57 protein-coding genes and 1 pseudogene are annotated in these 96,460 nt (G+C 40.8%); 18 read left to right on the top strand and 40 right to left on the bottom strand.

The window, feature by feature from the left end; all coding sequences use genetic code 11:
- On the bottom strand, positions 1-23,212 hold a 23,212-nt coding region (locus V7K98_RS11715), incomplete at its 3' end, for a non-ribosomal peptide synthase/polyketide synthase (protein ID WP_335021872.1).
- A gap of 1,329 nt (positions 23,213-24,541) precedes the next feature.
- Here V7K98_RS11715 and V7K98_RS11710 point away from each other — a divergent pair.
- Both V7K98_RS11710 and V7K98_RS11705 read left to right on the top strand, forming a co-directional pair.
- The gene (locus V7K98_RS11710; RefSeq protein ID WP_335021871.1) at positions 24,542-27,859 is read left to right on the top strand and encodes a PAS domain S-box protein; all 3,318 of its coding nucleotides are present in this window, start codon (positions 24,542-24,544) and stop codon (positions 27,857-27,859) included.
- 371 nt (positions 27,860-28,230) lie between these two features.
- Positions 28,231-29,322: a hybrid sensor histidine kinase/response regulator gene (locus V7K98_RS11705; RefSeq protein ID WP_335021869.1), complete on the top strand. Its 1,092-nt coding sequence runs from the start codon at positions 28,231-28,233 to the stop codon at positions 29,320-29,322.
- Positions 29,323-29,380: 58 nt separating this feature from the next.
- On the opposite strand, the gene chrA is transcribed toward V7K98_RS11705, so the two are convergent.
- Positions 29,381-30,601 (bottom strand): chromate efflux transporter, encoded by a 1,221-nt coding sequence (gene chrA, locus V7K98_RS11700; RefSeq protein ID WP_335021867.1) that lies wholly within the window; start codon positions 30,599-30,601, stop codon positions 29,381-29,383.
- A gap of 431 nt (positions 30,602-31,032) precedes the next feature.
- Positions 31,033-31,482, bottom strand: a complete 450-nt coding sequence (locus V7K98_RS11695; RefSeq protein WP_335021865.1) for a beta-lactamase hydrolase domain-containing protein — start codon at positions 31,480-31,482, stop codon at positions 31,033-31,035.
- A 235-nt stretch (positions 31,483-31,717) separates the two neighbouring features.
- Here V7K98_RS11695 and V7K98_RS11690 point away from each other — a divergent pair, with 235 nt between their 5' ends.
- Positions 31,718-32,818 carry an LLM class flavin-dependent oxidoreductase gene (locus V7K98_RS11690; protein WP_335021863.1) on the top strand — a complete coding sequence of 367 codons (1,101 nt, stop codon included), beginning with the start codon at positions 31,718-31,720 and terminating at the stop codon, positions 32,816-32,818.
- Here the strand turns inward: V7K98_RS11690 and V7K98_RS11685 are convergent.
- Positions 32,799-34,187, bottom strand: coding sequence for an amidase (locus tag V7K98_RS11685; RefSeq protein ID WP_335021861.1), 1,389 nt, complete (start codon positions 34,185-34,187; stop codon positions 32,799-32,801). The genes V7K98_RS11690 and V7K98_RS11685 overlap by 20 nt on opposite strands.
- Positions 34,188-34,242: 55 nt before the next feature.
- Positions 34,243-35,286 carry a threonine aldolase family protein gene (locus V7K98_RS11680; protein WP_335021859.1) on the bottom strand — a complete coding sequence of 348 codons (1,044 nt, stop codon included), beginning with the start codon at positions 35,284-35,286 and terminating at the stop codon, positions 34,243-34,245.
- 768 nt (positions 35,287-36,054) lie between these two features.
- Here V7K98_RS11680 and V7K98_RS11675 point away from each other — a divergent pair.
- Together V7K98_RS11675 and V7K98_RS11670 are read left to right on the top strand one after the other, a co-directional pair.
- Entirely contained in the window at positions 36,055-36,837 is a 783-nt protein-coding gene (locus tag V7K98_RS11675; RefSeq protein WP_335021857.1) for an ABC transporter ATP-binding protein, read from the top strand.
- 188 nt (positions 36,838-37,025) lie between these two features.
- Complete coding sequence (locus tag V7K98_RS11670; protein WP_335021855.1) at positions 37,026-38,492, top strand: MlaD family protein; 1,467 nt, start codon at positions 37,026-37,028, stop codon at positions 38,490-38,492.
- Positions 38,493-38,527: 35 nt separating this feature from the next.
- Here the strand turns inward: V7K98_RS11670 and V7K98_RS11665 are convergent, their stop codons facing one another.
- Complete coding sequence (locus V7K98_RS11665; protein ID WP_335021853.1) at positions 38,528-39,115, bottom strand: TetR family transcriptional regulator; 588 nt, start codon at positions 39,113-39,115, stop codon at positions 38,528-38,530.
- 11 nt (positions 39,116-39,126) lie between these two features.
- Positions 39,127-40,122, bottom strand: a complete 996-nt coding sequence (locus V7K98_RS11660; RefSeq protein WP_335021851.1) for an aldo/keto reductase — start codon at positions 40,120-40,122, stop codon at positions 39,127-39,129.
- Between the two features lie 393 nt (positions 40,123-40,515).
- Between V7K98_RS11660 and V7K98_RS11655 the strand changes: the two are divergent.
- The 4 genes and pseudogenes from V7K98_RS11655 (at position 40,516) to V7K98_RS11640 (ending at position 44,270) form a co-directional block, all read left to right on the top strand.
- Positions 40,516-41,825, top strand: a pseudogene (locus tag V7K98_RS11655) (Tudor-knot domain-containing protein).
- Between the two features lie 197 nt (positions 41,826-42,022).
- A complete protein-coding gene (locus tag V7K98_RS11650) occupies positions 42,023-43,141 on the top strand; it encodes a phosphotransferase enzyme family protein (RefSeq protein ID WP_335021849.1) in 1,119 nt (372 codons plus the stop codon).
- Positions 43,138-43,677, top strand: coding sequence for a DOMON-like domain-containing protein (locus tag V7K98_RS11645; RefSeq protein WP_335021847.1), 540 nt, complete (start codon positions 43,138-43,140; stop codon positions 43,675-43,677). Before V7K98_RS11650 ends, V7K98_RS11645 begins: the two co-directional genes overlap by 4 nt.
- A 131-nt stretch (positions 43,678-43,808) precedes the next feature.
- Positions 43,809-44,270 carry a hypothetical protein gene (locus V7K98_RS11640; protein WP_335021845.1) on the top strand — a complete coding sequence of 154 codons (462 nt, stop codon included), beginning with the start codon at positions 43,809-43,811 and terminating at the stop codon, positions 44,268-44,270.
- A 219-nt stretch (positions 44,271-44,489) separates the two neighbouring features.
- On the opposite strand, the gene V7K98_RS11635 is transcribed toward V7K98_RS11640, so the two are convergent.
- From V7K98_RS11635 to V7K98_RS11525, 23 genes are all read right to left on the bottom strand, one after another.
- Positions 44,490-45,611: a glycosyltransferase family 4 protein gene (locus V7K98_RS11635; RefSeq protein WP_335021843.1), complete on the bottom strand. Its 1,122-nt coding sequence runs from the start codon at positions 45,609-45,611 to the stop codon at positions 44,490-44,492.
- Positions 45,612-45,640: 29 nt separating this feature from the next.
- Positions 45,641-47,095 carry an O-antigen ligase domain-containing protein gene (locus tag V7K98_RS11630; RefSeq protein ID WP_335021841.1) on the bottom strand — a complete coding sequence of 485 codons (1,455 nt, stop codon included), beginning with the start codon at positions 47,093-47,095 and terminating at the stop codon, positions 45,641-45,643.
- Positions 47,096-47,178: 83 nt separating this feature from the next.
- A complete protein-coding gene (locus tag V7K98_RS11625; RefSeq protein ID WP_335021839.1) occupies positions 47,179-48,105 on the bottom strand; it encodes a glycosyltransferase family 2 protein in 927 nt (308 codons plus the stop codon).
- The gene (locus V7K98_RS11620; protein WP_335021837.1) at positions 48,023-49,225 is read right to left on the bottom strand and encodes a glycosyltransferase family 4 protein; all 1,203 of its coding nucleotides are present in this window, start codon (positions 49,223-49,225) and stop codon (positions 48,023-48,025) included. The genes V7K98_RS11625 and V7K98_RS11620 overlap by 83 nt, the downstream gene beginning before the upstream one ends.
- 258 nt (positions 49,226-49,483) lie before the next feature.
- A complete protein-coding gene (locus tag V7K98_RS11615) occupies positions 49,484-50,476 on the bottom strand; it encodes a glycosyltransferase family 2 protein (protein WP_335021835.1) in 993 nt (330 codons plus the stop codon).
- Between the two features lie 174 nt (positions 50,477-50,650).
- Positions 50,651-51,853: a glycosyltransferase family 4 protein gene (locus tag V7K98_RS11610; protein ID WP_335021833.1), complete on the bottom strand. Its 1,203-nt coding sequence runs from the start codon at positions 51,851-51,853 to the stop codon at positions 50,651-50,653.
- 65 nt (positions 51,854-51,918) lie between these two features.
- On the bottom strand, positions 51,919-52,758 hold the full coding sequence (locus tag V7K98_RS11605; protein WP_335021831.1) for a hypothetical protein: 840 nt from the start codon (positions 52,756-52,758) through the stop codon (positions 51,919-51,921).
- 202 nt (positions 52,759-52,960) lie between these two features.
- Positions 52,961-54,802, bottom strand: coding sequence for a heterocyst formation ABC transporter subunit HepA (gene hepA, locus V7K98_RS11600; protein ID WP_335021829.1), 1,842 nt, complete (start codon positions 54,800-54,802; stop codon positions 52,961-52,963).
- A gap of 268 nt (positions 54,803-55,070) precedes the next feature.
- Positions 55,071-55,778, bottom strand: a complete 708-nt coding sequence (gene hepC, locus V7K98_RS11595; protein ID WP_335021827.1) for a heterocyst development glycosyltransferase HepC — start codon at positions 55,776-55,778, stop codon at positions 55,071-55,073.
- A gap of 596 nt (positions 55,779-56,374) precedes the next feature.
- A complete protein-coding gene (locus tag V7K98_RS11590; protein WP_335021825.1) occupies positions 56,375-58,603 on the bottom strand; it encodes a GumC family protein in 2,229 nt (742 codons plus the stop codon).
- A 126-nt stretch (positions 58,604-58,729) separates the two neighbouring features.
- Positions 58,730-59,830 carry a glycosyltransferase gene (locus tag V7K98_RS11585; protein WP_335021822.1) on the bottom strand — a complete coding sequence of 367 codons (1,101 nt, stop codon included), beginning with the start codon at positions 59,828-59,830 and terminating at the stop codon, positions 58,730-58,732.
- A gap of 126 nt (positions 59,831-59,956) precedes the next feature.
- Positions 59,957-61,270: an NAD(P)H-dependent oxidoreductase gene (locus tag V7K98_RS11580; protein ID WP_335021820.1), complete on the bottom strand. Its 1,314-nt coding sequence runs from the start codon at positions 61,268-61,270 to the stop codon at positions 59,957-59,959.
- Between the two features lie 109 nt (positions 61,271-61,379).
- Positions 61,380-62,624: a glycosyltransferase gene (locus V7K98_RS11575; RefSeq protein ID WP_335021818.1), complete on the bottom strand. Its 1,245-nt coding sequence runs from the start codon at positions 62,622-62,624 to the stop codon at positions 61,380-61,382.
- 253 nt (positions 62,625-62,877) lie between these two features.
- On the bottom strand, positions 62,878-63,432 hold the full coding sequence (rfbC, locus tag V7K98_RS11570; RefSeq protein WP_265274194.1) for a dTDP-4-dehydrorhamnose 3,5-epimerase: 555 nt from the start codon (positions 63,430-63,432) through the stop codon (positions 62,878-62,880).
- A gap of 171 nt (positions 63,433-63,603) precedes the next feature.
- Positions 63,604-64,476 carry a phytanoyl-CoA dioxygenase gene (locus V7K98_RS11565; RefSeq protein WP_335021816.1) on the bottom strand — a complete coding sequence of 291 codons (873 nt, stop codon included), beginning with the start codon at positions 64,474-64,476 and terminating at the stop codon, positions 63,604-63,606.
- Between the two features lie 41 nt (positions 64,477-64,517).
- A complete protein-coding gene (locus V7K98_RS11560; protein WP_335021814.1) occupies positions 64,518-65,525 on the bottom strand; it encodes a glycosyltransferase family 2 protein in 1,008 nt (335 codons plus the stop codon).
- A 189-nt stretch (positions 65,526-65,714) separates the two neighbouring features.
- The gene (locus tag V7K98_RS11555; protein WP_335021812.1) at positions 65,715-66,983 is read right to left on the bottom strand and encodes a class I SAM-dependent methyltransferase; all 1,269 of its coding nucleotides are present in this window, start codon (positions 66,981-66,983) and stop codon (positions 65,715-65,717) included.
- Positions 66,984-67,093: 110 nt separating this feature from the next.
- A complete protein-coding gene (locus tag V7K98_RS11550; RefSeq protein ID WP_335021810.1) occupies positions 67,094-68,122 on the bottom strand; it encodes an NAD-dependent epimerase/dehydratase family protein in 1,029 nt (342 codons plus the stop codon).
- Between the two features lie 406 nt (positions 68,123-68,528).
- The gene (gene lhgO / locus V7K98_RS11545; protein ID WP_335021808.1) at positions 68,529-69,743 is read right to left on the bottom strand and encodes an L-2-hydroxyglutarate oxidase; all 1,215 of its coding nucleotides are present in this window, start codon (positions 69,741-69,743) and stop codon (positions 68,529-68,531) included.
- A 105-nt stretch (positions 69,744-69,848) separates the two neighbouring features.
- The gene (gene rfbF / locus V7K98_RS11540; protein ID WP_335021807.1) at positions 69,849-70,622 is read right to left on the bottom strand and encodes a glucose-1-phosphate cytidylyltransferase; all 774 of its coding nucleotides are present in this window, start codon (positions 70,620-70,622) and stop codon (positions 69,849-69,851) included.
- Positions 70,623-70,949: 327 nt separating this feature from the next.
- Positions 70,950-73,118 carry a tetratricopeptide repeat protein gene (locus tag V7K98_RS11535; RefSeq protein WP_335021806.1) on the bottom strand — a complete coding sequence of 723 codons (2,169 nt, stop codon included), beginning with the start codon at positions 73,116-73,118 and terminating at the stop codon, positions 70,950-70,952.
- A 55-nt stretch (positions 73,119-73,173) separates the two neighbouring features.
- Positions 73,174-73,956, bottom strand: coding sequence for a PP2C family serine/threonine-protein phosphatase (locus V7K98_RS11530; RefSeq protein ID WP_335021805.1), 783 nt, complete (start codon positions 73,954-73,956; stop codon positions 73,174-73,176).
- 49 nt (positions 73,957-74,005) lie between these two features.
- Positions 74,006-74,680: a vWA domain-containing protein gene (locus tag V7K98_RS11525; protein WP_335021804.1), complete on the bottom strand. Its 675-nt coding sequence runs from the start codon at positions 74,678-74,680 to the stop codon at positions 74,006-74,008.
- 754 nt (positions 74,681-75,434) lie between these two features.
- Between V7K98_RS11525 and V7K98_RS11520 the strand changes: the two genes are divergently transcribed.
- Together V7K98_RS11520 and V7K98_RS11515 are read left to right on the top strand one after the other, a co-directional pair.
- Positions 75,435-76,841 carry a response regulator gene (locus tag V7K98_RS11520; protein WP_335021802.1) on the top strand — a complete coding sequence of 469 codons (1,407 nt, stop codon included), beginning with the start codon at positions 75,435-75,437 and terminating at the stop codon, positions 76,839-76,841.
- A gap of 83 nt (positions 76,842-76,924) precedes the next feature.
- The gene (locus V7K98_RS11515; RefSeq protein WP_335021800.1) at positions 76,925-77,125 is read left to right on the top strand and encodes a type II toxin-antitoxin system VapB family antitoxin; all 201 of its coding nucleotides are present in this window, start codon (positions 76,925-76,927) and stop codon (positions 77,123-77,125) included.
- A gap of 19 nt (positions 77,126-77,144) precedes the next feature.
- Here the strand turns inward: V7K98_RS11515 and V7K98_RS11510 are convergent, their stop codons facing one another.
- The 3 genes from V7K98_RS11510 to V7K98_RS11500 all read right to left on the bottom strand — a co-directional run bounded on the left by V7K98_RS11510 (position 77,145) and on the right by V7K98_RS11500 (position 78,560).
- The gene (locus V7K98_RS11510; protein ID WP_335021798.1) at positions 77,145-77,546 is read right to left on the bottom strand and encodes a type II toxin-antitoxin system VapC family toxin; all 402 of its coding nucleotides are present in this window, start codon (positions 77,544-77,546) and stop codon (positions 77,145-77,147) included.
- Positions 77,543-77,782, bottom strand: a complete 240-nt coding sequence (locus V7K98_RS11505) for a type II toxin-antitoxin system Phd/YefM family antitoxin (protein WP_335021796.1) — start codon at positions 77,780-77,782, stop codon at positions 77,543-77,545. The genes V7K98_RS11510 and V7K98_RS11505 overlap by 4 nt, the downstream gene beginning before the upstream one ends.
- A gap of 112 nt (positions 77,783-77,894) precedes the next feature.
- Entirely contained in the window at positions 77,895-78,560 is a 666-nt protein-coding gene (locus V7K98_RS11500; RefSeq protein WP_335021794.1) for a leucine-rich repeat domain-containing protein, read from the bottom strand.
- Positions 78,561-78,955: 395 nt separating this feature from the next.
- Between V7K98_RS11500 and pheT the strand changes: the two genes are divergently transcribed.
- Positions 78,956-81,406 (top strand): phenylalanine--tRNA ligase subunit beta, encoded by a 2,451-nt coding sequence (pheT, locus tag V7K98_RS11495; RefSeq protein WP_335021792.1) that lies wholly within the window; start codon positions 78,956-78,958, stop codon positions 81,404-81,406.
- 156 nt (positions 81,407-81,562) lie between these two features.
- Here pheT and V7K98_RS11490 read toward each other — a convergent pair whose 3' ends face one another.
- A complete protein-coding gene (locus tag V7K98_RS11490) occupies positions 81,563-82,678 on the bottom strand; it encodes a septal ring lytic transglycosylase RlpA family protein (RefSeq protein ID WP_335021790.1) in 1,116 nt (371 codons plus the stop codon).
- A gap of 875 nt (positions 82,679-83,553) precedes the next feature.
- Here V7K98_RS11490 and glsA point away from each other — a divergent pair.
- Complete coding sequence (gene glsA / locus V7K98_RS11485) at positions 83,554-84,537, top strand: glutaminase A (protein WP_335021789.1); 984 nt, start codon at positions 83,554-83,556, stop codon at positions 84,535-84,537.
- 274 nt (positions 84,538-84,811) lie between these two features.
- Here glsA and V7K98_RS11480 read toward each other — a convergent pair whose 3' ends face one another.
- Complete coding sequence (locus tag V7K98_RS11480) at positions 84,812-85,627, bottom strand: DUF1838 domain-containing protein (RefSeq protein WP_335021787.1); 816 nt, start codon at positions 85,625-85,627, stop codon at positions 84,812-84,814.
- Between the two features lie 68 nt (positions 85,628-85,695).
- On the opposite strand from V7K98_RS11480, the gene V7K98_RS11475 reads away from it, so the two are divergent.
- Positions 85,696-85,917 (top strand): hypothetical protein, encoded by a 222-nt coding sequence (locus V7K98_RS11475; protein ID WP_335021785.1) that lies wholly within the window; start codon positions 85,696-85,698, stop codon positions 85,915-85,917.
- On the opposite strand, the gene V7K98_RS11470 is transcribed toward V7K98_RS11475, so the two are convergent.
- From V7K98_RS11470 to V7K98_RS11450, 5 genes are all read right to left on the bottom strand, one after another.
- On the bottom strand, positions 85,847-87,034 hold the full coding sequence (locus V7K98_RS11470) for an AbrB family transcriptional regulator (protein ID WP_335021783.1): 1,188 nt from the start codon (positions 87,032-87,034) through the stop codon (positions 85,847-85,849). The two genes, V7K98_RS11475 and V7K98_RS11470, sit on opposite strands and share 71 nt — an antisense overlap.
- Before the next feature lie 147 nt (positions 87,035-87,181).
- On the bottom strand, positions 87,182-87,520 hold the full coding sequence (locus V7K98_RS11465; protein ID WP_335021781.1) for a hypothetical protein: 339 nt from the start codon (positions 87,518-87,520) through the stop codon (positions 87,182-87,184).
- 252 nt (positions 87,521-87,772) lie between these two features.
- Entirely contained in the window at positions 87,773-89,131 is a 1,359-nt protein-coding gene (locus V7K98_RS11460; RefSeq protein WP_335021779.1) for an aromatic ring-hydroxylating dioxygenase subunit alpha, read from the bottom strand.
- A 147-nt stretch (positions 89,132-89,278) separates the two neighbouring features.
- Positions 89,279-89,644, bottom strand: a complete 366-nt coding sequence (locus V7K98_RS11455; RefSeq protein ID WP_335021777.1) for a Lin0512 family protein — start codon at positions 89,642-89,644, stop codon at positions 89,279-89,281.
- A gap of 274 nt (positions 89,645-89,918) precedes the next feature.
- Positions 89,919-90,287, bottom strand: coding sequence for a cyclic nucleotide-binding domain-containing protein (locus tag V7K98_RS11450; protein WP_335021775.1), 369 nt, complete (start codon positions 90,285-90,287; stop codon positions 89,919-89,921).
- A 312-nt stretch (positions 90,288-90,599) separates the two neighbouring features.
- Between V7K98_RS11450 and ileS the strand changes: the two genes are divergently transcribed.
- The 4 genes from ileS to V7K98_RS11430 all read left to right on the top strand — a co-directional run.
- Complete coding sequence (gene ileS / locus V7K98_RS11445; protein WP_335021773.1) at positions 90,600-93,545, top strand: isoleucine--tRNA ligase; 2,946 nt, start codon at positions 90,600-90,602, stop codon at positions 93,543-93,545.
- Between the two features lie 103 nt (positions 93,546-93,648).
- On the top strand, positions 93,649-93,942 hold the full coding sequence (locus tag V7K98_RS11440) for a hypothetical protein (RefSeq protein ID WP_335021771.1): 294 nt from the start codon (positions 93,649-93,651) through the stop codon (positions 93,940-93,942).
- A 116-nt stretch (positions 93,943-94,058) separates the two neighbouring features.
- Complete coding sequence (locus V7K98_RS11435; RefSeq protein ID WP_335021770.1) at positions 94,059-94,496, top strand: hypothetical protein; 438 nt, start codon at positions 94,059-94,061, stop codon at positions 94,494-94,496.
- 99 nt (positions 94,497-94,595) lie between these two features.
- The coding region (locus tag V7K98_RS11430) for a tetratricopeptide repeat protein (protein ID WP_442940413.1) at positions 94,596-96,460 on the top strand (1,865 nt) is incomplete at its 3' end.

Raw genomic sequence — 96,460 nt, 5'->3', positions numbered from 1 at the left:
ATGCTTGAGGTTGCCCATAAGCTTGTTCATAGAGCGTTTGCCAGTCGCTCACATACTCACTTTGCCATTGAGCAACCTGCTGGGGTAATACTTTGCTTTTGAGTGCAGGTACTAAGTAAGCCGCTAACTGCTTATCACCAGTGTTATCAACTCTGGCGACAACTACACCTTCTTGTACCAAGGGATGTTGGCTCAATACTGCTTCAATTTCACCCAGTTCTATACGGAAGCCGCGCACCTTGACTTGATTATCTATGCGTCCCAGGTATTCGATATTGCCATCTGGTAAATAACGGGCTAAATCCCCTGTTTTATATAATCTACTCCCTCCTGTCTGCTCAAAAGGATTGGGGATAAATTTATCTTGTGTCAATTCCAGACGGTTGAGATAGCCTCTTGCTAACCCTACACCACCAATGTGCAGTTCTCCTGCTACACCAATGGGTACTGGCTGTAAGTGCGAGTCTAAAATGTAGATTTGTTTGTTGGCAATTGGACGGCCAATGGTAACTTTCTCATCAAAAGGCGTGCATTTTGCGATCGTGGCGCAGACGCTAGCTTCTGTTGGCCCGTAGCCATTAAAGAAGTTTCTCCCAACAGACCATTGTCTAATTAGTTCAGCAGAACAAGCTTCTCCAGCGACAATTATTGTTTGCAGGGCTGGGAGTTCTTCAATAGGCAGAACTGCTAATGCTGATGGTGGTAGGGTGACATGGGTAATGTCATAGTTGCGTAATCGTTGAATTAACGGCGCACCCGGCATGAGAGAGTCTTTAGTTCCCAGATAAAGAGTTGCCCCTGATGCCCAACTCATCAATATTTCTGAGATGCAAGCATCAAAACTGAAGGAGGCAAACTGGAGAATGCGACTATCGGAATCCACACCAAAAGCATTAATTTGAGCTTGAGCTAGGTTACATAATCCGCTATGTTCAACCATCACCCCTTTGGGTTTACCTGTGGAACCGCTTGTGTAAATCACATTCGCTAGATGAGAAGCTGTCACCCAATTAGGAAAGTTATCCTGGCTATTTTGAGCAATTTCTGACCAAATTTCATCTAAAAAGACTGTGTTGGCTTGATTTGGGGGGAGTTTCTCAAAAAGGTGCTGTTGGGTTAGCAGTACCCAAACTTGAGCGTCTTCTAGCATAAAGCTCAGACGGTCTTGAGGATATTCTGGGTCAAGGGGTACGTAAGCACCACCCGCTTTGAGAATTGCCAATAGAGCGATCACCATTAAGAGCGATCGCTCCACACACAATCCTACTAGCACATCTGCCCCGACTCCCAAAGACCGTAAGTATTGCGCCAACTGGTTAGCGCGACAATTCAATTCGTGGTAGGTGAGTTGTTGATTTTCAAAGACAACTGCAACTGCATCTGGAGTCCGCTCTACCTGTGACTCGAATAACTGATGAATACACAAATCTTGAGGATAATCCACCTGAGTATCGTTCCACTCCACCAACAATTGATGTCGTTCTTGCTGGGTGAGCAAGGGCATTAATGCCACTTGCTGCTGGGGATTATCGACAATTGCCGTAAGTAAAATTACAAAATGTTGCATCATGCGGGCGATCGTTGCCGCATCAAATAAATCCCGGTTGTAAGAGCAAAAGCCACTAAGACCTTCTGGTGCATCCCACAAGTAAACTTCTAGGTCAAGGCGAACTGAGTCAAGTCCCGAAGGCATCCCTTCAACTTTTAAATCAGGCAGATCCCAGGGGGATGTGGGAGCATTTTGGAGAGCAAACACCACCTGCGTTAACGGATTGCGATCGAGGTTTCGCTCAAGTTGCAACTCTTCCACTAACATCTCAAAGGGTAAATCTTGATGGTCGTAGGCGTTTTGGGTAACTGTTCGCACCTGCGCTAGTAATGCTTCAAAGGTCGGTTCTTGGGATAAATCGAATCTCAGTGCCAGACTATTGACAAAAAAACCAATTAACCCCTCAATTTCTGTGCGATTGCGATTTGCGATCGGTGAGCCAACTACCAAATCTGTTTGTCCACTGTAGCGAGACAGTAACACCACAAAACCCGCCAGCAGTGTCATAAACAGCGTGCTTCCAGACTCTTGAGAGAGCTTTTTCAACTGCTGCGTCAGCAAGGGGTCTAGTTGAAGTTGCTCTGTACCGCCTCGGAAAGTCTGTATGGCTGGACGGGGGCGGTCTGTGGGTAATTCTAATAGAGGTGGCGCTCCCGTTAAATGTTGCTTCCAGTAGCTTAACTGACGCTCTAGTACCTGATTTGTCAACCACTGACGCTGCCACACGGCAAAGTCGGCATACTGGATGGGTAACTCTGGTAAATCAACAGAACTACCCGTTGAAAAACTTCGATAATAGGCTGACAGTTCACCGATTAAAACGCCCATCGACCAACCATCAGCAGCAATATGGTGGATTGCAAATAGCAATATATGCTCGTCAGTCGCAACTTGCCACATTTTGACTCGCAGCACAGGGCCATTAACTAAATCGAATGGTTTGCAGGCTTCTGCTGTTGCCAGTTGCTCTACTTGTTTCCAGGGCTCTGGCAGATTTTGTAGATCGACCACTGGTAACGTGATGGTCATATTGGGATCTATTATCTGTACTGGCTGATTATTCCTAATTTCAAAATGAGTCCGTAGAACTTCATGGCGCTGAACTATCTTTGCAAAGGCTTGTTCTAAGGCTTTGACATTGAGATTCCCTACCAAACGCAAGGTGAAATCTATTGTGTACGCACCGCTTTCGCCTTCTAATTGGTTTACAAACCACAGACGCTCTTGCGCCCAAGATAGGGGGATGTCTGCGTTTCTGGAAACAGGTGCGATCGCAGGCACCGCAAAACCCAAACCAGTTTCAAGTTGAGCTAAAATCGCCTCACTTAACTGGGCAACTGTCGGTGACTCAAATAGATAGCGTAATGGCAACGAAGTTGCAAAAGCTTCTTGCAAGCGAGAAATTACCTGAGTAGCTATCAGGGAATGTCCGCCAATTTCAAAGAAATTATCGTAAATACCTACCTTTTCTACTTGTAATACTTTTTGCCAAATAGCAGCAATAATTTTTTCTGCTTCTGTATTTGGCATGACGTAATCAGCTTCATTTAGCTCATGTGTTGGCAGGGCACGGTGGTCTATTTTACCGTTTGGTGTTAAAGGCAGGTTCTCTAGCACCACAAAGCTTGAGGGGATCATGTAGCTGGGCAAGAGTTTCTTGAGATTAGCTCTTAAAGATTGAGCTAAATTATCGGGGTGATGATTTTTTATATTGGCAGAATCAGCAAACAATCTTTGATAAAAAGGTGTTTGCCGGAAATTATTTTTATAGTGATAGGAGATATATTCAAAGTTAATAATTTCTCCATTCTTTTTCAGCAAATGACCTTTAATTACATAATCTGGGTTGAGATTATTTTCGCAAAGTATCCTGGAACAAACTGCTTGAATTACATCACCGTACTCAACTGAAATTCCTGGTTCAAATACAGGAAAATAAACAGGAAGCCAGCAATACTCATGTTTCAGAATATCTATTTCTTCTCCGGCAATGGTATGCAAATTCAGCCAGACTAAAAATCCATCCATTCGCCCATTTTTTTGAATCTCAAATTTAACCTCATGTGAGAATTCTGGACTAATAGATTCATTAAAGTTCAAATCTTCTAAAACATCCACAGTGGATAGTACATTTGCTTTAGGAAATTTACTAATGCATACCCTTAAGTCAAATTGATATCCGACTTGCTCAAAGATTTTTTTAGTGTAATATGCAGGTATTTCAGCAAATTGAGGATTGTGTAAGATTTCATCTGGAAGAGTAACAACAGCTATTTTAGTAACGCTTCTTTCTGGAATCATCAAACCATCAGGCTTGAGAAATCTTCTAATGTTATTAATAATTACTGCTGCCCCTTCCGAGCCACCAATTGCCCCTACAATTTCTGAGACACAAACATCAGCGAGTTCTGGGATATCAACTAAAGTTGCATCTCCATGAATGACAGTGATTTTGTCTGCTAAACCTAATTTTTCAATACAAGCTCTTGCTTTGCGGCAGGTTTCTTCACTTCTTTCAATTGCATAAATTTTCTTGGCACCGCCTTCGACACAAAATCTGGATAAGATTGCATCTTTACCTGTGCCGATTTCAACGACTATTTTATCTTTGACTAATTGATTAATCGCTACTTTATAACTATCGTTGCGTCGATGGTCATTGGTCATAGCGTAATACAATAAGTCGTCGTAGACATAGTATTCAGCTATAGATGGCCATAGTTCTACTTTGTCTGCTGATAAATTTTTTGGTTTTTTTGATATTTTGAGTTTTTCGGGTTGCGGTACAACATAAGCTATTAGGCGTTTGTTATTCGGTTGGTCTTCCCGTGCGATAACTACTGCTTCCCGGACTTCAGGTAGCTGAGATAGTGCAGCTTCAATTTCTCCCAACTCAATGCGGAAGCCACGAATTTTTACCTGATTATCGATCCGACCGATAAATTCGATATTGCCATCACTCAAATAGCGTCCTAAATCCCCAGTTTTATAAAGTCGAGAATGCGGTTCATCGCTAAAAGGATTGGGGATGAATTTCTCATTAGTCAACTCTGCACGGTTGAGATAACCTTGCGCCAAGGAAGCACCACCAATATGTAATTCTCCTGCGACACCAACGGGAACTGGTTGTAAATACTCATCTAAAATGTAGATTTGCGTATTAGCTATGGGACGACCGATAGATGGTGAGATATTATCATTCCCTCCATCAGAAACTACTATCCCTGAAGTTGTAATAACAGTATTTTCAGTTGGGCCATAATTATTCACTACCTGGAAAGGCAATAAACTTGATGGATATCGATGAAGCTTATCTCCACCAGTCAGTAGAGTTCGCAAGGCGGAATTTTGAGTCCATTCCAGAGATAATAATTGCTCTGCCACTGGTGTTGGCAGAAAACTAATGGTAATATTTTGCGATCGCAACCAATCTTGCAAATCAACTGGTGATGCAATGATTCCAGGTTTAAGTAAATAAATACTTGCTCCTGCGGTTAGATAAGGCCACAATTCCCACACAGCAGCATCAAATGCTGTAGAAGCTACCTGAGTGGCTTTGTCTAAAGCCGTGATTTCAAAAGCTTTGTTGTGCCAGAATATGAGATTTAGCAGTGCATAATGGGTAACTAATACTCCCTTTGGTTGTCCCGTCGAACCAGAAGTATAAATCACATAAGCTAAGTTACTAGCTTTGCTAACAGTAATCAGATTCTCTTGGCTGGAGAGAGAAATTACTTGAGCATCAGTATCTAAGCATACAATCGACTCTTGATTTGGGGGCAGTTTGTCAACGAGTTTCTGCTGAGTCAGCAGTACTGAAACTTGAGCATCACGGAGAATAAAGTGCAAACGTTCAGTTGGATATTCTGGATCGAGTGGCACATAAGCACCACCTGCTTTGAGAATTCCCAACAGTCCCACAACCATTTCTAAAGAACGCTCGACGCAAATACCCACTAGCACATCGGCTTTCACACCCAATGAGCGTAAATAGTGCGCCAACTGGTTAGCGCGGCTATTCAATTCAGCATAAGTCAGTTGTTCATTTTCAAATACTACCGCCACAGCATCGGGGGTGCGTTCTACTTGTTCCTCAAACAACTGATGGATACATTTATCTTGGGGATAGTCTAGGAGTGTGTTATTCCACCCAATTAACTGCTGTTGCTCAAATTCTGTCAGCAAGGGTAATTGAGAAATTCGCTCTTGGGGATTGGCGACAATTCCTTCAAGCAGTGTGACAAAATGATCCGCCATCCGTGCGATCGTGCTGCGATCGAACAAGTCGGTATTGTACTCCAACACTCCCGCAAATCCAGTTACAGTTTTAGCGATCGCTAAAGTCAAATCAAATTTGGCAGTGACGTTTTCTGTTGGCAAATCACTTATAGTTAGCCCAGTCAGTTCCACTTGAGACACAGGCGCATTCTGAAACAAAAACGCCACCTGAAATAGCGGTGTATGGCTTAAGTTACGTTGTGGCTGCAATACTTCCACCAGCATTTCAAAGGGCAAGTCTTGATGAGCATAAGCAGACAATGCCATTTCTCGCACACGAGTTAGTAACTCTTGAAAACTAGGATTTTCCGATAAATCTGTCCGCATCACCAAGGTATTGACAAAAAAGCCAATTAACCCTTCTACTTCACTGCGATTCCGGTTAGCAATCGGTGTCCCCACCAAAATATCTGCTACTCCTGTGTAGCGGTAAAGTAAAGTATCATAAGCTGCCAACAACGTCATAAAGAGGGTGCAACCTTGTTGCTGACTAAGTTGTGTCAGTTTACTAGTTAGTTCCTCAGAAAGTGCAAACTCTTGATATGCGCCAGTGAAGGTTTGTACAGCAGGTCTAGTTCGGTCAGTGGGCAGCGATAATAAAGCTGGTGCATCTTTTAGTTGTTGTTGCCAATAACTCAATTGACTTTGCAGCACATCTCCTTGCAACCATTGTCTTTGCCAAATTGCAAAATCTGCGTACTGAATCGGCAGTGGGCTTAACAAAGAAGGCTGACCTTGAGAATAGGCATTGTACAATACTGCCAGTTCTTGAACAAACACACCCATTGACCACTCATCACTAACAATGTGATGCATACACACTAACAATAGGTGTTCTGTCTCAGACAACACTACTAATGTTGCTCTGAGTAGAGATGCACTTCTGAGATCAAAGGGTTGAATGGCTTGTTGTTGCACTAATTGCTGTGAAGCTCTTTCTTTCTCGGTTGTTGGCAGATGTTGCAACTCAACTACTGATAGTGTCCAATTCTTTTGTGTTTGAATGACTTGAGAAGCTTTTCCATCAACTGTAACGAAGTTAGTGCGTAACGCTTCATGGCGATGAATAATTTCTCGCAAGCTTTCCTCTAAGGCAGCGACGTTAAGAGTTCCTGCTAGACGCAAAGCTATGGGGATGTTGTATAAAGCACTATTGGGTTGTAACTGGTCTAAAAACCATAAACGCTGTTGAGCATAAGAGAGTGATAATTCTGCATTCTCTACTCTTGGCAAGATGGGCGGTACTATTACTTCTAAGTCTTGTACTGAGCCATGTTTAAGTATTTGTTGCTGCAACTCCCCAATAAGATGAGCTAATTGGGCAACTGTTGCGGCTGCAAACAGACTCCGCAAAGGTAGTTCTATTTTGAAAATGTTGCGGATACGTGAAACCAGTTGTGTTGCAAGTAGTGAGTGTCCGCCAATTTCAAAGAAGTTGTCATGAATGCCAACTTGCTCTACTTTCAAGACTTCCGCCCAAATTTGTGCCAGCATTTCTTCAACTGGACTGCGTGGGGCTACATATTTATCTCTTTGTTCGCTGTATAAATCCGGTGCTGGTAGGGCGCGGCGGTCTACTTTGCGGTTTGGTGTTAACGGTAGAGACTCCAGCACCACAAAAGTGTTTGGAACCATGTAAAGGGGCAGATGATTTGATAGGAACTGACGCAGTTCGCTAATGGGGGGAATTTGTTCATGATAGGGCACTACGTAAGCGACTAAACGCTTATCCCCGATGGCGTTCCGCCCACCGTTGGCGATCGCATCTTCGCGGATAATCACACAAGATATCTGCACATGGGGATGTTGGTTGAGTACGGCTTCAATTTCTCCCAACTCAATGCGGAATCCCCGAATTTTTACCTGATTATCGATGCGTCCAAAGCATTCAATATTACCGTCAGGTAAATAACGGGCTAAATCCCCTGTTTTATAAAGTCGGGGATTGGGGATTGGGGACTGGGGATTGGGAAGAATTTCTGCTCTCCCGCTTCGAGCGAAGGGATTAGAAATAAATTTTTCCTCTGTCAATTCTTTGAGGTTGAGATAACCTCGTGCTAAACGCACACCACCGATATGCAGTTCGCCTTTGACTCCAATTGGTACTGGTTGGAGATGGCGATCGAGGATGTAGGCTTGGGTATTGGCAATGGGACGACCAATTAGCACAGAATTGGTTTTTTCTGATTTGGGATGCAGCAAATCGTGGACTATAGCTGTCACCGAGGCTTCAGTGGGGCCGTAGACATTTAGACAATTGACGCGATCGCCCACTAATTGCTGCCATAATGTCACTGTTTCTGGTAGAACGGCATCCCCACCCACAGCTACTAACCGCAGACTTTCTGGCACTGTTGCATCTTCTTTAGATACCGCAACTGCCCATTCATGCCAATAGGCTGGGGTGATATTTAAGACACTCAACTTTTGTTGTTCAATAAATTGGGCAAGACTGGCAAAGTCTGGGAACATTTGCGCCGGTCTTAAGACCACAGTTGCACCTTTCAACCAAGTGGGGAAAATTTCTTCGGCTGCAACGTCAAAGCTGAAGGAAGCAAACTGTAAAACGCGATCGCCACTAGTTAAACCAAATACTTCACTAATTGCACTGCTATGACTAACTAAAGCCGCGTGAATCAGCATCACGCCTTTGGGTTTGCCAGTAGAACCAGAAGTATAAAGTATACAAGTCAAGTTTTCTGGTTTTACTTGACTCACCGGATTTTCTTGACTTTGATTCGTCAGCACCCCGGATTCTTTGTCTAAGACGATGACTTTTACACCTTCGACTGGCAAGGAATTGAGCAATTTCTGTTCTGTAATCAGCACAGAGAATTGTGAGTCTTGGGATATGTCAGCTAATCGCTGTTGAGGATAATCAGGATCTAGGGGGACATAACCGCCGCCTGCTTTGAGGACGGCTAACAATGCGACGATAACGGATAGCGATCGCTCTAAATAAATCCCAACTAGAACTTCTGGCCCCACACCAAGAGATTGTAGGTAGTGCGCCAATTGGTTAGCTTGGGTGTTCAACTCACCATAAGTTAACTGTTGATTTTCAAAGACAACTGCGTTCGCATCGGGTGTACTCAAACACTGTGACTCAAACAACTGATGAATACACAAATTTTCGGGATAATCCGCCTGAGTATGATTCCATTCGACAAATAACTGCCGTTGCTCAACTTCCGTTAACATTGGCAATTGAGAAATTTGCTGCTGTGGATTTGCCACAATTGCTTCTAGCAGGGTGACAAAATGACCAGCCATGCGTGCGATCGTGCTGGCATCAAACAAGTCTGTGTTGTACTCCCACACACCCACCATTCCAGTGGGAGCGATCGCCATTGCTAAGGTCAAATCAAATTTTGCCGTTGCGCTTTCTATTGGCAAGGAACTGACATTTAACCCAGTCAGTTCTACTTCAGATAAAGGATCGTTTTGGAGAAGAAAATCTACCTGAAACAGTGGTGCATGGCTGAGATCGCGTTCTGGCTGCAATGTTTCTACCAACATTTCAAAGGGCAAGTCTTGATGGGAGTATGCCTCCATTGCCATTTGCCGAACACGAGTTAGTAATTCGCTAAAACTGGGATTACCTGATAAATCTGTCCGCAAAACTAAAGTATTGACAAAAAAGCCAATTAACCCTTCAATTTCACCACGATTTCGGTTAGCGATCGGTGTGCCCACCAAAATATCTGATTGTTCTGTGTAGCGATAAAGTAAGGTATCAAAGACTGCCAACAGCGTCATGAACAAAGTTACCCCTTGTTCCTGGCTCAGTTTTGTCAGCTTACTAGTTAGTTCAATTGACAGTTCAAACTGTTGAGTTGCACCAGCAAAGGTTTGCACAGCAGGTCTGGGTCGGTCAGTGGGAAGCGACAATAAAGCTGGTGCATCTGCTAATTGTTTTTCCCAGTAACTCAATTGCTTTTGTAGGATATCTCCTTGCAACCATTGTCGCTGCCACAGTGCGAAATCTGCGTACTGAATGGGCAGTGGCGCTAAAGGAGAGGTTTGACCTTGAGAATAAGCACTATACAGCGCCGCTAGTTCTTGGACAAAAACACCCATTGACCAGCCATCACTGACAATATGATGCATACACATTAACAATATGTGTTCTGTCTCGGACAGTATTACTAATGTTGCTCTCACTAATGCCTGTGTTGCCAACTCAAAGGGCTGAATCGCTTGTTGTTGAGCTAATTGCTGTGCAGCAATTTCTTGTTCAGTTGCAGATAAATGTTTCCAGTCAACAACTGATACTGTCCAATTTGTTTCTGTTTGAATGATTTGAGAAGGTTTTCCATCAATTGTGATGAAATTGGTGCGTAAGGCTTCGTGACGATGAATAATTTCTTCTAAGCTTTGTTCTAAGGCAGTTTTATTGAGACTGCCAACTAGACGCAAAGCTATGGGTATGTTGTAGAACGCACTGTTAGGATCGAATTGATCTAAAAACCACAGCCGTGTTTGGGAATAAGATAGTGGTAATTCTGCATCCCGTGGTCTTGGTAAGATGGGTGGGGCAGTAAGTTGTAATTTTTGTTGCTGTAACTCCTGAATCGATTGAGCTAATTCGGCAACTGTTGCTGTAGCAAACAACTCACGCAATGGTAGTTCTACTTGAAAGTTAGAGCGGATACGTGAAACTAATTGCGTTGCTAGTAGTGAGTGTCCTCCAAGTTCAAAGAAGTTATCATAAATACCCACTTGCTCGACTTTTAGCACTGTTGCCCAAATTTGTGCCAGCATTTCTTCGCTAGGTGTGCGTGGGGCAACATATTTGTCTTTGAGTTGATGATGTAAATCCGGTGCGGGTAAGGCACGGCGGTCTACTTTACCATTGGGAGTTAGTGGCATTTCCTCCAACATCACAAAAGCCTGGGGCATCATGTAAGGAGGGAGTTTTGCTTTCAGGTAGTGGCGTAGTTCGCTAATTGCAAGGGTAGAGTGCTGATGCAAAACTACGTAGGCAACTAAGCGCTTACTTGTACTGAGGGGAGTATCTCCTGGGATATCTTCACGAGCAATAACACAAGATGTTTGCACATCAATATTTTGGTTTAGTACTGCTTCAATTTCTCCCAACTCAATACGGAAGCCACGAATTTTTACCTGATTGTCGATGCGTCCCAAGTATTCAATGCTGCCATTCAATAAATAGCGTGATAAATCCCCAGTTTTATAAAGTCGAGAATGTGGTTCATCGCTAAAAGGGTTGGGGATGAATTTCTCTTGTGTTAACTCTGGGCGGTTGAGATAACCTTGCGCCAAGGAAGCACCACCAATATGTAATTCTCCTGGTACACCAACGGGAACTGGTTGTAAATACTCATCTAAAATGTAGATTTGCGTATTGGCTATGGGACGACCGATAGATGGTGAGATATTATCATTCCCTCCATCAGCAAATACTATCCCTGAAGTTGTAACAACAGTATTTTCAGTTGGGCCATAATTATTCACGACCTGGAAAGGAAGTAAACTTGATGGATATCGATGAAGCTTATCTCCACCAGTTAGTAGAGTTCGCAAGGCTGTATTTTGAGTCCATTCCAGAGATAATAATTGCTCTGCCACTGGCGTTGGCAGAAAACTGATGGTAATATTTTGCGATCGCAACCAATCTTGCAAATCAACTGGTGATGCAATGATTCCAGGTTTGAGTAAATAAATACTCGCTCCTGCGGTTAGATAAGGCCACAATTCCCACACAGCAGCATCAAATGCCGTAGAAGCTACCTGAGTGGCTTTGTCTAAAGCCGTGATTTCAAAAGCTTTGTTGTGCCAGAATACGAGATTTAGCAGTGCATAATGGGTAACTAATACTCCCTTTGGTTGCCCCGTCGAACCAGAAGTATAAATCACATAAGCTAAGTTACTAGCTTTGCTAGCAGTAATTAGATTCTCTTGGCTGGAGAGAGAAATTACTTGAGCATCAGTATCTAAGCATACAATCGACTCTTGATTTGGGGGTAGTTTGTCAACGAGTTTTTGCTGAGTCAGCAGTACTGAAACTTGAGCATCATGGAGAATAAAGTGCAAACGTTCAGTTGGATATTCTGGATCGAGTGGCAGATATGCACCACCTGCTTTGAGAATTCCCAACAGTCCCACAACCATTTCTAAAGAACGCTCAACGCAAATACCCACTAGCACATCGGCTTTCACACCCAATGAGCGTAAGTAATGCGCCAACTGGTTAGCGCGACTATTCAATTCAGCATAAGTCAGTTGTTGTTCTTCAAATACAACTGCTACAGCATCAGGTGTAAGCTCAACCTGTTCCTCAAACAACTGATAGATACATTTATCTTGGGGATAGTCTAGGAGTGTGTTATTCCACCCAATTAACTGCTGTTGCTCAAATTCCGTCAGCAAGGGTAATTGAGAAATTCGCTCTTGGGGATTGGCGACAATTCCTTCAAGCAGTGTGACAAAATGATCTGCCATTCGTGCGATCGTGCTGCGATCGAACAAGTCGGTATTGTACTCTAACACTCCCGCCAATCCAGTTGCAGTGTTTTCCATTGCTAAAGTCAAATCAAACTTAGAAGTTGCACTTTCTACTAGCAATGGATTGACAGTTAACCCAGTCAACTCTACTTGAGACATGGGTACATTCTGGAGAACAAACATTACCTGAAACAATGGTGTATGGCTTAAGTTCCGTTCTGGCTGTAATGCTTCCACCAACATTTCAAAGGGCAAGTCTTGATGAGCATAAGCTCCTAGAGCCATTTCCCGAACACGAGTGAGTAATTCGCTAAAGCTAGGATTGCCTGATAAATCAGTCCGCATCACCAAGGTATTGACAAAAAAGCCAATCAACCCTTCTATTTCACCGCGATTTCGGTTAGCAATAGGAGATCCAATCAGAATATCTGCCACACCTGTGTAGCGGTAAAGTAATGTATCATAAGCTGCCAACAATGTCATAAAGAGGGTACAACCTTGTTGCTGACTAAGTTTTGTCAGCTTAGTAGTTAGTTCCTCAGAAAGTGCAAAATGTTGGTATGCTCCGGCAAAAGTCTGCACAGCCGGTCTGGGTCGGTCAGTGGGAAGCGATAATAAGGCTGGTGAATCTTTTAGTTGTTTTTGCCAATAACTCAATTGACTTTGCAGTACATCTCCTTGGAACCACTGTCTCTGCCACAGTGCGAAATCTGCATACTGAATTGGCAGTGGTTCTAAAGGTGTGGGCTGACCTTGAGAATAAGCATTGTATAGGGCTGCTAGTTCTTGGACAAATACACCCATTGACCAGCCATCACTAACAATGTGGTGCATACAGACTAACAACAAGTGTTCTGTCTCGGATAGCACTACTAATGTTGCTCTCACTAATGGTTGCGTTGCCAACTCAAAGGGCTGAATCGCTTGTTGTTGAGCTAATTGCTGTGAAGCTATTTTTTGCTCACTTGTTGGCAGATGTTGTAAATCAACTACTGAGACTGTCCAATTCGTTTGTGTTTGAATAACTTGAGAAGGTTCTCCATCAACGATCGCAAAGTTGGTGCGTAATGCTTCGTGACGATGAAGAATTTTAATTAAGCTTTGTTCTAAGGTATCAACATTAAGAGTTCCGACTAGACGCAAAGCTATAAGTAAGTTGTAGAAAGCGCTATTCGGGTTTAACTGATCTAAAAACCATAGCCGTGTTTGGGCAAACGACAGTGGTAATTCTGCGTTCTTGGCTCTTGGTAAGATGGGTGGTGCTGTTAATTCTAAATCCTGTTGCTGCGATCGCTGAATATGTTCTGATAATTGGGCAACTGTGGGCGCAGCAAATAAGCTTCGCAATGGTAGTTCTACCTTTAAGCTGGTACGCACGCGTGAGATTAGTTGCGTTGCTAGTAGCGAGTGTCCCCCAAGTTCAAAGAAGTTGTCATGTATCCCCACAAGCTCTACTTTTAAGACTTGTGCCCAAATTAGTGACAGGATTTCTTCGATTGGGTTACGTGGGGCAACATATTTGTCTAATAATTGGCTATGTAAATCAGGTACAGGTAGGGCGCGGCGATCTAGTTTCCCGTTGGGGGTAAGCGGTAAAGCGTCCAAGATAACTATTGCACTTGGAACCATATACTCTGGTAGCTTTGACTTCAGGAAGCTACGCACTGTGCTTACTGTGAGCGTCTGCTCTTTTTGAGGCACAACGTAAGCGGCTAAGTATTTATTCCCAGGAATGTCTTCGCGGGCGATCGCACAAGATGCCTGCACATCACTTATTTGGCTCAGTACTGCTTCAATTTCGCCCAACTCAATGCGGAAACCACGAATTTTAACTTGATTGTCTATACGTCCTAAAGATTCGATGTTCCCGTCAGGTAAATAGCGTCCTAAATCCCCTGTTTTATAAAGACGGGAATCCGGTTCATCGCTAAAGGGGTTGAGGATAAATTTCTCTTGTGTTAACTCCCTTCTGTTAAAGTAACCTTGCGCTAAAAGAACACCAGCAATATACAATTCTCCTGGTACACCAATCGGTACAGGCTGTAAGAACCTGTCCAGGATGTAGATTTGCGTGTTGGCAATGGGACGACCAATATAAGGAAGTAGCGGCCAAGTTTCTACTGAATTATTCAAAATAAAACTGGTAGCTAAATGACTCTCTGATGGCCCATACTGATTGTGCAATGTACAATCAGTTAGTTTACTAAACCATTGAGAAATGGCGGGAGTAATCTGCAACTGTTCTCCAGAAGTAATGATTTCCCGCAAATGATTATTCACCAATTCACTACTTACAGCAACTTCAGCTAGTTGCTGTAAGCCAACAAAGGCGAGAAACATTCTCTCAATTGCTTTTTCTTGGAGAAAACCTAACAAAGCTGAGGCATCTTGGCGTAATTCTTCCCCAATTAAGAACAATGTGCCACCAGAACACCAAGTAGTGAAGATTTCTTGGAAGGAGACATCAAAGCTAATTGAAGCAAATTGCAAAGTTTTTGCTCCACGAGCAATTTTCAGATTTTCCCCATGCCACAAGACATGATTGCAAAGGGCAAGGTGACTCATGGCTATACCCTTGGGTTGACCTGTAGAGCCAGAAGTATAAATTATATAAACTAAGTTATGCGCTTCTACGCCAGAGATAAGATTATCCTGACTGCACTGAGAAATTAGTCCAGCGTCAGTATCCAAACAAACAAGCTTGGCTTGATTTGGGGGCAGTCTGTCAAGAACTGACTGTTGGGTTAGCAATACCGAAGCTTGAGTATCTTCTAAAATAAAGCTCAAACGCTCAGTTGGATACTCTGGGTCAAGTGGCACATAAGCAGCACCCGCTTTCAGAATTCCTAATAGTCCGATGACCATTTCTAAAGAACGCTCAACACACAGACCTACCAGGGTATCAGTTGCCACACCCAAAGACCGCAAGTGATTCGCCAACTGGTTAGCGCGGTTGTTTAATTCCTGGTAAGTAAGTTGTTGATTTTCAAACTCTACTGCCACTGAATTGGGTGTACGCTCCACTTCCTCTTCAAACAACTCAGGGATGCACTTATGTAGTGGATAATTAACCTGAGTAGCGTTCCACTCGACAAGTAACTGCTGTTGCTCAACTTCTTTCAGCAGAGGCAATTGGGAAATTTGCTGTTCTGGGTTAGCAATAATACCTTCAAGCAATGTCACAAAATGACTCGTCATTCGCTCAATGGTACTACTATCAAACAAGTCAGTATTGTATTCCCACAACCCTACCATTCCATTGGTAGTGTTCTGCATAATCAAAGTTAAATCAAACCTGGAAGTTATACCTTTTATTGGCAATTCCCTAACAGTTAACCCAGTCAGTTCTAATTGAGACATGGGCGCATTCTGAAGGACAAACATTACCTGAAATAGTGGTGTATAACTGAGATCCCGTTCTGGCTGTAATGCTTCTACCAACATTTCAAAAGGCAAATTCTGATGAGAGTATGCCTGCATTGCCATTTCACGAACACGAGTCAGTAATTCGCTAAAACTGGGATTGCCTGATACATCAGTCCGCATGACTAAAGTGTTGACAAAAAAGCCAATTAACCCTTCTATTTCACTGCGATCGCGGTTAGCAATTGGCGAACCCACTAAAATGTCTTCTGTACCTGTGTAGCGGTAAATCAAGGTATCATAAGCTGCCAACAGCGTCATGAACAAAGTTACCCCTTGTTCTTGACTCAGTTTTGTCAGCTTATTAGTTAATTCTTCGGAAAGTGCAAAATATTGATGTGTCCCGTTGTAAGTCTGCACAGCCGGTCTGGGTCGGTCTGTAGGTAGCGACAATAAGGCTGGCGATGAAGCCAATTGTTTTTGCCAATAAGTCAATTGGCTTTGTAATACTTCCCCTTGCAACCATTGTCTTTGCCACAGTGCAAAATCTGCATATTGAATCGGCAGTGGCGCTAATGGTGACGGCTGCCCTTGAGAATAAGCATTGTATAGGGCTACTAATTCCTGAACAAACACACCCATTGACCAGCCATCAGAGACAATGTGATGCATACACAGTAATAAGACTTGTTCTGTCTCAGACTGCACTACTAATGTTGCTCTGACTAATGCTTGGTTTGCCAGATTGAAAGGTTGAATCGCTTGTTGTTGGGCTAATTCCTGTGAAGCGATTTCTTGTTCGGTTATAGATAAATGCTTCAAATCAACAACTGATAGTGTCCAAATACTTTCTGTTTGAATGATTTGTGAAGGCTTTCCATCAACCGTAATGAAATTAGTGCGTAAGGCTTCGTGGCGAATAATTATTTCTTGTAAGCTTTGTTCTAACGCAGCAACTTGAACAGTTCCGGCTAAATGCAAAGCTAGGGGCATATTGTAGAATGGACTGTCTGGCTCGAATTGGTCTAAAAACCATAAACGCTGTTGAGCATAAGACAGTGTTAATTCTGCATTCTCTGCCCTTGGTAAAATAGGTGGTGCAAATTGTTCTGAGTTTTGCTGCTGTAACTGCCCAATCAAATGCGCTAATTCTGCTACTGTTGGAGCGGCAAATAACTCACGCAATGGTAGTTCCACTTTGAAGATGTTGCGGATGCGTGAAACTAGTTGCGTTGCTAGTAGCGAATGTCCCCCTAGTTCAAAGAAGTTATCATAAATGCCCACTTGCTCTACTTTCAGGACGTGCGCCCAAATTTGTGCCAATAATTCCTCGTTCGGGCTACGTGGGGCTACATATTTGTCCGATAATTGGCTGTGTAAATCAGGTACTGGTAGGGCGCGACGGTCTATTTTGCCGCCAGGAGTAAACGGTAGAGCTTCTAGGATGACTATTGCAGAAGGTACCATGTACTCTGGTAACTTTGACTTCAGGAAGCCGCGCAGGTCGCTAATTGTAAATGTCTGCTCTTTTTGGGACACAATGTAGGCGACTAGGCTTTTGTTTCCAGGAATGTCTTCACGCGCGATCGCACAAGATGCTTGTAGATGTGGATATTGGCTCAATACTGTTTCGATTTCGCCCAACTCAATACGGAAGCCACGGATTTTTACTTGATTGTCAATTCTTCCCAAGTATTCAATATTGCCATCGGGTAAATAACGTGCTAAATCCCCAGTTTTATATAATTTACTCCCTCTTTCTTCCCCAAAAGGATTAGGAATAAATTTCTCTTGGGTTAACTCAGGACGGTTGAGGTAGCCTTGTGCTAATGCCACACCGCCAATGTGCAGTTCTCCTGCTACACCAATGGGAACGGGTTGTAAATGCTCGTCTAAAATATATACATTCTTGTTAGGTAGAGGACAACCAATAGGAACTTTTTTCTGATTGGTGTCTTTGCTAAACTGGGGAAGAATTTCAAATAGGGTGGCTGTGATGGTTGCTTCTGTGGGGCCATAGGCGTTGAGCAAACGAACACCAGACATTAGGCTTTGTTGCCAATAGGCGACATATTCGGGCAACATTACGTCTCCACCAACAATCACAAGTCTTAGTTGGCTGTTTGCATCATCTAATATTTTTGTTTTGGCTGACTCTTGAGCTAGTTGTTGCCAATAGGCTGTCGGAAGATTAACAACAGTGAGTCCAAAATCGGAAATTATTTTTTGGAAGTTTGTCGGAGTCCAGACATCTGAGCCTCGAAGTACCAAGGTTGCGCCAGCTATTAGTGTAGGAAATATCTGTTCTAATGAGGCATCAAAGTTGATTGAGGCAAACTGGAGTACGCGATCGCTCTGTACAAGTTCGTAAGCTTGTTGAATAATACAGCAGTGACTAGCGATCGCACCATGCGAGATCGTAACCCCTTTAGGTTTGCCTGTAGAACCAGAGGTGTAAATCACATAAGCTAAGTTAGTTGCTTGCACAAGTGCGATGGCATTATCCTGAGTTGACTGAGAAATTAATTGCCAGTCAGTATCTAAACATACAACCTGCCCTTGATGCCCAGGCAACTTTTCCAGGAGTTTATCTTGTGTCAGCAGTACTGTAACTTGAGCATCTTCTAACATAAAGCTCAAGCGTTCAGCAGGATATTCGGGATCGAGTGGTACATAAGCTCCACCCGCTTTGAGAATCCCCAATATTCCTACTATCATTTCTAAGGAACGCTCTACACAAATACCAACTAGCACATCTGGTTTTACACCCAGAGTTTGTAAGTAGTGCGCCAACTGGTTTGCGCGATTATTTAACTCAGCATAAGTCAGTTGTTGATTTTCAAAGATAACTGCAACTGCATTGGGTGTCCGCTCAACCTGCGACTCAAACAACTCATGAATACACAAATCTTGAGGATAATCCGCCTGAGTATTATTCCACTCAACCAATAACTGCTGCTGTTCAACTTCTGTCAGCAGAGGTAATTGAGAAATGGGCTGAATCGGATTAAATACAATTGCTTCTAGCAGCGTCCCAAAATGACCTGTCATCCGCTCAATGGTGCTGCTATCAAACAAGTCAGTATTGTATTCCCATACACCTACTAATCCGTTAGCGGTGTTCTCCATTGACAAGGTAAGATCAAATTTTGCGGTTGCGCTTTCTATTGGCAATGAACTGATACTTAATCCAGTCAACTCTACTTCTGATATGGAAGCATTCTGGAGGGCAAACATCACTTGGAACAAAGGATTATAGCTGAGGTCGCGTTGTGGTTGTAACGCTTCCACCAACATTTCAAAAGGTAAGTCCTGATGTGTGTATGCTCCTAAACACACTTCCCGAATGCGAAGGAGTAATTCGTTGAAGCTGGGATTGTCTGCCAAGTTGGTACGCAGGACTAAAGTATTGACAAAAAAGCCAATTAACCCTTCTATCTCAATGCGATCGCGGTTAGCAATTGGTGTCCCGACTAAAATATCCGATTGTCTTGTGTAGCGATGAAGCAGGATATCATAAGCTGCCAACAGTGTCATAAACAACGTTACACCTTGTTGGTGACTTAGTTGTGTTAATTCACCTGTGAGCTTCTGTGAAAGTGCAAAATGTTGATGTGCGCCTGTGAATGTTTGTACAGATGGTCTAGTTCTGTCTGTGGGTAGCGACAATAAAGCTGGTGCATCTGCCAATTGCTGTTGCCAATAACTCAATTGACTTTGCAATATATTTCCTTGCAACCATTGTCTTTGCCACAGTGCGAAATCTGCATACTGAATCGGCAGTGGCGCTAAGTGTGAGTTTTTGCCTTGAGAATAAGCATTGTACAGTACTGCCAGTTCTTGGACAAACACACCCATTGACCAGCCATCAGAAACAATGTGGTGCATACACACGAACAACAACTGTTCTGTCTCAGACAGTATTACTAATGTTGCCCTTACTAATACTTGTGTTGCCAACTCAAATGGCTGAATCGCTTGTTGTTGCGCTAATTGCTGTGAAGCTATTTGTTGCTCACTTGTAGATAAATGCTTCAAATCAACAACTGAAAGTGGGCAATTTATTTGTTTTTGAATGATTTGAGAAGCTTTTCCATCAATTGTGATGAAGTTGGTGCGTAAGGCTTCGTGACGAATAATTATTTCTTGTAAGCTTTGTTCTAAGGCGATAACTTTGAGACTGCCAACTAGACGCAAAGCTATGGGGATGTTGTATAAAGCACTGTTTGGTTCAAACTGATCTAGAAACCACAAACGCTGTTGAGCATAAGACAGGGCTAATTCTGCATTCTCTGCCCTTGGTAAAATAGGTAATGCAGACAGTTCTAAGTTTTGTTGTTGTAACTGCCCAATCAAACGCGCTAATTGAGCTACTGTTGTGGCGGCAAAGAGATTACGCAGTTGTAGTTCTACTTTAAAGACGTTGCGAATACGTGAAACTAGTTGCGTTGCTAGTAGCGAATGTCCCCCTAGTTCAAAGAAGTTATCGTCAATGCCGATTTGTTCTACTTTCAGCACTTGTACCCAAATTTGAGCCAGCATTTCTTCTAGGGGAGTGCGTGGAGCGATATATCTATCTGATGACTGGCTGTGTAACTCTGGTGCAGGTAAGGCGCGGCGGTCTATTTTTCCGTTGGGAGTTAGTGGCATTTCCTCCAACATTACAAAAGCATTGGGAACCATGTAATCTGGGAGTTTTGCTTTTATAAATTGCCGCAGTTCACTGATTGAGGGTGTACAGTGCTGATGTGGCACGATGTAAGCAATTAGACGTTTGTTTCCAAAAATGTCATCGTGCGCGATGCCTGCGGCGGGCGTAGCCATCGCACACGAGGCTTCTACATCATTATGTTGACTCAGTACTGCTTCAATTTCTCCCAACTCAATGCGGAAGCCACGGATTTTTACCTGATTGTCTATGCGTCCTAAGTATTCGATATTACCATCAGGTAGATAACGCGCTAAATCCCCAGTTTTATATAATCTACTCGCTCCTGCTTCCTCAAACGGATTAGGAATGAATTTTTCATGGGTTAATTCTGGACGGTTCAGGTAGCCGCGTGCTAATCCCGCACCACCAATGTACAATTCTCCTGGTACACCAATGGGAACTGGTTGCAATTGTGTATCTAAAATATAAATTTGAGTGTTAGCTATGGGACGACCAATGGGTGTGGTAACACCTCTAGCTTCTAGTTGCGTTGACTCATTTCTAAGTTGGTAAATACTCGACCAGATTGTGGTTTCTGTCGGCCCGTAGAGATTCCATACTTCGCTACCAGTTTCTAATAATTGATGGGCTAATTGATCTGCTAAGGCTTCTCCCCCACACAATAGTTTCATTCCTAACTGTTGAGTAGATAAGCCGGAAGCTAGCAGCATTTGCCAAGTGACTGGAGTAGCTTGCATCACTGTTGTGCCTGACTGCTGTAACTCTAGCAACAGCCTAGCACCATCACCGGCGACTTCACGCGAAACTACTACTAGCTTTGCTCCTACAATGAGTGGGAGATACAGTTCCAAAACCGCAATGTCAAAGGATATGGTAGTAATTGCACAGAAAGTATCAGAGTCAGTTAATCCTGGACAAAGACTCATGGAAGCTAAAAAGTTGACTACACTGTTGTGGTTAACTTGAACTCCTTTTGGCTTGCCTGTGGAACCTGAAGTATAAATTACATACGCCAAGTTTTCCGGTTTGTTTCCAGTGAGTGGATTTTCTGAACTGTGTTGAGCAATGAGTTGGCGATCGCTATCAAAACATACTACCTGTGCGGTATGCTCTGGCAAAGATTTTAACAATGATTGCTCAGTTAACAACAATGGCAGCGCCGCATCATCTATGATGAAAGTTAAACGTTGTTGGGGATAGCTTGGATCAAGAGGTACATAAGCCCCACCCGCTTTGAGAATCCCTAACAGTCCCACAACCATTTCTAGCGATCGCTCTACACATAACCCTACCAGTACATCGGCTCCCACGCCCAAAGACTTCAGGTGATGCGCTAACTGGTTAGCCCGATAGTTCAATTCTTGGTAAGTTAGTTGTTGATTTTCAAACACAACTGCAACTGCATCTGGAGTCCGATCAACCTGCTCCTCAAACAACTGATGAATACATTTATCTTGGGGATAATCTACCTCTGTATGATTCCACTCAAACAATAACTGTTGTTGCTCAACTTCTTTTAGCAGAGGTAATTGCCAAATCTGCTGCTGTGGATTAGCTGCAATACCTTCAAGCAAGGTCACAAACTGCCCTGCCATGCGACTGATTGTAGTAGCCTCAAACAAGTCAGTATTGTATTGCCAACATAACTGGAAAACTCCTTGAGCTTCCATCACCGCTAAATTCAGATCGAAGTCTGCACCCCGTTGATGTCCGAGGAAATATGGCTCCATCTGAAGCACTTGTTCTCCACTGTGCAATGAATTCTCTGTTGGTTCGCACCAACGTTGTGGTTGCCAAGTAAAACTAACTTGACACAAAGGAGAACGACTGGGATCTCGCTGTGGCTGGAGTTCTTCTGCTAACAGAGAAAAAGGATAATCTTGATGTTTTTGGGCTGTTTTTACGGTGTTGCTTACTTGAGCCAGAAATTCTGTAAATGTGGCGTTTTCCTGTACAGCAGTTCGTAAAACCGTCAGGTTAACAAAGTAGCCAACAATATCTTTAAAATCTCCACCCCACCGACCTCTCATTGGGCTTCCTATCAGGATGTCTTTTTGATTGGTGTAGCGGTAAAGTTGCACATAAAATGCTGTGAGCAGAATCTGATAAAGGGTTGTTCCAGAGGTTTGAGCTAGATGCTTGAGTTTTTGAATTAACTCTTCATCTAGCTTTAAAATATGTCCTATTCCTTGATAAGTCTGTACAATCGGGCGAGGTTTGTCTGCGAGTAAGTTCAAAATTGGCAATTCGCCAGCTAACTGTTCTTGCCAGTATTGCCTGTGTTTTTCTCCCCTTGAACTGGATAGCATTTCTGACTGCCAACGAACAAATTCTAGATAAGATTTATTATTAGTTAAATCATCTACTGCGGCTTCTGTTTGCTGTTGACTATTTTGCTCAATTTCCTCAGTATACAGAGCTTGAAATTGACTCAGCAGTAAATCAAAAGACCACATATCACCTGCTATGTGGTGCATTGTTAGCAAGAGGAGGTGTTCTTTTTCTGACCGAGTAAATAAATTAACCCGCAAAACCGGATCTTTTTCTAAGTTAAAAGGGCGGTCAGTTATCGCAAATATTTTTTCCTTTAAATAATCTTCACTCCAATTACTGGCATCTGTTACTTCAAGATTAAAATTATGCTGTTGGTTAATTTCCTGTATAGGTTTACCTTCATGATTTGTATATGTCGTTCTGAGAATAGGATGATTTTCAATAATCTTTTCCCATGCCAGCTTGACAGAATTAATATTTAAATAAGAATTAATTTTTACAGTAACAAATATATTATAAGCAACACTCTCTGGAGCAACTTGGTAGATAAACCACATTGCTTCTTGACCGGAAGAGAGTGGGTAACTCGTTTTTACAATTCTATCCATCAGAACTCCTTGAAACCATTATTACTCGGTTATACTAATAAAAATAATCTGCAAATAGAGCAAACAATATATTCAAAAATTAGACGAAATTACTACCTTCTATACTCTTATAATTAGAGATTTACAAAAGATTTTCTGACTAAAAAATAGCTTTTCTACGAAGATAAATTTTGCTCTTAAAAATATGTATATTTATTATCAATCTGTCCTAATTGTAAATGAATAAATGGCTTTAATCCCTCACCAAGTTTTTGATTGAGTAGTCTTTAAAGTTTGGGATCTTTAATTTGGTGGGGAGTCTAAATTTCCAATTTTACCTATTATAATTGCTGACTTTTGAATTTTGGATTTTTTTTCAATGATTTTTCTGTATTTATTTTGATCAACATAGATAATCTCAGTTTTATCAATAAAATGCAATAGCAGTTAAGACAGTTAAGTAGATAGTTAAGTAGACAGTTAAGACAGTTAAGACAGTTAAGACAGTTAAGCGGACATTTAAGACAGTTAGGAACTTCCAACAAATAAATTATCCAATTTTGTGGGGTAGGCAACATGAGCGCCTTCGACTACGGGCGCTCATGTTGCCCACCCCAGAAGAAGTAGTTGAGTATTTTTTATTTGGAAGTCTCTTAAGTGAACAGTAAAAATATTTAAACAGTAATGAATAATAGTTAAGCTGAAAATCATCTAAATTGAATAATAAAATAAAACTCTTGTGGGGTGGGCAACATGAGCGCCCTAATTATAAAAATTAAATTCAGAGCAGCTTACTAACTGTAAATAGTCTGTAGCTAGTACCATGCGGCGTAAATACACATACCATTTTTAAGCCTTACAGTCCACCGAATTTTCATAGCTTTTAATGATCTGCCTGCTTCCGCCAAGCTGTACTAGTGATTTTATCGTCAGCCTGCCGTCCTTCTAGAAAACCTCCTCAGTCCTACAGATACTCCAGAGTAGCGACTCAGTATTTTTTCTCTGATCCAAAATAGCTATTCAAGTGAATCCTCGGAATTTAATCAATAAAAATTTCCTGTTTCTCCTCAATTACTTTTGAATTGAAACCATTAATAATCAGCTTAGTCTGAACCAAAGTAATTCCTCAATATCTGGAATATTATATTTTTATTTATTTAAATATTATTTATTCACTTAAATAATGATTTTAGTTTATTTGTATTTTCTCTGATTGCGTCCATTCACAATGACATAACATTCTCATAAAAAATATCCAAGCCAATTAATCATAGAAAATACTGATGCTTTTTAAAAAAATACAAGTAAAGATATTGTTGAAGATATTTTTATTTAATGCATCTATATATAATGCTTAACAACCCTGTGATCTCTGATAATTTACAACTGACTATCATTCATCATCCACTCATTGTTAACTCTGAAACTATGCTTCCAGATGTAATTGCACTAATCAATGAAGCGCCAGGTAATTGTGATGGCTTACCAATTAAAAATACCAATTCTTTGACAAACTTAAATAAAGACATGGATAGCATCACATCTCAAGCTACCAGTTGTGTTTTAGTTATAGAAAACTCCCAGTTGCAAGGGATAATTACGCAGAGAGATTTAATTAAGCTGACAGCACAAGGCAAGAATATAGAGGGAATTAGTGTTGGAGAAGTGATGACAAAAGAGTTAATCACACTGAAATTAACAGATTTCAAAGATATTTTTACTGCATTAAATTTGCTGAGAGAACATAAAATTTGCCATTTGCCTATTGTTGGAGAGCAAGGAGAATTAATTGGATTAGTTACTCCTGCTAGTCTGCTAGCAGTTTCGATTCAACAAGCCAGACTCTACAATTATGCACAAGTTAAACTTGCAGAACGCCAAAGAATCGAGGCAGAATTGCGATTAGAGCGGAATTTTATTTCGGCTATTTTGAATTTAGCAGATGCTCTAGTTATTGTACTAGATTGTCAGGGAAGAATTGTCCGCTTTAATAATACTTGTGAACAAGCTACAGGTTATGGATTTGATGAAGTTAAAGGAAGATTTGTTTGGGATATTCTGTTGTTACCTGAAATAACACAATGGATCAAAGAAATTTTTAAAGATTTAGAAGAAAGAGAATTTCCTCAACGTTACGAAACTTGTTTAGTTACTAAAGATAGCGAGCGACGCTTCATTTCTTGGTCAAATAAGGTTTTACTTAATCAAGATAATCAACTTGAGTATATCGTCTGTACAGGTATTGATATCACCGAGAGTCGAAAAGCCCAAGGGGAACTTCAGCAGACTCGCAATTTTTTACAGTCGATGATTAATAATCTGCCAGTAGCAGTGTTTGTTAAAGATGCCAAAACAGAAAGTTTTGGCAAATTCAAACTCTGGAATCATACCTGCGAAAACATTTTTGGTATCACAGCAGATGAGGCTATTGGCAAAACAGATTACGAATTATTTCCGAAAGAACAAGCAGACTTATTCTGTCAAAAAGACCTAGAAACTTTTGCTATTGGTGTACCTCAAGATATTCCTGAAGAACCTATTGATAACCCTAGTTTTGGCAAAAGAATTTTACACACAACTAAAATTCCTTTGTATGACAAAGACCAACAACCCGAATACCTGTTGTGTATTTCCGAGGACATTACAGAATACAAACGAGCAGAAAGAAATCTGCAACAAGCAAAAGAGCAATTACAAACGGTTTTAGATGCAGTACCTGGGTTTGTTTCTTGGGTCAATTCTGATGGATATTATTTAGGAGTTAATCGCCATTTAGCTGAAAGTTTTAACTTGACTACCGATGCTTTTATTGGTCAAGAATTAGGCTTTATGGAAAACAGTCTGCAATTTACAGAATTTATGCGTGAGTTTTTAAGTAGGCAAGATGTGGCAGATTCTAGGGTTATTGATGCCAAAATAAACGGTAAAAACTGCAATTACTTGCTCGTTGCTCAAAAATATCAAAATAACACAGCTGCTGTTGCAGTAGGAATTGATATTACTAAACGCAAACAAGCTGAAATAGCCTTACAAAGTTTGATAGAAAGTACTGCTTCTACTACCGGGCGTGACTTTTTCCCTGCATTAGTTGAGCATATTTCTTCTACTTTAGATGTTCCTCATACTTTCGTAACTGAATTAATTGATGGGCAAGTTCACACTTTAGGATTTTGGTCTGATGGGCATTTACAATCTAATATTTCCTATGACCCGGAATCAACGGCTTGTGAAATTTTGCTCAAGCAAGGATTTTACTACTGTCCTTCAGGAATTCAGCAACTTTTCCCTCCTGCTGAAAGATGGGTGGCGATGCAAGCCGAGAGTTTTATGGGAGTTATTTTAAGTGATGATTTTGGTAAACCGATTGGCTCACTATGTATAGTAGATAAAAAGCCCATACCTGACCACCATAAATTTGAAGGAATTCTCAAAGTATTTGCAGCTAGAGCATCTGCTGAACTGCAACGGCAACGAGCGCAAGAAGCTTTACAAAAACTCAATCAAGATTTAGAACTTAGGGTTAAGCAACGCACTTTAGATTTACAAAAAAGTGAGGCAGAACTTAGCGCTATTTTTAATCAAGCAGCTGTGGGAATCAAACTAGAAACTTTAGATGGTCATTTTATTAAAGTTAATCAAAACTTGTGTGAAATTTTAGGCTATAGCCCAGAAGAGATATTGAAGAAAAACTTTAGAGATATCACACATTCAGAAGATATAAAAAACCATCTCAATAATTTGCAACAGTTAATTGCAGGAGAAGTAGAAACATTTTCCGTAGAAAAGCGTTATTTACATAAAAATGGTGATGTAATTTGGGTAAATCTAACAGTTTCTCTAATTCGAGATCCCATTGGCAAACCTATTTATGTAATTGGGGTAGTTAAAGATATACGCGAACGCAAACAAGCTGAAGAAAATATTTGTAAAGCTTTAGAGAAGGAAAAAGAACTAAATGAGTTAAAATCTCGTTTCATTTCTATGACTTCCCATGAATTCAGAACTCCTTTAGCTGTGATTGCTTCTTCTGCTGGAATTTTAAACACTTTTAGCCATAAACTGGATGAACAAAAAAAGCAGAAACATCTCCAATGTATTCAGACTTACGTCCAACATACTACTCAACTCTTAGATGATATTTTGCTAATTAATAAGGCTGAAGCAGGAAAACTAGCATTTGAACCAACTTGTATTAGATTGGTTGATTTTTGTCACTCCTTGGTAGAGGAAATTCAACTAAGTTCCCCCAACCATACTTTAACCTTCTGTCCCCAGTACTGGGGTAATTCATCAATAGACGATCTCTTTACAGCTTGTATAGACAAGAAAATTTTGCGACAGATACTGAGCAATTTGCTGTCAAATGCTGTCAAATATTCACGACATGGCAGTAATGTTAAAATTGATTTATTAGTTCAAGATAAAAGCGCAGTTTTTCTAATTCAAGATGAAGGTATTGGTATTTTACCAGAAGAACAGCAAAACTTATTTGAACCATTCTACCGAGCGAGTAATGTTGGGAATACGCCAGGAACTGGATTAGGTTTGGCGATAGTTAAGAAGTGTATAGACCTTCATAGAGGGAGAATTACTCTTGCTAGTCAGGTGGGAGCAGGTACGATATTTAGGGTGGAACTACCAGTAATTATCAGCCATCTCCTGAATTGAAAGTATTTAATGGGTTATTAGTCAATAATTTTAGGGAATAATAAAGTTGGCATAAGTAGGTAGGCGTAATTAAATATAAGATCAGACCTCATCCTCAATCCCTCTCCTTAGTAAGGAGAGGGAAGCCGGAGCAGGGTGAGGTTTTATATTTAATTTGACCCACTTACCGATCATTATTGAGGATCTAATGTAAATTACCAAATTATCAAGTAGGAGAATCTATTTTAGCAACTGCACAGACCTTATATAGCGTTTCTCGACCTAGTAAGGTACACCCGTAGGGGCACAGCATTGCTGTGCCCTTACACCAAGCGATATTATTTTGTACCGCATCTGAATGGGAACCGCTATATGTTATGACATATTGTTAGATGAAGACAATTTTAATCATAGAAGACGAACCTCAAGTTCGGGAGAATATTCAGGAAATTTTACAGCTTTCTGATTTTGACACTTTGATAGCTCCAAACGGTCAAGTTGGATTAGAAATTGCCCAAAATAAATTACCTGATTTAATTATCTGCGACATTATGATGCCGGAGTTGGATGGCTTTAGTGTATTGTCTGCTCTGCGTCAAAACCAAGCAACTATCAATATACCTTTAATATTTGTTACGGCCAAAGCAGAGCGTTCAGATTTTCGTCAGGGTATGGATTTTGGAGCAGATGATTATTTAACTAAACCATTTACTCCTGAAGAACTACTCCGTGCGATCGCTTCTCGTCTTAAAAAGCACGCTTTGGTTGAGCGCCAAACTCAAGCCAAGCTAGACGAACTCAGAATGAATATCGCTCACTCATTACCTCACGAACTGAATACTCCTTTAAATGGTATTCTTGGTATGTCGCAGTTGTTAATAGAAAATTGTGATATCATTCCTACCTCCGAAGAAGTCGAAATTGCAGAATTAATTTACACATCTGCAAATCGCTTGAATGCATTAGTTCAAAGGTTTTTATTATATAGTAATCTAGAATTGATAGCTAAAAATCCCGAAAATATTCGTCAAATTCAGGAAAAAAGTGATCGATGCTTTGCTAAAAAAATTATTAGTGAAGTCGCTCTCAAAAAAACTACAGAAAATTGTAGACAAAAAGATTTAAAGCTAGATATCCAAGAATCTATGCTCCAGCTACCAGAAGATAAATTAATTACTATTATTGAAGAATTAATTGATAATTCTTTAAAGTTTTCTTTACCAAATAATGAAATTACAATTATGAGCAAGGTAGAAGGTAATAGATTTAATTTATATGTAATTGATCATGGCAAAGGAATGACGATTGAGGAGATTAATAAAGTTGGAGCTTTTGTACAGTTTAATCGAAAGTTATGGGAGCAACAAGGCTCTGGTTTAGGGTTGGCTATTGTTCAGCATATAGTGAAATTATATGGTGGTGAATTCACAATCGATAGCATTCCTGAGAAAGAGACTATTGTCAGTCTTTCTTTGCCTTGTTAGGGTATGCTTGCATTGCGGTAAGACGGCGGGGTAGTTCACGAAGCTAAAGTATGTAATTTCAATGAGTGTAGCCCAAGAGTGAAGCGCCCCATCCAATAAAAGCACTACCAAAGACTAGCCATGCAGCATTGAAGCGGAAGTGAATAGCTAAAATGGCCGAGACGATCGCGATCGCCAAACCGAGAAAATCTACAAATGGGGCTTGTGGTAATGTTAAAGTGGTTGCCCCCAGTTGTAGGGTGGTAACAACCATTAGCGCTACAGCACTAACATTCACAGCGTCCAAAAATGCTCTAGTCCAAGAAGAGGCTCGTAAGCGTGGGATTAGGGGGTTTAGGGCAGCAACGAAAACAAAAGAAGGTAGAAAAATTCCGATTGTGGCAACAATTGCGCCAGGTATACCAGCAATGATATAACCAATGAAGGTAGCAGTAGACAGTACTGGCCCAGGAGTAAATTGACCAATTGCGATCGCATCTAATAACTGCTGTTGTGTTATCCAGCCATATTCTTCAACTAATCCCCCTTGGAGAAAAGCCACCAAAAGGTAGCCACCACCAAACAAGACACTACCCACTTTCAGAAAAAACCAACCCAACTGCCATAAAGAAACGTTGGTTATGGTAGATGCAGTAGCTACCGATGCAGCAACAACCGTTGATGCCTTTAAAGTCGCGCCTGTGGTGAGACTAGCAATTAGAAAGTTGGCTTTATCTCCTGGTTTGTCGTTTTTATCGCCAGAATGCAACCAAAGCATACCCAGCAATCCCCCAGTTAATAGGGCAATTACTTCATTTAATTTCAATAATAATGTCAGTAATGCCACAGCCAAAGCAATCACCAGCAATTGGCGAGTTTTCACTGCCTTTTTCGCCAAGCCCCAGAGGGCATTAATAATGATTGCTAAAACAGCCGGTTTAATGCCATAGAGTAAGGGAGCTACTTGAGGTAAAGTACCGTAGGCAACATAAACCCAAGCAAACCCACCCGTAATTAGAATCGCAGGTAAGATAAAACAAACACCTGAGACAATTAGCCCCAGCCAACCTGCATAGATGTATCCTATATGGATAGCCATTTCTGTGGAATTTGGCCCAGGAATTAGGTTAGTTGCTCCCAGCAAATCCAGAAAATGCTCCCTTGTCAACCACTGGCGACGCTTAACCACTTCATCTTCAATCATGGCGATATGGGCAACCGGGCCCCCAAAGCCGATAACGCCCAGTTTAAAAAACAGTTTGGCGAGTTCACCTAAACGACTTGGTGCTGAGTTAGTCATTTTTGCTAGGAAAGATTTTCATGTACTTCTAGATTATTCTTAAAAGGTTAAGGCTAACCTTTCAAGGTGGGTAAAAATTTTACTCACGAAACTCTTTTGACTTTGTGTTATTTGTGTGTCTGCGGTTAAATAAAATACTTTTTAACCGCAGAGACACAGAGGGCGCAGAGAGAAAAAAGAGATTTTATAAGTCACTTTGACAGGGCTAAAGATGGCTCTTCAGTACTTAGTATGCTAAATTAATCTGCTAAAAAGCTGAAAATATTGCTGTACAACAAAAGCAGGCATTGTTTTTAACATTTTAGTCCATTCTTGGGACTTAAGCGTTCTAAACTTGATTTTAAAGTCTATTTTTGATATTTAACTAATAATTTGGCATAACAGGTACTGAAGAACCCTAAAGATTAAAGCTTGGTAGTTACACAAAATCACTAACTTTTCTCTGTTTGCTTGAGAATATACTTATCAAGTAGGAATTGTTTAAGGTGCGGTTGTTCTAAGTTTAAACCAAGCTCTTGTGCTTTTTGACTAATTTCTTCATGGGTCAGACCTTCGCTAATAGCATTGGCAATCAAGGCAATACCACCAGCCCTTGCTCCAGCCGCACAGTGAATTAAAATTGGTTTGGGTAAGTTTTCAATCTCCTGAATTGCTGCCTCTGTTAGCTCTTGATTTGGTTCTGAAGCCTTTAAGGGGATATTGGCATATTGCAGTCCAGCAGCTTGGGCTTGCTGCTGTTCATCACTGAGAAAACCTGCTTCATCGGGAGAACGCAGGTTTAGCACTGACTTAAATCCCTCTTGGGCTGCCTGTTTTAACTCTTCAGGAGTTAGTTGTCCAGCAGCGCTCAAGTCGTCATTAACTTTTTTAGTGTTGCTCATAAAATACACTATTTCGATAGTCTTAATGCAGTATATTGGCAATTTAGTTAAAAAATCTAGGGTTTTCTTTATATCTGAAAATTAATTTAAACAATTTGTAGTTCGTAATTACGCTCTCAACGCCATGCTATTATCTTTCATGGCAACACGAATTCTGTGTATTAAGTCGCATTTTTAACCGTTATTTTGCTCAAAATATAGTGCATAATCAAATCGCAATTTAAAATTTACATTAATGTTTGCAAAACAGAAACTGGAATTTAATTGGTGCGCTCCAGTGTCTGGTGATGGGTTCTATTTGGGTTTGCCCGTTTGGGAACGTCCTCCGAGTCTTGAGTATACTGTTGAGATTTTTAAAACAGCAGAAAGATTTGGGTTCCGGCAGGTTCTAATTGGTATGGGTTTCAACCACCACATTATGGAAGCTTGGACTTTAGCAACAGCAGTTTTAGCCCTTACTATGAATGCTGGAGCAATGGTAGCTGTGCGTCCAGGTTTCTATTCGGCCCCAGTATTGGCGAAGATGGTCGTTACTTTAGATTATATCAGTAAAGGTCGCCTTTCACTTAATATTGTCACAGGTGGACGACCAACAGAACAGGCAATGTATGGTGATTCTTTAGATCATGATAGCCGTTATCGTCGCACTCGTGAATTTATGCAAATTTGTCGGCAGTTATGGTCAACCACTAATCCTTTTGATTATGAGGGCGAATTTTATCAACTACATCAAACTCGTTTAGAAACTTTACCTTTGCAACCGTCCGGGCCGCTATTTTATTTCGGCGGTGCAAGCGAAATGGCTCAACAAGTGGGTGCAGAATTTGCAGATATTTATCTAATGTGGGGAGAAGCACGACAACAACTTGCTGACCGAATCAACCAGATTCAGCTATTAGTTAATAACTGCGGACGGGAAAAAAAGGTGCGTTATGGATTGAGAATTAATATTATCGCTCGAACAACTGAAATCGAAGCCAGGGAAACAGCAAAAAAAATGTTATCAAAAGTTTCTCCACAAGTATTAGCTAAAGCACGAGCTATTGAATTTCCTAATACCAAACGTGAAAGTGTCGGTCAAAGCCGACAGTGGGAATTACGGGGAAATGCTGATGAAGATTGGTATGTTGAACCACTACTTTGGGCTGGTATCTCTGTGGTGCGGAGTGGTGCAGGAATGGCTATTGTTGGCAGTTATCAACAAGTGGCAGAGCGTCTTTTACAATACATTGACTTGGGAATTACAGTTTTTATTTTGTCTGGGTATCCCCATTTAGAAGAGTGTGAAAATGTGGGACGAAATATTTTACCGTTAGTTAGAGAAGGCTATCTTTAGAGAAGGTAGTAGCAAGTTGGAAGGCAAAGGCAACTCTTAAAATTAAAGCTTCAGTATAAGAATTACCAATAAGTTGTAATCCTATAGGTAAACTCTGACTACTTCGGCCACAAGGTAACGATATTGCAGGTAAACCCAGAAAACTAAAAGGTAACATAAATCGCCGATTTAATTGATAAGTTTTAGTATCTGTATCAAGAAGAGGTGCAACCATTGGTGTTGTGGGTGTTATCAGAATATCTACTTCTTGAAACAGTTTTTGCCGTTGTAGAAAACATTCCTCCCATTTCTGCTTTGCTTTTTTGTAACTGTGACGAGAAATTTTGACTCCTTTGGATAAGTCGCTTTGTACTTTAGCTCCAAATATATTGGGGTTTGTAGCATATTCTATTTGCAAAGCTTGATGGAATTCATACAGAGCAATGGTGGAGTAAGTCGTTTCGTCAAATTCTTCTACTAAGAATGAAGAATTTATAGTGAGAATTTCCGCTCCTAGTTGTTTGAAGATGCATATGGCGTTATAAATTGCTTTGGCAATTTCTGGTTCAATTACCCGAAATGTATAGTTACTAATTATGCCCAACTTTAAACCGTTGATATTAGTTGTTAGAGGATACAGTTGTTTTAAATTTGTGGAGATAGGGAAAAGTACAGCATCAAGTAAAATGGCAATATCTTCTACACAATTTGTCAAAAACCCAACTGTATCAAAACTAGGAGTGCGGGGAAAAATCCCTTCATTGCTAAGTAGTCCATGAGTTGGGCGCAATCCCACCACTCCTGACCAACTGGCGGGAACTCGAATTGAACCACCAGTATCAGTACCAATTCCAGCTAAACAAAGATGAGCAGCAATGGCGGTTGCACTTCCGCTAGAAGAACCTCCTGATGAGTGTTGGTGGTTCCAGACGTTGCAAGTATTTCCATAAAAAAGATTGTTTCCAGAAAGGTTCGCTGCAAACTCGCTTAAATTTGTTTTACCTAAAATTACCGCGCCTGCTGCCTTTAGCTTTTGGATAATTACACTATCAGATAATGGGATGCGATCGCGCCAGCGCTGACTTGTCAGTTCGCAAAAAAGTTGTGAACCAACGGTAGTTTTTATTCCTGCTGTATCAATATTATCTTTGATGGCAATGGGAATTCCGTGTAGTAATCCTCGCTCTTGACCGTTACTTCGCTCAAAATCTCTTTGAATAGAAGTTTCTAAGGCTTTTTGCTCTACGACTGTAATAAAAGCACTGAGTATAGGATTTAACTTTTGGATACCTTCTAGATAATGCTTTACCAAGGTTTGGGAAGTTATCAAGCCAGTTTGCATTTGCTGGCTTGCTTGTGCGATCGTTTTAGGGATACAATTTGCTTCCATGTTGGAAAAACAAAGGTATAAGAGTCATTCAGACTGCAATTACAGCGATTTTGAGTTAGGCGGTTGCTTTTTTAATATCATCAATCAATTCATCAATTCTTGATTGAGTCGTGTTCCAAGAACACATAAAACGTACTCCTCCCACACCAATAAATGTATAAAACTGCCAGTTATTTGCTTTTAAACTGTGAATAACTTGCTCAGGTAACTTCACAAATATAGCGTTGGCTTCTCTCGGAAACATCAACTCAATGCCTTCTATATTTATGTTTAATAGTTGATTTTCTAGATATTCAGCACATTGATTAGCATGTCTAGCATTTTTTAGCCAAGCACCAGTTTCTAATAAGCCCAACCAGGGAGCCGAAATAAACCGCATTTTTGAGGCTAGCTGTCCTGCTTGCTTGCATCGATAATCAAAATCTTCTGCTAACTCTTTGTTGAAGAAAATAATCGCTTCACCTAATGCCATTCCATTTTTAGTACCACAAAAGCACAAGACATCTACTCCCGTTTTCCAAGTAATTTCAGCAGGGCTTTTATTCATAGCAGCAACTGCATTTGCAAAACGAGCGCCATCCATGTGAACTTTTAAGTTATACTTTTTCGCAACTTCTTTAATTTTCAGAAGTTCTTCAATAGAATATAAGGTTCCTAATTCGGTTGATTGTGTAATACTAATAACTTTAGGTTTGGGATAATGGATGTCAGTACGTCTAGTAACAATTCCCTCTATTGCTTCTGATGTTAATTTGCCATTTTTTCCTGGAGCTAGTAAAAGTTTAGAGCCATTAGATGCAAATTCAGGTGCGCCACATTCATCTGTTTCTATGTGAGATGTTTCATGGCAAATGACGCTGTGATATGACTGACAAAGGGCTGCTAAAGATAAAGAATTTGCGGCTGTACCATTAAAGGTAAAAAATACTTCACAATCAATTTCAAATAGTTCCCGAAAATAATCTGTGGCTTTTTGAGTCCATTCATCATTTCCATAAGCTGGAACACTACCTTGATTTGCCCTAATCATATATTCCAGCGCTTCTGGACAAATACCAGAAGAATTATCACTTGCAAACTGTTCTAAGTTGTTACTCATAATTGTTACTTTGATTTTTAACACTATCTATTTTTATAGAAATCATATTTGATTTTTTAAATATACATAGTGGCATGGCTAAAACAGTGTGATAGCTAAAAGCTATTACAAGGGATTTACCCCTAAGAGACTATAAATATAACGCACAAATTTAGTCTTGATATGCCAATATATATACTTAGATTTTGTCGAAATCAAATGGAATTGCTATATTTACTTTAAGTAATTATAACCTTGACTAGTATATTTATACTATTGAGTCGATTTACTGATGTCCAGAAATGGGGTCTAAGTTGGTCTTTACTGAGACCTTAAGTTACTACGGTATCTTTGTCAGGCTTGATTTGAGAGGATTATGGGAGGATGAACATCGTAAATAATATTATGGTAGAAAAATAGAGTTTGCTAATTAAAATGCGAATCATATACTTATAATATGCTATACAATGCCCTACTAGTAACTATGACATCACTGATTGGGCATATTTGTCCTTTGCTTAATTGTGAGTAGTCATACTTATTAATAACTCACTGGGTGATGCTCCTTCTGGTGCGTCTGCTACGCGAATGTTGCTAACACAGGCTGTTCATCAGGGAAACCACGCTAGTTGCTTCTTTTTTGGCGCTAGCCTCTCCTTTTGGGAGAAGGGGAGATACTGCGCGTAGCTTGCTTCCTTGTAAAGGTAACAAATTAGGGAACCCGCTTAAGGCACTGGCTCACCAATGACTAATACTTCGGCAAAGCTCAGTACAAGTGATTAATAACTAATGACTGAACCATTGATTGAACTGAAAGGTGTTTCTAAGTCTTTTGGTAGCCGTAAAGTTCTAGATAATGTAGACTTGACCGTTTACCGGGGAGAAGCGCTGGGGATTATTGGGCCATCAGGGACTGGTAAATCAACAATTTTACGGGTAATAGCGGGGTTACTTAGTCCAGATGAAGGGGAAATTTATGTGCAAGGGGTGCGGCGAGACGGTTTGATTGAGGATGGTGGCCAGACGGTTGGTATTGGTATGGTGTTTCAGCAGGCGGCGCTATTTGATTCGCTGACGGTGGAGGAGAATGTGGGATTTTTACTTTATCAAAATTCAAAGCTGTCGCGATCGCGTATTCGAGATTTGGTAAAAGAAAAATTGGACATGGTTGGTTTGCCATCAATCAGCGACCTTTATCCAGCCGAACTTTCGGGGGGAATGCGAAAACGGGTAAGTTTTGCCCGTGCGATTATGTCTAACCCCGATAATCCCTCAGAAGGCCCAGAAGTTCTACTATACGATGAACCGACAGCCGGACTTGATCCCATTGCCTCAACAGTAATCGAAGATTTAATCCGCTATTTGCAATGTCTACATGGAGTTTGTAGTACTTATGCTGTTGTTACCCACCAAGACAGCACCATCCGCCGGACAGCTGATAGACTTATATTTCTCTATGAAGGCAAAGTCCAGTGGCAGGGTACAGTTAGTGAGATATACAACACAGAAAATCCGTTGATAAAACAATTTATAAGTGGAAGTGTGAAAGGGCCGATTCAAGTCGTCGGTTAGAAAGTCAAAAGTTAGGAGTTAGGAGTTAGAAGTGAGGAGTTAAAAGTTAAGAATAAAGAGTCAGAGTTAAATTCAACTCATAACTCCTCTACAGACGCGATTCATTGCGTCTCTACTCATAACTCTTGTACAGACGCGATAAATCGCGTCTCTCCCAACTCATAACTAATTATTGGTGGAGGCAAAAAATGCGAGGTCTGATGGCAAGCCGCTTCGCTTCTGGGCGAACATTTAGAGAAGGCTCTGTGGGGTTGTTGCTCCTGCTAGGACTAGGGGTATTTGGATTACTCTTTGTGTGGTTAAACAGATTTACTGCTGCTGGCCGTTCATACAAAATTATTGTAGAATTTGCTAACGCTGGCGGAATGCAAAAAGGAACAGTGGTTCGCTATCGAGGTGTGAAAGTAGGAACTATTTCCAAAGTTCTACCAGGGCCAAATGCTATTGATGTAGAAATTGAAATTTCCCAAACTGACTTAATTATCCCCCGCAAGGTAGTGGTGGAAGCTAATCAAAGTGGGTTAATTAGCGAAAGTATTATCGACATTACACCAAAAACAACTTTACCTGCTGGGGTTGTGCTTGCTAAAGCTCTAGATAAAAATTGTGATAATAGTCTTATTATCTGTAATGGCTCTCGCTTACCAGGTCAGATTGGTATCAGTGTTGATGAATTAATTCGTAGTTCAACTGAACTATCGGCTTCATACAATAACCCCAAATTTTATAAAAATGTCAATAGGGTTCTAGAAACTACCACAGGTGCAGCATCTAGTTTTACTGAGCTAAGTCAAGATTTACAAGGTTTGACTAAAAGCTTAAGGCAACAACTAAATACATTTTCTGCGACTGCTAATTCAGTGCAACGAGCGACAAACCAACTTAATACATCGGCGAGTCAAACACTAAATAAATTCGGTACAACTGCAACTCAAGCAAATAATTTACTCACCAATCTGGATAATCTGTTAACAACAAATCGTTCTTCACTAGTTGGCGCTTTAAATAATATCACCGAAACTAGCAACCAACTACGTGTTACAGTCAGCAGCCTATCACCATCTGTCAATCGATTGACTAAAGGAGAATTACTCAACAATTTAGAAACTCTTTCAGCAAATGCAGCCCAAGCTTCAGCTAATTTACGCGATGCTTCTAAAACTTTAAATGATCCGAAGAATGCAGTGCTGCTGCAACAAACTTTAGATTCAGCACGAGTAACATTTGAAAATACCCAAAAAATTACATCTGATTTAGATGAATTGACAGGCGACCCTAATTTCCGCAAAAATTTACGGCAATTGGTGAATGGTTTAAGTGGTTTAGTCTCTTCTACACAAGAGATGCAGCAACAAGTACAAGTTGCTACTACTTTAGATACGGTAAAAGCTGCTGTGAACAAACAAAATAATCTAATTCCTACCCCAGCACGAACCCAACAGGCGATGTCTCATGACAAGTCGCTACCCGTTGACAGAGTTAATCCTTTACCTACTAATTTTGAAAGTACTCAAATCACCCTTGAACCAACTCCCAGTCCGTCTATCCCTAGCTCATCTCAAGAAGTTCTGTTGAAACATCTGCGAGAGTATGGTGAGCAACGGAAGCAACTGGAGACTGGGAAAGAGACAACACAGCTTGACAATTTTAAGTAACAGTTTTTCAGGCGAACGCTACTGAGTAATCAACACTACTGAACTGCCACTAATCCAGCAAGTATCAAGCGCCATACTTGGGCAAAGTCCCTATCGATATTTGGATGGCTCCATTCGGATGCGTGGGCTGGATGGTGAAATCGAACTGTTGCTTGAAATACTGCCTTGGCTGCTGCTTGCGGATCGGTTACTCTAAATTCGTTAGTGGAAATACCGCTCTCTATGATCGCAGCGATTTGCCTGAGTAGTTCAGTAACGTGAGCTTCAACTACCCCTCGCGCCTCTTGGGTAATCGCTGAATAGGTTGCAAATAACTCTGGTTCTTTCAAAACTTTTTGACGTTTCAGAGTCATGAGTTGCTGAAACCATCGGTGCAACCGTTCTCTAGCGGAACCTGGCTCTTGGGCGATCGCTGCTAGGGGTGTGGAAACCCGATGCAGCCACCTTTCTGCCACTGCATCGCGCAGGGCAGCCTTGCTGGGAAAATGCCGATAAATCGTGCCGTGGCTCACCTCTAAAAAGCGAGCCACATCGACGACTGTTGCCTTTGCCAGACCGTAACGACACAAAACTTCTTCTGCCGCATCAAGAATCCGCTCCGGTGTCAAAGGTGAATCATTCATGCGATAATTTTTTACTTCTTTTCACTATCGAGCATTGCCATTTGTTCTGGGCCATAGCGATCGCCAGCTACGGCATTTAGTGGCACTGCTGCCTCAATCCGGGCGAGAGCATCCTTACTTAAGTGTATATCTAATGCACCCAGCGCTTCATTTAAGCGATCGCAACGCCGTGCGCCAATTAGCGGCACAATATCGTTCCCCCGCGACAGCACCCAAGCAATTGCTACTTGAGTAACTGTTGCATTCTGTTCTTCGGCAATCAGGCGCAGGGCTTCGACTAGCAACAAATTGCGATCCAGATTCTCTCCAGAGAAGCGGGGTAGATGTACTCGATAGTCTTGCACTTGCTCAGAGCGTTCTTTCGACCAGTGACCGCTCAACAATCCCCGTGAGAGGACTCCATAAGCGGTGACAGCAATGCCCAATTCCCGCACGGTTGGCAGGATGTCATCTTCAATGCTACGACTCAGCAGGGAATATTCAATCTGAAGCGAAGCAATTGGATGAGTCTTATGAGCGCGGCGAATTACATCTGCACCCACTTCAGATAAACCAATCTGGCGAACATATCCAGCTTTCACCATTTCGCTAATCGCCCCAATAGTCTCTTCAATAGGCACTTTCGGATCGAGCCGGGCTGGTTGGTAGAGGTCAATGTAATCGGTTCCCAGTCGTTTCAATGTATAGGCAAGTGAAGTCTTTACGGCTTCAGGGCGACCATCAAAGCCAATAAAGTTGCCATCAGGAGAGCGCAGCGCACCAAATTTAACGGCAATGAAGACATTTTCCCGCCGTCCTGTTAGGGCTTCGTTTAGCAGCAGTTCATTGTGTCCCATGCCGTAAAAGTCGCCTGTATCTAATAAGTTAATACCTGCATCAAGGGCTGCATGAATTGTTGCAATACTTTCTTTGCGATCGGCTGGCCCATAAACATCAGACATACCCATACAGCCAAGCCCAAGCGCCGATATTGTTGAACCGTTTTTTCCGAGTTGACGCGACAACATAGCAACTTCTCCACTGTGGTGATAAAACTATGATACCAGTGGAATGACAAAAATCAATATCTGTCATTCAATCTTTGTTGAGAAACTATTCGGATCGTGTCTGATTAGGCGTGCTGTAGTAGCGATCGCTATTTCAGAACTTACGCAAAATCATGAAAAAACGAACCGCAAAGGACGCAAAGGACACAAAGAAATAAGAGTTTCAGAGAGTTTTTGCGTAAGTCTTATATTTGTTATTTTTGACTCAAGTCAGGGAACTCTATTAATACAATTCAGTAATTCGCGCAGCATTAACCACAGAAAGGCTTCCCGTAGGGTAGCAACTTGTATTGGTTGTTGTGGGTTTATTTGAACTGTGTTGTAAGGATAACTTTGAGTTTTGAGGATCGGCTGATGGATAAATCAATTATTCAGTTGGTTGACGAATTACCAACTGACAATATTACTGTCAAAGTTTTAAAGGCTCTTGATTACGTAGCACCAGGTGAATGGAGCAATTTGACAGGGTTTGATAATAGTATTCGCAGTATTACAGGAGAAACCGATGCTAAGGTAATTCAGAAAATCCGCGATCGCGCTGTGACTTTATACCAAGATCCTCAAAAAGGCTACGAGTTTGCAATTAAACTTTATCAAACAATTGATAAGGCAGACACAGCTATGGGAGCAGCAGCTTTAGCGAATAAAGTTAGTGAGAAAATCGGCTTTCTGTCTTTTTTAGGCAACATTACTCCCAAAGCTGATGTAACTCAATCTATTGACTTGGCACTGAAAATAGCCGTCGAAATCATCGCTTTTTGCAAACTAAATGGCATTCCTCAACCTAACCCCAAGAGTTTGCTAATTCCCTTGCTAACAACTATCAAGATGCATCCCTAATAAGGATGGTAGCTTTAGTTTGTATAGATGGAATTCTGCCATTAGGCCCCGACTTTCTCAGCAAGATTCACAGCGTTATTAGTGGTACTGATACTAGCGCAATAACTCAAAATCCGGTTTTCTCCGCCATCAATAACTTTCTACCTGGTAGTAATCCCTCTGATAAAGTTGGCTTTCTCAGTCAGAGTTTTAACTCCGTGCAAGGCTGGATGAATGATTTAGTATCTAAAACAGGGATAACTCCACAATCAATTTCTAGTCATTTAGGTAATTTTATTCAGATTGCTGATGATAATTTAGATTTTGTTGCCGCATTCCTAGATCAAACTACCAATTACTACGAGCATACCGGAACTCAAACTGTCGCTCGTGGCTTGATTTTGGAATCTTATGCTTTAGTAAAAGAAGAAATTAAACAAGAGCAAGAAAAACCGATTCAAGATGTTTCGTCTGCTTCTGCTGTCAAGTCAGATAAAAATCAGTATGAAGTCAGCAAAACAGTAGAAGTTTGGGATAGTGAAGAGGAAGATTGGTATCAGGGAACAATTGAAAAAATCCAAGATGACCAATTCTTTATTCATTATCTTGGTTACGGTTCATCTTATGACGAGTGGGTAGGCGAAGATGATATTCGGACTCGCGATCTTCGCGCTGCTGATGACAATGGATATGCAGTAGGTCAAAAAGTAAAATGTTGGGATGATAAGCAAGAAGCTTGGTATTCTGCAACGATTCAGCAAATCCAAAATCAGCAATACTTTATTCACTATGTTGATTATGACTCATCTTATGATCAATGGGTTAATAGCGACGAAATTTCCTAACTATTGAATTAGCACGGGGCTGGCGATCGCAATATCTCCAATGGGTTATTTGGTGTCGCGCGCTGTGTTAGCATACATAACAATCCTAAATCATTCGTGAAAAGTTAGATCCCCGACTTCTTTAAGAAGTCGGGGATCTAAATGTTGCGAATTTTCACTAGACATCAATTAATTATGCGTTGGCGGAAATCCTTCAAATGACAGAAGAATTCAATATAGAGGGTGCAGAAAATCTGGTTGCGATCGCAGATCAATTCGCCCAACAAGGAAAGGTTACAGACATTAAAGCATTTGGAAGTGGTAATATTAATGACACCTTTTTAGTGGCTCTAGCTTCCTCAGAAGAACAACATTTTGTCCTGCAACGCATCAATACGCAGGTATTTCGTCAGCCAAAACTGATTATGCAAAATATGTGTACCTTTACTGAGCATGTTCGTAAACGGTTACAGCACAGCCCCTTGAATCGTCGCTGGGAAGTACCCCGCGTACTACTAACTAAGGATGCTCAAGACCATTGTAAGGATACAGACGGCTCCTTTTGGCGGGCGATTAGCTTTATTGAAAACTCACAGTCCTTTGATACTATGCGCGATCGCGCACAAGCGCAAGAAATCGGTTATGCCTTGGGGATGTTCCACAATTTAATCAGCGATTTGCCACCAGAAAAACTTGCCGATCCCCTTCAAGGATTCCATATTACACCGCTTTATCTCCAGCATTACGATAAAGTTTTAGCGACAGCTAATGTATGTAATAATGCTGAGGTTGATTATTGCTTGCGATTTGTTAGCGATCGCCAAGCCTTTGCATATATCCTAGAAAATGCCAAAGCTGAGGGCAAATTACCTCTGCGTCTGATGCACGGCGATCCAAAAATCAATAACGTCATGTTCGACATTGCTACCCAGCAAGCCGTTAGTGTGATTGACCTAGACACCGTTAAACCTGGTCTGGTACATTATGATATTGGCGATTGTTTGCGATCGGGCTGCAATCCGGTTGGAGAAGAAACCGAGAATTGGGAAAGTGTTTATTTTGACACCGACTTGTGTCAAGGAATCTTACAAGGTTATCTCTCTGTGGCGAAGGCATTTCTTACCGAGAATGATTATGCATATATATATGATGCCATCCGTCTTATCGCCTTTGAATTAGGACTAAGATTTTTTGCTGATTATTTAGCTGGGAATACCTATTTTAAAGTAAAGCACCCAGAACATAACTTGGCAAGAGCGATCGTGCAATTTAAACTTACCGAAAGTATTGAATCTCAAGAAATGCAGATTCGTAACATTATCAAAGATGTGAAATGAACGAGCAGACATTTTCTCTACAACCCTTTTCTTCTAATGAATCGCCGCCTAATTTGACAATTGCAGGTAATATCGCTCGAAATGGTAATAAACTTGCCATCTGCTATATGCTTGAAGGCGATTTAAAAGAAATTACGATCTTTCACCCATCAAACACACCATCACGCAAGCATGAATTGTGGAAAGAAACGTGCTTTGAATTTTTCCTTGGCATCAATAATTCTGTACAGTATTGGGAATTTAACCTTTCCCCCGCCGGACACTGGAATGTCTATCGCCTTGATGGATACCGTCAAGGAATGCAAGAGGAAACAGCTTTTGAAAAACTCCAGTTTGATGTTCAAAATCAAGGCGAAGGTTTAGCACTTGTGTTGGATCTTGATTTTGGTAAAATCATTTCTGTGGAGCAAGCAATTGAAGTTGGCATTACTACTGTTGTTAAAGATAGAGGCGGTGAGGTGACTTACTGGGCGTTAACTCATAGAGGTGCAGAGGCTGACTTTCATCTGCGAGATAGTTTCATCATTAAATTATAAAAAAGTTAATCATACACTAAATCATGTATTTCAACAATATGTAGTTAATAAATTTAAATATTATATAGTCCTGCATAAATTATCAACTCATACCTGATAAGTCTATAGATTTTTCAGGGAAACAACTAACAATGTACTTCTTAACCTTTTCGTTGAACTTCGATAGAGATGCAGGTCTAGATCAGGGTCGGTTGTGTTTACGTCATATTGAAAAGGGCACATTACAAGTTTGGTTAGCCACATCGTCTACAGCTGGAAAGCAATCAGCAGAAAGCTTTCATCAGACAGGAGGTATGATACCACCTGAGTACAGAGTACCAGGACTAAAATGTTGGACAGTTAATACTAAGCCCATATCAATGAAAGAGAAAAAAGGTGTAGAGGGCAATTTTTACCAAATTAGTCCCTTTGAAGTAAAAACGGATAAAGGAGGTGTTAGGGGCGATTTTGGTATTCATAAAGATGCTAATGTTCCCGGCTCAATGGGATGTATTGTATTGACACCCGAACGTTTTGAGCAATTTGAAAAAGAAGCCATTGAATTGGCAAAAGATGGGAAAGATTCTATACCGCTTTTTGTTACGTACAGTTAAAACCAATTAGTGGAACTTAGACAAAAAACACCCATATAAGAGCATCAAATCTACATTGTATATACAGATAGACTTTGATATAGTTTTACTTGTTTTTGCAATTGCTTGAGTCTCTTATTATTTTTAACCACAGTTGGACATAGATAATTAATCTGTGTCAATATGTGGTTTCATTTTCATAAAATTGACTTTTGCAAAAAATTTACTGTTTCAATTACCCTACGAAACGCTTGGTATTGCAGAACGAATTGCACTAATAAAATTTTGAGCATAATTCTGTGTCGAGAAATCGAGGGCGCGTTGCCTGGCAGCTATTCCCGCATTGTGGGCAAATTCTTGCTCGTCAAGATAACGGAGAATTGCGATCGCTAATTTATCCGCATCGCCGTAAGGTGTTAATAGTCCATTCATGCCATCGGTAATAATCTCCGTCGGGCCGCCTGCATCGCCAGCAATCACAGGTTTACCCAACGCCATCGCCTCAATAATCACAATTCCAAAGGGTTCTTTATCAGAAGCATGAACGAATACATCCATCGCCTGCACCCACTCCGGGATATTACGCTGTAGCCCAGCCATAATTACTTGGTCTTTCAAACCCAAGTTTGTGATTTCTGCTTTTAAAAAGTCTTCATAGTCGGGTTCAAAATCGTGCTTACCGCCAACCACCACACAATGGGCATCAGGATATTTCTCTAAAATTTTGGGCATTGCTTGCACCAATACGTGCATTCCCTTCCATCGTTGCAATCGTCCGACAATTCCAATCAAGGGGCCGTGTAAAGGTAAGCCGAGTTTTCGGCGTGCTTCTTCGGGAGTTGGCAAAGCATTAGGCTCAAATCGGTCTAATGCTACACCAGGATAAACCAAAGGTGTTGGTCTGTGGGGCCAAATCTCTGCTTGTGCTTGTTTGCCATCTTGGGAAAGGGTGATAATTGCTTGGGCTGGAATTAAAGTAGCGAGTCTTACTAACCAAGTTTTATCGCTAGGTACTTCTAGTTGATACCACACAGCAGGCAACCCAGCCAGCATCGCTGCCAAGCCTCCAGATATATGTGTAATCCACATCCAATTTACAATTATATCTGCACGTTCGCGGCGTGCGATCGCGGCTATCCGAAAAACAGCGCCAATAAAACGGTTGATTTGGCGTAAACGTCCACTTTCTACAACTCGCGTATCAATACCAAGGGACTTTACTTGTTCTACCATTGGGCCGTCTTCTAAAAATATCACCAGCCATTCAACACCAGCATTACGTCCTTGTTGTACCAAATCCCAAAGCATCATTTCACCGCCGCCTCGTTGTTCGGCTAGTGGCATTACAATAATTGCTTTCATAATTTAATCAGTCCTATTTAAGTTGTTTATTACATCCCCGACTTGTTAGAGAAGTCGTGGATCTTGGGATTGCTATAGTATTTATGTCCGGCCATCGCCATAGCTAAAAATCCCCAAAGAATCATTCCTGCTACACTTAACATCCCACTACCAATAACTAGCTGTGTGGCAGAACTGATACCAATAGCGCGGGCAGCACTAATAAAACTATCAAAACGGCCTTCACTATAACTACTAACACTAATAATTAACAAGATTAATCCACCCATATAAAAAATGGCTCCAAACCATCCAAGGGTGAAAAACATATCTAAAATGCCACTATCAATTACTACTACTTCAATTTGACCAGTCTTTTCGTTAACTTTCCAAATATTTCCTAAGCCGTTACCTAAACCATTAGAAAGGGCTAGACCAAGGTTTTTGTCATAACTTCCCGATCTATCTTTAAAACTTGTATCATCTTGAAGATTAGAAAAAGTTTGTAATCGGGCTGCTACAACTCCAGCAATTGGCTCAATAGTTGTCAATGGCACAACACAAATTGCCATCACCACAATTATGATAATTAAGCGCATTTGAATTCGCGTCTTGACTGAACCCACAATCATAATGATTCCAAATAACCAACCTCCCCAATTAGTCCGCGCTTGTGTTAGTAGAAAGGATAAGTAACCAACAGCTGAAGCCGGAAAAATTAAATTTCCCGAACTGGTAAATAACAACAGTAAACCAGCTTGCATGACGGAACCAAAGGGGCCGACTGAGTGTAATGTACTCCAGACACGCATCCCAAAGGGTACAGGGTTTCCAGAACTCATGAATAGTTTTGATTGAATGAGCCAATATCTATCCCACTCAGGAGCTACTACGAATTGATATATGCCATAAGATCCTAAAATCAACACAGACCAGAGAAATGTTCGCTGAATATTCTGGCGATAACTGGGATAATCTCGCCAGTTTATAAATAAGTGAAAAGCAAAAATGATCGGACTGAGCCAATCCATCAGTCCGCGTGCTACAGGGATTGGTGGGTTATAAATCAGACCGATGAGAAAGCCATAAAAGACTCCGATAAAAGCCATAACAAACGGCAAACCCCCTTGACGTGAGGCGCTGGGAAAATGTCGCAAGAATGTTGCGATAGTTACAAACACCACCAAGTATGGTGCTATAAGCATCTGGCGGGTAGCATCCCAGCCCACCTTATAGTCAACTAAGCGGGTAGCGAGGGGTGTGAGAAACCAGATCCACCAGGTAAAGCTGATGTAGAGAATGGGATGCCGCAAGTATAAAAACACAGCTACTGCTAAAGCCGTCACCGGGTAAATTAGACGCAATGCAGCAGTAGCACCAGCAAAATAGCAAACTACAGTTAGTAGTATAAAGCCTGCGATCGCCATCCACCCCTGTTGCGATCGCTCTTGAGGAGAATAGTTTTCTTGCGAAAAACTATTGAAAAGTATCTGCTTAGAATTCATTCAATTTTAGATTTTAGATTTACACATAAAAAATCCCAAATGAAATAATCAATCTGCAATGACAAATGACAAATGACAAATGACTAATGACCAATGACAAATTGTTTATATCCTTGCCAACGCCCCCGCCAAGATGCCAGCAACTTCTTACCCGCCAACTGTCCTTGGCTAGGTAAAAATCTTAACCATTGTACTAAGCCCAAACTATCGCATGTACCTACGAATATTGCCCAGAATAAGAATATAATCCGGCGGATAAATGGCAGATGCTCTAGTAAAACTAAGGTTTCATTATGGACTAAATTAATAAAGGCAGTTTCGTTAAAGTTATTTCGCTGATCTTCATCAAAACGTTGTGCTGGATAGTGGTCTACAGCAACATTAGGATCGTAAATTATCTTCCAACCAGCCCGTTTTAATGTGAGAGTAAATGCCATTTCAAAGTGTACTTGCGCTCCAGTACCACGCATCCGCTCGTCAAAGCGCAATTGTGCGATCGCCTCTTTACGAAAACTCATGTTTACGCCTTTGAGAACATCCACCTCACGCGGTTCTCCCACTCCCAGATGATGGTTGCCAATGACTCGCCCAAACCACTGCAACTGTCCCACTACTGAGCGGGATTCGTCTTCTAATTTGCTGCCGTGGTATACCCAATCACGTCCACCCAAACCGCCAAGGCGACTATCTGAGGTAAAATAAGCAGCGATGCGCTCTAACCAATCGGGATGAGGTGCGGCATCATCATCAGTAATGGAGACAATATCGCCCTCCACTGCTGCTAGTCCGGCATTGAGGGCTGCTACTACCCCCGGTTGTGTGACTTTCACAGTATGCAGTGGCAAATTGGGCGCGTTTAATTGCGCCAGAAATTGCCAAGTTTCTGCATCCGTATCGCGGACAACCACTATCACCTGATCGACGGGTTTAATTTGCTCCTGTAGCGCCAAAAGGCAGCGTGATAGGTCTTGTGGACGGCGATAAGTCGGTATCAGAACGGTGTTCCGCATTCTTGCTTAACTCCTCAAATAAATCCACATAAGTTTGTGCCATAGTAGTCCAGCTATGTTTTTCTGCTACAGAACGAGCAGCTTTGCCCATTTGCTGTATAAGGGCGGGACTACTCGCCACAGTCAGCAACGCCAAAGCCAAAGCATCAATATCATCTGAGTCAGGTAAGACGATGCCACATTCAGGTGTCACCAACTCTCCGCCCCCAGTGGCTTTAGCAGTAATTACTGGCAGTCCTGAAGAAAGTGCTTCTAACAATACGAGGCTACAAGCTTCGTATCGGGAAGGAAAAACAAATAAATCTACTCCTTGCATAATTTGGGGGATATCACGGCGAAATCCCACAAAATGCACCCGTTCATTTAACCCCAAAGAGGCTGCTAACTGAGGGAAAGGGCTATTTTGAGTGTGTCCCACTACCACTAAATGTAAATCGGGAACTTTCACCAAGGCGTGTAGTACTGTGTCTAAGTTCTTTCTAGGTGTGCGGATATCTCCAGCGAACAATGCTAGGGTAACATTCTCCGGTAAACCTAATTTCTGGCGATTACTTTCACCAGGGGCAAACTCTTCTAAATCAACGCCATTAATAATTACGCGAATGCGAGAACGAGGTACACCAATGTTGACTAATTCCTGCGCTACCTTTTCAGACACCGCTACAACAACCTGCGCCTTTTGGAAAGCCTGTTTTTCCCAACGGGCATTAAAAGCCGTAAACAGCCATTGGTACAAACCATAGAAATCTCGGCGATTGCGGGAAATATGAACAGGCGATCGCAACCATGAACTGTGGACAAAATGTACAGCATTCACATCAGCCGCAGCCAAATTAATTGCGCCATTGACTTTAACTAAATCAATTTCAGAGCGATATTTTCGCAACCAATCTGCACTTTTTTGGGCAAATATAAAATTCCGCACAAATTCTGTAGGATAGTCTTTGACTGGAATTCTAACCCAATTAACTTGGCTATTCTCCTCTAATTCTGGTGCGACTTCACTAGCTAACAATGTCAGTTGATGACCACGACGAATTGCTTCATTAGCAACCTCATAGTTTACCCGTCCCTGTCCATCGCCTTTCTTAATTTTATGAGTAACAATACAAAGTTTCATCAACTATCCTCTTAATAATCTAAGCTCATCCAGAACCGCAGCCAAAAACTTAAACCTATCTTCTTTTCTTACCTTCGCGCCCTTTGCGGTTAGGGACTTCCAACAAATAAATTACCTAATCTTGTGGGGTGGGCATCTTGCCCGCCCATATACAAAAGCGGGCAAGATGCCCACCCCACAAGAAGTAGTTGAGTATTTTTTTATTTGGAAGTCCCTTAATTAAAAAATAACTTTCATAACTCACACAAGACTAATGTACTATTTTGACATTTCTATTAATTTTTTTGCCAGGAATTGTGGAGTAAAACTAAGACTTAGTGCGATGAAAGTTCGCGCATTAAATTTTTGTTTAGTCAACGCTTGCCAAAAATAAGGACGTGCCACTGCTATCTGTTTATTTCGCAACAAACCAATCCCCAAAGTTGTATTAGCCTCCAACCATTTCTGTTGAAAGTACTTTCTAAATTCCTGTAACCGAACATCTTCCATAAAGACTTGATAACAGAACATTTCGCTTTTAGCCTTGCGAATTTTTGCCTGCACATCTCGACTACCACTGAGCATAGTATCAGTTTGCTCATGGGCGCGATATCGTGTCAGTCTTTCTGGATAGTAGTAAGCGCCATAACCAGATACACAACAAAGGTAAGTTAAATATAAATCCCACATCCCGCTAACTTCTGGAGGAATACTATCCCAATCGATAACATTATTGCGAATCACACAAGATGCAGCAGTGGGTATACTTTTATCTACCAATCCAATTTTGTAGAAAGGTTGATGAATTCCTTTTGCTAGTTTATCTCGCTTATAACCGCGTGTATTTTCTTCAGTCCCAATATTATTAATAATGCTATCTGCATCTATGATATATTGGTCACAAAAAGCGAGAATTAACTCAGGATTTGCTTCTAATGATGGTACAAGCTTTGCTAAAAAATCTTCATTCCACATATCATCATCATGAAGACTAGCAACGTATTTACCTTGCGCCATTTTGAAAGCATGTTGCTGATTAGCAAGCATCCCCACATTTTCCTGATGTCGCCAAAATTTGATGCGTGAATCACCAAAAGATGCCACAAGTGCTTGAGGATTTTCTAAACTGCAATTATCTGAAACAATAATTTCGATATTTTGATAAGTTTGTTTAATAGCACTAGCGATCGCTTGTTTGAGATAATCTGGGCGATTATAGGTAGGGATAATAACGCTGACTAAAGGCTGTTGCCATTCTTGAGATAATGACATATTTTTTTGGTTTATATTTAATAAAGAAAAGATGCACTATAGCGTTTTTTGTTTGGATGCAATAGAGTCTGACCTCTCTCCTAAAAGGAGAGACGCTTTGAATCTTACTCCCCTTCCCTTGTAGGGAAGGGGCTGGGGGTTAGGTCTATATTTAAGATTTTGACCAAACTAAGCTTATTTCACTTGAGCAACACTTTTGAATTTTTTCGTTCTCGAAGGAAAGTCAGCTATTGTTTTTGCATAAATTGTTCGCAGATTATTTACATGAGCCGCCATTGTAAATTCCTTCATCAATAAAGCATGACCTTGTTCACCCATTTGTCGGCTTTTTTCATGATCTCCATACAACTCATGAATAGCATCAACTAGCTTTTTGATATCATTACCTGGAACTAAAATACCTGTTTCTCCATCTCGTAAATGTTCTGGAATTCCCCCGACTGCACTACCAATTACAGGTCGATAATTAGCATAAGCTTCCAGGGTTACAAGACCGGCAGGTTCAGGCCAAACACTAGGGAAAATGACTGCAAAACACTGTTGATAAAGTTTATTTATTTTGTCGGCATCGCACCAACCATGCCAAGTAATGCGATTACTTAATCCGAGTGTGTTTGCTAGTTTTTCTAACCGTGGTCGTTCCCAGCCTTCACCAGCAATATCAAGTTGAATTTGTGGATTTGTATGTATTAAGGTTTTAAGCAGCCATTCCAGACCTTTATCAGAAACTATCCGTCCTGCAAACAAAATTCTATGATTTTGGTGGATTTCTAAACTTAGGGGTGCGGTTGTTATTTGCGGTACAGAGATACCACAGTGTAGCGTTACAATTTGCTCTTGGGGTACACCGTTTTTAATTAACTCTTGACGCACATATTCGCTATTAGCAACAAAGGTAATTTTTACCTTTTTTAAGATATCTAATAACTGATGAGTATTTTGAAGTTCTTTAAGAGTTTTTAACGGTCTACGGCTACCGCATTTATCTGCTAATTTACCCCAGGTACAACCTAAGTAAGAAAAGTTGCGATCGCAGATCGTTCGCTGCCCTGCTAAATACTTTGTGCCACTAGGACAGTATAATGAGTGATTATGAACACTAAAGACAGCAGGACATTCGCCCGTAAGCTGCAATAGTAAATCTGAACTGTGGATGTGCAGCAGCTTGAATTGACTTTGATTTAAACCCTTGAGCGATTTTATCACGCGATCGCTAACTTCAGGTGGTCGATGTTCAAATAGAGAAGCTAAATAAGTTTCAACACCTCCACCCTCACCTACATTAAAATTGGAGCATTGATAAATCAGGTCTTCTTCAAAAACCCCTCTTTGCAATTGCTTATTATTTTGCTTGGCATCGCTGATTGAGTTAAGCATTAGTTACCGTTCTTTACGTTATTATTCATTGAACTCCCATATAAATAGAGGTTTACTTAATCAATTTATATGCCAACATTAAACCAAAGCTTGTGTCTAACATCACTCACATAATGCCTGAGAGCAATGTTTTTACTTGCAGATTGATCTGGATAGATGAACTGATCTTCTACATTGAGAACATATTTTTTTGTACATAGAGGCTGACCATGATTATGGTGCATTGTCAAATGCACAATTGTTTGTTCAGTAAAATAAGTAGGAGCTTCTTGAAGATTTGCTAAACGTTCGATAGCAAAATTCCAGTCAAATTCATGCCTAAATAATATAAATCCACCATTTACGGGATTTGATTTTTCAGACTCATCATAAATAATTCGCTCGTCAAGCGACATAGAACAATCAGGTAGATAAAGAGAGTATTTATCCTCCGACTTACTCAAATCAATTAAGTCAATCCCGCCGGGGAAAAATAAAATATCTGAATCAGTGTAAATGGTAGTACCATTAACAGGAATAGACATCAATGCCGACAATTTTCTGCCCATTGGATGCAGTTGGGCATAATCAAGAACACATTGAGGTAAATCAGTTCTCAGGAAGTTTTGTAAAAGTATTACCTGAACACAGGGATGGATACGGCGAAGTAAATTACAACTAGAATCTGTATAACTGCCATCAGAAACTACAGTAAATGTCTCTGGAATGCCGACATGACGAATAAATGACCGAATACTTGCCACCTGTTCTGGTAGATCGCGTTCGCATGATAAAGCATAGATACTTACCGCAACTTGCCGAGTTTGTTTGATGGGGATACTGGCAATCTGAGAAATAGCTGCTTTATATAGAGAGCGATTAAATTTACCCTGAACTTTAGCAGCATGATAGCCTATATTTACCATTTATTTTTCCTGATTATATAAATAATTTAGTAATACCAGTTCTGTATGAAGGTGCGCTGAACTATATGAGGAACGAACCGCAAAGGACGCAAAGGACACAAAGAAAGAAAGAAGAAGCAAAGGAAATTTGGCGCAGCTTCACAAAGAAATGGTATAAGGAAATTAATTCGTAATTTATACTTTGTCAATTACGAATTACGAATTACGAATTATAGTATTGCATTTGGTGATATTCCCAAAGCTTGCCTTGGCGTGCGAGTAATTCTTGATACTTGCCCTGTTCTACTATCCGTCCTGCTTCTAGAACTACGACTTTATCTGCTTTAGAAATAGTAGAAAGTCGGTGAGCGATCGCAATTACTGTTCTACCAACAGATAGCTTTTCTAATGAATCTTGAATCAAACGCTCGGAGACGGAATCTAAGGCGCTAGTTGCCTCATCCAAAATCAAAATTTCTGGGTTCCTCAGTAGCGCTCGTGCGATCGCAATTCGCTGTCTTTGTCCTCCAGATAATCTAACACCCCGATCTCCCAATTGGGTATTAAAACCTTCGGGCATTTCTAAAATAAATTCCAGCGCATTCGCTAATTTAGCAGCTTCTTGAATTTGCTCATTAGTGGCTTGTGGAGTCCCATAAGCAATATTTTGCCAAACATCAGTATTGAAGATAAAAGTATCCTGACTGACGACAGCTATTTGACGACGGAGAGAGTTAATCTCAAACAGTTTTATATCAACTTCATCGATATAAACATTTCCCTCTGTGGCATTATAAAATCTGGGAATTAAATCAGCAACGGTGGTTTTACCAGCACCAGATGCTCCAACTAGTGCAGTCATTTTCCCTTTTTCAATGGTTAGGGTAATGTTATGCAGCACTAGATTTTTGTCATCGTAGCCGAAATCTACGGATACTAAATTTATTGCCCTTTCTAAAGCCTTAAATTCAAGGTTTCCATTCTGAAAATAGTTTTTATCATCACTTTTCAACAGATTTTTAATATTGTCTGCCGAGCCATGTAGAGTACTGAGAAATGCTCGTGTGCCATTAATATCTTGAACAAAGGGAACGAAGCGAAATAGCACAAAGAAAAAGGTTAGCAAAGATGCAACTTGTAGGGTTCCATTACTAACCAGGCTAGTGAATGCTAAAATAATCATTCCCACCAACACTGTAGTAGCTACCCCTTCGGCAATTGGTTTGACAAGTGTCCAAGTAAATACAACTTTAGTTGTAGTACTTACAACTTTGTCGCTAGCTTTGTAGTAACGCTGGCGCTCAAATTCTTGAGTACCACAAGAATGAACAGTACGAATTCCATTAATAAATTCTATGGCTGTTGATGTAAAGTTAGCATTAGCAGATGTCATGCCAAAACTTGATTCTCTGACTCTGGTATTCAGATTAGATAACCCTACACCTAATAGTGTAAATAGTAATGCCGAAATTACAGTCAGTTGCCATGATATCAAAAACATTGATGTTAAGTAGACAAAGGTTGTTATTCCCCTGGTTACTAAAAATGCTGCACCACTGAAGCCCTGTCTAATTCTTTCAATTTCTGTGGTTATTGTGTTAATTAAGTCGCCAGAGCGAGTTTTGGCGAAGTAACTTAACGATAGTGATTGTAACTGTTCAAAAATTTGCTTTCGTAAGCGATCGCCAAAATGTAGTTGGGATAATTCAGTATAAACTTGTCCGAAGTAATTGAAGGCTACACGTAACCAAGTACTCAATAATATCAGTGAAGATATACGATATAGACGGTTAATTGCCGATGTTTTAGATCCCAATACTAAAGTATCAAACCACTCTATTCCTGTTTGGACGGGTTGAGCGTTTGGACTAGTTAAGCTTTGCAAGAAGGAGAGTAAAAAACCAATACTTACTCCTTCAAAGGTTGCTGCTAAAATTGAGAATGTCAGAGCTAAAATTACTATTTTGCGAAAGTGTTTAAATTCTCGCAGTAGCAAATAGTTGTCTTGCCAAAAGTTGGAAGCTTTGAGCAGACTACGAAATTTTTGAGGCAGTTGAGAATTCATGGATTTTATAATAATAGTTTGGCACGGTAGATAGACTGTTATAGATTGATATTGGTGGGCTAAGGGTTAATTCTTTTATTGAACGAACCGCAGAGGCGCAGAGAAGCCAGTGCGTTGGGCGGGTTCCCCGACTTGTAGCAACTGGCGTGGCACAGAGAGAATGAGGAGAGGGAAGAAATGCTTAACTGAACTCTGTTGTACTATAGATGCTATGTAAAAAATTTTTGCGTTAGCCTTGGTGCGGTAGATGAAATACCGCACAGATAAGTTACAGTGTTTGGCTATCTAGATGTAGTGCCTCTAGTTCCCAGGAAGCTTTGATGTCTGGTAGTTGATTTAGCTGTACTGCATCTTCTAAAGTCCAACAATGAGATCCTGTCAAACTCATGTCACCCCGCAGTACGTTAAATAACTGTGGGAGGTTGTCGAGATTGTATTTACCCATCCAACGCCCTAGTGGTGTGATGTTGTGTGTGCAAAATTTCATTGCTTGAAAGAGTTTACCTCGTTCTCCAACACGCCATTCACGGCAAAAAAGCGATCCTGGTGAGTAAGCCTGCATTAGTGCAATCAATACCAGCATTACTGGACTGAGTAATAGCAGCAGGACTAAAGCAGCAATCGAATCAGTTAGTCGCTGCAATTGTCTCCAGGGTTGGTTAGGAAGTTTATTGCCAGCAGAGATGCTTAGGAATATTGGTTTTTGAGCTTCTTTGCACGCATCTGCCCAAAATCTGAGGAAGGGTTCATCCAGCTTTGGATCTATGCTTACCAAACTTACTGGAGAATGTTGTAAGCACTCTACTAGCGATCGCTTACTATCTAATGAAGCTAGATGTGGTTGTTTCACTCGTCCAGGCTGCTTTACCAACAACTGACCCCGCCGCCACTGGAGTGTGCAGTACCCACGATTATCTTGGTGTTCCTGGGTTACATCATATAAATTCTCTAAAGTTGGAATTATTGAAGTTGTCATAATGTCTTTGGGTTTATACAGGAGTGAATTAATGAGGCGCTATCAAAGGCTATCAATGCCAAAGACCCAAATCCGAATCTTGTTGTAAGTCCAAAAAGTTGGAGATAGTTGAGGGCAAAAATATATTATTGCTATTTGCCACTCAGCCAAGCACATATCGTCCAGAATTCTGCTAGTGTAGGGGTTTACAAATCAACGTTACTATCAATATTCATGGGCAATCGGTATTTTCCGGTAACTACTGAAAGTAGAAATATGTAGAGGGAAATTACCCATAAATCTATATGTACATTGAATTGCACTGAGGTGTTTATTGTGTCGATAGATTTATCAAAAACCAGTCTAACCTTGTCTTCTAGCCTTTGTGAAGGTGCTTTAATCTCTAGAATATAAGACTATCTAGAGATAGCGATCGCTCCAATAAATTCTTTATTTATTCTTTAAAGAGCTAGTGATTTCTCTGAAAAGCCATGAAGATAGCATGAATATATTAAAATTTTCCTGATAGCAATAAAAATAAATTTTGGTTATAAATGCAAAATACAAGATCCCCGACTTCTTTAAGAAGTCGGGGATCTATCATCTCGCAGTACTAACTACTTTTCTACAGCTTGACGAAGAGCTAATTGCTGTTGTTTGATATAAGGCACGTAATTACTACTAGAGTTTGATACCCCGTTAGCTACAACCCCAATCAGATTTAACTTACTTAGCATTGCCGTAGCTTGATTCAACTGGCTTCGGGTCACAATACCAATGCTTGCCACCATAACCACGCTACGACAAGATGATGCGGTAAGCATAGCATCCACCAAGCCAAGAACTGGGGGAGCATCTATGAGTACCAAATCATAGTTTTCCTCAAAAGCTGCCATCAATTGCATCATTCGAGGGGAACTCAATAGATTAGCTGGATCGGCAGGTTTGGGGCCAGCAGTCAAAATATCGATGTAGGAGGAACCTGAATATTGAAGACTAATCTGGTTGGGTAGAGTTGCATCACTCGCTAATAGAGTTGAAAGCCCCTGTTCATTAGGAAGATTCAGTTGATGATGCAAACTGGGATCGCGTAAATTGGCATCAATTAGTAACACCCTTTTGTGTAAACGAGCAGCACTCATCGCTAAACCTAACGCTAAAGCTGACTTACCCTCATCTGGTAAAGCTGAGGTAATCATCAAAGATTTCAAGTTAGCAACAGTATTTAAAAGTTCAATGTTCTTGTAAATCAGATCCAGCGATTCCCAACGCGGTGGAGATTGTAATACCTGAATTGTCCAAGGAGCGAGAACTTCTGGTTTACCAAAGGGCAATTTGATCATTGATTCTCTGGGTTTGGCTGGCGGTAATTTGGGGGTTGTTCCCAATAATGGTAGAGCCATTTGTTTCTCTAACTCAGCAGTGGTATGAACTGCATCATCAGCCGAATCTCGAATAAAGGCAGCAATACCTCCTAACATAAATCCAACTACTCCACCTAACAGCAAATTCTGCTGAAGATTGGGGCCTAATTGTGCGCCTTTCTGAGGATCTTCTACCACTTCCCAATTAAAACCACCCTTGGAAAGTTCTTGCCGTAATTGCTGTTCTGCTCTTAAAAGTTGCTCTAATCTTTCACGGCTAAATTGCAACTGCGGTAGCATCCGATTGTAATAAGCTAACAGAGGTGGGAAACGTTTTATTTCCAAACGTAGCTCGTTTTCTTTCTGGGCCAAACTTTGATCGCGAGCAGTTAAAGCAACTATAGTTGTCTGCGTTTCTACTAACTGACCAGCAAGGCTAAGATCGATTTGGCCAAGCTGTCCTTTTTCAAGAAGCGAGTCTCCAGAAGTGAATGCACCAGCAGATTTTTCGCCTAAAGTTCTTCCTACTTCTTGTTGCAATAATTCTTTTTGGCCCTGAAGCTGTTCTTTGATCCTCTGCACACTCGGAGTCTGATCTGTAAAGCGTAGACGTTCTTGTGCTAGTGCCAGTTCGCTTTTTTGGATTTCGTTCAATAAGCCTTGATAGCGAGTAGACTGACTTAGGCGAGAAGCAACTAGAGCATTTTGAGGAGAACGGTTAAGTTGTTCTTCTAAAGATTTTTGGCGTGCTAAGGCTTCGCCATACTGAGCGCGAGTTGTCTGTCTTTCTTGAGCAATATTATTTAAACCTGTCTCAATCGCTTTGGCTTGTGACTCTGGATCAATTAAGTTCTGATTTCTGCGAAATCTTTGTAAATTTGTCTCAGATGCGTTTACTTCTTCACTGGCTTTACTTAACTGTTCCCTAATAATTTGCAGACCTTTTTGTAAACGCGAACTCTGTTGTTCTTTGTTATATTCCAGATAAACTTGTCGAATTGCACCCAAAACTTTTTGTGTCTTTTCTGGATCTCTAGCAGTGTATTCGACTTGAAAGATTTTTGTAGCGACATTATCTTCTTTGCTTCTCAATTGAGTTAAGACTAAAGAAGATTTAATTTCACCTGTACTGATGTCTGGATAATCAGACTGAAGTTTATCAACTGCTTTTCGGATGAGTCCTGAACTCTGCATCAAGTTAAGTTGCGTAGCAGTATCTACAACTACATTAGAGTCAGTAAACTGGCTGTCTACCCCTGCTCCTTCTTTCTTGCCTTGATAGTTAGATTCTACTAGCAGTTGCATTGAACTTTTATAAGTTGCTTTAGTATTTAAAGTTACTATGCCTGCAATAGCAATAGAACTAATTAATACTGCTAAAAACCAAGGAAATCTTCGCACGAATACGGCAAACAATTGTCCGTAGCTTGGTTCAGTTTCAGAGGCTAGAGTTATATGAGGATTTAGACTATTTTGAACCACTTTTATTATCCTTGTCTTCAAGACTTACGCTAAGAGATATCCCGAAGAATACCTATTTTTTAACAACCCGCCGAAGACGAGAGAGAAAATAAATAGGTAATCTTATAGTGGAAAGAGATTCAGAAATCAAATGAATATTTGATGCTCGCCACAAGCCTGGTTAATAATTTGCTCAACTTTCCCAAAGAAGGCATTTTCTGAAAAGTTTGCTACTGCATGATTACGGATGCGATCGTAATTCCAAGAGATGCCGTTGGCTTCTTGTAATGCAATTTGTAGAGATTCGGGTGTTTGTCTTTTGAAAAAGACTCCTGTTTCACCTGGTATTTGAGTATCTAATACTCCACCTGCTCCATAAGCGATGACTGGTGTGCCGCTAGCGTTAGCCTCTACTGGAACTAACCCATAATCTTCTAAGGCTGCGACAATAATAGACTTGGCTTTGGAAAACAAGTCTTTGCGGGTTCTATCACTTACGTGTCCCAAGAACACAATATTTTTTAATGCTTTAGATTTTAACCGTTCTAGTTCTGGCCCGTCACCTGATATTAATAATTGCCATCCTAGCCAGTTAAAAGCTTCGACTATTATATCAAGTCGTTTATAACTAATCATCCGGGCTGAGGCCAGATAATATTCATCTTTTATATCTGAAAAAAGAAATTTACTAGTATCAATTGGATAGTTAACCATCATTGCCTTTTTGCCGTAAATATTTTCGATCCGGCGGGCAACAACACTAGAATTAGCGATGTAAAGGTCAGGTTCCTGGGCATATTTCAGGTCTACCTTTCTCATTATTTCAAATACTTGTTCGATTAAAGGTGCAAAATATCTATAGTCTCCGTATTCTCTTAAATAAGTCGCTGTATCCCATAAGAAACGGGTGACGTTATGGCAAAAGCAAATATGGCGGGCATTAGGATTTTTTCGGACTGCTTTGGCGAAGCTAGTGCTACTGCTAATGATTAGATCGTAGTCTTGCAGATCCAAGGCGCGAAAGGCAGGAAAATATAAAGGAGCCATTGCCCTGAAATACTTTGTTGCACCAGGGATTTTTTGTAAGAAGGTTGTGTTGACTATGCGATCGCCAAGATCGATAGTTTTTTGGCGATCGTACAGAGATGTGAAAATGTCTGCTTCGGGATAACGCTTACAAAGCAGTTCAAATACACGCTCTGCCCCACCTCGCTGGGTTAAGTAATCATGGACTAGAGCAATTTTCATCAATTTAACCTAAATAGGGAATGGGGCATGGGGCATTGGGCATTGGGCATGGGTTATTAATTCTTCTCCCTTATCTCCCTTATCTCCCTCATCCCCCCATCCCCGCGCTTGTAATATCAAGCCCTACTACCCAACTGCTACCAAGATTTTTTCTGGGGCGAAATAAGTGTTTTGCTCAGTTCTTAGTTGGTCGCAAAGTCTGCCTTCAGGTAATTCTACATCCTCGTAAGTGAGGACTTGATCCTTAGAAATATCCCGTTTTAGGCGACATCCTTCGGCTAAACCAATTGGTAGAAGATTTTGCTGTTGGACGATGGGGGAATTTTCACATTGTCCGTAGGTCATGTAGTAACCGATGCCATCTAGGGTTTCTCCAGCTTTCAGGTCAATTTTGGCAGTGGTGACAACATCTACTAAGGGGCCTGCTAGTGGAGACATAACGGCATCACCGAACAGGACAGCACGCGCTACGGACAAGGGAACTTCAAAATGACAGAGGTGATAAGGAGTATAGAAGCTGTAAAGAGGGCCTTCGCCTAATTTGTATAAGTTGAGATAGTGGCGTTGCTTGGGATCGTCGTGAGTGGCAAATACATATACGCCTGGGCCTGGTTTTGCTCCAACTACATAATCGACAATGCCGCCCAGTTCTTTGAGTTGTTCAACATCATATAAATGGGTCATTTCCTCGACATAACCGTTGAAGTCATATCCCAGCATTCCCCGCTTGGCGACTTTCATCCCTGTGGCGTTGGCAACGATCGCTTGCTCGAAGGAAATTTTGGTTCCGTCAGCGAAGCTAGCCACCATGTGGGGCTTTTGACCCCAACGTTTAGCAAATCCTTCCTGGGTGGTGGGATTGCGATAGGGGTCTTGGAGTCCTTTAATGTTACCGCACAATAAGGGAGTTAGACCAATGCTTTTTACAAAGCGGTAGAGGTTCATTTGCACCCCTGGCTGATCGCCATCACAGGCGCTGAGAATGACACCTGCTTTGTCAGCATAGACTTTGAGGATGGGGCCAATAGTGCCGTCGAGTTCAGCATTCATCATGATCACATGTTTGCAATGTGCGATCGCTTCCATGACGATGTGAGCGCCAAATTCCACTGCACCTGTGACTTCGATTATGGCCTCGATGCCCTCAGCCCGACACAGTAATTTAGCGTCTTCTGTGACTGCATACTTACCGTTTGCGATCGCATCTTCTAAATCGCTGACAGTTCCAACAACTTGAATATCTTCAATTCCTGCTTCCGAATAAGCTTGTTTAGCTGCATCAATCTGGCGATTGGAGATAGCCACTAACTCCATTCCTGGCACAGAATTGACAATTTGGTTGGCAATTCCTCGACCCATAAAACCAGCACCGATCATTCCCACTTTAATAGGATTTCCTGCTGCTGCACGGGCTTGTAAGGCGCGATCGATAATAATCATGAACTAAACTCCTTTTTGGAACTGTTGGTTGTGATACAAATTCTCTATAAACTTGCACTTAATGATTTTTTACAGCTAAATATTAAGTACATTTTCATGGGAATTAAGATTAGTGATGAATACTAACTGGTTGTTTGCTAGATGCTGTAGAACCAGTATATTTTTTCTGGCTGTGATTTTCGATAATTTGCTCCACGACATTTCTGTAGACTTGAGCAAACTTTTCTTTAGTATGATTTGCTCTTGCATATTCCCAAGCCTGACGAGACATAAACTTTAAATCTTCTTCAGGCAAATTGGAAATACTTATAATTTTCGCCTTAATTTCTTCAAGGGAAAGATTATCAAAAATCACACCAAAGTCGTGAACATCCACACCAGATTCGTAGCTTAAAATGGGAATTAGCCCAGCTTGTAAGCAACTGATTACTGCTCCTGATTGTCCTTCCGAAACGGAAGGATAAACCAGCCCTAAACAGTTATTTGTAACCTCTATAAATTCAGGACTGGTAACATCAATCCACCCATAAGTGTGGATATTGGGTGTTTCGTAAAGTTCTTTATAGAAAGCTTGCTCAAATTCCTTGTCATTACTTACCGGGCCACAAATTGTTAAATGGTATTCCGGCATTTGGGCGAAGGCATCTAAAACTAAATCTAACCCTTTGAGGACTAAAGCACTACCACCAAACCACAGAAAACGTTTTCTTACCGCTTCAAAATCTTTCTTGTCAGGATAGGGATAAACGACAGGCGAAGAAATTGGGATACGATACATCGGTTTATTGGCATACTTGAATGTATCAGTTGTGAAATCGTTACCCAACACAATTGCACAATCTGCATATTCAATTCCCAAATTAGGAACCTCAAATCGCTGTGGTTTTAAAGTTACACCCTTGCGCTGTTGTACTTCTAGAAGCCTGTTGCATTCAGCTGCATTGCGAAATACCATATTGGCAATGTCAACATGGAAAATTTTGATGCAATCTTTATTGAGTTTTGGTGCAAGCGCTTCCATCCGATGACGGATATCAATGAAAAATGCGTAATCCTTTTGGGGAACGAATTTATCATTGTGGAACTGAATAACATCAACGTTGTAGCCCAACTCTAAAAAAGTTTGAGCTATTTGCCAAACTTCCCAGTACCAAGTATGGTCATTAGGCATTGCTTGATCAGGTTTTAAGAGAAATGGCTCAATCCGATAAGAAAGAAGTACATTCCCCTTAGAAGGCTGTTTTGGCTTTAAAGAAACAATCTGTAATGTTTTCGCGTAATTAATGCGAGCTTGGATTTTATTAGAGACAAAAGAGATAGTATTAGCGACACGAGATAGAATACTATTTAACATTTATTTCTACCTTATTTCATTAACTTAATATCTCAAAGCTTAGTTAGTAATTGATATTTATATATAGCGGTTCCCATTCAGATAAGGTACAACATTATATTGTGGGGTGTAGGGGCACGGCACTGCCGTGCCCTTATTGGTATATGGGGAAACGCTGTATACATCAATTCTAATTCCTTCCTTTGCGTCCTTTGCGGTAATGCCTCCGGCACGCTCCGCGAACGTTAAAAAAGATTATTTAATACCGCCATACTTATCTAGAAGTACCGCCAACAGTCATCATTCTCAACAAAGGCCAACTTAAATCTTTCTCAGAGATTTCAGTCACATCTAAAGGCCAATCAATGTTAAAAAACGGGTCATCATAGCGTAAACCTCTTTCATACCCTGGCGTATAAAATTCACCCACTTGATATACAACTTCAGTCTCATCTGTGAGTGCTTGATAGCCGTGAGCAAACATTTCTGGAACATACAAAGCCCGGCGGTTTTCTGGGGTTAACTCTACACCGATGTGTGATAAAAAGCTAGGAGATTCAGGACGCATATCAATAATTACGTCATAGATTGCGCCTTTAGTACAGCGAATTAACTTCGTTTCTGCTGCTGGCAGAACTTGATAGTGCATTCCCCGGATAGTGCCTTTTTTGTAGTTAAAAGATAGGTTACATTGAGCAACAGTTGGCTTTAATCCGTGTGCTTCAAATTCTTGAGCGCAGAAAGAACGAGCAAAAAAACCACGGTGGTCTGGTTTTTCTTCTAAGTCAATAATGAATGCGTCTTTTAGTGCGGTTGCGGTGAAAATCATGTGATTCCTTTGAGGTGAATGTTATGTAAAGAAAATAAACGAACCGCAGAGGCGCAGAGGGCACAGAGATATGAGAGTTTAAGAGATATTTTGTATCAGTCATAAACCTAGCAATGCTTCTTCTCTTCCTCTGTGTTCTCTGCGCCTCCGTGGTTAATTAAATTTACGTTTTTAAGTTGAAACTTTAACTGTATCTGATGCAGAATGTAACTCTACTCTGTGATAAGTATCATCCCAATATTGGGTGCAGAGGTCTGGCCGTTCGGGAGGATTGGCGGTGTAACACAAGAATAGTGTTGAGCGGTCTTCTGTGCGAACTGTGCCGTGATGCAGAGCATTTTTCGTATCTACAAGAATGACAGTACCTGCTGCGCCTGGGCAGGATTTCCAAGCTGATTTGGGGATGACTGATTTTACTTGTTCGTCATCGATACCCATATAGTTTGACTTCCAAAGTTTGTAGTAAAGTTGAAAATAATTCCAACTAAACAAAGGAGTTAAAGAGCGAGGGATGTATTGAAAAGGCCCAGTTTTTTCTTCTACATCATTCAAGTAAATAATGATTTTGATAATCCGACGATCTTCTGCATCGCTATGCCATAGTAGCGTCCCAAACTGATTTTTATTCTTGAAATCTTTGCGTAAATGTACACCATGAAAAGCGATAGGAAGACCGATATAATTTTCAATGATGTTGAGTAACCTTTTCTCTACTCCCCAGGCATAAAATTCTGGTAAACCTGTAACGGTGTAAATTTGTGGCAATCTTTCATTTAGATGCTCATTGGTGGGATTTTCCATCTGAGACAATTGTTGATAAGAAGCTTTGAGCAGTTCTAAGCTAGAGTCGAATCCTAAATCTGCTAGTGTTGTGACGCAAACACCATCTTTTTTGAGCGTATTAAGGATGCTGCGTAGGCGTAGCCCGTCGTAGACATCGCGCCCTTCTAATGCTGGCAAATTTCTGCTATGCTTCCAAAGAGCTACGTAATATGCAAAGTCAGACGAGAGTGTAGCTATTTTGTGTTTAATGGCGTTAAACATGATGTAAATCCTTATCTTGTTGATATATATTTGTTAGTGGTTTATGGCTTATAGCTACGTATTTCTTGAGTAGATGTTTCACTTGATTCTGCTAAACTGAATTCTTTAGAAATCATCACGTCAAAAGCACACAAGCTGACTAAAGCCAAAAATGGAACTACTGTTTTGATGGCGGACATAGGCCATCTTCTTAAAGCACCTAAGAAAACTTTCAAGTTGACTTCTTTGCCGTTCTGCAAAAGCATCCGCCTACAAAATTGCTTAGAATATCCACTCTGCTCTAATTTCAAAATCACTTCGGGAATATGTTTGTATTGCATTAACAGTGCAGACTTTGGTTCTTTCTGCCAATAACTCACACCAACAACACATTCTAAATAAGTCTCTTTAGTGACAATTACACTACCATTAGCAGCACAATATCCGGCTAAATATGCTAAAGATATCCAGTTATTCTCAGCATCTTGCCAATTTTGGAGAGCGCGTTTTACTAAGTCAGTGCGATAGACTGTAGCAGTCAGAAAAATGACTGCCCCGACACTCTTTGAAAAACAATGTTCAAATATGGCTTTACCATCACCCTTACCATCTTCACTATCAACATCAAACCAGCGATTACCAACAATTGTTGGTGGATGAACTGGTTCACCAGTGATTTGATTACGACCGGAAAAGTTGAGGAATAATAATGATAATTCTTCATGTTGCCTGAGTTTGCTAATTACATAAGCAATGGCTCTATCTTGAATTGGGTCATCATCGCCGATTGTCCAAACATATTTTGTTGTTGTAGACTTTAGGCAATACATAATATTTTTGACTACGCCTAAATTCTTCGAGTTTCTATTTGATTTAAACGTAATGTTACTAAGTATTTCTTGCCATTTTTGGATTACCTCTTGAGTATTATCTGTTGAACAATTATCAGATATTAAAATCTCACATTCATCTTCAAACCCTTTAATAGCTTTAGCTAACCAAGTAAGTTGTTTATCTAGAAGCTGGGCACGATTGAATGTAGGGATAGCAATAGTCAGCAGTTTATTCATATTAAGTTAAAATCTGTAGTTAAAACGCTACTAACAGCAGCTAAAAGCTGCTTTCTAAGTTATTTTTTTTGGTTTGACAACAAAAGCTTTATAGAAGTATGCCTTTTAATTACTTTTTACCTATTGTATATGTTAATAATTACAACAATAATTAGTAACAAAAGGCGCTTTTTGGGTTATATTTAGTAATTACGAAGCTATTAAAAGCCTATCCGGAATAGGAGAAGGATAAATTTTTACTTCAGGAATTGGCACAACAAATTGTCCACCCCACTCGCCAATAAATGCCATTTGTTCCATAATTTCTTCCTTGAGATTCCAAGGTAAAATTAGGACATAATCTGGTTTCGTTTCGCTGATTTTGTCTGGTTCAAAGATGGGGATATGAGTCCCAGGTAAATACAAGTCTTGTTTGTAAGGATTGCAATCGACCGTGTAATCGATAAAATCTCTCCCAATTCCACAGTAATTAAGCAATGTGTTACCTTTGGCTGGTGCGCCATAGCCAACAATTGATTTACCTTCTGCTTTTGCACTTAGAAGAAAACTTAAAAGTTTATGCTTTGTTTGTTTGACTTTTTCGCCAAATGTAATATAAGTTTCTATCTGATTGAGTCCAGCAGCAATTTCTTTTGCTTTCAGACGGCTAACTCGGTTACAGATACCAGGATTATCAGCATCGTCATGTTTAGCATAAATTCTTAGTGAACCGCCATGAGTTGATAATTCTTCTACATCAAAAAGTTGTAAATTGTGCGCGGCAAAAATCTTTTCGATAGTGAGAAATGAGAAGTAAGAAAAATGCTCATGATAAATAGTATCAAACTGATTTTGTTGAATCAGTTGCAAAATATGAGGAAACTCCATCGTCAAAATACCATTGGGTTTGAGGATAAGTTTCATCCCAGCAATGAAATCATTTAAATCTGGTACATGAGCTAGAACATTATTACCTATCAAAAGGTCAGCTAGTTTTCCTTGTATCACAAGTTCTTTGGCAGTTTCAACCCCAAAAAACTTGTTGATACTAGGAATGCCTCTATCTTGAGCTATCTTGGCTATATTTGCGGCTGGTTCTATTCCTAAAACTGGGATTTTTTTATCTACAAAATATTGCAGTAGGTAGCCATCATTACTGGCAATTTCAATTACTTGAGTATTACAATTAAAGCCAAACTTTTCTACCATCATATCGGTGTAAGCTTTGGCATGTTTCAACCAGCTTACTGAGTAAGAAGAAAAGTAAGCATAATCGCTAAAAATATGATCGGGAGTTTCAAATTGTTCTAATTGAACTAAAAGAGTGTCTTCAGAGACATAGGCATGGAGAGGATAAAACTTTTCGGCATGATTTAGCTGTTCTGCTGTCAGATAAGCATTAGCTAAAGGTGACATTCCTAAATCAATAAAGGTTTGGTGCAGAGGTTGACCACTGAAACGACATTTTGCGTTCGCCATAATTTTCAACTCACTGATTACAAATGTTTTAATGGGTGAAATAAGTCCGAATCAAATATTGTTGATTCGGAAGCTTAGATGATTTTTTTATTGCTACTAGGCAACTCTTTCTACTTTTTATTCCAGAAGAAATCTTTGTCAATTTGCTCGGTACGAATTAGATACTCTAGCTGTTTTAAGCGAGTGAATCCTCTAAATAAGAAAGTATCTTCAGCCATATCTATTTGACTGAATAATTCAAATAGCTGCTGGGCACCAAGTCGGGCATTCCAATCACACTTAAATCCGGGGAGGATTGTGTTGATTTTCTCGAAGGATACCCGATAACTGCGGTTATCTGAACCGTTATCACCAAAGGACAATTTACAATCGGGGAAAATATCAGCAATAATTTCCGCGATTTCTCTGACGCGATAGTTGTTTGCTGTATCTCCGACGTTGAAGATTTGGTTATGTACAATGTCCCGTGGTGCTTCTAAGGTGCAGACTATTGCTTTGCAAATATCCAGTGCGTGGACCAATGGCCGCCAGGGTGTACCATCACTGGTCATTTTGATTTGTTTGCTAGTCCATGCCAACCCTGCTAAGTTGTTTAAAACAATATCAAAGCGCATTCTGGGTGAAGCACCAAAGGCTGTGGCATTCCGCATAAAGGTGGGGGAGAAGTCATCGTCAGCGAGTGGTGTGACATCTCTTTCTACGAGAGTTTTGCACTCTGCGTAGGCTGTTTGAGGATTAATCGGGGATTCTTCTGTAACATCATCTGCGGTAGCAACGCCGTAGACGCTGCACGAAGACATATATACAAAGCGACGCACACCCATAGCTTTCGCTAGGCTAGCGAGGCGAACTGAACCGACATGATTAATTTCGTAAGTAATATTCGGTGCTAATTGTCCGGCTGGGTCGTTAGAGAGTTCCGCCATGTGAACTATTGCTTCGATACCTTCCAAATCATCGGGGGTGATGTTGCGGATATCTTTGTTAAGGGTTTTAGGTGTAACCCCATTAGCGTTGTATAGCCAACCAACTTTATAGAAACCAGTATCTAGACCGATAACTTCATGTCCGCGTTCAATTAACAGAGACGGTAATAATGAACCAAGGTAGCCTTCTGTTCCAGTTACTAATATTTTCATTGTGGTTAATGCCTTTGTATTGATGAGTTAAATTTTTCGTTTAGTAGGGCGCACAGCTACGGCGTGTTGCCCAAAATCTTTGGTAGGCACACAATTCCTGAATTATTTTCGGAGGTATTTCTTGGGTAGCAGCGCTTTATAGCGGTTCTTAGGGATTTCCAAGAAATAAATTATCCAAATAAACGAACCACAGAGATGCAGAGAACACAGAGTCAGAATGAATTAGAGAAGATTTTGGTGTCAATTTTGGGATATTTTTTTATTTGGAAGTCCCTTAATTGATGCACGAAACTTTTTCTTGTGGGATGGCCAATCTTGTCCGTCCCTTGTATTTTCCGATGAGCAAGATGCTCACCCCACAAGATTCATCCCTTAATTCAGCAGCACCGGAAGTAAATATAGATATCTATGCAGTTACTACATTATTTAGATGCGCGAGTTGGGGAATTTCTGCCACCAGCGCTTTACCGATTTCTAGGGAAGATGTGGCAGCAGGAGATGGAGCATTGCAAACATGGATGGAGTTTTGACCGGAAACAATCAAAAAGTCGTCTACAAGTTTGCCATCGTTCATTAAAGCTTGAGCGCGGACTCCTGCATGGGTGGGAACTAAGTCTTCTGCTTGGACTTCAGGAATTAGTTTTTGCAAACTTCTGGTGAAGGCTGCTTTACTAAAGGAACGAATGATTTCTTGGATGCCTTCATCAGCGTGTTTGGCTGCCAATTTCCAGAAACCAGGATAAGTGATGACTTCCAGAAAATCTCGTAAGTCAAAGTCGGTTTTTTTATAACCTTCGCGTTTGAACGATAGAACTGCGTTTGGCCCTGCGTGAACGCTACCATCTATCATCCGGGTAAAGTGGACACCCAAGAAGGGAAAATCTGGGTTGGGAACTGGGTAAATTAGTGTCTTGACGAGATGGCGTTTTTCTGGGATGAGTTCGTAGTATTCTCCCCGGAATGGGACAATTTTGGCTTTGGGTTCGACTTTACCTAGTTTGGCGGTGCGATCGCTATGTAATCCCGTACAATTAATTACAAAGCGGGTTGCAAAGTTACCTTTGTTTGTTTCTAGTACCTGATTTTCACCACTTGGGGAAATTTTCAGAACTTTTGTATTGAGATGCAAATCCCCACCCTGCTGTTGAATTAGCTGGGCATATTTCAAACAAACTTGTTTGTAATTAACAATACCAGTTGAGAATACCCGAAGCCCACCTACGCATTTTACGTGAGGTTCAATTTCCCTGACTTCTTCGGGGCTGATTCTCTTAACTTCTATGCCATTGTCTAAGCCGCGTTGGTAGAGATTTTCTAGACGTGGTAGTTCTTGTTCTTCGGTCGCAACAATTACTTTACCACAAACTTCATGCTCTATTCCATGTTCTTGGCAAAATTCTACCATAGAGCGAGAACCGTCACGACAAAATTTAGCTTTAAAACTCCCTGGCTTGTAGTAAATACCAGAATGAATTACTCCGCTATTATTGCCGGTTTGATGAAATGCCCATTGGCTCTCTTTCTCTAGTACTAAAATACGCGCATTGGGATAGCGTTTTCCTAAAGCTAAGGCTGTAGAGAGTCCAACTATTCCCCCACCTATAATCGCAAAATCATACATTAGTATTATCGCACTTAAAATTACAGTAAATCCATAAAGTCATTTGGGATTGGGTATTGGTTAGAAAAATCTTCCCCAGTCCCTAGTCCCCAATCCCCAGTCTCCTTACCATACCTGCCAAGGAGCTTGATTGGTTTTCCATAGCCCTTCTAAGTAGTTTTTATCGCGTAAAGTATCCATTGGCTGCCAAAACCCATCATGCTTAAAAGCAGATAGCTGTTCCATATCGGCTAGCTTTTCTAATGGCTCTTGCTCCCATACTGTAGAATCATCAGCAATCAAATTGATTACTTCTGGTTCTAACACAAAATAACCGCCATTAATCCAAGCTCCATCACCTTCAGGTTTTTCCCGAAAGCTAGTAATTTTAGTTTGCTCATTTCCCAAGGAAATAGCACCAAAACGTCCGGCTGGTTGAACGGCTGTAAGTGTTCCTAATGTTTTTTGTTCTTTGTGAAACTTCACTAGCTCGGTGATATTAATATTACTTACACCATCACCATAAGTAAAGCAAAAAGTTTCATTACCAAGATGTTCGCTAATTCGCTTTAAGCGTCCGCCTGTCATGGTATTATCACCCGTATTTACTAAAGTGACACGCCAGGGTTCAGCATAACCAGAATGTACGTTCATCTGGTTAAATCGCATATCAAAGGTAACATCTGACATGTGTAAGAAGTAGTTAGCAAAATACTCCTTAATTATGTAACCTTTGTAACCGCAACAAATGATGAAGTCATTAATGCCGTGGGCGGAGTAAGTCTTCATTATGTGCCAGAGAATTGGCTTACCACCAATCTCAACCATCGGCTTGGGTCTGATACTAGTTTCTTCACTGAGGCGTGTACCAAGTCCTCCAGCCAAAATGACCGCTTTCATGCAATTACCTCGGAGATTTGTAGGGATATTATTATTTGACTTTTTCGATATGAAGAGGATGCACTTAGGTAGAGAAAAATTAATTTCTAATTTGTTTTTCTCAGTCAACAATCTAACCGTAATTTCCCCTAAAATTATAAAGGAAAGATAAATTAACATCTTTTCTATATAAAAGCTCAATGAATATCTATAAACATGAAAATCAGTTACTTAATTAAATAAAAATCCCACTAATAAAATAACTAGGATTAGCTTGTGCTAACCCTAGTCAGGCTTGGTCTATTCACTGAAAACTAATAATATGCAAGTAACAAAACTTACTTATTTCTAGTTAGTTTTTTCTAGATTACTTGGGCTTTGAAATAAAGGATCGCATTTGTTTTCTACAACAACACATAAGTTACTGAGTGCTTGCTGATAATTATCCATATCATCTTGCTCAAGAAACATTTTTGCAGATGCCTGTACATCTGCGATAGCTTTCGTTTGGTTGTTGTTAGATTCACTACCACCATATTGTGCTAGCTCATAACGAACCATACCTCTTTTGAGATATGCTTTTGCTAGTTTGGGGCTAATTGCTAATGCTTCGTTAAGATCGGCGATCGCTAGTTTATACTGTTGCTCATAATTGCTGCTATATTGAGCAATTTGATAATAGACAACACCTCGCTGAAAGTAAGCTTCTGCTTTAGATACATTCAGTTTTATCGCTTGAGTAAAATCTGTGATTGCTTTTTTGTAATCTTTTTGAGATTCACCGCTATATTTAGCCATTTGGGTGCGGACAATTCCCCGTCTGATATGAGCTTCAACTTCGTTATTATCCAGACTGATAGCTCGATTATAGTCTGCGATCGCTAGGTTATATTCTGTATCAGGATCGTTGCTATATTCGGCAAGCATATAGCGGGCATTACCCCGATTCACCAGAGCTTTGATTTGATTGGGATTGATTTTGAGAGCTTGGCTATAATCCGTGACTGCTCCTTCGTAGTCTTTCAAGTTATACCGGGCATTGCCACGATTTACAATCGCTCTGGCATGTGTCGGTTCTTGTGCAATTGCTTCGCTAAAACTGGCAATTGCTTTTTCATAGTCTCGACCGTTGTAAGCAATATAACCCTGCTGATAGTAATCAGCGAAGCTAAGTTTTTTAACTGCCTGGCGAGACTTCAATGTTTGTTGAGTGTAAGCATTTTGGGAAACCAACGGCTGAGTAAATTTAATCATTACGTCCGCATATCCCAATAAACCAAAACCCATCAAGCAACAAATAACCGGGTACAATTTTGACTTTTTGGAACGTTTAAAAGATGAACCACTTGGGGTCATTACTGGTTGCCAGTAATTAACTAAGTGCGGTGACATACTTCGTTGGGGAAAATGCGGTGTCTGGTTGTAGCGCTTTTTCGCTTTGATTCGCGGTTGAAGATGTTCTCTAGCTTCTATAGCCCGATGTGATGGGAAGGGATCGCGTCCGCCTAATCGCACGGTACGTTCACACCACGGACAACTACGCATGTGGTTGTTGTAGCGATGCTGAGGATTTGTAGTGCAGGTAATTAGGGAATCTTCAGCTTCAGCAATGGCTGAGAGCCAAGTCTGGGCACTGGGGCGCAGTTGTGGGTTATTGTGACCCTCTTCAAAACAACGGACAAATAGTTCTTGGAGACTGGGATGAAGAATTTCCCAAGGGGGTGCAATGGGTGTCGGTAGGTAAGGTACGTACCGTTTTTGGCTGTAAGTAAAATGACCCGATGCAATGCGGGCTTCGTAGGGAGGTGGCTCAATAGCGCCTTGAAAAATTCCCGAAAATGGGTGAGTGCCTTCCATTAGGAGTTGGAATACCAGCACTGCTAACCCAAATAAATCGTGAGAAATTTCGCGATCGTGCTGGGCAAAAGTTTTATTCTGTAGTTCTGGTGGAGTAAACTCTGGTTTCCCGACTGGGCAGCGATAGACAATATTGCTGTTGGGGTCGAGTACTTGGAAAGAGTCTGTATCTATCAAAGTCACTAGTGCAGTGTCACTGACGAGGATATTTGACTCGTTTACATCACCTATACAATATCCACTAGCGTGCAAAGCAGCAATTGCTGCCGCCAAGTTACGAGCCGTGCGGAGCAGGTACTGATAGTTGAATAGGGGACAGTGTTGACGGCGGGTTCTGGGGTTGTAAAAGTCGATGATTGGACGCATCCCCTCAATCCGTGGCATCAAAAAGCCCAAAATGGGATTTTTGCCATCTGCTGCCCGTAATAAATCCTCTGGCCAAGCGATAGAAATATGCCCCAAACTAGCCGTAGGGTTTTCTGGCGGGTTGGCAAGCATTGCCTGGAGTTTATCAGCATGGGCTGTAGTTGGCTTGTGGTAAATCTTTGCCACCAAGTTGTTATCGGATGGCACTGCATAAACACAAGCTTCACCACCACGCCCCAAACTGACATTGAGGCTGAGGATTTCTTTTCTAGGGGAACAACGTAGTACCTGCATAATGAAATTACCGCTAACGGAAGTTATTTAGATGTGAAACCTGTAAATTGATTGCTCATGAGTTGTTGAATGCAGCTATAATGAGTGTCAAATCATCATCAGTGCGTTGGGTAATTCGGTCTGAGCGTAAAAACTTTACTAACTGCTCTTTTGCTTCTGTCTTATCCTCGGTATTGGCTACAAATTCAAATAGGGGAAAAAAGAAAGGTTTGTGGGGTTCACCAACAACCATATTCAAAGCCAGCATCTGTAGTCCGTCGGTGATGATACCAACATTCACTATCTCTGTACGCCACAATCTCATCTGCGCTGTATCTAAAGCACTAGCCGAAGTTAAAAACGTGGTTTCGTTAATGTATTCGCCACTATCAGGTATAGTCAGCGCCAAAAGGTTGCCCGTGCTATCTTTTGCCACTGCCAAACCATCACCTATTTGCACTACAGCGACAACTTCTGGTGTGGCAACCATGATAATTAAGGTAGTTGCTAAATCTTGAAGTTGTTTGTCACAAGTAGCCGCTTCAGCCTCAACAGCTTTTTTGGCAGCTAGTATGGCATCATTTAAGAGCGATCGCACATAAGCATCATCACTCAAAAGTTTTCGGGTGATTCCAATGCTCGAAATGCTTTCTATTGCTGTCTCCACAGCAATAATCGCTCCCACTTTCCCCAGTAATGCAGAACCCGCCCCATCTGCTGCGGCCGCCACTAAAACATTATCTGATAATATCTGCCAGTGATGAGCATCCTGACATAACTGCTTGTTTTTTAAGTGACTTGTACCACATACAGACGCAGCCACAATCCGCCATTGAGCAATCTGTTTTGATATGTTCATAGATTTTTTTTCAACAGCTAGCTGCGTAAACATCAAGCTGCGATTTTAATTAAACAGTCCCCCAACCAATTGGCGGTAGTGCTACCTGTTCGTCTACTTGCGAATGAGAAACGGCTGACATACTAGTTGATAGCCAAACAAACATCTCGATAAAATTCAATCCTTTGAGCTTCAAAGGTGTACGCACAGTTATTTGATTTAAACGCGCCATATTCGCATTTTCTACACCCACTGTAAAAAAAGCTACGCGCTTATTTGCTTCATCTCCCTGTAAGCGCTGGGATGCTTGCTCGACCACATTCTCTAACTCGCCTTGCGGTTCACCATCAGTAATCATGAATACCCAAGGACGATAGTAAGCAATCCCATTGGTACGATACTGAGATTTCCGCTCTTGAATTATGTCCAAAGCTTTATGAATTCCTGCACCCATTGTAGTCAACCCCTGTGCTGTTAAAATGGGGGGATTGAATTGATCGGCAGTCACAAAGTCTTGGACTACATTGACATTACTATCAAAAGTGACGATCGCCACTTCCACCCGTCTGGCAGCTAAGGAATTTTTAACTAATTCATCCTTTAGACTGAGTAAACCTTGATTTAAAGCCTCAATGGGATCTCCTTGCATCGAGCCAGATGTGTCTAGTAAAAGTACACAAGGACAGCGTGGTTCTGGGTTCTCAGCAAATTCTACGACTTCATCAAGTCTTAACGTATCGTGCATAACTTTTTGTGTTATGTTAAAATTCAAAGCTTTATTTCCCTTTTGTCAGATTATATAATTGCCAACCGCCGAAGCGACTATAGAATATAGTATCTAGTGGTAGATGCTCTAATCTTTATTAAACAAATTATTTTCATGAAGTTCTCAATATATTTAAGAAGAACTTGAGTACAGTTTAGTTTAGCAAAAAATAGTTTATCAAAACCCAGCCTTACCTGTTGTAATGTATCTACCAAAAATTTATATCCATTAAACTTACAGTACAATAAATACGTAGACTTTCCCAGATAAGTTTTTAAAGATTTTATGTAGAAGAATTCTTCCTTTACACAAACATTATTAACCATAATTAAGATCCTTAACTCTAGAAGTATACCAGTGCAAATGCATGAACTTGGAATCAAATTTGCTTCTTGAAGTGAGTGGGCATAAATAGACATCATTGTTAAGGTCTTAAGGAAAGAGTTCTTGGGAGTGGTTAAAATCCAGCATTAACCAACATCTCTTGATAGTCCAGCTATGACAAATGTTTATCTTTATCCATACCCACTTAGTTGTTCTTTGAGATAAGTTAAGTTAAAAGTGCCAAATGTAACAAATGAGTTATAAAACTTATAATTTTTAAAATATATACATGTTTTAAAAGGAATAACTTGTGCGTAGAAAAATATTACAAAGAAGAGGATAGTTTATCGCTGATATTTTCAATCTACAAATGTTCGATTGTTGATTCCGCAAAAAAAACTTGAAAAATATGAATAACTCAGGGACATTCACCAAACTACGTTCTCTAAGTTTGTTAAGACAGTTATCCAATTGCTCCGATAGTACTTGTTTACAAGCATTAAGTAACTCAGTTTGTTGGTCAATTTACTTAGAACAAGGAAAAATAACTTACGCTACCCATTCAGTTGAACCTTTTGATAGACTAGAACGCCATTTGCGCCGCCTCGGACACCAAATCCCTCTGCTTACTAGTGAGGTTCGCGTTCAAGTTCGTCTGATGTTTGAACCTGACTCCCACACTCAGTTAATCAAAGATGACAGCAATTCCAAAAGCCACCCTCCTGAGTATCAGGCAATATCCTGGCTTGTTAGTCAACAACATCTACATTCTACACAAGCAGCAGTGCTAATTCAAGAATTAGTTAAAGAGGTAATTGAATCATTTTTGCTCATCAAAGAAGGTACTTATGAATTAACAGAACCTATTGATAGAATGCCAAGAATTTGTCGCCTAGATGTCGAAAAAATTCTAGAACGTTGTCAAATAAGATTAGAAAATTGGCAGGCTTTTATTCCACAAATTTCTTCTCCATATCAACGTCCATATCTGTTAATGAACAGCAAAATTGAGGAAGAGGATTTACCAAAACTTCAGCCAGATTTAATTGATTGGATGAAGGGTTTTAGCCTGTGTCATTTGGCGACAATTTTGAATCAAGATGAAATCCAACTAGCTCGCAATTTATACCCTTACATACTTAAGGGTGCCATCCTCTTGCATGAACCAGATCCACCTTATGATCAATTACCAAAGATATTTGAAGCGCAATGTCTAGAACGGGCTACACCTACGTTTTTGGCAAAATTAATTACGGATATAGCTGATACCAAACAAGAGCTAAATACTACCCTCAACTCTTACCCAGATATTTCTCAGGAGAATATAGCTCCTGTTCCACAATTACCACAGATTTCTGAGCCTCCAAAAGAAAATTTTCAGGAACCAACAACATCAAATAACATAAATCTTGCTTCCCAAAGAGTAACGGCTGCTACTGTCACGGTAAAAAAAGTTCATAAAATTGTTTCTGTTGATGATAGCCCTACAATTCTTAAAGAAATTAGTTATTTCTTAGAAAATGAAAATTTTTCTGTAGTGACCATTAACGATCCAGTAAAAGCAGTTCTGTCAATTATAAGGCATAAACCAGACTTAATTTTGTTGGATTTAAACATGCTAGGAATTGATGGTTATGAGTTGTGCCGGATTATACGAAATAATTTAATATTTCAAAAGACTCCGATTATTTTTGTTACGGGGAATAAAGGAATTGTAGACAAAGTAAAAGCGAAATTTGTCGGGGCATCTGGATATTTGACTAAACCGTTCACTCGCGCTGAATTACTGAAAATAATATTCATGCATTTAACTTAGCTTTTTACTAAACAGCAATTACTAAATGCACTAAAATCTCTTGTAGAGTAAGAGAGGTAATTCGTAATTAAAAGAGTCAGTACATGGCTACTAATTTAGAAATTGACGAAAACTTAATTAAGGAAGCTCTCGATCTTGGTAGTCATCCAACTAAGGATGGCGTTGTTGAAGAGGCATTACGAGAGTATGTGCAGCGTCGAAAGCAACTGAAAATTTTGGAGCTATTTGACACGATTGAATATGAAGATGATTATGACTACAAGCAACAGCGCCGCAGTCGATGAAAGTGATTATATTTATTTATTATCTGATTCCGAAATCACCAGAAAATAATTGCACATCATAAAGTTTAAATATCTGGTCTATAGAAATCAGCGTTAAACCTTCTACTAAAGCTTGAGAAATTAGTATTCGGTCAAACGGATCTTTATGATGTAGAGGTAAAGTATTTAAATTTAGAACATGGGCAGGGATAACGGACAAAAAAGAGATCCCATTTTTATCTTGGCTGTCGTAGATGTCTTCTAAGGATTGACTAAGCGTGAGCTTCCCTACCTGACTCTTAATTTGTATTTCCCACAAACTAACAACACTGACATATAGTTTTGTGTCCGTTCGTTGTAGCAAACTTAAAATATTTGGTGATAACTTCTCAGGTTCACTGTCCCACCAAATAAAAATATGAGTATCTAATAAAACCTTCATAAACCCCAGAAAGAATCTGGTAAAGGATCATCAAAATCATCACTCATTACCATAGAGCCAAGATTTAAACCCGCTTTGGGAACTACAGGCTGTTCTTGGGGTTGAGACAAAGGCAAAACCCTTGCCCAAGGGACACCCTGCCGAGTTAGCGTCACTTCAACATGATTTTGGATATCTGACAATAAATCAGCTAAATTATCCGATAAGTCAGCAATATCGAAAGTTTTTGATGACATTTTTATTTATGCCCTACTCATAATGCCAGTATTTTCCTTAACAAGGCACCGTCAACAATTCAAGGTGCGTTAGCCTACTCGCACACATCTTAGAAAATTTCAACATTTGGGATTATTTATAGATGTTATCCTTAAACAGTTTTAAATTGCAAATACTTTCTGGCAAGGAGCGGAAAAAATTTTCATGAGCATCTATGTATTGAATATTTTGTAACCTCTTAATGCTTTCTGGTAAATATTCTAAAGCGTTGCTACTTATATATAGGTCTTCAAGACTTTCCAATTCACCAATACTTTCTGGCAAAGATGTTAATTTTGGATTCCCTTGAAGATAAAGAGTTTTTAATTTTTTTAAATTACCAATGCTATCAGGTAATTGGTGGAATTCCCAATTGCCACTAATTTGTAAGTATTCCAGGTTATCAAGATTACCAATCGTATCAGGCAATAATTGTAGCGCAGTTCCGTGAATGCTAAGGTAGGTCAAGGATTTAAGTTGTCCAATAGTATCAGGAAGTTTATCAAAATAACAAAGATCACTTATACAACCCCAAATCTCTAGTTTCTCAAGATTTTTCAAATTGCCGATAGTTTCTGGTAGTTCTTTAAGTCTCCAACAATCACAAATAGATAAAACCGTTAAAGTTGTAAGATTGCTGATACTTTCAGGTAGATACTCAATCTGACGATAATCACAAATATAAATTTCTGTCAAAGTCGGATGCTTTCTATAGTCTTCAATACTTTGCTCAAGTTCTTCTAAAGTGTGACTATTCATAAAAATTATCCGTAGATTTAAGTGGAACACAGTGATCTGCATTCACAAGCTATATGATTTTTAATCTAGAAGTGTCGCGGCTTACTAGAGTATTAATTAAGTAGTCAAAAACCTAACCCCCCAGCCCCCTTCCCTACGAGGGAAGGGGGAGTTTGACTCCCCTCTCCGAAACGGAGAGGGGTTGGGGGAGAGGTTCTTCCAGGATTACTGAATTGGTTTTCTACAGCCGATCGCACAAAATGTAAAGATAAAGTAAAAAAGCGATATTATTCTGCCAGTCTAACGTAGTAGGATTGTTCAAGTGAAAGGGTACGCCTAGCGGAATGAGTAGCCATCGAGCGCTTCTTGCACCCTAAAATAAGAACAAAAGACGATTCCTAAAACAAGCAGACTCCATGCGTATTTCTCTAAATTGGCTGCGCGAACTAGTAGAGATAAAACTTAGTCCTGAAGAATTAGCCGAAACCCTCACAATGGCAGGGTTTGAGGTAGAAGATATTGAAGATCGCCGCACTTGGGCAAATGGCGTGGTTGTAGGGAAAGTGCTTGAGCGTCAACCCCATCCCAACGCCGATAAATTAAGTGTTTGCCAAGTGGATATCGGCGCAGATGAGACTTTAAATATTGTCTGTGGCGCTGCTAATGTGAAGGCAGATATCTATGTGCCGGTAGCAACTACGGGTACTTACTTACCCAACATCGATTTAAAAATTAAACCTGCAAAATTGCGTGGTGTCCCTTCTCAGGGCATGATTTGTTCTTTAAAGGAACTCGGTTTGCCCACTGATGTAGACGGAATTCATATTTTTACCCAGGAAAATTTACCATTGGGTAGTGATGTGCGTCCGTTGTTGGGTTTAGATGATGTAATTTTAGACTTGACAGCAACTGCTAATCGTGCAGATGCTCTAAGTATGGTAGGTGTAGCTAGAGAAGTAGCAGCCTTAACTGGTGGGAAGTTGAGCATTCCTAAACCTGGTGAAGTCTCTATTTCCAAAAGTACGGGAAATTTAACTTTAAAAATTGCCGATACCCAAGCTTGTCCTGCATACATTGGTACGGTAATTGCACAGGTGAAAATTGCTCCGTCTCCCGAATGGCTGCAACAGCGTTTACGGGCGGCTGGGGTACGTCCGATCAGTAATGTTGTGGATATTACTAACTACGTTTTGTTGGAGTGGGGACAACCGTTGCACGCGTTTGATTGCGATCGCTTAAAATCTGTTGCAAGTAGCGAAAATTTAAGCATCGGCGTTCGCTTCGCCAATAATGGAGAATTTCTCAAAACCCTAGATGGACAAACTCGCACTCTAGCATCCCAAAATTTGTTAATTACCGCAAACGACAGACCCGTTGCACTGGCAGGAGTCATGGGTGGGGAAGAAACAGAAGTCCATCAAGGTACTCAAAGCCTAGTTTTAGAAGCAGCTTTATTTGATTCCGTAGCAATTCGCCGTTCTTCCCGCAGTGCAGGCTTAAGAAGTGAGGCTTCTGGCAGATACGAACGGGGAGTTAACAGCGCTGAGTTGGAAATAGCTAATCGCCGCGCCTTATCCTTAATTAGCGAATTGGCTAGTGGAATTCTTGTCCAGCAGGAAATTGCCGACACCCGCCCCGATCCTGCTACCTGGAGTCGTTCTATTGCACTGCGTTTAGACCGAGTTAATCAGATATTAGGGCCAATCGATTTAGGAGAGGACACAGGTGAACTCCAAGGACAAGATGTTGAGCGCATCCTAACTGCTTTGGGATGTAAGTTAACTCCTTCAGGTGAAGATAGCAGCAGTCAACCTACATGGTCAGTTTCTGTCCCACCCTATCGTTACCGCGACTTAGAACGAGAAATCGATTTAATTGAAGAAATTGCCCGTCTCTATGGTTACAACAGATTCTGTGATACCTTACCAGAAAGAGCCGAAGGTGGTTATTTATCTTTAGATGACGAACTGATTCGCAAGTTACGAGCTTTCCTCCGTGCTGAAGGTTTGACAGAATTAATTCACTATTCTTTAGTCAAACCAGGAGAAGAGAGACAGATAGTACTGTCAAACCCGTTATTTGCCGAATATTCAGCCCTGCGAAACGATTTGTTAGCTGGGTTGATTGATGCCTTTCAATACAATTTAGAGCAGGGTAATGGGGCGTTGAATGGCTTTGAAATCGGAAAAATTTTCTGGCGAGAAGAAGACGGTTTGCAAGAAACAGAAGCCTTGGCTGGGATTATCGGAGGCGATCGCACCGTTGGCAAATGGTCAAAAAGTGGACGCGAAGAACCCATCACCTGGTTTGAAGCCAAAGGCATTTTAGAAAGTGTATTTCGGCAACTTGCCTTCCAGGTAGAATTCCAACCCGATTGTCGGGATAATCGCTTACATCCAGGACGTACCGCTTCTTTGTGGATTCGAGGTAACAGACTGGGTATTTTTGGCCAACTCCATCCCCAACTGCGACGAGAAAAAGGTTTACCAGATTCCGTTTATGTTTTCCAGTTGGATCTAGATGTGCTTTTAGAGTCTCTAGGGCAAGATGAAATTCTTGTGCCAATATTCCAGCCCTATTCTACCTATCCAGCTAGCGATCGCGACATCGCCTTTTTCGCACCCGTGAAAATCTCAGTTGCCGAAATTCAAAAAGTAATTACCAAAGCGGGTAAAGATTTACTTGAATCGGTGGAATTATTTGATGAATATCGCGGCGAAAATGTCCCCGAAGGGCAGCGGAGTTTAGCATTTCGTCTAGTTTATCGGGCTAGCGATCGCACTCTGACTGAGGCAGAAGTTGAACCAGTACACAATAAAGTCCGCGAAGCCCTGGTGGAAAAATTCGGCGTTAACCTGAGAAGTTAGAAGTTACGAGTTTTTTGGTCTAGTTCCCAGGTTCAACCGGGGAATACTCTACTTGAATCTGTGAGTAATAAGTAATGAGTAATGGGTATTTACTCATTACTCATTACTCATTACTCATTTAATATTTTTGTGCCCTTGTCCCCTTGTCTCTAAGAATTATCTCCCCAAGACTTCAATATGTACTGGTGCAACGCCACTGCCCATCATTCCTAAAATTCGAGCCGCACCAGCAGATACGTCAATGACTCGACCCCGAATGTATGGGCCTCGGTCATTAATTCGCAGCACTACAGAACGACCGTTGCGGGTGTTGGTTACACGCACTTGCGTACCAAAGGGGAGGCTACGATGGGCGGCAGTCATTGCTTCTGGGTTGAATCTCTGTCCGCTAGCAGTCTTAGTACCAGAACCATCATAGCCGTAATAAGAAGCCATGCCTCTCAAGGTGGCTCGAACTACTCCTACTCCCACGGCAATCTCTTGGGGTAGCTTTGGTATCGATATTAGTTGACGCACTGGTAAATTAGCAATTTCTTTTAGGGGAGATGCATTACCTAAAAGTCTCCGCAGGCGATTAGTCGCTTGCAATGCATCTTCCGCCAGATTATTGGTGGGATTGGTTTGTGCTAGTCGCGTACTTTCGTTGATTTCGACCAATTCTTCGCCATTAATTTTGATTACATAGCGATCGCCATCTTGCTGGAGGGTAACGCTTTTATTTTGCGCTTGATTGGCTGTAGATTTTTCCCCTGCTTTCCAACTGACTGTAATCTTACTCCCGTCCACATTTTCCCGATTCAACTGGTTGATCTTAGCTGCTATTACACCAGCTATCTGAACCGGATCGTTGTCTTCAGAGTTAATCTGGTTACTTACATTTGTTAAGTTCCCAGTATTCAATGCATTTGATGAATTGCTAGCAATAAGGGCGTACGATTGTACGCCCCCTGTATTTGCAATTGCACCAACTTTTTTAGATTCAAAACTTGTATTTGATACAGAACTCAAAAAGGTGAGAACAGGTATATTTCGGATAAAAAGGGTTGCCGCCTTACGTCCTCTAATCTGATGAGGATGAATTTCTGTAATCACAGCATCCAAGGTTTGTCTCCCTGCTCTGGATTGGTACTCTCCCACCTTCACCACATTAGGGGCGGGTGATTTCTGGGAAGCTAGCGCATTTCCCTTGGTGGTTTGAGTACAACCGACTGAGGGTATGCCCAAAGCAGCCATAGAGAGGGCAACAATAATCCACAAATGTCTTTGATTCATGCGTCCGTTTTTTAAAGCGACTGTAGAATTTAAGTTTCATAATTCGCGGGATTTTTCACTAGCAAAAGTGATTTCCCTTCTAACAAACTCGAATTCGTTCTGTTTTCACTTTGTTTTTTATAACTGCAACAGACTAACACGAACCTTTTGGCTTGGGGATCAGGGTTTTAGCGTAATTATTGACTACTTAATTAAATTAAAGTTCCAAATTTAAGCGTGAAACCTTTCTCAAAAGCGGACTTTGGCTATGTAACGCTTTTTTCTGCTACTCAAAAATTTCTTAAAAAAACTTTACGCTTATTGCACGCCAAAGTGACGATACCCTATTGACTTCTGTTCTAAAGGCTCACTACTATTCGTGTATTCTAGATAACATGTATTTTCACTATTTCCTATAAGACGATAATATAACTTTAATAAAATGGCATCGGCATAAATACTTAAAATAGTTTATTTAATGAAATATTTAGATTTCCCTGTGAATAAGTCATGACATGAGTTACATCTCAGATAATTATGCAAATCAGTTGAAGTTTAACTTATTTTTTCTACTTAGATTAATGATGACTTCTATCCCCCATAGCTCAACGTAGATAGGTGATAAATATAACTGGCTATTACCGTATTACTGAGTATAAAATAAAGAAAGATACTCAACTTAATATTTTTTGTGATTAACGATGAAAAAATTAGGAAATCTTGGCGATCGCATATAAATAGTATTAAAAATTACAGTGAATATTTGTAGACCTAAGTAATTGCTCAAGGATGATTTTTTACAGCAAGCTGTCTTTTCCAAAATCTTGCCAATTGTAGGCAGGTACAGATGCAACCTACTATATATAGTGAGTATTTTGGGGAATGCTACCAATCTGATGACAAGCCAAGTAAATCAAAGAGATTTAGAAATAGATTCATCGCCATTATTAGCTGTTCTTAAGGAATTGCATTCTCAGTACAAGTTACTGCAAGAGGGTACAGTAGCTAAATATATTCCAGAACTGGCGAAGGCAAACCCTGATTTGTTCAGTATTTGTATTGTTACAGTCGATGGTCAGATTTACAAAGTTGGAGACTATGACCAACTATTTACCATTCAGTCGATTTCTAAAGTCTTTGCTTATGGACTTGCTTTAGAAGATCATGGACTTGATTACGTTTTAACTAGAGTTGGCGTGGAACCAACGGGGGATGCATTCAACGCGATTGTTTTAGATGAGCAATCGAAGCGACCTTATAATCCAATGGTAAACGCTGGTGCGATCGCAACCACCAGCTTAATTAAAGGTTCCGGCCCAACGGAACGTCTTAACCGAACACTAGAGATGTTCAAGCGATATATTGGCCGGGATGTGTTCGTTGACATTTCAGTTTTTACCTCAGAACGCAGTACCGGACATCGCAACCGCGCAATGGCGCATCTGATGCTCAACTTTGGCATGATTGACCGGAATATTGAAGAGTCGCTGGATCTTTATTTCCAGCAGTGTGCTGTGATGGTGAATTGCCAAGACTTAGCAGTGATGGCGGCTACCTTGGCTAACAAAGGTATGAACCCCATCAGCAAAGAACAGGCGGTAGATAAGCGTTACATCAAAGATATTCTGAGTGTGATGTACACCTGCGGAATGTACAACTTTGCCGGTGAGTGGGCTTATAAAATTGGGATTCCGGCGAAAAGCGGTATTTGTGGTGGGATTATTGCCGTTGTACCCAATAAAATGGGCATTGGAGTTTTTTCACCGTTGTTGGATGTGCGTGGTAACAGTGTGCGGGGGGTGAAGGTGTGTGAAGAACTTTCCCAACGGTTAGGTTTACATCTATTTGATTGTTCTGGTCAACAGGCGAAATTTAATTGAAGCAGAATTCGACGAGATCATCGTAGGGGCACAACATGTTGTGCCCCTACCCGTGTACTTCATTTACCCGCAATACGCTGTATATAGTTTATGTCTAATCAGCCTAATAAAAAGACCTCTCCCTGGTTTTACTAAGCAAAACCTGTCCCTCTCCGAGGCGGAGAGGGAAAAATTGGAACACAAGATTAAGGCGGGGGAAGGTTTGTTGAACTCAATATTATAGATATAGTCACCAAACTCTAAATTATCTCTCTTCGCCTGTCTTCTAGCTAGTTTACAACTCTTCTGCCTGGGGAAGCGGGAAGATTTCACCAGCCAAGTAAGCTGAAAAGTGCTTTTGGAAATACAACCAGGAAGTCATATCTTCCCCATCTATCAATCCTTTTGGGGCTTGTTTATATAGAGGAATACGGTTATTAATTTCGTCTTGCAGCAGTGGGTGTAGTTCTGTTAAACCATTGACTTTGCTGCCAACAGCACTGTAGATTAATTGACCAGGGCGATCGCCCATTTTCATCCAGGGAAGCCATTGACCAATCCGATCCCAACTCAGTTTGAGTTCAGAAACTGAAGAGAGGGCTGTGTTAAATAAATCTGTGGTTGGCACTGTTAATTTAAATAATTCTGCCGCCTGATAAATTGGATTTGGGCTGTATTCGACAAATTTGCGATCGCTTGCGAGAGGATTGGGATAATAGGGAAATATATCAAAAACGAAGGTTGTGCTATCACCGTCTACTTGTGCAGGGAAATTTCCCTCAAACTTACCCTGCACTGGATTATTCGCAACGTGAATTACCGGAACTGTTTCGCCTGTCCAAGGATTCTCCCATTTGCGTAAGACTTCATCTGTTTTTGGGTTGAGGTAGTAAGTCAGTTCTCTAGAAGTAAAGTCCCAGCTACCCTCTGCTGTAGGAATACATCGGCTAACACTCAATCCCAGCATCTTAAATAAGAGTTGTCTTTTTTCACCGGGGATAAAGGCGTAAATTTTACCTTTCCAAATCAGGAAAGTGGATTCGCTAGAATCGAGAGAAGAACGAGTTTTAACCCAGTGCTGCGCTTCAAGTTCTTGGATTTGGGCAACCATCTAAAGCATCCTTAGTGTTTGGATAACAAAAGGATAAGCTAACCAGCATTCAAGTTGCATCTTTAAAAGTGGGGAGTAAAGAAGAGAATAGGTTACAGGTTAAAGGTTACAGAGTACAGATTATTCCCTATAACCTCTCCCCTAATCCCAATGCCCAATGCCCCATGCCCCATGCCCCATGCCCCATGCCCCATGCCCAATGCCCAATGCCCAAATCAATTAAACTGATTCAGAAAGTTTCTGATCGAGATGGCGAAATAAGAACACCCAAAGAGGTAGGGAACTGTTAATCGCAAGCAGTCGCACTAAATGACCAGTTGTGACGATTTCAACATTATGATTCAATGCTAGGGAAACCAAAATCATTTCTGCCGATCCTCCTGGTGCTGTGACTAGCAGACAGGTTAACCAGTCCCAAGAGGTTAATTGCATGGCAAGTATAGCAGCGATCGCACCGGCGATGAGAGTCATCCCTACAGACACTAAGGCATAGGCGACAGTCCGCTTCTGAAAGTTGGGTTTGTCTCCCCAATATTCACCAATAGTAATTCCCAGCAGCATTTGACCCAATAAGTTAATTAAAGGCGGCGGACTAAAACTAATATCACCCACAAAAGGCAGCCAATGTAGTAAAGGATTACATCCGATACCAATCAACAATGCACCAAAGAAATCGGCGGCAGGAATTTTAAATAATATAGCTGGATAAATTACTAATCCAGTGATTAGGAGTACTAACAAGAGTAATTCTAGTTGAGATGGATCGAAATTGAGCCAAGCGCCGTTGATTGGGAGTGTTTGCGGAGAGTAATTACCAGTTGATGTCCTAGCGATCAAGGGGATCAAAACAACTACTGAGGTGACGCGAATCGCTTGAACTAGGGCAACTAAGCTGACATTTTTATTGTAATCAGCTGCGATCGCAGCCATAATCCCTACACCACCAGGAACTGTGGCCAGCATTGCTGTCAATATGTTGGTTTTGCTGAGACGGGCGTAAATATAACCAATACAGGTTCCACTCAGCAGCAAAAACAAGGTCAGAAAAATAAATACGGGAATACCAGAAGCAACATTTGCTAGATTACCGTGGGTATTAGAAGCGCCAACAGTTAAACCTACAAGTGCCATTCCCACTTTTCTGGCAGTGCGGTTAGGTTGAGGGGAATACTTATAGAAAATTCGACACCCTTGAAGAATTATTGTACCAGCAGCAATCCCGCTAAATATCCAGGCAATCCTGCCAATTTGGAACTTGGCGAGAAGTAAACCTAGAGGTAATGCTAGAAGTATTTCTAAGACAAGGACAATTAGTTGCTTTGTAAATAGCTGTTGTTTATTGGTGACAACAGGATTTTCATGAGTGTGTTCTTCCAAGCTGGGAATAACACTTACGCTTTGATTCATCTATAGAAGCTTTTTTATTAATTTAACTTACAGAATGTAAAGGAAAACTGCTGTATGCATCCAAGAATCGCTATAGAGAGAACATAGGGGTACAGCGATCGCTGTGCCCCTACAAACAATTTATATTCCTTTTAATGATTTAGCCGTTTAATCTTCGTCAAGGGCTGGGAAAGCTTCTTCAAGCTGCCACAACTTATCTTTGTTTTGAACGAACCAAATACGAGTTTCAGGAGTTAATTGACTCCAAATGACTTCAACCGGGATGTGAGGAGATGCATATTGGTACTGCTGACCAAGCGATCTGAGATTGTCCGCCACATCATGGGGAATTCCGAATTGTTCCCAGTCAACTATGATATGTCTTCCCGAAACTCCGGCTGTAGGGTCGAAAATCAATTGTGCCGATCTGATTAAATCAGCAAAGTGTTTCGGTTTTAGTTTCGTGATCTCCTGAATTTGGAGTGATTCGTTATGCTCTTGAGACATTATCGCCGCAGTGGTAAAGATTAAGTGGTATTTGAACTTACTGCCAGAGATTTTGATCCCAATATTTTTACTTTAGCGCAGAGCCGCTAACTTGAACATAACTTAACCACACAAAGAGTTTGAGCAAACTTCCGGTATAGTGTACCAGTACAATGTCTAAGCTAGTGCAAGATGTTTTGTAGTAAGGACTTTAGTGCTTAGAAAATAAGGAAAGACTAAAGTCCTTACTACCAACTTTGACCAGTCCCTATTTTAGTGACGGGTATAGGAACGCTCAAAGTGAGTTTTGAGTCTTTGTGCCATAGCAGACATTGCGACTGCTGCGACAGAAAGCGATATCGCAGCTATTCTAATTCTAAAGTCATCTGCAAGTATCGCTCCAGCAGCTAGAGCGATCGCTACTCCTATACAACTTTGTTTGACTGTATTTGTAACTCGATAAGCTCGATTACATGAACTACAAATAAGTGTGTGCCGCGAGAATCTATCTAGCAAAATTGGCTTTGGATTTAAATCGTCATTCTCAACATTCTTCCATGTAGAATAACCTTGATAAAAAGGCAAAGACGATCCAAATTTATCTAGCCACTTGCGGTACTCAACCACTAATGTGTCAGATGTTTTCAGAGGCAAATATAGTTCTTTGAGACTTGTTTGTAAGCGCTCAATTTCTAACTGTTGTCCTACAATCAGAGGCAAATCTTGCTCTAATATTTTGTTAGTATTTAAGTGATCTAGCCACCGAGGTCTGAGCTTGACTCCCAAATTCATGAAATTACGATAACCTCTAGCTAGAAGACGGCATCGCCCTTTGCCTAAAGGAATAGAGTATAAAGCTAGTCCAAATGTCCAGCCTTTATCTTCAATATAAGCATTGTTTAGAACAAGAGTTGGAGCCACGAAATCAATATACTTCCAGGCTTCATTTGATTTATTAATTCCCCGCCACCTACCTTGAATTCCCTGAACCGAACTCTTTAGTACTTCCATTTCTAGCGGTTGGGCATTTTTGCGATTACTACCACCTCTCATACCATCATGGCTAATAGCAACATGAGCCGGATCGGTGACGTTCTCTATTAAATATGTTTGGTCATAAGGTAGATCCAAGATAAAGTCTGTATGTACAAATCCTGGCTTGTATAAATCTGGTAAAATCGGGATAATTTCATCAACAGCAGTTTCTTTTTCGCCAGCCCACACCCAAATCATACCTTGGCGTTCCACAACTTTAAACGATTGCACGCAAGCATTGGCTGGAATTTTCGCATCTGCTGGTAATTGAGGAATGTGCAGGCATTCACCATCACTGCCGAACTGCCAACCGTGATATAAACACTCAATTTTACCGTCAACAATTTGTCCTTCAGAAAGTTTGGCTGTACGGTGAGAACAACGATCTATTAAACAGATAAATTGTCCATTTTGGTTTTTGAACAAAACTAAAGGTTCATCGTACAACGAAAAGCTATGAGGGCGGTTGGTAGGTAAGTCTTGTACGAAAGTAACGGGATACCAACATTGCCTCCAGTTAAATTCCTGCTTTTCTTCAAGCGTTTCAAAGGTAGAAGTTGGTGGTGTTGCCTGTAGTGTCTCTGTTTCTAATGACATATTTTTCTCCAGGTTTCTATAATCTTATACCTATCAATCAGGAAATTATTAGTTCTAGAGATAGAATGTTTTTAGGTTAAAACTGGAACGTTCCTATTTAGATATGTCATTTGATTAACTAAATCTTGGTTGGATTTTTTACCTCAGTTAATCACTTTCGATCAAAACTGTAACAGATGCGATCGCAATTAACATTTCATCATTCTTATCATTGAGTTCGGGAATAGCCGTCCCTTGAACTATCATCCCCCCAGATTCTACGGTAAGGCTTTTGTGACCAAATGGTAATACAGCTAATACCTCTTCTTCTCTAACTTGCTCTGGGTATGGCACTGCTACCTGAACCTCTATAATCATTTCATTGGGGTGACTTAAACCTGCAACTTCCCAAACACCAGGTAAAGCATTGTGAGCGATCGCATTCCTTACTGCCCTAGATGCTGCTACTGTTGGATCTTGTCCATGTTGATCTATTCCCATTCCCATCTCAATAATCAACCGTTTACGCACCATTACTATCTCCGGTAAATTTGCACCTTATATAAATCAGGAGTCAAAAGCCAGAATCTAGAGTTTTCTGAATACTGACTTTTAACTCCCCAAACGAGAGAATATATCTATGTCCTTCTGGGAAGGAGGTAAAATTCGTGGCAGATTCTGATTAGTTTTGGAACTTATAGCGTTTCCCGGTTTGGTGAGATACAAGAACCCCACCCCCAACCCCCTCCCCGCAAGCGAGGAGGGGGCTATGATGTACCTCGTTTGATTAGGAAAAGCTTGAGGTGATTTAGACGATATGCTGTAAACGACTCAGACGCTCTGAGTAACTTTTCATCACCTGTATGGCAAACATAGGTGTTTCCTGAACGGCAAACAGAAACCCTTCTTTATCAAGAAAACCTAGTTTGGTATTCCCCTTGGCAATAGCTGTATAAGTTCTACTTTCTACTCCTACAAGTATCCCAGCACCAAAAACTTCGCCCGTTTCAATGGTTTCTACAACCTTTTCATTGACTACTATATCTACCTCTCCTTCGAGAATGCCGTACATAATATCACCAGACTGTCCTTCTGCAAAGATGACTTCACCTGCTGAGAATGCTTTAGGCTCGGGTTGTTTTTGAAATATACTGACTGTTGTTACAGGACTTAGCATTAGAGCAACCCCAAAATTATTGGTTTTTAGACGAAACTTTTTGATAGCTTTAGGCGAACCCAAAAAAGTATACTACTTTATGTCGATTAACTCTCAATCTTTGCAAAATTTCTGATTAATCGTCTAATCGTCTAAAAACCTTTCCCTGGTTTTACTAGGCAAAACCTTCTCTCTGTGATTTGGAGAAAAATTTGAACGAAAATTCAACACAGGGAGAGGTTTCTCGAACTCACGTTCAAATAGGGAATTTTGGTTTCCATGCCATCTTCTATAATTGATAAAACCTGTACACCTAATTTTAGGCATGAGACTGTGACCGAATCAGGAAGTTACAAAAATACTGTAAACCTACCCAAGACTAACTTTGACATGCGGGCAAACGCCATCAAGCGCGAGCCGGAAATCCAAAAATTTTGGGAAGAAAATAAAATTTACGATCGCCTCTTTGAAAATAACCCCGGCGAATTATTTATACTGCACGATGGGCCTCCCTACGCTAATGGCTCACTCCATATTGGTCATGCCTTAAATAAAATTCTCAAAGATATTATTAACCGCTACCAAATGCTACAAGGGCGTAAAGTTCGCTACGTTCCTGGTTGGGATTGTCACGGATTGCCCATTGAGTTAAAAGTTTTGCAGAACATGAAGTCAGCAGAACGGCAAAATTTAACGCCTTTACAACTGCGCCAAAAAGCGAAAGAATTTGCCCTAGCTACGGTAGATAACCAACGCCAAAATTTTAAACGCTACGGTATTTGGGGTAATTGGGATAACCCTTATCTAACTCTGAAGCCGGAATACGAAGCGGCGCAACTTGGCGTATTTGGTCAGATGTTCTTAAAAGGCTACATCTATCGCGGTTTGAAGCCAGTTCACTGGAGTCCCAGTTCTAAAACCGCTTTGGCTGAAGCTGAGTTGGAATATCCTGAAGGTCATGTTTCCCGCAGTATCTATGCAGCTTTTGCAATCACCAGTTTGGCGGAAGCTGTAAAACCACTGTTGGCGGAATATCAGTCTGATTTGGGTGTGGCTATCTGGACAACTACACCTTGGACTATTCCGGCGAATTTGGCGGTGGCGGTGAATGCAGATTTGAACTATGCAGTGGTGGAAGTGGAACCCCACCCCCCAACCCCCTCCCCGCAAGCAGGGAGGGGGAGTGAGGAAGTAGCTTCTCTATCAACGGAAAGGGGGAGTGAGGGGGTGAGGTTCCGCTATCTCATTGTTGCTGCTGATTTAGTGGAACGTTTATCTTCAACGTTGGGAGTTGAGTTAACTGTAAAAGCTACGTTTAAGGGGAATGATTTAGAACATACTACTTACCGTCATCCTCTATTTGACCGGGAAAGTCCGATTGTTGTGGGTGGCGATTACATCACAACTGAATCGGGTACTGGGTTGGTACATACTGCACCCGGTCATGGTCAAGAAGACTACATCGTTGGTCAGCGTTACGGTTTACCTATCCTTGCACCAGTGGATGACAACGGCAATTTTACCGAAGAGGCGGGAGAATTTGCCGGGTTAAATGTGCTGGGTGATGGTAATCAGGCGGTGATTGATGCCTTAAGTGCGGCTGGTTCTTTGTTGAAAGAAGAAGCATATCCTCACAAGTATCCTTATGATTGGCGGACGAAGAAACCAACGATTTTCCGCGCCACTGAACAATGGTTTGCTTCCGTGGAAGGATTTAGAGAAGAAGCATTAAAGGCGATCGCTACGGTAAAATGGATTCCAGCCCAAGGTGAAAATCGCATCACGCCAATGGTGGCGGAACGTTCAGATTGGTGTATATCCCGTCAGCGCAGTTGGGGTGTACCTATTCCCGTTTTCTACGATGAAGAAACTGGGGAAGTACTGCTGAATGAAGAAGTTATCAACCACGCCCAAGCAGTTATCGCTGAAAAAGGTTCTGATGCTTGGTGGGAATTATCTGTTGAGGAATTATTACCAGAATCTTACCGTAATAATGGTAAGTCTTACCGCAGAGGTACAGACACAATGGATGTATGGTTTGATTCTGGTTCATCTTGGGCATCTGTAGTCCAACAGCGTCCAGAGTTACGCTACCCTGCTGATATATATTTGGAAGGTTCCGACCAACATCGCGGTTGGTTTCAGTCAAGTTTGCTCACCAGTGTAGCGGTAAATGACATTGCACCTTACAAAACTGTGCTAACTCACGGCTTCGCTTTGGATGAACAAGGCCGAAAGATGAGCAAGTCTGAAGGAAATGTGGTTGATCCAAATACAATCATTGAAGGTGGTAAAAATCAAAAAGTAGAACCGGCTTACGGTGCAGATGTCTTGAGATTGTGGGTATCATCGGTAGATTACTCCGGCGATGTCCGCATTGGGAAAAACATCATTAAGCAGATGAATGATGTTAGAGGCAAAATTCGCAACACGGCAAGGTTTTTGCTGGGTAGCTTAGATGATTTTGACCCAGAAAAAGATACAGTTCCCTTTGAAGAATTGCCAGAACTTGACCGTTATATGCTGCACCGCATCAGCGAAGTGTTTGAGGAAGTAACCGTTGCCTTTGAGAGTTTCCAATTCTTCCGCTTTTTCCAAACAGTGCAGAATTTCTGCGTGGTGGATTTATCCAACTTTTATTTAGATGTTGCCAAAGATAGGCTGTACATCAGTGCAAAGGATGCTTTCCGCCGTCGCAGTTGTCAAACAGTGCTGAAAATAGCTTTAGATAACTTAGCACGAGCGATCGCACCAGTGTTATGTCACACCGCCGAGGATATTTGGCAATATCTCCCTTATAAAACACCTTATAAATCGGTGTTTGAGGCTGGTTGGGTGCAGGTTGAGGAAACATGGCGGAATCCAGATTTAGCGGAATTTTGGGAAACACTGCGACAACTCCGCACCGATGTTAACAAGGTGTTAGAACAAGCCAGGATAGAAAAATTAATTGGTTCTTCCCTAGAAGCGAAAGCTTTGATTTATATACCTCACAAACAGTTAGGCGATGCTATCAAAGCCTTTAACCCAGTTAAGGGTAACGGTATTGACGAACTGCGGTATTTATTGCTGACTTCTCAGGTGGAATTATTAGATTCTGCTGAAGGATTGCAAGGATTAAAATATACGACGCAGACAGAAGACTGGGGAATTGGGGTAGTGAATGCAGAGGGGCAAAAGTGCGATCGCTGTTGGAACTACTCTACTCATGTGGGAGAATCAGTAGAACATCCCTTAATTTGCGATCGCTGTGTTGCAGCCTTAGCTGGAGAGTTTTAACAGAATAAAACTCATAACTCTTGTGGGGTGGGCATCTTGCCCGCCTTTGACTACGGGCGGGCAAGATGCCCACCCCACAATAAGTAGTTGAGTATTTTTTTATTTGGAAGTCCCTTATGCTTTTATTAATGAAACGCATGAGTTTATTAATGAAACGCATGAGTTTATCAATGAAACGCATGAGTTTATCAATAAAACGCATGAGTTTATCAATGAAACGCATGAGTTTATCAATAAAACGCATGAGTTTATCAATGAAACGCATGAGTTTATTAATGAAACGCATGAGTTTATACTTAAAGCCAGTAGGGTGCGTTACGGCTTCAGCCTAACGCACCGCCAAACACTCAAAAATAGAAAGATTGTACACAACGCAGTGTGTAAAAAAAAGCAATAAAATATTTAAATATCTAAAAAACTCAGTTATATCTAAATTTTTGAACTTAATTGCGAAATTTAGAACTAAAACGGTGTGTTAATAGTAAATAAGATACACATATTCAAGGGCAGGATATGATACTTGAGACTGCGGCGATCGCAATTGGTTCTATAATAGCCACCAAAGCTTTAGAAAAAACCACCGAAAAGGTAACAGGAGTTTTATTAGATAAGACTGGTCAGTTTCTCGTCACCCTCAAAAAACACTCTCCTGATACTGTAGCTGCTATAGAGAAAGCACTAGACCAACCACTCGATTATGGCAAGGCTGTATTAGAAGTGCAATCTGCGGCTCAAGCTAATCCTGAAGTGGCTCAAGGTGTAGAAGAATTGGCATTATTAACAGAAAATAATCCACCCTCAAACTGGGCTGAAATTCTGAGAGAGATAAAAGCATCTGTGGAGAAATCTCAACAACCATACCCTTCAACTTTTATCCAAAACATCCAAAAAGCAATTAATGCGGCTCAAACCCAAACCATTGACCAAAGAGGTAGTACTTTTAATATTTGACTGAAGCCGTCTGACGGGGAACGGACAAAGTTAACTCCCACAAAATCTATTCTTTATCGCGGTTCGGTGAATTTCGTCGGGCGAGAAACAGAACTGACAATGCTGCATGAAGACTTGCAGCGAGGAAATTATGTAGCAATAGCCGGAATGGGTGGCGTGGGTAAAACTGAATTAGCTACCCAGTACGCCAGACGATACAAACAAGATTATGGGGGAATTGCTTGGTTTAACGACAGAGAAAGCAATCTCGCCGCCGAAGTTTTAGAGTTTTTCTCATTGCAATTCGGTTTGGAGATTCCCCAAGAATTAGGAGGAAACTTTTTAAGCCTTAAACAACAAGTCGCCTGGTGCTGGTCTAAATATCCTAACTCTACCTTGCCGATTTTAATCGTCTTCGATGACGTAACTAATTTAGACAACCTCCGCCAAGTCGTACCCAAGGATAACCGCTTCCGAGTCTTGGTTACTACTCGACTGCGGGATTTAGACCCAAGTTTTATTCAAGAGATTGCCTTAGATGTTCTCTCGCCTCAAAAAGAACCAGGTAAAGCTTTAGAACTGTTAAAACGACTGTTGAGGAAAACAGATAGGCGAGTTGAAAATCAACCACAAGCGGCAACAGCAATATGTGAATGTCTAGAATATTTGCCCTTGGGCATAGAGTTAGTAGGAGGCTATTTAGTACGCGACCCGGACATATCTTTAGATATCATGTTTGAGCGACTGCAAGAACGTAAATTAGCAGAAGCAGCTTTACAAGACCGGGAAAATCTCAACTCAACTCAACTAGGAGTCAAAGCCGCCTTTGCTTTAACTTGGTCAGAACTCGACCCACTGGCGCAACAACTAGGAATATTTTTGAGTTTATTTTCTCCTGTACAGATTCTTTGGGATTTAGTTATTCGGGTGGCGACAGGTGGAGGGGAAACAGAAAATCAGGAACAAAAACAGCTAACTTGGTCAGAAGATGAATTAAACGCAGCTAAAAAGCAACTCTACGGGTGCAACTTGCTGCAACTCTTAGAAGAAAGAGCAGGATGTTATAAAATTCATGCCTTAGTGCGGTGGTTTTTGCAAGGGCAGTTAGCCGATGCTGGCGAGATGAAATTAGTTTTGGAAACAACCTTCGCTACTGCAATGATAGTTAAAGCCCAAAGCCTTCCTTATTCTGCCACTTCTGAGCAGATTGAAAGCATCAGAGATATCGTTCCCCATCTCGAAGACCTGGGTAAACGTATAATTGCAGAGATAGAAGAACCAAAAGAGGCAGAGATAATTTCTTTAGCATCAGTTCCCAGCAATAAAGTAATTTGGATATTTGAAGGGGTAAAAAGATTTTACGAAGGACAAGGACTATATAAATTAGCAGAACCTTGGACTAAAGATTGCGTAAATGTTTGCCAGTCCTTGTTTACTGGGGAGCATCCCGATGTAGCTACTAGCTTGGACAATTTAGCTTGTCTCTACCATAGCCAAGGACGGTACAGCGATGCCAAACCTCTGTTGATTGAAGCCCTGGCAATGAGAAAGCGCCTATTTGCTGGGGAGCATCCCGATGTAGCTACTAGCTTGAACAATTTAGCTTCCCTCTACAATAGCCAAGGACGGTACAGCGATGCCAAACCTCTGTACATTGAAGCCCTGGCAATGAGAAAGCGCCTGTTTGCTGGAGAGCATCCCAATGTAGCTACTAGCTTGAACAATTTAGCTTACCTCTACAATAGCCAAGGACGGTACAGCGATGCCGAACCTATATTGATTGAAGCCCTGGCAATGAGAAAGCGCCTGTTTGCTGGGGAGCATCCCAATGTAGCTTCTAGCTTAAACAGTTTAGCTTCCCTCTACGATAGCCAAGGACGAAACAGCGAAGCCGAACCTCTGTACATTGAAGCCCTGGCAATGAGAAAGCGCCTGTTTGCTGGGGAGCATCCCAATGTAGCTTCTAGCTTGAACAATTTAGCTTT

The sequence above is a fragment of the Nostoc sp. genome, from assembly GCF_036917435.1.
Classification (GTDB): domain Bacteria; phylum Cyanobacteriota; class Cyanobacteriia; order Cyanobacteriales; family Nostocaceae; genus Nostoc.
The sequence above is the reverse complement of the archived record's forward strand: the minus strand, read 5'-3'. Positions and strand labels throughout refer to the sequence as shown.

What these genes read in the sequence shown, in the direction of transcription:
- hepA (WP_335021829.1), bottom strand. Translation starts at nt 54,802, where the DNA reads ATGAATTCTCAACTGCCTCAAAAATTTCGTAGTCTGCTCAAAGCTTCC.
- V7K98_RS11705 (WP_335021869.1), top strand. Translation starts at nt 28,231, where the DNA reads ATGAAGACAATTTTAATCATAGAAGACGAACCTCAAGTTCGGGAGAAT.
- V7K98_RS11525 (WP_335021804.1), bottom strand. Translation starts at nt 74,680, where the DNA reads ATGCACGATACGTTAAGACTTGATGAAGTCGTAGAATTTGCTGAGAAC.
- hepC (WP_335021827.1), bottom strand. Translation starts at nt 55,778, where the DNA reads ATGACAACTTCAATAATTCCAACTTTAGAGAATTTATATGATGTAACC.
- V7K98_RS11560 (WP_335021814.1), bottom strand. Translation starts at nt 65,525, where the DNA reads ATGAATAAACTGCTGACTATTGCTATCCCTACATTCAATCGTGCCCAG.
- glsA (WP_335021789.1), top strand. Translation starts at nt 83,554, where the DNA reads ATGACAAGCCAAGTAAATCAAAGAGATTTAGAAATAGATTCATCGCCA.
- lhgO (WP_335021808.1), bottom strand. Translation starts at nt 69,743, where the DNA reads ATGTATGATTTTGCGATTATAGGTGGGGGAATAGTTGGACTCTCTACA.
- V7K98_RS11470 (WP_335021783.1), bottom strand. Translation starts at nt 87,034, where the DNA reads ATGAATCAAAGCGTAAGTGTTATTCCCAGCTTGGAAGAACACACTCAT.
- V7K98_RS11460 (WP_335021779.1), bottom strand. Translation starts at nt 89,131, where the DNA reads ATGTCATTAGAAACAGAGACACTACAGGCAACACCACCAACTTCTACC.
- rfbC (WP_265274194.1), bottom strand. Translation starts at nt 63,432, where the DNA reads ATGATTTTCACCGCAACCGCACTAAAAGACGCATTCATTATTGACTTA.
- V7K98_RS11635 (WP_335021843.1), bottom strand. Translation starts at nt 45,611, where the DNA reads ATGAAAGCAATTATTGTAATGCCACTAGCCGAACAACGAGGCGGCGGT.
- V7K98_RS11685 (WP_335021861.1), bottom strand. Translation starts at nt 34,187, where the DNA reads ATGGAAGCAAATTGTATCCCTAAAACGATCGCACAAGCAAGCCAGCAA.
- V7K98_RS11650 (WP_335021849.1), top strand. Translation starts at nt 42,023, where the DNA reads ATGACAGAAGAATTCAATATAGAGGGTGCAGAAAATCTGGTTGCGATC.
- V7K98_RS11645 (WP_335021847.1), top strand. Translation starts at nt 43,138, where the DNA reads ATGAACGAGCAGACATTTTCTCTACAACCCTTTTCTTCTAATGAATCG.
- V7K98_RS11490 (WP_335021790.1), bottom strand. Translation starts at nt 82,678, where the DNA reads ATGAATCAAAGACATTTGTGGATTATTGTTGCCCTCTCTATGGCTGCT.
- V7K98_RS11585 (WP_335021822.1), bottom strand. Translation starts at nt 59,830, where the DNA reads ATGAAAATTGCTCTAGTCCATGATTACTTAACCCAGCGAGGTGGGGCA.
- V7K98_RS11455 (WP_335021777.1), bottom strand. Translation starts at nt 89,644, where the DNA reads ATGGTGCGTAAACGGTTGATTATTGAGATGGGAATGGGAATAGATCAA.
- V7K98_RS11550 (WP_335021810.1), bottom strand. Translation starts at nt 68,122, where the DNA reads ATGAAAATATTAGTAACTGGAACAGAAGGCTACCTTGGTTCATTATTA.
- V7K98_RS11575 (WP_335021818.1), bottom strand. Translation starts at nt 62,624, where the DNA reads ATGTTAAATAGTATTCTATCTCGTGTCGCTAATACTATCTCTTTTGTC.
- V7K98_RS11695 (WP_335021865.1), bottom strand. Translation starts at nt 31,482, where the DNA reads ATGAGCAACACTAAAAAAGTTAATGACGACTTGAGCGCTGCTGGACAA.
- V7K98_RS11630 (WP_335021841.1), bottom strand. Translation starts at nt 47,095, where the DNA reads ATGAATTCTAAGCAGATACTTTTCAATAGTTTTTCGCAAGAAAACTAT.
- V7K98_RS11615 (WP_335021835.1), bottom strand. Translation starts at nt 50,476, where the DNA reads ATGTCATTATCTCAAGAATGGCAACAGCCTTTAGTCAGCGTTATTATC.
- V7K98_RS11610 (WP_335021833.1), bottom strand. Translation starts at nt 51,853, where the DNA reads ATGCTTAACTCAATCAGCGATGCCAAGCAAAATAATAAGCAATTGCAA.
- V7K98_RS11435 (WP_335021770.1), top strand. Translation starts at nt 94,059, where the DNA reads ATGATACTTGAGACTGCGGCGATCGCAATTGGTTCTATAATAGCCACC.
- V7K98_RS11625 (WP_335021839.1), bottom strand. Translation starts at nt 48,105, where the DNA reads ATGCGGAACACCGTTCTGATACCGACTTATCGCCGTCCACAAGACCTA.
- V7K98_RS11520 (WP_335021802.1), top strand. Translation starts at nt 75,435, where the DNA reads ATGAATAACTCAGGGACATTCACCAAACTACGTTCTCTAAGTTTGTTA.
- V7K98_RS11665 (WP_335021853.1), bottom strand. Translation starts at nt 39,115, where the DNA reads ATGAATGATTCACCTTTGACACCGGAGCGGATTCTTGATGCGGCAGAA.
- V7K98_RS11690 (WP_335021863.1), top strand. Translation starts at nt 31,718, where the DNA reads ATGTTTGCAAAACAGAAACTGGAATTTAATTGGTGCGCTCCAGTGTCT.
- V7K98_RS11640 (WP_335021845.1), top strand. Translation starts at nt 43,809, where the DNA reads ATGTACTTCTTAACCTTTTCGTTGAACTTCGATAGAGATGCAGGTCTA.
- V7K98_RS11480 (WP_335021787.1), bottom strand. Translation starts at nt 85,627, where the DNA reads ATGGTTGCCCAAATCCAAGAACTTGAAGCGCAGCACTGGGTTAAAACT.
- chrA (WP_335021867.1), bottom strand. Translation starts at nt 30,601, where the DNA reads ATGACTAACTCAGCACCAAGTCGTTTAGGTGAACTCGCCAAACTGTTT.
- V7K98_RS11680 (WP_335021859.1), bottom strand. Translation starts at nt 35,286, where the DNA reads ATGAGTAACAACTTAGAACAGTTTGCAAGTGATAATTCTTCTGGTATT.
- V7K98_RS11535 (WP_335021806.1), bottom strand. Translation starts at nt 73,118, where the DNA reads ATGCAGGTACTACGTTGTTCCCCTAGAAAAGAAATCCTCAGCCTCAAT.
- V7K98_RS11710 (WP_335021871.1), top strand. Translation starts at nt 24,542, where the DNA reads ATGCTTAACAACCCTGTGATCTCTGATAATTTACAACTGACTATCATT.
- rfbF (WP_335021807.1), bottom strand. Translation starts at nt 70,622, where the DNA reads ATGAAAGCGGTCATTTTGGCTGGAGGACTTGGTACACGCCTCAGTGAA.
- V7K98_RS11530 (WP_335021805.1), bottom strand. Translation starts at nt 73,956, where the DNA reads ATGAACATATCAAAACAGATTGCTCAATGGCGGATTGTGGCTGCGTCT.
- V7K98_RS11450 (WP_335021775.1), bottom strand. Translation starts at nt 90,287, where the DNA reads ATGCTAAGTCCTGTAACAACAGTCAGTATATTTCAAAAACAACCCGAG.
- V7K98_RS11555 (WP_335021812.1), bottom strand. Translation starts at nt 66,983, where the DNA reads ATGGCGAACGCAAAATGTCGTTTCAGTGGTCAACCTCTGCACCAAACC.
- V7K98_RS11505 (WP_335021796.1), bottom strand. Translation starts at nt 77,782, where the DNA reads ATGTCATCAAAAACTTTCGATATTGCTGACTTATCGGATAATTTAGCT.
- V7K98_RS11515 (WP_335021800.1), top strand. Translation starts at nt 76,925, where the DNA reads ATGGCTACTAATTTAGAAATTGACGAAAACTTAATTAAGGAAGCTCTC.
- V7K98_RS11675 (WP_335021857.1), top strand. Translation starts at nt 36,055, where the DNA reads ATGACTGAACCATTGATTGAACTGAAAGGTGTTTCTAAGTCTTTTGGT.
- V7K98_RS11465 (WP_335021781.1), bottom strand. Translation starts at nt 87,520, where the DNA reads ATGTCTCAAGAGCATAACGAATCACTCCAAATTCAGGAGATCACGAAA.
- V7K98_RS11565 (WP_335021816.1), bottom strand. Translation starts at nt 64,476, where the DNA reads ATGTTTAACGCCATTAAACACAAAATAGCTACACTCTCGTCTGACTTT.
- V7K98_RS11605 (WP_335021831.1), bottom strand. Translation starts at nt 52,758, where the DNA reads ATGGTAAATATAGGCTATCATGCTGCTAAAGTTCAGGGTAAATTTAAT.
- V7K98_RS11670 (WP_335021855.1), top strand. Translation starts at nt 37,026, where the DNA reads ATGCGAGGTCTGATGGCAAGCCGCTTCGCTTCTGGGCGAACATTTAGA.
- V7K98_RS11500 (WP_335021794.1), bottom strand. Translation starts at nt 78,560, where the DNA reads ATGAATAGTCACACTTTAGAAGAACTTGAGCAAAGTATTGAAGACTAT.
- V7K98_RS11620 (WP_335021837.1), bottom strand. Translation starts at nt 49,225, where the DNA reads ATGAAACTTTGTATTGTTACTCATAAAATTAAGAAAGGCGATGGACAG.
- V7K98_RS11510 (WP_335021798.1), bottom strand. Translation starts at nt 77,546, where the DNA reads ATGAAGGTTTTATTAGATACTCATATTTTTATTTGGTGGGACAGTGAA.
- pheT (WP_335021792.1), top strand. Translation starts at nt 78,956, where the DNA reads ATGCGTATTTCTCTAAATTGGCTGCGCGAACTAGTAGAGATAAAACTT.
- V7K98_RS11660 (WP_335021851.1), bottom strand. Translation starts at nt 40,122, where the DNA reads ATGTTGTCGCGTCAACTCGGAAAAAACGGTTCAACAATATCGGCGCTT.
- V7K98_RS11580 (WP_335021820.1), bottom strand. Translation starts at nt 61,270, where the DNA reads ATGATTATTATCGATCGCGCCTTACAAGCCCGTGCAGCAGCAGGAAAT.